Origin of the sequence: Comamonas testosteroni (genome assembly GCF_014076415.1) — a bacterium.
Taxonomy (GTDB): Bacteria; Pseudomonadota; Gammaproteobacteria; order Burkholderiales; family Burkholderiaceae_C; genus Comamonas; species Comamonas testosteroni_F.
Genome location: NZ_CP043568.1, coordinates 904836 through 1017130 on the forward strand (window position 1 = coordinate 904836; position 112295 = coordinate 1017130).

At 61.3% G+C, this 112295-nt stretch carries 103 protein-coding genes and 4 tRNA genes (1 of these 107 only partly in view); 56 read left to right on the top strand and 51 right to left on the bottom strand.

What is annotated here, in order from left to right; all coding sequences use genetic code 11:
• The first annotated feature begins 41 nt into the window (after positions 1-41).
• The 3 genes from tatA to tatC all read left to right on the top strand — a co-directional run bounded on the left by tatA (position 42) and on the right by tatC (position 1791).
• Complete coding sequence (tatA, locus tag F0P97_RS04075; RefSeq protein ID WP_182285723.1) at positions 42-278, top strand: Sec-independent protein translocase subunit TatA; 237 nt, start codon at positions 42-44, stop codon at positions 276-278.
• A gap of 22 nt (positions 279-300) precedes the next feature.
• The gene (gene tatB, locus F0P97_RS04080) at positions 301-822 is read left to right on the top strand and encodes a Sec-independent protein translocase protein TatB (RefSeq protein ID WP_003062149.1); all 522 of its coding nucleotides are present in this window, start codon (positions 301-303) and stop codon (positions 820-822) included.
• A 156-nt stretch (positions 823-978) separates the two neighbouring features.
• Positions 979-1791 (top strand): twin-arginine translocase subunit TatC, encoded by an 813-nt coding sequence (gene tatC / locus F0P97_RS04085; RefSeq protein WP_182285724.1) that lies wholly within the window; start codon positions 979-981, stop codon positions 1789-1791.
• Positions 1792-1988: 197 nt separating this feature from the next.
• Here the strand turns inward: tatC and F0P97_RS04090 are convergent, their stop codons facing one another.
• Complete coding sequence (locus F0P97_RS04090) at positions 1989-3149, bottom strand: Do family serine endopeptidase (protein ID WP_182285725.1); 1161 nt, start codon at positions 3147-3149, stop codon at positions 1989-1991.
• 364 nt (positions 3150-3513) lie between these two features.
• On the opposite strand from F0P97_RS04090, the gene F0P97_RS04095 reads away from it, so the two are divergent.
• Positions 3514-4839: an MFS transporter gene (locus F0P97_RS04095; RefSeq protein WP_182285726.1), complete on the top strand. Its 1326-nt coding sequence runs from the start codon at positions 3514-3516 to the stop codon at positions 4837-4839.
• A gap of 27 nt (positions 4840-4866) precedes the next feature.
• Here F0P97_RS04095 and F0P97_RS04100 read toward each other — a convergent pair whose 3' ends face one another.
• A complete protein-coding gene (locus F0P97_RS04100) occupies positions 4867-5565 on the bottom strand; it encodes a GntR family transcriptional regulator (protein WP_182285727.1) in 699 nt (232 codons plus the stop codon).
• 88 nt (positions 5566-5653) lie between these two features.
• Between F0P97_RS04100 and F0P97_RS04105 the strand changes: the two genes are divergently transcribed.
• From F0P97_RS04105 to pdxA, 5 genes are all read left to right on the top strand, one after another.
• Positions 5654-6403 carry an enoyl-CoA hydratase/isomerase family protein gene (locus F0P97_RS04105; protein ID WP_182285728.1) on the top strand — a complete coding sequence of 250 codons (750 nt, stop codon included), beginning with the start codon at positions 5654-5656 and terminating at the stop codon, positions 6401-6403.
• A 50-nt stretch (positions 6404-6453) separates the two neighbouring features.
• Entirely contained in the window at positions 6454-7416 is a 963-nt protein-coding gene (locus tag F0P97_RS04110; protein WP_182285729.1) for a Bug family tripartite tricarboxylate transporter substrate binding protein, read from the top strand.
• A 29-nt stretch (positions 7417-7445) separates the two neighbouring features.
• Entirely contained in the window at positions 7446-9029 is a 1584-nt protein-coding gene (locus F0P97_RS04115; protein ID WP_182285730.1) for a malonate--CoA ligase, read from the top strand.
• Positions 9030-9135: 106 nt separating this feature from the next.
• A complete protein-coding gene (locus F0P97_RS04120) occupies positions 9136-9894 on the top strand; it encodes a Nif3-like dinuclear metal center hexameric protein (protein ID WP_182285731.1) in 759 nt (252 codons plus the stop codon).
• Between the two features lie 81 nt (positions 9895-9975).
• A complete protein-coding gene (gene pdxA, locus F0P97_RS04125) occupies positions 9976-11034 on the top strand; it encodes a 4-hydroxythreonine-4-phosphate dehydrogenase PdxA (RefSeq protein ID WP_182287101.1) in 1059 nt (352 codons plus the stop codon).
• Positions 11035-11150: 116 nt separating this feature from the next.
• On the opposite strand, the gene mscL is transcribed toward pdxA, so the two are convergent.
• Positions 11151-11585: a large conductance mechanosensitive channel protein MscL gene (gene mscL, locus F0P97_RS04130; RefSeq protein ID WP_003058572.1), complete on the bottom strand. Its 435-nt coding sequence runs from the start codon at positions 11583-11585 to the stop codon at positions 11151-11153.
• Positions 11586-11734: 149 nt separating this feature from the next.
• Here mscL and petA point away from each other — a divergent pair, with 149 nt between their 5' ends.
• The 6 genes from petA (at position 11735) to F0P97_RS04160 (ending at position 16030) form a co-directional block, all read left to right on the top strand.
• Positions 11735-12337 carry a ubiquinol-cytochrome c reductase iron-sulfur subunit gene (gene petA / locus F0P97_RS04135; RefSeq protein ID WP_182285732.1) on the top strand — a complete coding sequence of 201 codons (603 nt, stop codon included), beginning with the start codon at positions 11735-11737 and terminating at the stop codon, positions 12335-12337.
• A gap of 14 nt (positions 12338-12351) precedes the next feature.
• On the top strand, positions 12352-13767 hold the full coding sequence (locus F0P97_RS04140; protein ID WP_003062172.1) for a cytochrome b: 1416 nt from the start codon (positions 12352-12354) through the stop codon (positions 13765-13767).
• 17 nt (positions 13768-13784) lie between these two features.
• Positions 13785-14540, top strand: a complete 756-nt coding sequence (locus F0P97_RS04145; RefSeq protein WP_003074021.1) for a cytochrome c1 — start codon at positions 13785-13787, stop codon at positions 14538-14540.
• Between the two features lie 100 nt (positions 14541-14640).
• Positions 14641-15252, top strand: a complete 612-nt coding sequence (locus tag F0P97_RS04150) for a glutathione S-transferase N-terminal domain-containing protein (protein ID WP_003058564.1) — start codon at positions 14641-14643, stop codon at positions 15250-15252.
• A 99-nt stretch (positions 15253-15351) separates the two neighbouring features.
• Entirely contained in the window at positions 15352-15870 is a 519-nt protein-coding gene (locus tag F0P97_RS04155; protein WP_182285733.1) for a ClpXP protease specificity-enhancing factor, read from the top strand.
• A gap of 84 nt (positions 15871-15954) precedes the next feature.
• Positions 15955-16030, top strand: a tRNA-Thr gene (locus F0P97_RS04160).
• A 56-nt stretch (positions 16031-16086) separates the two neighbouring features.
• Here the strand turns inward: F0P97_RS04160 and F0P97_RS04165 are convergent.
• Positions 16087-16392, bottom strand: a complete 306-nt coding sequence (locus tag F0P97_RS04165) for a hypothetical protein (RefSeq protein WP_182285734.1) — start codon at positions 16390-16392, stop codon at positions 16087-16089.
• Between the two features lie 316 nt (positions 16393-16708).
• On the opposite strand from F0P97_RS04165, the gene secA reads away from it, so the two are divergent.
• The 4 genes from secA (at position 16709) to F0P97_RS04185 (ending at position 22787) form a co-directional block, all read left to right on the top strand.
• A complete protein-coding gene (secA, locus tag F0P97_RS04170; protein ID WP_182285735.1) occupies positions 16709-19468 on the top strand; it encodes a preprotein translocase subunit SecA in 2760 nt (919 codons plus the stop codon).
• Positions 19469-19842: 374 nt separating this feature from the next.
• A complete protein-coding gene (gene argJ / locus F0P97_RS04175) occupies positions 19843-21072 on the top strand; it encodes a bifunctional glutamate N-acetyltransferase/amino-acid acetyltransferase ArgJ (RefSeq protein WP_182285736.1) in 1230 nt (409 codons plus the stop codon).
• Positions 21073-21368: 296 nt separating this feature from the next.
• A complete protein-coding gene (locus F0P97_RS04180) occupies positions 21369-22304 on the top strand; it encodes an ATP-binding protein (RefSeq protein ID WP_182285737.1) in 936 nt (311 codons plus the stop codon).
• A gap of 12 nt (positions 22305-22316) precedes the next feature.
• Entirely contained in the window at positions 22317-22787 is a 471-nt protein-coding gene (locus tag F0P97_RS04185) for an NUDIX domain-containing protein (protein WP_149354961.1), read from the top strand.
• Between the two features lie 116 nt (positions 22788-22903).
• Here F0P97_RS04185 and F0P97_RS04190 read toward each other — a convergent pair whose 3' ends face one another.
• From F0P97_RS04190 to F0P97_RS04225, 8 genes are all read right to left on the bottom strand, one after another.
• Entirely contained in the window at positions 22904-23113 is a 210-nt protein-coding gene (locus tag F0P97_RS04190) for a DNA gyrase inhibitor YacG (protein WP_034357520.1), read from the bottom strand.
• A gap of 99 nt (positions 23114-23212) precedes the next feature.
• On the bottom strand, positions 23213-23968 hold the full coding sequence (gene zapD, locus F0P97_RS04195; protein ID WP_046461085.1) for a cell division protein ZapD: 756 nt from the start codon (positions 23966-23968) through the stop codon (positions 23213-23215).
• A gap of 87 nt (positions 23969-24055) precedes the next feature.
• Positions 24056-24682 carry a dephospho-CoA kinase gene (gene coaE / locus F0P97_RS04200; RefSeq protein WP_182285738.1) on the bottom strand — a complete coding sequence of 209 codons (627 nt, stop codon included), beginning with the start codon at positions 24680-24682 and terminating at the stop codon, positions 24056-24058.
• 3 nt (positions 24683-24685) lie between these two features.
• Positions 24686-25561 carry a prepilin peptidase gene (locus F0P97_RS04205; RefSeq protein ID WP_182285739.1) on the bottom strand — a complete coding sequence of 292 codons (876 nt, stop codon included), beginning with the start codon at positions 25559-25561 and terminating at the stop codon, positions 24686-24688.
• Positions 25561-26778: a type II secretion system F family protein gene (locus tag F0P97_RS04210; protein WP_182285740.1), complete on the bottom strand. Its 1218-nt coding sequence runs from the start codon at positions 26776-26778 to the stop codon at positions 25561-25563. The genes F0P97_RS04205 and F0P97_RS04210 overlap by 1 nt, the downstream gene beginning before the upstream one ends.
• Before the next feature lie 24 nt (positions 26779-26802).
• Positions 26803-28545, bottom strand: a complete 1743-nt coding sequence (gene pilB, locus F0P97_RS04215; protein ID WP_182285741.1) for a type IV-A pilus assembly ATPase PilB — start codon at positions 28543-28545, stop codon at positions 26803-26805.
• A gap of 139 nt (positions 28546-28684) precedes the next feature.
• Positions 28685-28761, bottom strand: a tRNA-Pro gene (locus F0P97_RS04220).
• A gap of 39 nt (positions 28762-28800) precedes the next feature.
• The gene (locus F0P97_RS04225) at positions 28801-29730 is read right to left on the bottom strand and encodes a polyprenyl synthetase family protein (RefSeq protein ID WP_182285742.1); all 930 of its coding nucleotides are present in this window, start codon (positions 29728-29730) and stop codon (positions 28801-28803) included.
• Between the two features lie 356 nt (positions 29731-30086).
• On the opposite strand from F0P97_RS04225, the gene rplU reads away from it, so the two are divergent.
• From rplU to proB, 4 genes are all read left to right on the top strand, one after another.
• Entirely contained in the window at positions 30087-30398 is a 312-nt protein-coding gene (rplU, locus tag F0P97_RS04230) for a 50S ribosomal protein L21 (RefSeq protein WP_003058536.1), read from the top strand.
• Positions 30399-30414: 16 nt separating this feature from the next.
• Complete coding sequence (gene rpmA, locus F0P97_RS04235) at positions 30415-30672, top strand: 50S ribosomal protein L27 (protein ID WP_003058534.1); 258 nt, start codon at positions 30415-30417, stop codon at positions 30670-30672.
• A 156-nt stretch (positions 30673-30828) separates the two neighbouring features.
• A complete protein-coding gene (gene cgtA / locus F0P97_RS04240) occupies positions 30829-31944 on the top strand; it encodes an Obg family GTPase CgtA (protein WP_182285743.1) in 1116 nt (371 codons plus the stop codon).
• Positions 31945-32054: 110 nt separating this feature from the next.
• On the top strand, positions 32055-33194 hold the full coding sequence (gene proB, locus F0P97_RS04245; protein ID WP_034381631.1) for a glutamate 5-kinase: 1140 nt from the start codon (positions 32055-32057) through the stop codon (positions 33192-33194).
• 53 nt (positions 33195-33247) lie between these two features.
• Here proB and F0P97_RS04250 read toward each other — a convergent pair whose 3' ends face one another.
• Positions 33248-33952, bottom strand: coding sequence for an RNA pyrophosphohydrolase (locus F0P97_RS04250; protein ID WP_182285744.1), 705 nt, complete (start codon positions 33950-33952; stop codon positions 33248-33250).
• 94 nt (positions 33953-34046) lie between these two features.
• Between F0P97_RS04250 and F0P97_RS04255 the strand changes: the two genes are divergently transcribed.
• Positions 34047-35789: a proline--tRNA ligase gene (locus tag F0P97_RS04255; protein WP_182285745.1), complete on the top strand. Its 1743-nt coding sequence runs from the start codon at positions 34047-34049 to the stop codon at positions 35787-35789.
• Between the two features lie 12 nt (positions 35790-35801).
• Positions 35802-36455 carry a lytic transglycosylase domain-containing protein gene (locus F0P97_RS04260; protein WP_182285746.1) on the top strand — a complete coding sequence of 218 codons (654 nt, stop codon included), beginning with the start codon at positions 35802-35804 and terminating at the stop codon, positions 36453-36455.
• Between the two features lie 109 nt (positions 36456-36564).
• Here F0P97_RS04260 and F0P97_RS04265 read toward each other — a convergent pair whose 3' ends face one another.
• From F0P97_RS04265 to hemA, 8 genes are all read right to left on the bottom strand, one after another.
• Positions 36565-37950 (bottom strand): hemolysin family protein, encoded by a 1386-nt coding sequence (locus tag F0P97_RS04265; protein WP_182285747.1) that lies wholly within the window; start codon positions 37948-37950, stop codon positions 36565-36567.
• A gap of 97 nt (positions 37951-38047) precedes the next feature.
• The gene (locus tag F0P97_RS04270) at positions 38048-38506 is read right to left on the bottom strand and encodes a ribonuclease HI family protein (RefSeq protein ID WP_182285748.1); all 459 of its coding nucleotides are present in this window, start codon (positions 38504-38506) and stop codon (positions 38048-38050) included.
• A gap of 31 nt (positions 38507-38537) precedes the next feature.
• On the bottom strand, positions 38538-38858 hold the full coding sequence (grxD, locus tag F0P97_RS04275; RefSeq protein WP_003058519.1) for a Grx4 family monothiol glutaredoxin: 321 nt from the start codon (positions 38856-38858) through the stop codon (positions 38538-38540).
• 127 nt (positions 38859-38985) lie between these two features.
• A complete protein-coding gene (gene prmC / locus F0P97_RS04280) occupies positions 38986-39843 on the bottom strand; it encodes a peptide chain release factor N(5)-glutamine methyltransferase (protein WP_182285749.1) in 858 nt (285 codons plus the stop codon).
• Between the two features lie 31 nt (positions 39844-39874).
• The gene (locus F0P97_RS04285) at positions 39875-40408 is read right to left on the bottom strand and encodes an SUKH-3 domain-containing protein (RefSeq protein ID WP_182285750.1); all 534 of its coding nucleotides are present in this window, start codon (positions 40406-40408) and stop codon (positions 39875-39877) included.
• A gap of 9 nt (positions 40409-40417) precedes the next feature.
• Positions 40418-42394 (bottom strand): PEP/pyruvate-binding domain-containing protein, encoded by a 1977-nt coding sequence (locus tag F0P97_RS04290; protein WP_182285751.1) that lies wholly within the window; start codon positions 42392-42394, stop codon positions 40418-40420.
• A gap of 98 nt (positions 42395-42492) precedes the next feature.
• On the bottom strand, positions 42493-43572 hold the full coding sequence (gene prfA / locus F0P97_RS04295; RefSeq protein ID WP_182285752.1) for a peptide chain release factor 1: 1080 nt from the start codon (positions 43570-43572) through the stop codon (positions 42493-42495).
• 124 nt (positions 43573-43696) lie between these two features.
• Positions 43697-45001, bottom strand: coding sequence for a glutamyl-tRNA reductase (gene hemA, locus F0P97_RS04300; protein WP_182285753.1), 1305 nt, complete (start codon positions 44999-45001; stop codon positions 43697-43699).
• Between the two features lie 54 nt (positions 45002-45055).
• Between hemA and F0P97_RS04305 the strand changes: the two genes are divergently transcribed.
• Positions 45056-45349 (top strand): hypothetical protein, encoded by a 294-nt coding sequence (locus tag F0P97_RS04305; protein ID WP_232538125.1) that lies wholly within the window; start codon positions 45056-45058, stop codon positions 45347-45349.
• A gap of 89 nt (positions 45350-45438) precedes the next feature.
• Here the strand turns inward: F0P97_RS04305 and F0P97_RS04310 are convergent, their stop codons facing one another.
• Entirely contained in the window at positions 45439-46344 is a 906-nt protein-coding gene (locus tag F0P97_RS04310; protein ID WP_182285754.1) for a LysR substrate-binding domain-containing protein, read from the bottom strand.
• Positions 46345-46502: 158 nt separating this feature from the next.
• Between F0P97_RS04310 and F0P97_RS04315 the strand changes: the two genes are divergently transcribed.
• The 4 genes from F0P97_RS04315 (at position 46503) to F0P97_RS04330 (ending at position 51380) form a co-directional block, all read left to right on the top strand.
• Positions 46503-47492: a tripartite tricarboxylate transporter substrate binding protein BugE gene (locus F0P97_RS04315; protein ID WP_182285755.1), complete on the top strand. Its 990-nt coding sequence runs from the start codon at positions 46503-46505 to the stop codon at positions 47490-47492.
• 11 nt (positions 47493-47503) lie between these two features.
• Positions 47504-48397 carry an N-formylglutamate amidohydrolase gene (locus tag F0P97_RS04320; RefSeq protein WP_182285756.1) on the top strand — a complete coding sequence of 298 codons (894 nt, stop codon included), beginning with the start codon at positions 47504-47506 and terminating at the stop codon, positions 48395-48397.
• Between the two features lie 189 nt (positions 48398-48586).
• Complete coding sequence (locus tag F0P97_RS04325; RefSeq protein ID WP_182285757.1) at positions 48587-50215, top strand: SEL1-like repeat protein; 1629 nt, start codon at positions 48587-48589, stop codon at positions 50213-50215.
• A gap of 181 nt (positions 50216-50396) precedes the next feature.
• Positions 50397-51380, top strand: coding sequence for a Bug family tripartite tricarboxylate transporter substrate binding protein (locus F0P97_RS04330; RefSeq protein ID WP_232538126.1), 984 nt, complete (start codon positions 50397-50399; stop codon positions 51378-51380).
• 202 nt (positions 51381-51582) lie between these two features.
• Here F0P97_RS04330 and ugpQ read toward each other — a convergent pair whose 3' ends face one another.
• The 5 genes from ugpQ to ugpB all read right to left on the bottom strand — a co-directional run bounded on the left by ugpQ (position 51583) and on the right by ugpB (position 56783).
• Positions 51583-52359, bottom strand: coding sequence for a glycerophosphodiester phosphodiesterase (ugpQ, locus tag F0P97_RS04335; RefSeq protein WP_182285758.1), 777 nt, complete (start codon positions 52357-52359; stop codon positions 51583-51585).
• Between the two features lie 179 nt (positions 52360-52538).
• Positions 52539-53546: a sn-glycerol-3-phosphate import ATP-binding protein UgpC gene (locus tag F0P97_RS04340; protein WP_182285759.1), complete on the bottom strand. Its 1008-nt coding sequence runs from the start codon at positions 53544-53546 to the stop codon at positions 52539-52541.
• 65 nt (positions 53547-53611) lie between these two features.
• Positions 53612-54463 carry a sn-glycerol-3-phosphate ABC transporter permease UgpE gene (gene ugpE, locus F0P97_RS04345; protein ID WP_182285760.1) on the bottom strand — a complete coding sequence of 284 codons (852 nt, stop codon included), beginning with the start codon at positions 54461-54463 and terminating at the stop codon, positions 53612-53614.
• 2 nt (positions 54464-54465) lie between these two features.
• The gene (ugpA, locus tag F0P97_RS04350; protein WP_182285761.1) at positions 54466-55347 is read right to left on the bottom strand and encodes a sn-glycerol-3-phosphate ABC transporter permease UgpA; all 882 of its coding nucleotides are present in this window, start codon (positions 55345-55347) and stop codon (positions 54466-54468) included.
• Between the two features lie 122 nt (positions 55348-55469).
• The gene (gene ugpB, locus F0P97_RS04355; RefSeq protein WP_182285762.1) at positions 55470-56783 is read right to left on the bottom strand and encodes a sn-glycerol-3-phosphate ABC transporter substrate-binding protein UgpB; all 1314 of its coding nucleotides are present in this window, start codon (positions 56781-56783) and stop codon (positions 55470-55472) included.
• A 503-nt stretch (positions 56784-57286) separates the two neighbouring features.
• Between ugpB and F0P97_RS04360 the strand changes: the two genes are divergently transcribed.
• The 16 genes from F0P97_RS04360 to F0P97_RS04435 all read left to right on the top strand — a co-directional run bounded on the left by F0P97_RS04360 (position 57287) and on the right by F0P97_RS04435 (position 75231).
• Entirely contained in the window at positions 57287-61204 is a 3918-nt protein-coding gene (locus F0P97_RS04360) for a DUF3683 domain-containing protein (RefSeq protein WP_182285763.1), read from the top strand.
• Positions 61205-61358: 154 nt separating this feature from the next.
• The gene (locus F0P97_RS04365; RefSeq protein ID WP_182285764.1) at positions 61359-61796 is read left to right on the top strand and encodes an HIT family protein; all 438 of its coding nucleotides are present in this window, start codon (positions 61359-61361) and stop codon (positions 61794-61796) included.
• A 74-nt stretch (positions 61797-61870) separates the two neighbouring features.
• Entirely contained in the window at positions 61871-62290 is a 420-nt protein-coding gene (locus F0P97_RS04370; protein ID WP_003073951.1) for a gamma-butyrobetaine hydroxylase-like domain-containing protein, read from the top strand.
• Positions 62291-62533: 243 nt separating this feature from the next.
• Complete coding sequence (ubiE, locus tag F0P97_RS04375) at positions 62534-63265, top strand: bifunctional demethylmenaquinone methyltransferase/2-methoxy-6-polyprenyl-1,4-benzoquinol methylase UbiE (RefSeq protein ID WP_003065997.1); 732 nt, start codon at positions 62534-62536, stop codon at positions 63263-63265.
• A gap of 51 nt (positions 63266-63316) precedes the next feature.
• Positions 63317-64318 carry a Tim44 domain-containing protein gene (locus F0P97_RS04380; RefSeq protein WP_182285765.1) on the top strand — a complete coding sequence of 334 codons (1002 nt, stop codon included), beginning with the start codon at positions 63317-63319 and terminating at the stop codon, positions 64316-64318.
• A 138-nt stretch (positions 64319-64456) separates the two neighbouring features.
• A complete protein-coding gene (locus F0P97_RS04385; RefSeq protein ID WP_182285766.1) occupies positions 64457-65068 on the top strand; it encodes a hypothetical protein in 612 nt (203 codons plus the stop codon).
• The gene (gene ubiB, locus F0P97_RS04390) at positions 65065-66633 is read left to right on the top strand and encodes a ubiquinone biosynthesis regulatory protein kinase UbiB (protein ID WP_182285767.1); all 1569 of its coding nucleotides are present in this window, start codon (positions 65065-65067) and stop codon (positions 66631-66633) included. Before F0P97_RS04385 ends, ubiB begins: the two co-directional genes overlap by 4 nt.
• Positions 66634-66668: 35 nt before the next feature.
• A complete protein-coding gene (locus tag F0P97_RS04395) occupies positions 66669-68120 on the top strand; it encodes a sodium:solute symporter family protein (RefSeq protein WP_182285768.1) in 1452 nt (483 codons plus the stop codon).
• A gap of 101 nt (positions 68121-68221) precedes the next feature.
• The gene (locus F0P97_RS04400; RefSeq protein ID WP_182285769.1) at positions 68222-68500 is read left to right on the top strand and encodes an FmdB family zinc ribbon protein; all 279 of its coding nucleotides are present in this window, start codon (positions 68222-68224) and stop codon (positions 68498-68500) included.
• 14 nt (positions 68501-68514) lie between these two features.
• On the top strand, positions 68515-69159 hold the full coding sequence (locus tag F0P97_RS04405; RefSeq protein ID WP_003058473.1) for a DUF502 domain-containing protein: 645 nt from the start codon (positions 68515-68517) through the stop codon (positions 69157-69159).
• Between the two features lie 18 nt (positions 69160-69177).
• A complete protein-coding gene (gene aspS, locus F0P97_RS04410; protein ID WP_182285770.1) occupies positions 69178-70983 on the top strand; it encodes an aspartate--tRNA ligase in 1806 nt (601 codons plus the stop codon).
• Between the two features lie 243 nt (positions 70984-71226).
• The gene (gene nudB, locus F0P97_RS04415) at positions 71227-71730 is read left to right on the top strand and encodes a dihydroneopterin triphosphate diphosphatase (RefSeq protein ID WP_182285771.1); all 504 of its coding nucleotides are present in this window, start codon (positions 71227-71229) and stop codon (positions 71728-71730) included.
• A gap of 14 nt (positions 71731-71744) precedes the next feature.
• The gene (locus F0P97_RS04420; RefSeq protein ID WP_182285772.1) at positions 71745-72509 is read left to right on the top strand and encodes an endonuclease/exonuclease/phosphatase family protein; all 765 of its coding nucleotides are present in this window, start codon (positions 71745-71747) and stop codon (positions 72507-72509) included.
• 187 nt (positions 72510-72696) lie between these two features.
• The gene (folE, locus tag F0P97_RS04425; RefSeq protein WP_087084970.1) at positions 72697-73419 is read left to right on the top strand and encodes a GTP cyclohydrolase I; all 723 of its coding nucleotides are present in this window, start codon (positions 72697-72699) and stop codon (positions 73417-73419) included.
• Between the two features lie 195 nt (positions 73420-73614).
• Complete coding sequence (locus F0P97_RS04430; protein WP_182285773.1) at positions 73615-74505, top strand: DMT family transporter; 891 nt, start codon at positions 73615-73617, stop codon at positions 74503-74505.
• A 78-nt stretch (positions 74506-74583) separates the two neighbouring features.
• Positions 74584-75231, top strand: a complete 648-nt coding sequence (locus F0P97_RS04435) for a LysE family translocator (protein ID WP_182285774.1) — start codon at positions 74584-74586, stop codon at positions 75229-75231.
• A 190-nt stretch (positions 75232-75421) separates the two neighbouring features.
• On the opposite strand, the gene F0P97_RS04440 is transcribed toward F0P97_RS04435, so the two are convergent.
• From F0P97_RS04440 to F0P97_RS04460, 5 genes are all read right to left on the bottom strand, one after another.
• Entirely contained in the window at positions 75422-76909 is a 1488-nt protein-coding gene (locus tag F0P97_RS04440; RefSeq protein ID WP_182285775.1) for an ABC transporter substrate-binding protein, read from the bottom strand.
• Between the two features lie 171 nt (positions 76910-77080).
• A complete protein-coding gene (locus tag F0P97_RS04445) occupies positions 77081-77911 on the bottom strand; it encodes an ATP-binding cassette domain-containing protein (protein ID WP_182285776.1) in 831 nt (276 codons plus the stop codon).
• Entirely contained in the window at positions 77908-78936 is a 1029-nt protein-coding gene (locus tag F0P97_RS04450) for an ABC transporter ATP-binding protein (protein ID WP_182285777.1), read from the bottom strand. Before F0P97_RS04450 ends, F0P97_RS04445 begins: the two co-directional genes overlap by 4 nt.
• Positions 78937-78942: 6 nt before the next feature.
• Positions 78943-79848 (bottom strand): ABC transporter permease, encoded by a 906-nt coding sequence (locus tag F0P97_RS04455; RefSeq protein ID WP_182285778.1) that lies wholly within the window; start codon positions 79846-79848, stop codon positions 78943-78945.
• Entirely contained in the window at positions 79845-80807 is a 963-nt protein-coding gene (locus F0P97_RS04460) for an ABC transporter permease (protein WP_182285779.1), read from the bottom strand. Before F0P97_RS04460 ends, F0P97_RS04455 begins: the two co-directional genes overlap by 4 nt.
• Before the next feature lie 175 nt (positions 80808-80982).
• On the opposite strand from F0P97_RS04460, the gene F0P97_RS04465 reads away from it, so the two are divergent.
• Positions 80983-81243: a YfhL family 4Fe-4S dicluster ferredoxin gene (locus F0P97_RS04465; protein WP_003066028.1), complete on the top strand. Its 261-nt coding sequence runs from the start codon at positions 80983-80985 to the stop codon at positions 81241-81243.
• Positions 81244-81323: 80 nt separating this feature from the next.
• Here the strand turns inward: F0P97_RS04465 and pth are convergent, their stop codons facing one another.
• The 7 genes from pth to F0P97_RS04500 form a co-directional block, all read right to left on the bottom strand.
• Positions 81324-81962 carry an aminoacyl-tRNA hydrolase gene (pth, locus tag F0P97_RS04470; protein ID WP_182285780.1) on the bottom strand — a complete coding sequence of 213 codons (639 nt, stop codon included), beginning with the start codon at positions 81960-81962 and terminating at the stop codon, positions 81324-81326.
• A 129-nt stretch (positions 81963-82091) separates the two neighbouring features.
• Entirely contained in the window at positions 82092-82715 is a 624-nt protein-coding gene (locus F0P97_RS04475) for a 50S ribosomal protein L25/general stress protein Ctc (protein WP_003066033.1), read from the bottom strand.
• Between the two features lie 156 nt (positions 82716-82871).
• Positions 82872-83831 carry a ribose-phosphate pyrophosphokinase gene (locus tag F0P97_RS04480; RefSeq protein WP_003066035.1) on the bottom strand — a complete coding sequence of 320 codons (960 nt, stop codon included), beginning with the start codon at positions 83829-83831 and terminating at the stop codon, positions 82872-82874.
• A 44-nt stretch (positions 83832-83875) separates the two neighbouring features.
• Positions 83876-83952 (bottom strand) — tRNA-Gln (locus tag F0P97_RS04485).
• A 30-nt stretch (positions 83953-83982) separates the two neighbouring features.
• The gene (gene ispE / locus F0P97_RS04490; protein WP_182285781.1) at positions 83983-84846 is read right to left on the bottom strand and encodes a 4-(cytidine 5'-diphospho)-2-C-methyl-D-erythritol kinase; all 864 of its coding nucleotides are present in this window, start codon (positions 84844-84846) and stop codon (positions 83983-83985) included.
• Positions 84847-84905: 59 nt separating this feature from the next.
• Entirely contained in the window at positions 84906-85427 is a 522-nt protein-coding gene (locus tag F0P97_RS04495; protein ID WP_182285782.1) for an outer membrane lipoprotein LolB, read from the bottom strand.
• On the bottom strand, positions 85424-87211 hold the full coding sequence (locus F0P97_RS04500; RefSeq protein ID WP_182285783.1) for a tetratricopeptide repeat protein: 1788 nt from the start codon (positions 87209-87211) through the stop codon (positions 85424-85426). Before F0P97_RS04500 ends, F0P97_RS04495 begins: the two co-directional genes overlap by 4 nt.
• A gap of 50 nt (positions 87212-87261) precedes the next feature.
• Here F0P97_RS04500 and mutM point away from each other — a divergent pair, with 50 nt between their 5' ends.
• Positions 87262-88125, top strand: a complete 864-nt coding sequence (gene mutM, locus F0P97_RS04505) for a bifunctional DNA-formamidopyrimidine glycosylase/DNA-(apurinic or apyrimidinic site) lyase (RefSeq protein ID WP_182285784.1) — start codon at positions 87262-87264, stop codon at positions 88123-88125.
• An 8-nt stretch (positions 88126-88133) separates the two neighbouring features.
• Here mutM and F0P97_RS04510 read toward each other — a convergent pair whose 3' ends face one another.
• Positions 88134-88292: a hypothetical protein gene (locus F0P97_RS04510; protein ID WP_182285785.1), complete on the bottom strand. Its 159-nt coding sequence runs from the start codon at positions 88290-88292 to the stop codon at positions 88134-88136.
• 74 nt (positions 88293-88366) lie between these two features.
• Here F0P97_RS04510 and F0P97_RS04515 point away from each other — a divergent pair, with 74 nt between their 5' ends.
• Together F0P97_RS04515 and mutY are read left to right on the top strand one after the other, a co-directional pair.
• On the top strand, positions 88367-90364 hold the full coding sequence (locus tag F0P97_RS04515; protein WP_182285786.1) for a dynamin family protein: 1998 nt from the start codon (positions 88367-88369) through the stop codon (positions 90362-90364).
• A gap of 4 nt (positions 90365-90368) precedes the next feature.
• Positions 90369-91436, top strand: coding sequence for an A/G-specific adenine glycosylase (gene mutY / locus F0P97_RS04520; RefSeq protein ID WP_182285787.1), 1068 nt, complete (start codon positions 90369-90371; stop codon positions 91434-91436).
• Between the two features lie 63 nt (positions 91437-91499).
• Here the strand turns inward: mutY and F0P97_RS04525 are convergent, their stop codons facing one another.
• The 7 genes from F0P97_RS04525 to F0P97_RS04555 form a co-directional block, all read right to left on the bottom strand.
• Positions 91500-91781: a hypothetical protein gene (locus F0P97_RS04525; RefSeq protein WP_182285788.1), complete on the bottom strand. Its 282-nt coding sequence runs from the start codon at positions 91779-91781 to the stop codon at positions 91500-91502.
• Positions 91778-93202, bottom strand: a complete 1425-nt coding sequence (creD, locus tag F0P97_RS04530; RefSeq protein WP_182285789.1) for a cell envelope integrity protein CreD — start codon at positions 93200-93202, stop codon at positions 91778-91780. The genes F0P97_RS04525 and creD overlap by 4 nt, the downstream gene beginning before the upstream one ends.
• Positions 93203-93308: 106 nt before the next feature.
• On the bottom strand, positions 93309-94763 hold the full coding sequence (gene creC, locus F0P97_RS04535) for a two-component system sensor histidine kinase CreC (protein ID WP_182285790.1): 1455 nt from the start codon (positions 94761-94763) through the stop codon (positions 93309-93311).
• Between the two features lie 5 nt (positions 94764-94768).
• A complete protein-coding gene (locus tag F0P97_RS04540; protein WP_182287104.1) occupies positions 94769-95452 on the bottom strand; it encodes a winged helix-turn-helix domain-containing protein in 684 nt (227 codons plus the stop codon).
• 29 nt (positions 95453-95481) lie between these two features.
• Positions 95482-96405 (bottom strand): RNase adapter RapZ, encoded by a 924-nt coding sequence (gene rapZ / locus F0P97_RS04545; RefSeq protein ID WP_182285791.1) that lies wholly within the window; start codon positions 96403-96405, stop codon positions 95482-95484.
• A gap of 4 nt (positions 96406-96409) precedes the next feature.
• On the bottom strand, positions 96410-98167 hold the full coding sequence (gene recN, locus F0P97_RS04550) for a DNA repair protein RecN (RefSeq protein ID WP_182285792.1): 1758 nt from the start codon (positions 98165-98167) through the stop codon (positions 96410-96412).
• 2 nt (positions 98168-98169) lie between these two features.
• The gene (locus F0P97_RS04555; RefSeq protein ID WP_182285793.1) at positions 98170-99069 is read right to left on the bottom strand and encodes an NAD kinase; all 900 of its coding nucleotides are present in this window, start codon (positions 99067-99069) and stop codon (positions 98170-98172) included.
• A gap of 29 nt (positions 99070-99098) precedes the next feature.
• On the opposite strand from F0P97_RS04555, the gene hrcA reads away from it, so the two are divergent.
• The 4 genes from hrcA to F0P97_RS04575 all read left to right on the top strand — a co-directional run bounded on the left by hrcA (position 99099) and on the right by F0P97_RS04575 (position 104840).
• Positions 99099-100106, top strand: a complete 1008-nt coding sequence (gene hrcA, locus F0P97_RS04560) for a heat-inducible transcriptional repressor HrcA (protein WP_182285794.1) — start codon at positions 99099-99101, stop codon at positions 100104-100106.
• Positions 100107-100364: 258 nt separating this feature from the next.
• Positions 100365-100443: transfer RNA gene (locus F0P97_RS04565), tRNA-Ile, on the top strand.
• 471 nt (positions 100444-100914) lie between these two features.
• Positions 100915-103770: an HD domain-containing phosphohydrolase gene (locus F0P97_RS04570; protein ID WP_182285795.1), complete on the top strand. Its 2856-nt coding sequence runs from the start codon at positions 100915-100917 to the stop codon at positions 103768-103770.
• A gap of 446 nt (positions 103771-104216) precedes the next feature.
• Complete coding sequence (locus tag F0P97_RS04575; protein WP_182285796.1) at positions 104217-104840, top strand: tyrosine-type recombinase/integrase; 624 nt, start codon at positions 104217-104219, stop codon at positions 104838-104840.
• Between the two features lie 267 nt (positions 104841-105107).
• Here the strand turns inward: F0P97_RS04575 and F0P97_RS04580 are convergent, their stop codons facing one another.
• Entirely contained in the window at positions 105108-106643 is a 1536-nt protein-coding gene (locus F0P97_RS04580) for an IS3 family transposase (protein WP_182285797.1), read from the bottom strand.
• Between the two features lie 280 nt (positions 106644-106923).
• A complete protein-coding gene (locus tag F0P97_RS04585; protein WP_007182542.1) occupies positions 106924-107226 on the bottom strand; it encodes a putative quinol monooxygenase in 303 nt (100 codons plus the stop codon).
• A gap of 117 nt (positions 107227-107343) precedes the next feature.
• Here F0P97_RS04585 and F0P97_RS04590 point away from each other — a divergent pair, with 117 nt between their 5' ends.
• Complete coding sequence (locus F0P97_RS04590) at positions 107344-108339, top strand: GlxA family transcriptional regulator (RefSeq protein WP_198424718.1); 996 nt, start codon at positions 107344-107346, stop codon at positions 108337-108339.
• Positions 108340-108348: 9 nt separating this feature from the next.
• Positions 108349-109266: an IS5 family transposase gene (locus F0P97_RS04595; protein ID WP_182285799.1), complete on the top strand. Its 918-nt coding sequence runs from the start codon at positions 108349-108351 to the stop codon at positions 109264-109266.
• Positions 109267-109727: 461 nt separating this feature from the next.
• Here the strand turns inward: F0P97_RS04595 and F0P97_RS04600 are convergent, their stop codons facing one another.
• Together F0P97_RS04600 and F0P97_RS04605 are read right to left on the bottom strand one after the other, a co-directional pair.
• Positions 109728-112127: a TonB-dependent receptor plug domain-containing protein gene (locus F0P97_RS04600; protein WP_182285800.1), complete on the bottom strand. Its 2400-nt coding sequence runs from the start codon at positions 112125-112127 to the stop codon at positions 109728-109730.
• On the bottom strand, positions 112124-112295 hold the 3' portion of the coding sequence (locus F0P97_RS04605) for a YfiR family protein (RefSeq protein ID WP_182285801.1). 380 nt of this gene lie beyond the right edge of the window; 172 of the gene's 552 nt are visible here — the last part of the coding sequence; the start codon falls outside the window, past its right edge; it ends in the stop codon at positions 112124-112126. The genes F0P97_RS04600 and F0P97_RS04605 overlap by 4 nt, the downstream gene beginning before the upstream one ends.

The window sequence follows — 112295 nt, forward strand, 5'->3', positions numbered from 1 at the left end:
AAGCCCCGTCTAAAATGGTTTGCAATTTCTAGGAGATTCTCATGGGCTCGTTTTCTATCTGGCACTGGGCGATCGTGCTGCTCATCGTGGTTCTGGTGTTCGGCACCAAGAAGCTCAAGAACATCGGCTCCGACCTGGGCGGTGCCGTCAAGGGCTTCAAGGACGGCATGAAGGACGGTGCGACTGACGCCGACGCCAACGCTACGACCGGCCAAGTGGCCAACCAGCAGGCCGTCGAAAAGGCCACCATCGACGTGGAAGCCAAGCAAAAGAGCTGATCGCGGCAGGACTGACATTTAGATGTTTGATATTGGCCTGTCCAAAATGGCGCTGATCGGTGCCGTGGCCCTGGTGGTCATCGGTCCCGAGAAGCTGCCGCGCGTGGCCCGCATGGTGGGCACCTTGCTTGGCAGGGCACAGCGCTATGTGTCCGACGTCAAGGCCGAGGTCAACCGCTCCATGGAGCTCGATGAGTTGCGCAAGATGAAGGACACGGTCGAGACTGCCGCACGGGACGTGGAGTCCAGCATGCGCAATCAGGCCTCCGATCTTGAAAAGGACTGGAGCGATGCGACCAAGGACCTGCGCGACGACTCGAACATGACTTCGGCTTCGTCCTTCGGCTCCTATGACGCAGAAGGTGGCTACACCGGTCTGGATACGCACAGCAGCGTGGTGCCCAGCTATCGCCATCCGCGCAAGAACTGGCGCGTCAAGCGCGGTGCCGTGCCCCAGTGGTACAAGGCCCGTGCCGGGGTACGCAGCAAGGTCCAGTCGGGTGCGGCACGCGTGGCGCGCTTTCGCCCCAAGAAGTTCCATTGAACATGCAGCTCAGCAGCCTGCCGGCCGCAAGGTCGGCCATGGCCGGCCCCAGGGGGACGGCTTGGCTGCCCGCATGTCGCTCTTTGCCCGTGATCCGCGGGCGTTGTTGTTTCCCAAGCGTGAGGAGCCGATCAGGCTCCGACGCGGTTTTGCACCATGTCCGAACCCTCTAAAGAAGACGAACTCGCCGGCACGGAGCAGCCGTTTGTCCAGCACCTGATGGAGCTGCGTGATCGCCTGCTCTACAGCCTGTATGGCGTTTTGATCGGCGTCGGGCTGCTGATGTTCTGGCCGGGCCCCGACGGCCTGATCGACTTCATCGCCCTGCCCATCAAGGAGCACATGCCGCCTGGCGCCAAGCTGATTGCGGTGGGCGTTTTCTCGCCCTTCTTCGTGCCGCTCAAGGTGCTGATGATGGTGGCTGTGCTGCTGGCGTTGCCATGGATCATGTACCAGATCTGGGCCTTTGTGGCTCCGGGCCTGTACAGCCACGAGAAGAAATTCGCCTTGCCGCTGATCCTGTTCGGCAGCCTGCTGGCCTATGCCGGCATTGCATTCGTACAGTTCTTTGTGCTGGGCAATATGTTCAAGTTCATCCAGCACTTCACGCCGGCCAGCGTGGCAGCCACGCCCGACATCGCCTCGTACGTGGAAGCGATTCTGTCGCTCTACATCGCTTTTGCCGCGGCCTTCCAGGTGCCCATCGTGGTGATGCTGCTGGTGCGCTTTGGTCTGGTGGAGATCGAGAAGCTCAAGGCCTTCCGCGGCTATTTCGTGGTGCTGGCCTTTGTGATTGCTGCCGTCATCACGCCGCCCGATGTGATCTCTCAGCTGGCCCTGGCCTTGCCCATGTGCCTGCTCTACGAGATCGGCATTCTGGGGGCCGGCTGGTTCAGCCGGGTATCGCGTGCGCCCGATGCCGACGAAAGCACGGGCTCAGAGGTGGAAAAATCCACAGACGGCCACTGATCTGCGCCCCGACCTCCTGCAAAGCCCTTGAAGCAATTCAAGGGCTTTTGTTTTGATAGCTGCCGGTGCTTTCCCAGCAAGCGCTTGAGCCGTATTTTCTGACGAGTACTGATGGTGCCGCTGCGGCTTGCAGAGCGGGCCGGAGCATGAAAAAAGCCAGCGGCTGGCGCTGGCTTTTCGGTTTGTTGGCGCTGCAATCAGCGGCGTGGGCGGCTCTGCTGCTGCAAGGTGCTGGCTGCTGGGCGGGCTCCCGGAGTGATGTCCAGCACGACTTCGCTGTCGCCACGGCGCACATCGAACTTGGCGGCTTCGCCGGGCTTGAGCGAGGCCACGGCCGTCAGCAGTTCGGAGACATTGCGGGTCGCGGTCTCGCCCACCTTGACGATCACGTCGCCGGGGCGCATGCCGGCCTGCGCGGCGGGGCCGGCCTGCAGCACGCCGGTGATGATGACGCCGGCATCGGCCTTGACGCCAAAGGTCTCGGCCAGCTCGGGCGAGAGCTCGTTGGGTTCCACGCCGATCCAGCCGCGCGTGACCTTGCCGTCCTTGACGATGCCGTCCAGCACCATCTTGGCAGTGGAGACGGGAATCGCGAACCCGATGCCCATGCTGCCGCCAGAGCGCGAGTAGATGGCCGTGTTGATGCCCAGCAGATTGCCGTTGGCATCCACCAGCGCACCGCCGGAGTTGCCGGGGTTGATGGCCGCGTCGGTCTGGATGAAGTTCTCGAAGGTGTTGATGCCCAGCTGGCTGCGGCCCAGGGCGCTGATGATGCCGCTGGTCACTGTCTGGCCCACGCCGAAGGGGTTGCCGATGGCCAGCACGCGGTCACCCACAGCGACCTGATCGGAGTTGCCCAGCACGATGACGGGCAGCTTGTCGAGCTCGATCTTGAGAATGGCCAGATCGGTCTCGGGGTCTGTTCCTATGATCTTGGCCTTGGCCTGACGGCTATCGGTCAGCGTGACCTCGATATCGTCGGCGCCCTCCACCACATGGTTGTTGGTGAGGATGTAGCCATCTTGACTGATGATGACGCCGCTACCCAAACCAGATTGCTCCTGCGGACCCTGATCGCCAAAGAAGAACTGGAACCACGGGTCGTTGGCGCGCGGGTGGCGTACCGCCTTGCTGGTGTTGATGCTGACCACGGCGGGCGAGGCCTTGCGCGCGGCAGGCGCAAAGCTGCCGGGAGCGACTTCACCCGCTGGAGTGGATGGAGCCTGCAGCAGTGAAACACCGGCACTGCTACGGATATTTCCGCGCTGAAGCCAAGTGGGCTGTAGGGTAGCCACTACAAAATAGATAGCCACCAGCACGGTGACGACCTGCGAAAACAGCAGCCAGGTGCGTTTCATGTAATGCGTATAGGTAGTGAGGGGAACAAGCCCACATTGTGAAGCATGGCTGCGCCAAGCGTCGAAGCGAACATTTGCTTGCAAGCAAATGCATAACGCAAAGCTTTGCAGAATGCAGGGCCTATGGCTATAGGACTGCAAGCATCTAAAGTTTTATGCGTCCGGGATATATGAGTGAAAACCCTAGAATGTTTTTTCGACTGCGCTTACGCCGCCGTTACTGAAGTGACTGCCCACAAGGTGCCCATATTCAGTTTGGTGTGGCTTTGCATCTGAAGCCCGCCGCAATCGGTCTGCCACTGCACGTTGACCCGTGATCAGCGGCCTTATCCGCGCTGTCCTGTTGTTCGATCTAGGAAACACCATGACTACGCTTGACCACGCTGCATCGGCTGACGCGCCGGCTGCAGCGACGAATCGTCTCCTGAACCGGGAGGACTACAAGACCCTGGGCTTATCGGCCCTGGGCGGAACGCTGGAGTTTTACGACTTCGTGGTGTTCGTCTTTTTTGCCAATGTGATTGGCAGCCTGTTTTTTCCAGCCTCACTGCCGGAGTGGATGCGCCAGCTGCAGACGCTGGGTATTTTCGCTGCCGGCTATCTGGCGCGCCCCATCGGCGGCATTTTGATTGCCCACTTCGGCGACATCCTGGGTCGCAAGAAGATGTTCACGCTGTCAGTGTTCCTGATGGCCGTGCCCACGCTGGTCATCGGCCTGCTGCCGACTTATGAAACCATAGGCTTGGCCGCTCCCATCCTGCTGCTGCTGATGCGCGTGATGCAAGGTGCCGCCATCGGCGGTGAAATGCCCGGCGCCTGGGTGTTCGTCGCCGAGCATGCTCCCGAAAAGCGCTACGGCTTTGCGATCGGCGCATTGACCTCCGGCATTACCGGCGGTATTTTCCTGGGCTCCATCATCGGGGTCTGGCTCAACAGCACCTACAGCCAGGGCGAGATCCACGACTGGGCCTGGCGCCTGCCCTTCATCCTGGGCGGTGTCTTCGGTCTGGTGTCGGTGTATCTGCGCAAGTTCCTGCACGAGACCCCCATCTTCCAGGAACTGCAGGCCCGCAAGGCCGCTGACCGCGAACTGCCGATCAAGACCATCTTGCGCGACCACAGGGAAGCCTGCGTTGTCGTGGCGCTGATGACCTGGGTACTGTCCACGGCGATCGTGGTGGTGATCCTGTTCACGCCGGCCTATCTGCAAAAGGTGTTCCACATCGAGCCTGCGATGGCCCTGAAGGCCAATGCCGTGGCGACCGTGACGCTGACCATAGGCTGCGTGTTCTGGGGCTGGCTGTCCGACAAGATCGGCACCAAGCTGACCATGCTCATCGGCTGGGGCGGCATGACGGCCACAGCCTATCTGTTCTACCTGAACCTGCCTGGCAACGAAGCTTCGCTGATCTGCAACTATGCGACCGTGGGCTTCTTCGTGGGCTCCATCTCGCTGCTGCCCGTGGTGGGCGTGCGGGCCTTCCCGCCCGAAGTGCGCTTCACCGGTCTGTCCTTCTCCTACAATATGGCCTATGCCGTGTTCGGTGGCCTGACACCGATGCTGGTGTCCGTATGGCAGCAGGTGGATGTGATGGCGCCTGCCCACTATGTGGCGGTCATGGGCGTGCTGGGCATGGCCATGGGCTTTTGGCCGCTGGCATGCAAGGGCTGGAAGCCGCGCAGAGGGTGAGTCTGCACAGCGAATGAGAAAAGGCAGTCAGCAGTGGCTGCCTTTTTTTTCGCCGCTCGCGCGCTTGCGGCGGCGTGGCTGCATGGCGGGCGCGGAGACGGTGCTCAGCACCATGTCGGCAAAGGCGCTCCCGCCCGCCGAGATATGGTTGCGCATGGCCTCGGCAGCGACTTCGCTGTTGCCGGCCAGAATGGCGTTCACCACGGTTTCATGCTCCGCCTGGGAGTGCAGCAGGCGCTCCGGCTTTTCAAACATCTTGCTGCGGTAGGGGGCGACCCTGAGTCTGGCCTCACGGGTTTGCTCGACGATAAATGTGTTTCCGCTAGACTGATATATCAAATCGTGCAGTCTGGCATTTGCCTGTTCGTAGGCAATGGAGTCGGCCGTACGCGCATGGGCTGCCGTCTGCGCCAGAGCCGCTTGCAGCTGCGTTCTCTGCTCCGAGTTGATGCGCCTGGCCGCCAGGCGCGCCAGCACGCCTTCCAGTTCGGCAAGTCCTTCCATCATCGCAATCAGCTCACGGGGATCGAGGTGGCGCACGTAGATGCCAACGCGCGGAAGAATGCTCACCATCCCCTTGGCAGATAGCAACAGCAGGGCTTCGCGTACTGGCGTGCGCGAAGCCCGGAAACGCTCGCACAGCGCCTGTTCGTCGATGGCGGCGCCCGGCCGCAATGCGCCGTTGCGCAGGTCTTGCTCCAGTGCCAGCCGTATGCGGTCCTGCATGCTGAGCGCGTCTAGGGTTTCTGCCGTTGGTGGATGTTTTGGCTTCATTGTTTAATATTAGATATATCTATTCATATTTCTGATACGCATGAACCCAAGACTGGATTTCCAGGACTGTATGGCAACCATCACACTCCAGCGCCCCACGGTGGCGAACCGTCTGGCGCCCGATGATTTGCCGGTACTCATTGAATGCATAGCATGCGTCAATCAGAGGGAGGATGTACGGGTGCTGGTGTTGCGTAGCGAAGGCAGGCATTTCTGCAGTGGCTACGATATATCACAAATCGAAAACAGCCAGAGTCAGGGCAGCAGCTTCGGAGAGATGGTGGACGTGGTTGAGCAGTGCCGCGCGGTGACCATTGCCGCCATTCAAGGGGGCGTATACGGCGGCGCAACTGATCTGGCACTGGCTTGCGACTTTCGCGTGGGTTCGATGGCGGCGGACATGTTCATGCCCGCCGCAAGACTGGGCCTGCATTTCTATGCCTCGGGGTTGGAGCGCTATGTCAGCCGTCTGGGGCTCGATACCGCCAAGCGCCTGTTTCTGAGCTGCGAGCGCCTGGATGCCGAGCAGATGAAGGCCTGCGGCTTCCTGACGCATCTGGTGGCACAAACGGAGCTTGAAGAGACCGTGGCGAGTCTGGCCGGGACGCTGGGAGCGATGGCGCCCTTGGCCTTGTTTGGCATGAAAAAACACCTGAACCTGATTGCCTGCGGTCGCCATGATCCAGAGGCGATTGCGCGCGAAGTGCAGCGCTCGGTGGAGTCCGAGGATCTGCGCGAGGGCGGCCTGGCCTGGCGCGAAAAGCGCACGCCTCTCTTCAGGGGTTGCTAGCACCGGCTTGCCGCCGAAAAACATCCATACCTTCCACCAAGGAGACAAGCATGTTCAAGAAAGCATTGGTATCGGCCTGCCTGCTGAGCGCCAGCGCGCTGGTGCTGGCAGACAGCTATCCGTCGCGGCCCATCACGCTGATGGTGGGCTTTCCGCCCGGCGGTGGCGCCGACGCGGTGGCGCGCATCGTCAGTGAAAAACTGGGGCGGGTGTTGAATCAGTCGGTGCTGGTGGACAACCGCCCCGGCGCAGGCACGACGATTGCGTCGGACCTGGTGGCGCGGGCGCCAGCCGACGGCTACACCTTGCTGCTGGGCTCAGCCAATCTGTATGGCACGGACCAGATTCTTTACAAGAGTGCGCGCTATGACGGCGTCAGGAGCTTCACGCCCATCATGCGCTGGAGCGATTCGCCGATGCTGCTTGCGGTGAAAAAGGACTTTCCCGAGAAAACGGTGGCCGGACTGATCGAGCAGGCCCGCAAGCATCCCGGCAAGCTGACGTATTCCTCGTCCGGCACCGGAGTGGTCACGCATCTGGCCGGTGCGTCGTTTGCGCATGCCGCCGGCATCGACATGCTGCATGTGCCGTTCAAGGGTGGCGCGCCTTCGATCCAGGCCGTGGGCGCGGGTGACGTGGACATGACCTTCGGGACGCCGCCCTCGGTGATGCCGATGGCCGCTGGCGGCAAGCTGCGCATCTTGGCCGTGACCACGGCCCAGCGCTCACAGCTGTTTCCCGATCTGCCGGCCATGCAGGAGTCCGGCATCAATGGGGCGGACTTCACGCTCTGGTTCGGTCTCTACGGGCCGGCCAAGCTGCCCAGGGAGATCACGCAAAAGCTGTTCGAGGCCAGCCGCCAGGCCTTGAGCGATCCGGAAGTCAAGGCCAAGCTCGAAAAGCAGGGCGTCGTGGCCTATCCCTCGGCATCGCCCCAGGAGTTCGAGACCTGGGCCCAGGCCGACGGCAAGAAGCAAAAAGCCGTGGCCGAGCGCGCCATGGCGGGGCAATGAAGCGGTTTCTAGCAAAGAGAGTTATCCATATGTCTGACATGAACATGTTCGCCGCACTGCGCGCGGCTTTCCCGGCCGATCTGGACGAGGTCGCCATCGAGGCCGTATCGCCCCAGGTGTCGGCCGACGCGCCGCTTCTCTATACCTGGCGCGACCTGGACCGCATGAGCGCACGCATGGCGAATCTACTGGCCTCGCTCGATCTGCCCGCCGCCAGCCGTATCGCGGTGCAGGTGGAAAAATCGGTCGAGGCGCTGATGCTGTATTTGGCCACCTTGCGCGCCGGCCATGTGTTCCTGCCGCTCAACACTGCCTACCAGAGCGCCGAAATCGAATATTTCATCGGCAATGCCGAGCCCGCCGTGGTGGTCTGTACGCCCGCCAATGCGGACTGGGTGGCAAAGGTGGCGGCGGACTGCGGCACTCAGCATGTCTTCACGCTGGGCGAAGCGCGGGACGGCAGCCTGCTGGAGCAGGCGCTGCGCTTCGACGAGGAGCATGCGCCTGTGCCGCGCCAGGCCGACGATCTGGCTGCCATTCTCTACACCAGCGGCACCACGGGGCGCAGCAAGGGAGCGATGCTCTCGCATGGCAATCTGCTCTCGAACGCTCTCATGCTCAAGCAGTACTGGGGCTGGCGCACGCGCGAGCAGGGCGGCGACGTGCTGATCCACGCCTTGCCGATCTTTCATGCGCACGGGCTGTTCGTCGCCATCCATGGCGCGCTGATCAATGGCAGCAAGATCATCTGGATGGCGAAATTTGATGCCAGGGCCGTGATCGCGGCCATGCCGCGCGCCACCGTGTTCATGGGCGTGCCCACGCTGTATGTGCGCATGCTGGCCGAGCCGACGCTGACCAGGGCGGCGGCCAGCCGGATGCGGCTGTTCATCTCGGGCTCGGCACCGCTGCTCATCGAAACCTTTGGCGAATGGCGCCAGCGCACCGGCCACACCATTCTCGAGCGCTATGGCATGAGCGAGACCATCATGCTTACCTCCAATCCCTACGGTCCCGATGCTCGCCACGGCGGGCAGGACGAGCGCCGCGGCGGCACCGTGGGCTTTGCGCTGCCCGGTGTGGGGGTACGCGTGGCGGGCGACAGCGGGCAGCCGCTGCCCACGGGCGAAGTCGGTGCCATCGAGGTCAGCGGACCCAATATCTTCAAAGGCTATTGGCGCATGCCTGAAAAAACGGCGCAGGAGTTCACTGCAGACGGCTGGTTCAGGACCGGCGACGTCGGCAGGGTGGATGAGCGCGGCTATATCACCATCGTGGGTCGTAGCAAGGATCTGATCATCAGCGGCGGCTACAACGTCTACCCGGCGGAGGTCGAAGGCTTTATCAACGACATGCCCGGTGTGGCTGAGAGCGCCCTGGTCGGTGTGCCGCACCCGGATTTCGGTGAGGTGGGTGTGGCGGTGGTGGTCGCCAGGCCGGGGCATTCGCCCGGCAGCGAGGCGATCGTCGCGCTGCTGAAAGCGCAGCTCGCCAACTTCAAGATTCCCAAGCGCTGCTTTGTCGTGGCGGAGCTGCCGCGCAATGCCATGGGCAAGGTGCAGAAAAACCTGCTGCGTGACCAGTACCAAAGTCTGTTCACTTCAAAAGCATAGCTGCTGTCGCATGCTGTTAAACATTTTCAGCAATTTTCAGTGTTGAAATGCTTGTACGGCATGCGATAGATGCTCCTTACTTTGAAACAATCAGGGTGCGACAATCATGGGCATGATGACCACCCGCCAAGACATGTTGCAGGCCTTCGAAGCCTTGCTGCAGCCCGAACGCTTCAAGGACTACGGACCCAACGGCCTGCAGGTCGAAGGCAAGAGCGAGATTCGCCGCATCGTCAGCGGTGTGACGGCCAGTCGAGCCCTGATCGAAGCTGCGATCGAGGCCGGGGCCGATGCCATCTTCGTGCATCACGGCCTGTTCTGGCGCGGCATGGATGGGCGCATCACGGGCTGGCTCAAGGAGCGCATCCGCCTGCTGCTGGCGCATGACATCAATCTGTTTGCCTATCATCTGCCGCTGGATGCCCATGCCGAACTGGGCAATAACGCGCAACTGGGTGCCAGGCTCGGCGTGCAGGGACAGGCCGCATTCGGCGATCAGAATCTGGGCTGGCTGGCCGATGTGGACTTTGCCGATGCCGCCGCTCTGGCCGAACATGTGCAAGGCGTGCTGGGGCGCAAGGTGACGCTGGCCGGTGCGCAAGAGCGCAGGCCGATTCGCAAGCTGGCCTGGTGTACTGGAGGTGCTCAAGGCTTTTTCGAGTCCGCGATTGCCGCCGGCGCCGATGCCTATATCACTGGCGAGATCTCCGAGCCCCAGATGCATCTGGCGCGAGAGATGGGCGTGAGCTTTATCGCTGCCGGCCATCACGCCACTGAGCGCTACGGCGCGCCTGCCGTGGCGGCCCATGTGGCCCGGGAGTGCGGGCTGGAGCACTGCTTCATCGATATCGACAACCCGGCCTGATCCGGACCTGGACCTTCGTTTCTCACTTTTGATGGCTGCAAGCACTTGGGAACAGAGGAGCTTGCGGCGACTCTGATGCCTATGTCCGTCATTGCTTCAACCCAAACCATTGCCATCACCCAGGGCGACTGTGCAGGCATAGGGCCTGAAATCATCGCCAAGGCTTTTCGGGCTGCACCGCAGGCCATGCGCGGCTGCTTTGTAGTGGGCGAGTTGCAGACTCTGCGCCGTGCGACTGCGCTGGCAGCGCGGGCCGCCGACGGCGACCAGGCCATCGCCCAGCCCGTGGTGGTGATCGATGAGCCGGGCGAAGCCTGGTCTGTTCCGGAAGGTGCTGTCGCGCTGCTGAACCTGCCGGGGCTGGCGGGGCCCCAGCCCTATGGCCAGATTTGCGCAGCTGCCGGGCAGGCCGCGGCGCAATGTGTGGTCTGGGCCGCGCAAGCAGCTTTGCGTGGCGAGATTGCCGCCCTGGTCACGGCACCCTTGCACAAGGAGGCGCTGCATCTGGCAGGCGTGACTTTCCCCGGGCACACGGAACTTCTGCAGGCCGAGGCGGCTGCCCATGCGGGCGTTTCGCTGGAACAGATGCCGGTGCGCATGATGCTGGCGAACGACGAGCTGCGCACCGTGCTGGTCAGCATCCATGTCTCGCTGCGCGAGGCCATCGAGGCCGTGACCGGGCCGCAGATCCTGCAGACCTTGCGCATCACGCATCAGGCGCTGAGCAGAAGCCTGGGACGCGCGCCGCGCATTGCCGTGGCCGGGCTCAATCCGCATGCGGGCGAGGGCGGCATCTTCGGTCGTGAGGAAATCGAGATCATTGCCCCGGCGATCGCGGCAGCGCAGGCTGAAGGCATGGATGTGCAGGGGCCGTTTGCGCCGGACACGGTCTTCATGCGGGCGCGAAATACGCCAGATCACCCGGGTGAATTCGATGCGGTGTTGGCGATGTACCACGACCAAGGGTTGATCCCAGTCAAATATTTGGGTGTGGAAAAAGGCGTCAACGTGACCCTGGGTTTGCCGCTGGTACGCACCAGTCCCGACCATGGCACGGCCTTTGACATTGCCGGCCTGGGCGTGGCCGACGAGGCCAGCCTGCTCGAAGCCGTGCACATGGCCCGCAGTCTGGCTATTTGACGGGGTTTCTCCGCGGCAGATCGCGCGGTGGCCGCCCGGAGGCGTGCACGGCATTCGCACCCATGAAAAAAGCCTGCCGGTGCCGGCAGGCTTTCAGTCATCGGATTTGAAGGATCTCAGGCCTTGCGATTGAGGCTGTCGCGGATCTCGCGCAGCAGCTGAATGTCTTCAGGCGTAGCGGGTGCTTGCTCCGGTGCCGCAGGTGCCTCGCGCTTGAGGCGGTTGATCTGCTTGACCATCATGAAAATGATGAAGGCCAGAATCACGAAATTCACTGCAACCGTGATGAAGTTGCCGTAGGCAAATACAGGAATGCCGGCTTTTTTCAGTGCATCCAGAGTACGAGGAACTCCTTCGGGCATGGTGCCCAGAACGACGAACAGGTTGGAAAAATCCAGCTTGCCAAAGAACAGGCCCACCAGAGGCATGATGAGGTCGTTGACCACGGAATCAACGATTTTCCCGAACGCGCCGCCGATGATCACGCCCACGGCAAGATCCATGACGTTTCCCTTGATTGCGAACTCGCGGAATTCTTGCATCATGCCCATAAGCAGTTCCAGTCACTAAGAGTTTGAGATAGCGCAGTATTGCGTGACTTTGGCCGTTGTCAACGTCGGACTGGGGCTGGAATAACCATAACCCCGCCGCTAGAATTTGCAGTTGACCCCAAATCAAGCGATGTACTTCGAGGAAATCCATGAGTGACTCTCCAGTCGACTCCAGCAAGCGCACGTGGATCATCACGTCAGCATGTGCTGGTGCCGTGGGCGGTGTGGCAACGGCCGTCCCTTTTGTGAGCTCCTTCCAGCCTTCTGAAAAAGCCAAAGCAGCAGGTGCTGCGGTAGAGGTGGATATCTCCAATCTCAAGGATGGTGAGAAGCTCACCGTCGAGTGGCGTGGCAAGCCGGTGTGGATCATCAAGCGCACACCCGAGCAGCTCAAGGACTTGCCAGGCCTCGATGGCGAACTGGCAGACCCAGGCTCGGCGCGTCATCCCGAAGAGTTCACTCCTCCCTATGCGCGCAATGAAGCGCGCTCCATCAAGCCTGAAATCCTGGTGGTCGTGGGCATCTGCACGCATCTGGGCTGCTCTCCCACCGACAAGTTCGTCGCCGGGCCTCAGCCTTCGCTGCCTGCAGACTGGAAGGGCGGTTTCCTGTGCCCATGCCATGGCTCCACCTTTGACATGGCCGGCCGGGTGTTCAAGAACAAGCCAGCTCCGGACAACCTGCAAGTGCCGCCACATATGTATCTGTCCGACACCAAGCTGCTGATTGGTGAAGACACCAAGGCAGCCTGAGGGAGACAAGAACAATGGCCCACGAATTCAAGCAAATCGACCCGAACTCCACGACCGGAGCGAAGGCCATGAACTGGCTGGAGAACCGGTTTCCGACGGCATTCGATGCGTACCGCGTCCATATGTCGGAGTACTACGCTCCCAAGAACTTCAACTTCTGGTACATCTTCGGCTCACTGGCGCTGCTGGTGCTGGTGATCCAGATCGTCACCGGCATCTTCCTGGTGATGCACTACAAGCCTGATGCCGAAAAGGCGTTTGCTTCCGTGGAATACATCATGCGTGATGTGCCCTGGGGCTGGCTGATCCGCTACATGCACTCCACAGGCGCCTCGGCGTTCTTTGTGGTGGTCTATCTGCATATGTTCCGCGGTCTTCTGTATGGTTCTTACCGCAAACCACGTGAACTGGTCTGGATCTTCGGCTGCGCCATCTTCCTGGTGCTGATGGCCGAAGCCTTTATGGGCTATCTGCTGCCCTGGGGCCAGATGTCGTACTGGGGCGCTCAGGTGATCGTGAACCTGTTCTCCGCCATCCCCTTTGTCGGTCCCGATCTGGCTCTGCTGATCCGTGGCGACTATGTGGTGGGCGATGCGACTCTGAACCGCTTCTTCAGCTTCCACGTGATCGCCGTGCCTCTGGTGCTGCTGGGTCTGGTCGTCGCGCATTTGCTGGCGCTGCACGACGTGGGCTCCAACAATCCCGATGGTATTGAGATCAAGGGCCCGAATGCGCCCAAGGATGAAAAAGGCCGCCCTCTGGATGGCGTTCCCTTCCATCCCTACTACACGGTGCATGACATCTTTGGCGTGACGGTGTTCCTGTTCCTGTTCTCGGCCGTGGTGTTCTTTGCGCCCGAGTTCGGCGGCTACTTCCTGGAGTACAACAACTTCATCCCGGCCGACCCGCTCAAGACGCCCAATCACATTGCCCCTGTCTGGTATTTCACGCCCTTCTATTCGATGCTGCGTGCCATCACCAGCGAGATGATGTATGTGCTGATCGCCTGCGTGGTGCTGGGTGCCGGCTACGGCATTCTCAAGTCGCGCCTGCCCGGTTTTGCCAAGGGCGCCGTCGCCATCGTGGCTCTGGGTGCCATCGCCATGATGCTGTCCATCGATGCCAAGTTCTGGGGCGTGGTCGTCATGGGTGGTGCGGTCATCATCCTGTTTGCCCTGCCCTGGCTCGATTGCAGCCCGGTCAAGTCGATCCGCTATCGTCCCAGCTGGCACAAATATGTGTATGCAGTGTTTGTGGTGAACTTCGTCGTCCTGGCCTATCTGGGGGTGCAGCCTCCGTCGCCGGTGGGCGAGAAGGTGTCGCAGGTCGGCACGCTGTTCTACTTCGGCTTCTTCCTGCTCATGCCCTGGTGGAGCCGCTTGGGTGAAACCAAGCCCGTGCCCGAGCGTGTCACCTTCAAGCCTCACTGAAGCAGGAGAGAACAAGAATGAAGAAACTGATTCTGACCCTGGTTGCAGCCCTGGGTATCGCCGGTGCTGCGCAAGCCTCCGAAGGCGGCATCCACTGGGACAAGGCGCCGGTCAACACCAGCGACACGGCATCCCTGCAAAATGGTGCCAAGATCTTTGTCAATTACTGCCTGAGCTGCCACTCCGCTGCCTTCATGCGTTTCAATCGCTTGAAGGACATCGGCCTGACCGATCAGGACATCAAGGACAATCTGCTGTTCAGCACCGACAAGGTGGGTGAGACCATGAAGGCAGCCATCAATCCCAAGGAAGCCAAGGAGTGGTTCGGTGCCAACCCTCCCGACCTGACCGTGATCGCGCGCTCGCGTGCCGGCTCGGGCGGCTCGGGAGCTGATTACCTGTATACCTTCTTGCGTACTTTCTACAGGGATGACACCAAGGCCACGGGCTGGAATAATCTTGCCTTTCCCAGCGTAGGCATGCCGCATGCGCTGTGGGAGCTGCAGGGTGAGCGTCGCGCCATCTTCGAAGAGCATGACGACCATGGAACTAAGACCCAGGTCTTCAAGGGTTGGGAGCAGGTGTCTCCTGGCAAGATGAGCGCAGTGCAGTACGATCAGGCAGTTGGCGATCTGGTGAATTACCTGCAATGGATGGGGGAGCCGGCTCAGAACACCCGAACCCGTATCGGGGTGGGCGTGTTGATTTTCCTGGCCTTCTTCATCTTTATCGCTTGGCGCCTGAATGCCGCGTTCTGGAAAGACGTGAAATAGGCTTTGCCGCCGTGCAGAAGTTGTCTGCAGCCAAACCGTGTTAGTGCAGAGTGGGGTGCCGTGGGCAACCCACTCTTTTTGATTTTTAGGAGTCTCCACCATGATGGTGCTTTATTCGGGAACGACTTGCCCCTTCTCACACCGCTGCCGCTTTGTGCTGTTTGAAAAAGGCATGGATTTCGAGATCCGCGATGTGGACTTGTTCAGCAAGCCCGAAGAAATCGCCGTGATGAACCCCTATGGTCAAGTGCCAATCCTGGTCGAGCGCGACCTGATTCTGTACGAGTCCAACATCATCAACGAGTACATCGATGAGCGCTTTCCCCATCCCCAGCTGATGCCTGGTGACCCTGTGGACCGTGCCCGTGTGCGCCTGTTCCTGCTGAACTTCGAAAAGGAGCTGTTCGTGCACGTGAGCGCTCTGGAAGAGCGCAACGTCAAGGGCAACGAAAAGGCTCTGGAGAAGGCTCGTGCCCATATCCGTGACCGCCTGACCCAGATGGCGCCCATCTTCCTGAAGAACAAGTACATCATGGGCGAGAACTTCTCCATGCTGGATGTGGCGATTGCTCCCCTGCTGTGGCGCCTGGACTATTACGGCATCGAGCTGTCCAAGAATGCTGCCCCTCTGCTCAAGTATGCCGAGCGCATTTTCTCGCGCCCCGCTTACATTGAAGCACTGACTCCCTCTGAAAAGGTCATGCGCAAGTAATTGCACATGAGCGCAGAGCGGGCATGTTGAAGGGCTTTCCTTCATCTGCCCGCTTTTTTGTCTTTGCAATCTTCTGGATTTGATTCGTCAGGAAATGAGATGACAGCCCCTGAAACGACTTCAACCCGCCCGTATCTGCTGCGGGCATTGTTTGAATGGTGTACCGACAATGGTTTGACGCCGCATATTGCCGTGCGCGTGGACCGCAGCACCCAGGTGCCCATGGAGTTCGTGCGTGATGGTCAAATCGTGCTCAACATCAGCTATGACGCGACCAGCGGCCTGCTGATCGGCAATGAGTATGTTGAATTCAAGGCACGCTTTGGCGGCCAGCCACGGGAAATCATGGTGCCTGTGGCGAACGTCATGGCCATCTATGCCCGCGAGACCGGCCAGGGCATGGCCTTCCCGCCCGAGGAGGACGAAGTCCCCGAGGATGGCGATGCACCATCGATGGAAGATGCCGAGCCCGAGATGGAGTCGGGTGAGGAGTCCTCGGCCGAGCGTGTGGTGCAACTGGTTCCTGTCAAGGCGGAAGCAGAAGCTTCCGGCGAAGATGACGCTCCTCGTACACCGCCACCCGCAGGTGGTCGTCCGGCGCTCAAGCGTGTGAAGTAGTCCGGTCAGCGTTTTTGCCGGTAGATCGGGAAATTTCAGGATTCTTCTTTTGGGGCTGAATTTCTACGTTAGAATTCAGTCTTCGCCGGTTTAGCTCAGTTGGTAGAGCACCCGCCTTGTAAGCGGTAGGTCGTCAGTTCGAATCCGACAACCGGCACCAAACAAATAGGTCTCTTCGGAGGCCTTTTTTGTTTTTCTGACTCTAAAAAGGTCTTGTCAGGCCTGAACTTTGATGCGGATGCTGTTGACAGTCCAGCCTTTGGTGCGCAGATGAGCCGCCATGGCCGGCAGCAATTGGCGCACTTTGGCCGCAGCAGCGTTGTTTTTCACAATCAGGCACCAGCCGTCCTCATCAATGGGGCCGGCCTGCAAGCTGGCGCGCAGCATGGGCGGAACCAGGGGTAAAACGGCTTTGAGCCGGTTGCTGGAGTCCTGAGTCAGTGCTGCCAGGCGCGCCAATGTGGGAGAAGACTCCATGGCATTGATGGCAGTTACGGCGTGATGGCGGCGAACAATGGTCATGCGAGCGGCAAACAGTTGGGCAGGGGCTAAGCCCGAGCTTAGCTCAGCCGGGAATGAATGCCGCAGTGCCGGCTATTTGCGCGCGCAGTGCAATCCCATACGTGCTCTGGAGTAGCGAAAAGCCAAGGCAGGCTTGCGCGGTTAGAATCATTTTTTGGTCCTGTCCCAGTTTGGGGTGCGTCAGGAGGTTTTTTCACCCATTTCGGGTGTGGCTCTTGACTGCCGCAGGGACGGCCCCATCTGAAGACCAACAATCAAGGGATTCTGGACACATTGCTTTGCGCAACAGGCAAAAAAGCAATGTGCCTTCGCACGCATGGCCACCAATTTCCTCACCAAACTGTTCGGCAGCCGCAATGACCGGTTGCTCAAGCAATACCGTAAAACAGTCGCTCGCATCAATGCGATGGAGCCTGAGTACGAAAAGCTCAGCGATGAGGCATTGCGCGCCAAGACGCAGGAGTTCAAGGACCGCGTTGCCAAGGGCGAGGCGCTGGACGAGTTGTTGCCTGAAGCCTTTGCCGTAGTGCGTGAAGGCTCCAAGCGCGTCATGAAGATGCGTCACTTCGACGTACAGATGCTGGGCGCCATGGCGCTGCATTACGGCAAGATTGCCGAAATGCGCACCGGCGAAGGCAAGACGCTGACCGCGACGCTGCCCGTGTACCTCAATGCCCTGTCGGGCGAGGGCGTGCATGTCGTGACCGTCAACGATTACCTGGCCAACCGCGATGCCACGACCATGGCCCGCCTCTACAACTTCCTCGGCCTGTCGGTGGGCATCAACCTGCCCAATCTGTCGCGCGAACAAAAGCAGCAGGCATACAACTCCGACATCACCTACGGCACGAACAACGAATACGGCTTCGACTACCTGCGTGACAACATGGTGTACGAGCCCGGCGACCGCGTGCAGCGCGTGCTGAACTACGCCATCGTCGACGAGGTGGACTCCATCCTGATCGACGAGGCGCGTACTCCGTTGATCATCTCCGGCCCGGCCGAAGATCACACGGCCATGTACGTGGCCATGAACCAGATCGTGCCGAATCTGGTGCGCCAGGAGGGGGAAGCCGATCCCCGTACGGGCGAAGGCGTGACCAAGCCCGGCGATTTCACGGTTGATGAGAAATCCCATCAGGTCTACCTGACTGATCAAGGTTATGAAGCGGCCGAGCGCCTGCTGGCCCATGCCGGCCTGATCGCCGAAGGCTCGTCCCTGTACGACCCATCCAATATCTCTCTGGTGCATCATCTGTACGCCGCGCTGCGTGCCAACCAGCTGTATTTCCGCGACCAGCACTATGTGGTGCAGAACGACGAAATCGTGATCGTGGACGAGTTCACCGGCCGTCTGATGGCTGGCCGCCGCTGGAGCGATGGTCTGCACCAGGCCGTGGAAGCCAAGGAAGGTGTGGCCATCCAGGCCGAGAACCAGACCATGGCCTCGATCACCTTCCAGAACTACTTCCGTCTCTACAAGAAGCTGTCGGGCATGACCGGTACGGCCGACACCGAGGCCTACGAATTCCAGGAAATCTATGGCCTGGAGACCGTGGTGGTGCCGCCCAACAAGCCCAGCAAGCGCCAGGACCAGCTCGATCGCGTCTACAAGACCACCAAGGAAAAGTACGACGCGGCGATCAAGGATATCCGCGAGTGCTACGAGCGCGGCCAGCCCGTGCTGGTCGGCACGACCTCGATCGAGAACTCCGAAATCATCGACCAGCTGCTGACCCGCGAAAAGCTGCCCCATCAGGTGCTCAACGCCAAGCAGCATGAGCGTGAGGCCGACATCATTGCCCAGGCGGGCAGCGAAGGCATGATCACCATCGCCACCAATATGGCCGGCCGTGGTACCGACATCGTGCTGGGCGGCAATATCGACAAGCAGCTCAAGGCCATCGAGAGCAACGAGGCGCTGAGCGAGACCGAACGCCAGCAGCAGATCGAGCAGCTGCGTGCCGACTGGCAAGTGGCCCACGACAAGATCGTGGCGCTGGGCGGCCTGCGCATCATCGCCACCGAGCGTCATGAGTCGCGCCGTATCGACAACCAGCTGCGTGGCCGCTCGGGCCGCCAGGGCGACCCCGGTTCCTCGCGCTTCTATCTGAGCCTGGATGACCAGCTGATGCGCATCTTCGCGGGCGACCGCGTCAAGGCCATCATGGACCGCCTGAAGATGCCCGAAGGCGAAGCCATCGAGGCCGGCATCGTGACCCGCTCCATCGAGTCTGCACAGCGCAAGGTCGAAGCCCGCAACTTCGACATGCGCAAGCAGCTGCTCGAATACGACGATGTGGCGAACGACCAGCGCAAGGTGATCTACCAGCAGCGCAACGACATTCTGGACTCGACCGATCTGGGCGACATGCTGGCCGCCATGCGCGAGGACGTAATCACCGATCTGGTGCGTCAGTACGTGCCGGTCGATTCCATGGAAGAGCAGTGGGATGTGCCCGGCCTGGAGAAGGCGCTGGCCAGCGAATGGCAGATCGATCTTTCCTTGCAGCAGGACGTGGCGGGCTCGGAATCCATCACCGACGAAGACATTCTGGAAAAGGTCGTCAAGGCGGCCCACGATCTGTTCGACGCCAAGGTGGCCCTGATCGGCCAGGAAAACTTCACGCAATTCCAGCGTGCCGTGCTGCTGCAGAGCTTCGACACCAACTGGCGTGATCACCTGGCCGCGCTGGACTATCTGCGCCAGGGCATTCACCTGCGCGGCTATGCCCAGAAGCAGCCCAAGCAGGAATACAAGCGCGAGGCTTTCGAGCTGTTCCGCCAACTGATCGATCAGGTCAAGACCGAAGTCACCCGCGTGCTGATGACGGTCCAGGTCCGCTCGCGCGAAGAGATGGACGAAGCCGCCGTCGCCATGAACGAGCGCGGCGCGCAGAGCCTGGAGCACATGAGCTATGCCTCGCCCTCGGAGACCGAAGGCATGAGCATCGAAGACGACGTGATGCTGGCCGAGCCTCTGGCCATGCCCGAGGGCGTGCATGTGGGCCGCAACGACCCTTGCCCTTGCGGCAGCGGCAAGAAGTTCAAGCTTTGCCACGGCAAGCTGTCCTGACCCCTGAGGCGCTTTGCGCCTTGCCCCAAGGGGGACTCACGGCCCCGCCGTGAGGCGGCTCTGGCTTGGACAGTGCGTCTCAAGCTGCATTTACAACACGGGCTTTGGCCCGTGTTTGCATTGGGACTCAGCTTTTTGCGCAACAAAATCCGGCAAGTCCGATCAGGCCTCCGTTTGTTCCGATAATGGGGAACGTTTTGCTTGCAGTCCGAACTTGCCCCGCGGACTGTGAATCAGTGGCGTGCTCCAGGCGAGAGACATCGAGCAAGGGCCGCCCCGCAGCGAGGATGTCGTCCCCCTCCCGCCAGGCGAGAGAGGGGGAAGCCGCGCAGCGGCTCAGGGGGTGTCTTCTACTTTTCTAGGAACATACAGAAATGTCCGTGAATCTTTCCGCTCCCGTCGCCGCTGATCTGCTGGCGATCAATGGCGTTCGCATTGGTGTTACCGAAGCCGGCGTGCGCAAGGCCAATCGCAAGGACCTGACGGTGTTCCTGCTCGACGCAGGCGCCTCGGTGGCGGGCGTCTTCACCCAGAACCGTTTCTGCGCAGCTCCCGTGCAGATCTGCCGCGAGCATCTGGCGGCCGGTACCGGCATCCGCGCCATGGTCATCAACACCGGTAATGCCAATGCCGGCACCGGCGCAGCCGGTCTGGCCAATGCCCGTGCCACCTGCGCGGCTCTGGCCAAGGAGCTGGATCTGAACGCGGGCCAGATCCTGCCTTTTTCCACCGGCGTGATCATGGAAGAGCTGCCCGTGGACCGCATCGTGGCGGGCATGCCCAAGGCCATCGCTGCCGCCAAGGAAGATAACTGGGCCAGTGCTGCCGAAGGCATCATGACCACCGACACCTTGCCCAAGGCTTTCAGCCGCAGCGTCAGCATTGGCGGCAAGACGGTCTCCATCACCGGCATCAGCAAGGGCGCGGGCATGATCCGCCCCAATATGGCGACCATGCTGGGCTTTCTGGCTACCGATGCGGCGATCGCACCCGAGTTGCTGCAGCCCCTGGTCAAGGAGCTGGCCGACGGCTCCTTCAACCGCGTGACCATTGATGGCGACACCTCCACCAATGACTCGTTCGTGCTGATCGCCACCCACAAGGCAGGCAACGCCCAGATCAAGGAGCTCTCCAGCGCCGAAGGCGAGCAGCTCAAAGCCGCATTGCTGGAAGTGGCGCAAAAACTCGCGCAGGCCATTGTTCGCGATGGCGAGGGCGCCACCAAGTTCATCAGCGTCAAGGTCGAGGGCGGCAAGAATGAGGAGGAGTGCCGTCTGGTCGCTTACTCCATTGCCCACTCTCCCCTGGTCAAGACGGCCTTTTTTGCTTCCGACCCCAACCTGGGTCGCATCCTGGCTGCTGTAGGCTATGCCGGCATTGCCGATCTGGATCAGACCAAGATCGATCTGTTCCTGGACGATGTGCATGTGGTGGTCGACGGCGGCCGCAACCCTTCCTACAAGGAAGAAGACGGCCAGCGCGTGATGAAGCAGCAGGAGATCCTGGTGCGCGTGGTGCTGGGTCGTGGCGATGCCGCGCAGACGGTATGGACCTGCGATCTGAGTCACGAATATGTGACGATCAATGCGGATTACCGGTCGTAATTGAGCACCCCCTGAGGCGCTTTGCCTAGGCGGTCCCGCCTGGGCAACGCGCCTTCCCCCTCTCTCGATGCGTTGCATCGGGAGGGGGACGATACCTTCGCTGCGAGGCGGCTCTTGCTCGGTATCTCTGGCTTGGGCCGCGCCAGCTTATGCCTCGTTGGCGACTGCGTTTGCTGCAATTTAAGGAGCTGCCTACGTTCGCCCGTATTGATTTTCGATTGCTTTTCAATCTGAAATCAACATTGGGCTGACGCAAGAAGCTATAAAAATATGGAGATTTGGTCGTGCAAGATGTGATGAATCCTTTGGAGCGCTTGGTCGAGCGTGCCGAGCAATTGATGCAGCGCATCGAGTCCGTGCTGCCCCAGCCCCTGCAGGCGCCCGCCGATTGGAATGCGGCGATTGCCTGGCGCTACCGCAAGCGCGCGAACGGCTGCGGCGTGCTGGAGCCGGTGCGCCATGTGGGCGCCATGCAGTTGTCCGATCTGCAGAACATCGATGTGCAAAAGGAAAAGATTGCCCGCAATACCGAGCAGTTCGTCAGCGGTCGCACGGCCAACAACGTGCTGCTGACGGGCGCGCGCGGCACGGGCAAGTCCTCGCTGATCCGCGCCTGTCTGCACAGCTATGCGCCCCAGGGCCTGCGTCTGATCGAGGTGGACAAGGCTGATCTGACCGATCTTCCCGACATCGTCGATGTGGTTGCCGGCCGGAGCGAGAAATTCATCATCTATTGCGATGACCTGAGCTTTGAAGAGGGCGAGCCCGGCTACAAGGCCATGAAGTCCATGCTGGATGGCTCGGTTTCCGCGGCCACGCCCAATGTGCTTGTCTATGCCACCAGCAATCGCCGCCATCTGCTGCCCGAGTACATGACGGACAACCTGGCGCAGCAAAAAAGCGAGAACGGCGAGATCCATCCCGGCGAGGTGGTGGAGGAGAAAATCTCCCTGTCAGAGCGCTTCGGCCTCTGGGTGAGCTTCTACCCCTTCAGTCAGGACGAGTATCTGCGCGTGGTGGCGCAGTGGCTGTCTGCGCTGGGCATGGACCAGGCCACCATCGAGGCGGCCAGGCCCGAAGCCCTGGTCTGGGCGCTGGAGCGCGGCTCGCGCAGCGGCCGTGTGGCCCACCAGTTCGCGCGCGACTATGCGGGCCGCAACGAGCGCCCCGTGACGGTCAAGAAGCGCATTGAAGATGTGGACGGTCTGGCTGAAGAAGCAGACCTGGAATGAAGAAAGAGTTTTGTGGAAGTGACTGCTGAAACACAGGCGCAGCGCAAGCACACGGAAGTGGCCGTGGGCGTGCTGTTGCGCGAATCCGATGGGGCGCTGCTGATTTCAAGCCGCCCCGCAGGCAAGCCGTATGCGGGCTACTGGGAGTTTCCTGGTGGCAAGCTGGAAGCCGGCGAGAGCGTGGAGCAGGCCTTGCGCCGCGAGCTGATCGAAGAGCTGGGTGTGACCATTGGCCAGGCCCATGCCTGGAAGGTGACCGAGCATGACTACCCGCATGCACTGGTGCGTCTGCACTGGTGCAAGGTGACGGAATGGACGGGCGAGTTCGAGATGCGCGAGGGCCAGCAGATGGCCTGGCAGCAGCTGCCGCTCGATGTGCACCCCGTCCTGCCCGGCGCCTATCCCGTGCTGCAATGGCTGAGCGAGGAGCGCGGCCTGGTCTTTGATCAAAGCCATTACGAGGCGCAGCAGCCCGTGGAGTGAGGCAGTAAGCTCTTGAATGGAGAGTGCCTTGCGCCTGATGATTCTGGATTTACTTGGGTAGCCAAGCTGAAATCGGGAAATATAAGGCGCAAGTTGCTCCTGTTTTTGAGGCGTTCTTAGTTTTCTGTGCGTGGATCGCCAAACGGTGCATCTTCGGGAGGCGTCTGAGCCGGAACGCGGAACTCTTCATTGCCCCAGGCGCCCAGGTCGATATTGCGGCAACGCTCGCTGCAGAAGGGGCGGAATTTGTTGCTGGGCAAAAAAACGCTGGGGCCGCCGCAGGTCGGGCATTTCACCATGGTGGGGGATTGCTTGTCAGTGCTCATGGCGTAGATGTATCACAGCTGGAAAACACGGGTGGTCGACCCTGAAAGCCATTGAGCCGCAATGTGCGGCTCAATCGGGACGAGAAGACTGCCGGTGACTTATGCGCAGAGCGTGAGCTCGAAAGTGGCGTCGTCATTGCAGGGCTGGGGCTTGCTGCCATGGGCCAGCTTGAGCAGGCGCACCGACACCAGCAGGCGGTTGCCGCTGATCTCCGGCACCAGATTCAGATGTGGGTCTATGCGCAGGCGCAGCAGCTGGAAGCTGCGGCCAGCCGGCATGGCCTGCTGGAACACGCCTTGCTCGGCCACCACGCGCTGGGGAATGCCGGTTTCGCGCAGCAGCTGCAGGATCAGCTCAAGCGCCTGACCCAGCGGGGTCAGCTCGCCGGCCCAGTCTTCGAGATCGCGCTGGCGGTAGCGCGGATCGAGATTCTGCCAGGCGTGATAGGCCGGCAGGTCAAAGCTGCAGGTGCCGCCGGGTATGCCCACACGGCTGCGTATGGACATCAGCCATTCGTTCTCGGTCAGCGCCTGGCCGGTTTTGCCGGTCTGTGCATTGATGGTGGCAAAGCAGCTCTCCACCTGGCGCGCCACCTGGTGCAGCATGTGCTGGGAAATATCGGGGTTGTCGCGCAACACGTCCAGCAGGTGCTTCTGGCGCTCCAGATCCTTGATGACGTCGGCCCGCAGATCGCTGCGCGAGGCCACATCCATGATCTCGAAGATGGTGATCAGGGCGAAATGATGATCGACCGAATGCGCGCGGGTCAGCAGCTCGCGCAGACGGCGATACAGCTGCTCAAGGCGCAGATAAGTTCTCAGACGCTCGTTAAAAGGATATTCGTACAGGATCACGTTTGCTGGGCTCCTCGGGGTGCACAGGAATCAGCGGTCAACGTGCACATGCGGCGATCACACGCACAGGCCAAGCCATGGCCTGCATCATAGCCCGAACCATGCAGCGATTTGATCGGTATATGCGTGGAGAGTTTCGATTGTGACCTCGTCATCGTTATAGATGACCCAGTCGGCCGTGGCCAGACGCTGGGCGCGCGTGGCCTGGGCGTCGATGATGGCCTGCACGGCCTCGCGAGTGAGAGCGCTGCGCGCCATGACGCGCTCTGTCTGCGTGCTCTCGCGGCAGTCCACGACCAGCACGCCATCCAGGCGTGTTCGCCAGTGTCCGGACTCGACCAGCAGCGGAATGTCGTGCACGATGAGCTTGCTGCCTGCAACTACGGCCGCTTCATGCTGCCGGCGGGTCTGCTCGGCGATCAGGGGGTGGAGAATGGCTTCCAGGCGTTGCCGCGCGGACGGATCGGCGAAGACCAGCTCGCGCATGCGGGCGCGGTCGAGGGCGCCCTGTGCGTCGATCAGGTCGACACCAAAAGCCTGAGCGATGAGGGGCAGGGCCATGCCGCCGCTTGCCGTCAGGCTGCGCGAGATATGGTCGGCATCAATCAGCGTTGCGCCGCATGCCTGCAGCCTGGCTGCAACCGTGCTTTTGCCGCTGCCGATGCCGCCCGTCAGCCCCAGTCTGAATGGTGAGCGCTCAGGTGCGACTTTCATGGACTACAGGCCTGCAAAGCTGAGCACCGCCTGCGGGCCCCAGATCAGGCTGACGAAACCGCCGCCGGCGAGAAAGGGGCCGAAGGGTACATAGCCGCCTTCTCGCAGCTTGCTGTTGATCTTGAGTGCAATGCCGATGACGGCGCCCACGACCGAAGCCATGAGAATGATGGGTACCAGTGCCTGCCAACCAAACCAGGCACCGAGTGCGGCAAACAGCTTGAAGTCGCCGTAGCCCATGCCTTCCTTGCCTGTTGCCAGCTTGAAGGCCCAGAAGATCAGCCATAGCGACATATAGCCTGCGACGGCGCCCCACAGCGATTGTTGCAGAGGCACGCTGGTCCATTGCAGGGCGGACGCGATCAGGCCGGCCCAGAGCAGGGGCAGAGTGATGGAGTCCGGCAAGAACGTGGTGTCCCAGTCTATCAAGGCGAGCGCCAGCAGCGCCGCGCTGAAGCCGCACCAGGCAAAGCCGGTGGCGCTCAGGCCGTCGCGGCCCAGACAGAAGGCAAACAAAGCGGCGCAGACCAGTTCCACCAGGGGATAGCGCAGACTGATGGGCTTTTTGCACTGGGCGCAGCGTCCGCGCAGAAACAGATAGCTCAGCACGGGAATGTTCTCGTACCAGGCGATTTGATGGCCGCAATTCGGGCAGCGCGAACGAGGCTGGCTCAGCGTGATGGCAGGCTTGGCCGGCGGCAGCTCGATTCTGGCGCCCTGGTCCTTCTCCTTCTGTTCCTCGGCCCATTGCACGCCTTCGGCATGCCATTGCTGCTCCATCATCAGCGGCAGGCGGTGGATCACCACATTCAGAAAGCTGCCGATCAGCAAGCCCAGCACGCCGCCGGCAGCGGCATTCAACACCAGTTCGGAAATCATCAGACCACTTGACCCAGCTTGAAGATAGGCAGATACATGGACACCACGATGCCGCCGATCAAGGTACCCAGGAAGACGATGATGATGGGCTCCATCAGGCTGGAAAGACCCGCCACCATTTCGTCCACTTCGCTTTCATAGAAGTCGGCGGCCTTGCCCAGCATATGGTCGATGGCGCCCGATTCCTCGCCGATGGCGCACATCTGCAGCACCATGGAAGGGAAGATATTGGCATTGGCCATGGCCACGGTCAGGCTGGTGCCCGTGGAGACTTCCGACTGAATCCTGTCGGTGGCGTTTCTGTAGAGGTAGTTGCCCGAGGCGCCGCCCACGGAGTCCAGCGCCTCGACCAGCGGCACGCCGGCGGCAAACATGGTGGACAGCGTACGTGTCCAGCGGGCCACGCAGGACTTCTCGATCAGCACGCCGAAGACGGGTAGCTTGAGCATGGTGCGGTCCATGAACTGCTGCACGCGCTCGTTGCGCTTCCAGGCTTGCATGAAGAAATAGATGCCGCCGCCCAGCACGCCAAAGATCAGCCACCAGTACTGGACAAAGTAATCGCTGATGCCCATCACCAGCAGCGTGGGCGCGGGCAGGTCGGCGCCAAAGGAGGTGAAGACCTCCTTGAAGGCCGGAATCACGAAGATCATGATCACGGTCACCACGACGAAAGCCACGATCATGACCGAGGTGGGGTACATCAGCGCCGACTTGATCTTGGACTTGATGGCTTCCGTCTTTTCCATGTAGGTGGCAAGACGGTCCAGCAGCGATTCCAGAATACCGGCGGCCTCGCCGGCCTCCACCAAGTTGCAGTAGAGGCTGTTGAAATAGAGCGGAAACTTGCGAAAGGCGGCGCTCAGCGAGGTGCCGGTTTCCACATCGGAGCGGATGTCGTTGAGCAGCTTGGTGACGTTGGGATTGGTGTTGCCACGGCCCACGATGTCGAAAGACTGCAGCAGCGGCACGCCGGCCTTCATCATGGTGGCCAGCTGGCGCGTGAACAGTGCAATGTCCTTGGGCTTGATCTTCTTGCCGCCGCGGGTCTTGCGCTTCTTGATCTTGGACGGCGTCACACCCTGGCGGCGCAGCATGGCCTGGATCTGGTTTTCTCCGCCGGCACGAGTCTCGCCGCGAACGATCTTGCCGTTGCGATCCTTGCCTTCCCACTCGAAGAGAAATTCCTTGATTCCCTTGGACGCTGCGCTTGCCATGGCCTTCCCTCACTAATACTGGTTTTATTCGTTGGTGACCGCCAGCACTTCTTCGAGTGAGGTCAGACCCAGCTTGACTTTATGCAGGCCCGAGTCGCGCAGAGAGCGTACTCCTTCGGCCTTGGCCTGTGCGGCAATCTCCAGGGCGCTGCCGTCACGCAAGATGATGCGTTGAATTTCTTCGCTGATGGGCATCACCTGATAAATACCGACACGTCCCTTGTAGCCATTGTTGCAGGCCGGGCAGCCGACAGGCTTGTAGCTGACCCAGCTGCCGTTGAGTTCGGCTTCATCGTAGCCCGCCTCGATCAGGGCGTCGCGCGGTATGTCGGCAGGCTCCTTGCACTGCGCGCACAGGCGTCGAGCCAGACGCTGGGCGGTGATCAAAATCACGCTGGAGGCAATATTGAAAGGGGCGATGCCCATATTGCGCATGCGCGTCAGCGTGGTCGGAGCGTCATTGGTGTGCAGCGTGGACAGCACCAGGTGCCCGGTCTGGGCGGCCTTGATCGAGATGTCGGCGGTTTCCAGGTCGCGGATTTCGCCGACCATGATGATGTCCGGGTCCTGGCGCAGAAAGGATTTGAGCGCAGCGGCAAAGGTCAGGCCGGCCTTCTCGTTCACATTGACCTGGTTGACGCCGGGCATGTTGATTTCGGAGGGGTCTTCGGCGGTGGCAATGTTCACGCCCGGCTGGTTGAGCAGGTTCAGGCAGGTGTAGAGCGACACGGTCTTGCCCGAGCCCGTGGGGCCGGTGACCAGAATCATGCCGTAGGGGCGGTTGATGGCCTTGAGCAGGCGCTCTTTTTCCTCGGGCTCGTAGCCCAGGGCGTCGATGCCCATCTTGGCCGAGCTTGGGTCCAGGATACGGATCACGATCTTCTCGCCAAACAGCGTGGGCAAGGTGCTGACACGAAAGTCGATGACGCGGTCGGGGCCGACCTTGAGCTTCATGCGGCCGTCCTGCGGAACGCGTTTCTCCGAGATGTCCAGGCGCGAGATCACCTTGATGCGCGAGGCCAGCTTGTCCTTGATCGCGATAGGAGGAGAGGCTATCTCGCGCAGCTCGCCGTCGATGCGAAAGCGCACGCGGTAATTGTGTTCGTAGGGCTCGAAATGCAGGTCGGATGCGCGCATATTGAAGGCGTCCAGCAGCATCTTGTGCAGAAACTTGACGACCGGCGCATCCTCGACCTCGGCGCCGATGGCATTGTCTTTTTCCTCGGGGGCATCCTCGATCTTGACGTCGTCAAAGTCAAAGTCCCCGGAACTGGAATAGGAGTCCAGTGATTCGCTGGCGCTCTTGCCGGTCTGCTCGACGAGCTTTTGCAGCTTGTCGGCCTCGACAACCACCCAGTCCACCAGCAACTGGGTCGTGAATTTGATCTGTTCGGCAGCTTCCTGCTGAGTGGGGTCTGCCGTGGCAATGGTGAGGCGGTTGCCGCGCTTGCCGAGTGCCAGCACGCGATAGGCGTTGCTGATTTTCGGGTCCAGCAGTTCGCGCGGAAGTTGCTGGACGTCGATGGCGTTGAGGTCCAGCAGCGGAGTGCTGAACATCATGGAAATGGTTTCGGCAATTTCCAGCGCGCTGATTTCGCCAGACTGGCTGAGCTCGGTAATGAACGGGGTCTTGCCTGTGGCGGCTTTCTTGGCTGCGTTCTCGGCGGCTTGCTGCGAAACCTTTCCTGCAGAAATCAGGGCTCTGCCTATACCAGGGATGGCAATGGGCGCAGGGGCGTTCTTTTGCAGATTGTCGGCAGCAGCCATGTATCCAAGTCTGGGAGAGGTGGGAGAGGACCTATCCTACCATTCTTGTTGTGACAAACGGCAGGTCGCCAGAGGCGCATGCATGCGCCAATGCCGCGTCATTGAACATGGCGCAAGAAACTGCGACAAAAAATGAGATTGGTCGGGGTGAGAGGATTCGAACCTCCGGCCTCTACGTCCCGAACGTAGCGCTCTACCAGGCTAAGCTACACCCCGCAGGCTTTGTTTGTCGAGCACCTCAATGCACCTGGCGATTCAGGTGCGGCGCTCCAAAAGCTGAGAGGCCAATTGTAGCAAACTTGCGGTGTATGGATTGCTTGGCAGCGAGGCCAGTGCATCAATGGCGCGCTGGGCTTCCGCGTGCGCGGCGGCTCGGGCGACGTCCAGAGCGCCGGTGCTGCGCACGATTTCCACCACGGCATCCAGTTGATCCGTAGAGCCTTGCTCGATGGCGTTGCGCACGATGGCGGCCTGCTCGGCGCTGCCGCGCTGCATGGCGGCGATCAGGGGCAGGGTGCATTTGCCTTCGCGCAGGTCATCGCCCAGGTTCTTGCCCATTTCCTGAGTGTTGCCGGTGTAGTCCAGCACGTCGTCAATGATCTGGAATGCCGTTCCAAGTGCCTGCCCATAGGCGGCACAGGCCTGCTCCACTTCGGGCGTGGCACCCGCCAGCACGGCTGCCAGCTGTGCGCTGGCCTCGAAGAGCTGGGCGGTCTTGGAGCGGATGACGTGCAGATAGCCGGCCTCATTCAGCGAGGCATCATGAGTATTGATGAGCTGCTGGACTTCGCCTTCCGCGATCACGTTGGTGGCGTCGGACAGGATTTGCAGCACGCGCATGCTGCCCACTTCCACCATCATTTGGAAGGAGCGGGTATGCAGAAAGTCTCCGACCAGAACGCTGGCAGGGTTGCCAAAGGTCTCGTTGGCCGTGGCCCTGCCACGACGCAGCGTGGATTCGTCCACCACATCGTCGTGCAGCAGGGTTGCGGTATGAATCAGCTCCACCACGGCGGCCAGGATGTACTTGCTCTTGGCCTGGTGGCCAAGGGCTCCGGCGATCAGCAGCAGCAGCGCCGGGCGCAGGCGCTTGCCGCCGGCGGCAATGATGTATTGGGAGATCTGTGCGATCAGGGGGACGCTGGTTGTCAGTCGCTGAGCAATGACGATATCCACTTCGCGCATGTCATCTGCGATCAAGGCAAGCGGATTGGATGTGGAAATTTCTGTAGTCAAGGTGATGAACCGCCAAGTGGACTCACGATTATAGGAAGATGCAACAGGGTTTTGCGTGGTGCCCTCAGAGCCCGTTCAAGTGAACAGAGGCTTTGCGGGCGGTCTGTGGCATTGCGGTCGCTTGCAAGGAGCAAGCCTTGCCGCGAGCCTGCGCCTGGCATTCCATTTCGCGCGGGCTCCGTCGCGGCGTACGGAGATCCCAAAGCGCTTCCTGGGGGTATGAGAGCAGAAAAAATGCATGCGTGCTAGAATTGCCGGCTCCGTGGAAATCATTTCATGGAACTCTCAGACTTTAGAGGTTTTCAATGTACGCAGTCATAAAAACCGGCGGCAAGCAGTATCGCGTTGCAGCTGGCGAAAAGATCAAGGTAGAACAGATTGCTGCGGACGTAGGCCAGGAAATCGTGATCGACCAAGTTTTGGCCGTCGGCAACGGCGCTGAAATCAAGGTTGGTGCTCCCCTGGTGTCCGGTGCATCTGTAAAGGCAACTGTGGTTGCTCACGGCAAGCACGACAAGGTGCACATCTTCAAGATGCGCCGTCGTAAGCACTATCAAAAGCGCCAAGGCCATCGTCAGCAGTTCACCGAACTGCAAATCGTGGCAATCGCTGCTTAATTTTAGGAGCTAAGTCATGGCACAGAAAAAAGGCGGCGGCTCTACGCGTAACGGACGTGATTCCAAGCCAAAAATGCTGGGCGTGAAGGCCTTTGGTGGCGAGCTGGTGACAGCTGGTTCCATCATCGTGCGTCAGCGCGGCACCAAGTTCCACCCCGGTGAGAACGTTGGCGTGGGCAAGGATCACACCCTGTTTGCACTGGTTGACGGCCACGTGTCGTTCGGTGTGAAGGGCGCTCTGTCCAAGCAAACAGTCAACATCACGGCTGCATAAGTCGTCTTTGACTCAAACAAAGCCCCGACTTGTCGGGGCTTTGTTGTTTGAAAAGGCTCCAGGCAGCAGATTTCTGGCAGATGGGGCATGGTAATAGACCACTCAGGTGTGGCCCGGAGCTTCTGGTGCACACTGATTTTGTAGACTGGATGCCTCATGAAGTTCGTTGACGAAGCTTTTATCGACATTGCCGCCGGTGACGGCGGCAATGGTTGCGTGTCTTTCCGGCACGAAAAATACAAGGAATTTGGCGGCCCCGACGGTGGCGACGGCGGCCGTGGCGGTCATGTGTACGCCGTCGCCGATGTGAACCTGAACACGCTGGTGGATTACCGCTATTCGCGTCGCCACGAGGCCAAGCGTGGCCAGCACGGCATGGGTTCCGACATGTTCGGCGCCGCCGGTGACGACATCACGCTGAACATGCCCGTGGGCACCATCATCAGCGATGCGGATACCGGCGAGGTGCTGTTCGAGCTGCTCGAGCCCGGCCAGGTCATCACCATCGCCAAGGGCGGTGACGGCGGTTTCGGCAATCTGCGTTTCAAGAGCGCCATCAACCGGGCGCCGCGCCAGAAGACTCCCGGCTATCCCGGCGAGCGCCGCAACCTGAAGCTGGAGCTCAAGGTGCTGGCCGATGTGGGCCTGCTGGGCATGCCCAATGCCGGCAAGTCCACCTTCATCACGGCCGTCTCCAACGCCCGCCCCAAGATTGCCGACTACCCCTTCACCACCTTGCATCCCAATCTGGGCGTGGTGCGCGTGGCCGCCGAGCAGAGCTTTGTGGTGGCTGACATCCCGGGCCTGATCGAAGGAGCTTCCGAAGGTGCTGGCCTGGGTCACCAGTTCCTGCGCCACCTGCAGCGCACGCGTCTGTTGCTGCATATCGTGGACATTGCACCGTTCGATGAAGGCGTGGACCCGGTCGAGCAGGCCAGGGCCATCGTGGCCGAGCTCAAGAAGTACGACGCCGAGCTCTACGACAAGCCGCGCTGGCTGGTGCTCAACAAGCTGGACATGGTTCCCGAGGAAGAGCGTGCCGCCAAGGTCAAGGACTTCGTCAAGCGCTTCAAGTGGAAGGGCCCGGTCTTCGAGATCTCGGCGCTGACCCGTGAGGGCTGCGAGCCGCTGATCCGCAAGATCTTCGAGCATGTGCACAACCAGCAACTGGCGGAGCAGGCGCCCAAGGAAGTCGATCCTCGTTTTGCGGGAGGTGAGGATTCTGGTCTGGATATGACCGATCCGCGTTTCGCCTCTTACGATCCGGAATAAGCTAGAGGGTATAACCCAGCAGCGCACTTGGTGCGCTGTTTTGCTTTGAATTTAATAGCTCCTTGCGCTTTTTCCATAAGCGTTAGAGGCTTAAAACACTGTAAATTCTCATGTCTTCCAATGTGCTGCGTGATGCCCGTCGCATCGTCGTCAAAGTCGGCTCCAGCCTGGTTACGAATGAAGGTCGTGGTCTGGATGAGGCCGCCATTGAAGAGTGGAGCCGCCAGCTGGCGGCATTGGTGAATGGTGAAGATGGCGTCAAGCGCGAAGTCATCATGGTCTCCAGCGGCGCCATTGCCGAAGGCATGAAGCGACTGGGCTGGGCCACGCGTCCGACCGAGGTGCATGAGTTGCAGGCCGCTGCTGCCGTCGGTCAGATGGGGCTGGCCCAGATGTACGAGACCAAGCTGCGCGGCGAAGGCGTGCCCAGTGCCCAGGTGCTGCTGACCCATGCGGATCTGGCCGATCGCGAGCGCTATCTGAACGCCCGCACCACGCTGCTGACGCTGCTGCAATTGGGCGTGGTGCCCGTCATCAACGAGAACGACACGGTGGTGATCGACGAGATCCGTTTCGGCGACAACGACACCCTGGGCGCGCTGGTGGCCAATCTGGTCGAGGCTGATGCACTGGTCATCCTGACCGATCAGCGCGGCCTCTACAGCGCCGATCCGCGCAAGAACCCCGATGCCAGGTTCATCGACGTTGCCGAAGCCGGCAACCCCGAGCTGGAAGCCATGGCCGGTGGTGCGGGCCTGTCCATCGGCACGGGTGGGATGATCACCAAGATCCTGGCGGCCAAGCGTGCGGCGGGCTCCGGTGCTTCCACCGTGATCGCCTGGGGACGTGAGAAAGACGTGCTGCTGCGTCTGACGCGTGGCGAGTCCATTGGCACGCTGCTGGTTGCCAACACGCACAAGATGCAGGCGCGCAAGCAGTGGATTGCCGATCATCTGCAGCTGCGTGGTTCGGTGACCGTGGATGCGGGTGCCGTCTCCAAGCTGCGTGATGAAGGCAAGAGCCTGCTGCCCATAGGCATGATCACCGTGGAGGGCGATTTCTCGCGCGGCGAAGTGATTGCCGTGCGTGATGAGAACGGTGCCGAGATCGCCCGTGGTCTGGCCAGCTATGCCAGTGCCGAAGCGCGGCTGCTGTGTCGCAAGAGCTCCTCGGAGATTGAATCGCTGCTGGGCTACTCGGCCGGTCCCGAAATGATGCACCGCGACAATATGGTGGTTGCCGGACACTGAGTACCGGCGGTCACCAAAAAAAGCCGTAATGCTGTGAGGCATTACGGCTTTGCTCATTGCAGAGGCTTGTGATCGGGCGGATTGTCTATGCCGGTCTGCGGGTCGGGGTCAAAACTGGCACCAGGCGGCAGCTCTATGCCGGGGTTGATGCGAAAGCTCCCTGTGCGGGCAGGGTACATGACCTGATGGTGCTGCCCAGGATGGGGAGTGCCGCCGGCGCTCTGGCCTGCCTCTTGATCGCGTGGTCGCATGCCGCTGCGCAGATAGCGGTTGCGCTGCTGCTCGCCGCGCGGCAGAAAGCGCGCCAGCTCGGTCAGCGCCATTTCATAGACGCCGCGTTTGAATTCGACCACCACATCCAGAGGAACCCAGTAGTCATTCCAGCGCCAGGCATCGAACTCAGGGTGGTCGGTGGCACGCAGGTTCAAGTCCCAGTCATGCCCGACCAGTTGAAGCAAAAACCATATCTGCTTCTGGCCTTTGTAATGCCCGCGCGCGTCGCGGCGGATGTACCTGTCTGGCACCTCGTAGCGCAACCAGTCCCTGGTGCGGGCAACCACGCGAACGTGATTGGGCTTCAGCCCCACTTCCTCGTGCAGCTCGCGGAACATGGCTTGCTCGGGTGTCTCACCCCGATCAATGCCACCTTGCGGAAACTGCCAGCTGTGGGTGCGAATGCGTTTTCCCCAGAACACCTGGTTTCTTTGGTTGAGCAGGATGATGCCGACGTTCGGGCGAAATCCGTCCCGGTCAAGCATAATCAAACCCCAAATTTTTGAATTGTGTTCATTATGCATGGCCCCTTGTGATCGACAAGCGGGCCATGCCTATTTCCACTGAATTGCCAGTTCCATGAAAGCCTCCCAATTTCTCATCTCCACCCTGAAAGAAGCTCCGGCCGACGCCGAAGTGGTCAGCCACAAGCTCATGATGCGGGCTGGCATGATCAAAAAGCTGGGTGCTGGCATTTACAACTACATGCCCATGGGCCTGCGCGTGATCCGCAAGGTCGAGGCCATCGTGCGCGAGGAAATGAACCGCGCCGGCGCCATCGAAACCACCATGCCCGTGGTGCAGCCTGCCGAGCTGTGGCAGGAAACCGGCCGTTTCGAGAAGATGGGCCCCGAGCTGCTGCGCATCCAGGATCGTCATGGCCGCGACTTCGTGATCCAGCCTACGTCCGAAGAGGTGGTCACCGATATCGCGCGCCAGGAGTTCAAGAGCTACAAGCAACTGCCCAAGAATCTCTACCAGATCCAGACCAAGTTCCGCGACGAGCGCCGTCCGCGCTTCGGCCTGATGCGCGGTCGCGAGTTCATCATGAAGGACGCCTATTCCTTCGACAAGGATCGCGATGCGGCCCAGATCAGCTACCAGACCATGCGCGAAGCCTACAAGCGCATCTTCGACCGCTTCGGCCTGCAGTACCGCGCCGTGCGTGCCGATTCGGGCGCCATCGGCGGCGATCTGAGCGAGGAGTTCCAGGTCATCGCTTCCACGGGCGAGGACGCCATCGTCTACTGTCCGAACAGCGACTACGCGGCCAATATCGAAAAGGCCGAGAGCCTGGCGCCCACCCAGGCCCGTCCTGCCGCAGCCCAGGCCATGCAAAAGGTCGCGACGCCCGGCAACAGCACCTGCGAAGCTGTGGCCGAGCAGCTGGGTCTGCCTCTGGCGCAGACCGTGAAGTCGCTGGTGCTGGCCACGGACGAGCTCGACGACAAGGGTCTGATCGTCAAGTCGCAAGTGTGGCTGCTGCTGCTGCGCGGCGATCACGAGATGAATGAGATCAAGGTCGGCAAGGTCGAGGGCCTTGCGGGCTTCCGTTTCGCGACCGTGGGCGAGATCGAAGAGCATTTCGGTGCCAAGCCCGGCTATCTGGGCCCCATCGGCCTCAAGAAGCCCGTGAACATCGTGGTGGACCGCGATGTGGCCGTGATGGCCGACTGGGTCTGCGGTGCCAACGAGGAAGACTTCCACATCACCGGCGTGAACTTCGGTCGCGACCTGCCCGAGCCCGCCGTGGTGGCGGATCTGCGCAATGTGGTGGCTGGCGACCGCTCGCCCGACGGCGCGGGCGAGCTGGCGATCGAGCGCGGCATCGAGATCGGCCATGTGTTCTATCTGGGCACCAAGTACTCCAAGGCCATGGACGCCACGTTCCTGGGCGACAACGGCAAGCCGCAGCACTTCGAGATGGGCTGCTACGGCATTGGCGTGACCCGCCTGCCTGCCGCTGCCGTGGAGCAGAACCACGACGAGCGCGGCATGATCTGGCCCGATGCGATTGCACCGTTCACCGTGGTGATCTGCCCCATCGGCATGGGTCGCAGCGAGGCCGTGAAGACCGAGGCCGAGAAGCTCTATGGCGAGCTGCTGGCACTTGGCGTGGATGTGATCCTGGACGACCGCGACGAGCGCCCCGGTGCCATGCTGGCCGACTGGGAGCTGATCGGCGTGCCCCACCGCGTGGTGCTGGGCGACCGTGGCCTGAAGGAAGGCGTGGTCGAGTACCAGCAGCGCCGTGACACAGAAGCCACAAAGCTGGCGACAAATGAGGTGCTGGGTCACCTCAAGAACCGCCTGGGCCTGTAAGCTGCTGTTTCAATGCCGGAAATCCTCCTCAGCCGCCGCTCCTGCCTGACTGCCGCAGCCTCGCTAGCCGTTCCATCGGCGGGCTGGCTGCTGCCGCACACCGCATGGGCGGGCGGTCAGCTGGAGGAGCCGCTGGCGGATTCGGTACGTACGGCCCTGAGTGCAGCGGTGGCCGGCTCTGGGGCTCCGCCCGAGCTGGAATTCACCTCCACAGAGGCGCGCATGAGCTATCTGCGCTGGCTGGTGGCTTGCAGCGACAAGCTGGCCAAGCGCAAGCCCGATCCTCAGGCACGGCGCGAGTTCCTGCAGACCGTCTGGTATGAGTCCAAGCGCGCGGGCCTTGATGTGTCCATGGTCATGGGCCTGATTCAGGTGGAGAGCGGCTATCGCAAATACGCCATCTCCAGCGTGGGTGCACGTGGCTATATGCAGATCATGCCGTTCTGGATGCGGCTGATCGGTGACGGCGATATCGGCAAGCTGTTCCATATGCAGACCAATCTGCGCTTCGGCTGCGTGATCCTGCGCCACTACATGGATCGCGAAAAGGGCGATGCCTATATGGCACTGGGCCGCTACAACGGCAGCCGGGGCCAGCCCCAGTATCCGAATGCCGTGTTCGGCGCGCAGCGGCGCTGGCTGGTGGAAGAGCCGCAGCCGGTCTGATACCGTGGCGATAGACAGAAAAAAGAGAGCGCATGGCGCTCTCTTTTTATTGTTTTCAGCAATAAAGGAACCTGAAGTCCTTTGGGAATAAGCGCAAGAAGCTCTTGATTCAGGAGTGGCTGCTTTTGCTGGCCTGGGCCTGGGCAGCGCTGCCCTGTACCTTGGCCGCAGCGGCCGCCGAAGGTGCGGCAGATTCGGCCCCGGGCTCGGGCAGATGGGTCACCATGACCTGGTCGATGCGGTAGCTGTCCACGTCCAGCACTTCAAACTTGTAGCCGCCCCAGATCACCGCATCGGTGCGGCGCGGCACGCGGCGGAGCATGACCATCAGGAAGCCGCCCAGGGTTTCGTATTCATCGTCATGCGGCATATCGTCCAGCTGCAGCACGCGCATCACATCCTCGACGGGGGTGACGCCGTCGATCAGCCAGGAATGCTCGTCGCGGCGGATGATCTGCTCTTCCTCGTCAGAAGGGCTGACCAGATCGCCCATCACCGTGCTCATCACATCGTTCAGGGTGACGACACCGACGACGCGGCTGTACTCGTTGACGATGACGGCAAAGTCTTCGTGCACCATGCGGAACTGCTCCAGCACCTCTGCAAGACTCAGTCGGTCGGGCACGATGAGCACCTTGTGAATCAGCGACTCATCCTGCAGGGACAGAGGCTGGTTGTTGAGCGCGCGCTGGAACAGGTCCTTGGCGTCCACATAGCCGATCACATGGTCGATATCGCCGTCGCAGACCGGGTAGGTGGAGAAGGGCTCCTCGGCAATGCGGGCGCGAATGATGGCGTCGGCGTCATCCTTGAAGAAAAAGGCAATGCGCTCGCGCTGCGTCATGGCCGAGGCCACGATGCGCGAGTCCAGCTCGAACACGTTGGCAATCACCTGCTGTTCGCGGGCGGCCAGCACGCCGGCCTTGGTGCCCGCTTCGGTCATGGCCAGGATGTCGTCACTGGTGATGCGCTCGTCGCGCGTGGCAGGCAGGCCGAGCAGGCGAAACAGGGTGTCGGTCGCCAGGTTGTAGAACCAGATGATGGGCTTGAAGATCACCACAAACCAGCGCATGGGCGCGAGCACGCGCACCACATAGCGCTCGGGCTCGTTCATGCTGATGCGGCGCGGCAACAGGTCGGCCAGCAGGATGAAGGCCGAGGTGACTATGAAAAACGAGAGCAGGAAGCCGAGCGTCGTCGAGAGGCTGGGCGAGAACCAGATCGAGAAAAACTCGGTCAGCGCGGGGCTGAACGCCCCCTCACCAACGATGCCGCCGAGGATGGCGACGGCATTCTGTCCCACTTGCACCACGGTGAAATATTCGCCCGGCTGCTCCTGTACGCGCAGGGCATGCTCGGCTCCCTCATTGCCATCGTCGGCCATCTGGCGCAGGCGCAGGCGGCGGGAGGCGGCCAGAGAAATCTCCGCCACAGAGAAAAAGGCGCTGAGCAGAATCAGCAGAACAATCACCGCAAGGCTTTGGGACACACTCATAGGCAGGGCTGCTGCGGCACGTCGACGTGCCTGCGGCCGGTTATCAAGGAGTCTCTATTCGACCACATAAAGCCTGTGGCAGGCAGCTGTACTGGCTTCAGGGGTGAAGCGCGGCTGCCGAATGGGCCATGCGTGCCAGCGCATCGGCCTCGGTATTGCGGTGTCTGGGCACCCATTGCAGCACCAGCTCGTCAAAGCCCTGCATCTGTGCACGGGCGGCCTCGAACAGCTGGCTGAGCCGCGCAATCGGCCGTGCCGGCCTGGCCATGGGCGGGCCGAGCTGCTCCAGCAGCACCCGGGAGTCGGTGCGCACGGTCAGGCTGCGCGCGCCGAGATCGCGTGCCAGCGTCAGGGCCGCCATCAGGGCCCGCAGCTCGGCTTCGTTGTTGCAGCCGCTGCGGTGCAGATCCTGCGACAGCGTATGGCGACTGCCATCGGGCAGCTGCAGCAACACGCCCAGGCTCATGGGGCCGGGGTTGGGCAGGGCGCTGCCATCGACATGGATGCAGCAGTGATGGGCGGGCGCGGGCTTGGGGGGCGGCATGAAAAAAGCCACCGGGGGCCGGTGGCTTGCAGACAGCTTGAGCTTACTTGGCGGCCAGCACTTGCTGCAGCTCGCCCGATTCATACATCTCCATCATGATGTCCGAGCCGCCGATGAATTCGCCCTTGATGTAGAGCTGGGGGATGGTGGGCCACTGGCTGTAGTCCTTGATGCCCTGGCGGATTTCCTGGTCTTCCAGCACGTTCACGGTGGCGATGGACTTGGCATCCACACCGCAGGCCTTGAGGATCTGGATGGCACGGCCGGAGAAGCCGCACTGAGGGAAGCTGGCGTTGCCCTTCATGAACAGCAGGATGTCGTTGTTCTTGACCAGGTCGTCGATGCGTTGTTGAGTGTTGCTCATAGTGGGCTCCGGATTTTGGAAATGGCGGTACCAGCCGCGATGTCTGCAATTATTTCACCGACCGCAAGCAATGCGATGCTGTGAGGAAATCTTGCTGTCTGGATATTTGGGGGCTCAGTTCTGGAAATCAAGCCTTGTCAGGGCGGCAGCCGCCCGTGCAGCGCGCAATGCCGGCCAGGTCGTGGCGGTGCTGGACCTGCCCGAAGCCCGCAGCCCGCATCAGCTGCGCCACGTCTTCGGCCTGATCCCAGCCATGCTCGAAAAGCAGCCAGCCGCCGGCCTTCAGGTGTGCCGGGGCCTGGTCGATGATGCTGCGTATGTCCTCCAGCCCATCCGCGCCGCTGGCCAGGGCCGACAGTGGCTCGTGGGTCAGTGCCGCCAGGTGCGGGTCGTCGGCGCGGATATAGGGCGGATTGCTGACGATCAGATCGACAGGTTCCTGCCCGTTCAAGGGCTCCAGCCAGCTGCCGTGGGCAAACTGCACGGGCAGTTGGAGCCGGGCGGCGTTGCTGCGGGCCACGGCCAGGGCATCGGCGCTGGCGTCCACGGCAATGACCCGGGCTGCGGGGCGCTGGCTTTGCAGGGCCAGGGCAATGGCTCCGCTGCCGGTGCCCAGGTCTACGACGCTGACCGGCTGCCCTTCGGGCATGAGCTCCAGCGCCCAGTCCACCAGGGTTTCGGTATCGGGGCGCGGGTCCAGCACCCTGCTGTCCACCGCCAGATCCAGGCCGTAGAACTCCTTGCTTCCGGTCAGGTAGGCGACAGGCGTGCCTTGCTGGCGCAGGGCGCATAGCTGGCTCCAGCGGGCCTGCTGCTCGGCGTCCAGCATATCGCCGTCATGGGTGATGAGCCAGGCGCGGGCATGCGCTGGCTGCTGCATCAGGTGCAGCAGCAGCATCTGGGCATCGACACGCGCCAGGCCTTGGCTGGCGGCTTGCTGCAGGGCCTGGGCAACGGAGAAAGAGGGGGGCGAGAATTCGGTCATGGCTTGGCCGGAGGCGATCTTCTTCGGAAATTCAGCAAGGGTATATCTCGGGGGCGCCCGCCTTGTAGAGCGTGCCGTACAACTGGGTCGATGGCTGGCCAGGCTCGAGCATGGGGCGTGAGCGTATACCCAGCAGCAGGTGCTCCAGCGCCTGCTGAAGATTCTCGCCCTCGAAGCTCATGCCTGCAAAAGACCAGGAAAAGCAGCGTCCATCGCCCGCCATCAGCAGCTGGCCATGGGCATGGTGAACGTCGGCAAGCGCTATCAGCCGGGTGTCTAGGCGCTGTTCCCAGGAGAGCAGGGCGTCGTCCGCATCTTCGCCGGTGAAATATGCTTCAAGCCAGTCAAACTCTATATCGCTGCTGGCGCATTCCCGGCCCTTGCCCACCTGGCCTATATGCAAGCCCGCCAGGTTCTGCAGTGCAGCCACGGCAGGGTGGCAGGCCAGACTGGGCTGCTGGTCCAGAGCGCTCCGGACAGGCGTGGGTATGGCGACCTCTCGCTGCGGGGTCCAGCCCTGGGCTTGCAGCAGTTCAATCACGACAGGTGACTCGAAATTCGGCATGGCGGATTCTTAACGTCCGGGCGCCGAGATGAAGGGGCGCGACTGCAGGATGATGAGCTGATCGCCCTGTACGGCCCACTCGATGTCCTGGTCCCTGCCGCCAAAGCGTTGCTTGATGCCGGCTCCGGCGCGGGCCAGTCGCTGCACCAATGCGTCGCTGAGCACGGCGCGGCCGGCCGCAACCGCCACTTCACGCACGCCGCCCCTGGCATCCAGCTGCAGCGCCACATCGTCCTGCGAGCGGTTGAGCACCTGCACGGCCTTGCTGCGGCTGGAGTAGAGGATTTGCTCTGCAACCCGCCGGCCCTCGACCACGAGGATGCCTATGCCGCGCTTGGCGGCGATATAGCTCATGTAGCGGTGCGAGGCATCGAAGGGGTCGCGGGTGATCATCACCCCCGATGCGGAGGCGTCCACGGCTTTTTGTACAAACACCGACATCATCACCTGAGCGTCGTCTATGCCCGCCGCCTGTCTGGCTTCCCAGGCCTCGAAGTTGTAGACCGAGGCCCAGACCTTGCGCACGGCGGCGGCCAGATCCGTGCCGCTGCGCACATTGGGCACGGTGGTGTAGAGGCCTGCTCCGCTGAAGTTGGGCAGGTCCTCGGAGCTGGAAGAGCTGCGTACGAACACGCCCTGGCTGCCTAGCTGGCCGGACCAGCGCTGTGCCCATCCATCGGCTGCGGCCGGACTGACGGGCCATTGCTCGATGTCTGCCTGCAGAGCAGACAGGGCCTGCTTTCGAAGGCCTGCATCCGTCGCAAAACCGGGCTGCTGGCGCATGCGGGCAATGCGCTCGGCCAGGCCGTTGGCGCGCATGAAGTCGGCATAGGCGGCGAACGGAATGCAAAAGCCATCGGGCACGCTGACGTCCGCCAGGCGGGCGGACTGGATCTCGCCCAGATTGGCGGCCTTGGCACCGCAGCGGCGGCGATCCGCGCTGCGCAGGGCGGCCAGGGGCACCAGCTCGCTGCGACGCAGATCGGGCTGCAGCAAGACCTTGCGGCCCTTGGCGGGCTGGCGCAGTGCCTGCTGCTCCGCGCTCTGTTGTTCGGCAGCCGTGGCGGTGCGCAGCGCAAAGCTGGCGGGCTGTACGTCGATATGCACCCAGCGGCCGTTGAAGGCAGCGTATTGCTCGGCCGCTTTTTGCACATAGGCATTGGGTATGCCCCAGCCGCGCGCCAGCAGATTGACATGGGACAGCACTGTGGACGGCCTTTCCGTCACCACGCCGGCCACGGGCGGCAGGCTGATGGGCACTTCGCGCAGCAGCACGATGTCATTGGGCTGAAGATCATTCACCTCTTCAGCCTGGTTCAGGATGCGCAGCCGGCCCACGGCCTGACCCTGGTTCAGCGGCAGATAGGTCTGGGCACCCAGCAACTGGGCCTGGGTGACCGCTGCAATACCGGCCTGCTGGGCCACGGCTTCTTGCTGAGTGGAGTTGGCCTTGAAGCGCACAGGGGCGAAGAAGCCGGTTTTCAGTGCAGCTGCCGTGGTCTGCAGCAGCCCGGGCGTGAGCTGGTCGCCCTCCCAGAACTCGTAGCTGTAGTCCTTGAGCGCGGGTTGCCAGCTCAGCGTGCCGAGAATGAAGCGGCGGTCCGGCTCGCGGTAATTGCGGTTGAGCGCAGGCTTGCCGCCCTGCAGCAGGCCTTTGGCACGCAGGAAATCTTCGTGAAACGCATAGCGCGGCGTGTTGATGAAATGCAGCGGTGCGCTCTTGCTGTGGCGGTCGATCACAAACAGCACATGGGGCATGGCGCTGGCCGGGTCGAAGATACGGGCCACGCGGTCGAAATCGGCGCGGCTGGTCAGCGCTGGCAGGCTGGCAGCAGCGTTACGGTTGCCGCTGGCGTCGACCGGGCTTCCCGCACCCGAGTCATAGGCCGATGGCTTGCGCAAGGCCTGGGCCTGGGCGGCGGTCGATGCGAACAATAGGCCCGATAGCAGAGCAGACACCAGAATCGGTAAAAAGCGCTGTGTCATCTTGAAATTGTCCCCATTTCTGGCGAGTCGTTCGAACGGGCCGGGTTCGAGCCGGCTACAGCCAGGCTGTTCCCTGCCGCAGGGCAATGCCTGTGGCCTCAGGATGCGGCCAGCTCTGCCAGCAGCTCGGCCTCGCGTGCATGTTGCAGGGCCTGGATCACATCGCCCAGATCGCCTTCCATCACGGCCAGCAGCTTGTACAGCGTGAGGTTGATGCGGTGGTCGGTGAGGCGGCCCTGGGGGAAGTTGTAGGTGCGGATGCGGTCGCTGCGGTCGCCCGAGCCGATCAGGCCCTTGCGCATGGCCGCTTCCTTGGCGGCCCGCTCGCTGCGTTCCTTTTCCTGGATGCGGGCCTGCAGCACCTGCAGGGCCTTGGCCTTGTTGCTGTGCTGGCTGCGGCCGTCCTGGCATTCGGCCACGATGCCCGTGGGCAGGTGGACCACGCGCACGGCGGAGTCGGTCTTGTTGATGTGCTGGCCACCGGCACCACTGGCGCGAAAGGTGTCGATGCGCAGATCGGCGGGATTGAGCGTGATGGCCTCGGCCTCATCGGGTTCGGGCATCACGGCCACGGTGCAGGCGCTGGTGTGGATGCGTCCCTGGGTTTCGGTGGCGGGCACACGCTGCACGCGGTGGCCACCCGACTCGAAGCGCAGCGCGCCATACACATGGTCACCCTCGATGCGCAGCACCACTTCCTTGTAGCCACCGATTTCGTTTTCGCTGGCGCTCATCACTTCCACCTTCCAGCCCACGTTGGCGGCGTAGCGGGTGTACATGCGGGTCAGGTCGCCGGCAAACAGGGCCGACTCGTCGCCGCCCGTGCCGGCGCGGATTTCGACAAAGGCGGGGCGGGCATCGTCGGGGTCCTTGGGCAGCAGCAGGCGCTGCAGCTCGTCCTCGAGCTTGATCAGCTCGGCTTCGCCGCTGACGATCTCTTCCTGCGCCATTTCGGCCATGTCGGGGTCGTTCAGCATTTCACGCGCGGCGGCCATGTCGGCTTCGGTCTGCAGGTAGCGGGTGTAGCGGCTGGCAATGGCCGTCACATCGGCATGCTCGCGCGAAATGGTCCGGTACTGCTTCATGTCGCCCATGATGTCTTCGCGCGAGAGCAGGAAATCCAGCTCCTGCAGGCGTTGGGCATAGCGTTCGAGCTGGTTGCGCAAAAAGTCTTGCATAGGGGGTACCGAGAGCTTGGGAAAGGTGAGGGTGCTCACCTTTGTGGAGTCAGGAAAGAGGGAGGGCGGGCCACGGTCGGGCCTTGCTGCACGAGGACGGCAGCGCCAAAGCGGGCGAGCGCCGCTAAAGCTTGCTGGGGTTGCGGCTGGCGCGCAGGAACAGACGGGAGACGGTGTCCGCTGTCTGGGCACGCTCTTCGGCGTCGCCCTTGTGCAGCTCGGCCATGGTGCCGTGCAGCATTTTCTGTGTGAGGCCGCGCGAGAGCGCTTCCAGCACGGTGTCGATGTCTTCACCCTTGGCCAGCAGCTTTTTGGCACGGGCAATTTCCAGCGCGCGCCATTCGTCGGCCTGGGCATTGACCTGCTGGATCAGCGAGACCGCGCCACCCACGGGATTGCGCTGGTCCATCCATTGCATAAAGCTTTGCACGCCGGTGTCGATGATGACCTCGGCCTGCTGCACGGCGGCCTGGCGCTGGGCCTGACCGGTGCGCACGACGGTTGCCAGATCGTCCACGGTATAGAGGTAGACGTCGTTGAGGTCTTTGACCTCGGCTTCAATATCGCGCGGCACGGCCAGATCCACCATGAAGATGGGGCGGCGCTTGCGCTTCTTGAGAGCGGACTCCACGGCACCCAGGCCGATGATGGGCAGGGTGGATGCCGTGCAGCTAATGATGGCGTCGTACTCGTGCAGGTGCTCGGGCAGGTCGGCCAGGCGCATGGTGCCGGCGCCGAACTGGGCGGCCAGCTTCTCGCCGCGCTCCATGGTGCGGTTGGCGATGGTGATCTGCCTGGGGTTGCGGGCTGCAAAGTGGGTGGAGACCAGCTCGATCATCTCGCCCGCGCCCACGAACAGCACGCGAATCTTGCTCAGGTCTTCGAACAGCTGGCCGGCCAGACGCACGGCGGCGGCAGCCATGGAGATGCTGTGCGCGCCGATCTCGGTGGAGCTGCGCACTTCCTTGGCCACGGCAAAGCTGCGTTGGAACAGCTGGTTGAGCGTGGTGCCCAGGGCTCCCGCAGTCTCGGCCGCGCGCACGGCGTTCTTCATCTGGCCAAGGATCTGTGCCTCGCCCAGCACCATGGAGTCCAGCCCCGAGGCCACGCGGAAGGCGTGACGGGCGACCGAGCCGTCCTGCAGCAGATACGAGTGCTGGCGCAGCAGCTCAGGCGCTACGCCGCCGCTGTTGGCCAGCCAGTGCATGGTGTGATCCATGGCCGGGGCGTCGGCGGCGCAGTAGATCTCGGTGCGGTTGCAGGTGGAGAGGATGGCAGTTTCCACGCCACTGTGAACCCGGCCCGCGTGGGACAGGGATGCGCGCAGGCCTTGCAGCGTCGGCGCGATCTGATCGAGCGCGAACGCAAAACGGCCCCGCATATCGAGCGGCGCCGTGTGGTGATTGATACCTAAAGCCCAGACTGCCATAACAGGGGATTATAAAATTTAGTACCGAATTGGGCACCCCCCGGGCTCAAAGCCTTGGAATCGATTGTTGCCATGGATTTTGTTGCGAGCGTTAATCATTTACTCAACTTCCTCGCCCCGGCGTTTTTTCTCGCTCTGGGCCTGGCAATCTGTGCTCGCTTTTTAAAGCAAAACAAGGCTGGAGCCCAATCCTTCATTGCGCAGGTAGCTATTAATTTCATATTGGGTGCGGCGGTTTTGCTGGTCAGTCTCTGGTTGTTTTCACGCGACGGCAAGATGCTCGCTTATGCCGCACTGGTCTGTACAAGTGCCTGCTGCCAGTGGGTGCTTTCCAGAGCCTGGCGCTGATTGGCGTACCGGCTGGAAAGCTGTTTTGCGTGAAATCTTGATCTGACTCAAGAGTGTCTGTTGTATTCGCGCCAGTGTCTGGCCAGGCCTCAGTCGCTGACAGCCCTGGGACCGGCCTGCTCCAGTATCCAGCTGCGAAACTGCTTTAAGGCCTCCGTCGGAGAGCGGCTGCCTTGCTGGCACAGAAAGTAGCCGCGCTCGATATGCACCGGCGCATTCAGCGCCAGAGCCACGCGTCCCGATGCCAGATCCTCTTCCACCAGACAGCGCTGAACCATGGCTGTGCCCATGCCGGCAGCCACGGCCTGCACCAGCAGGGCCACGGTCTCAAAGTCCGCAACCGGGGCAGGGCAGGGCTGGCTCAGGCCCCGGGCCTGCATCCAGCTGGCCCAGTTGCCCGGGTAGTTGGTGTGAAACAGCAGCGGGCGGTTCAGCAAATCCTGCTCGCTGCGGATGGGGTTTGGCCCCTGCAGCTCGCGCGGGTGGCAGATGGGTATCAGGTCGCGGCCGATCACATATTCGGCCTCCACGCCTGCCGGCCAGTGCTGGCTGCCGACGCGAATCCAGGCATCGATCTCCGGCGCATTGAGCGGATCGTCGCGCCGGTAGGGCGCGAAGGAGAGCATGATCTGCGGGTGACGGCGGTTGAAGTCGGGCAGGCGCGGAATCAGCCAGTGGCTGAACAGCGTGGGAATGACGGACAGGCGCAGCTGCGGCCCGTGGCGGCGCCTGCGGGCGGCGGCCGACGCAGCCTCTATCGCCATCACGGCAGGCTCTATCGCCTGCAGATAGTCCTGTCCTGCAGCGGTGAGCGCGTTGCGTCTGCCCAGGCGCTCGAACAGGGCAAAGCCCAGATGTTCCTCAAGCCTGGCGATGGCCCGGCTGATGCCGCCCTGCGTCACATACAGCTCCTGCGCAGCGAGCGAGTAACTGCCCAGGCGTGCAGCGGCGGCAAAGGCGTGAAGTTCGGAGAGGGAGGGGGAGTGCATGCGCATGACGGTTTGGATTATGACGGTTGGTAATACTTGCGTGCCGTCTTGTCGCTTTTCGCCATGCGGCCTGGAGCACAGAATGAAACAAAGGTCGGGGCGTCCGGTGAAACGCTCCGGACCGACCCATAACCAGTCTTTCAAGAGATCCAAGGAGAAGCCGCATGGCCATTCGTCGTACCGTTCTGTCGTCCATTGCCGCCTGCGCAGCGGCAGCGGCGCTGTCCCCCGCATTCGCTGCCAATGCCGCAGCGGACTACCCCAATCGCCCCATCCGCCTGGTTGTGCCCTTTGGCGCCGGAGGTTCCACCGACATGGTGGCGCGTCTGCTGGCCGAGAAAATGAGCATCGTGCTCGGCAAGTCCGTGGTGGTGGACAACAAGGGCGGCGCGGGCGGCTCCATCGGGGCGACTGAAATCGCCAAGGCGGCACCCGACGGCTACACCATCGGCATGGCCACTGTGTCCACCCATGGCTCCAACCCCGCCATCTTCCGCAAGCTGCCTTATGACGCGATCAAGGACTTCGCTCCCATCACCAATGTGATGAGCGTGCCCAGCGTGTTCGTGGTGAACGCCAGCGTGCCTGCCAAGACCATGAAGGAATTCATTGCACTGGCCAAGGCCAACCCCGACAAGTACACCTTTGCATCGCCGGGCACGGGTTCCCTGGGTCATGCCAATATCGAGAACTTCATGAACCTCGCGGGCATTCAGCTGCTGCACATTCCCTACAAGGGTGCGGGCCAGGCGATTACCGATGCGCTGGGAGGACAGGTCAACGCCATGACGGACAACCTGCCCTCGACCCTGCCGCATATCAAGGCCGGCCAGCTGCGTCCTCTGGCCGTGCTGGCGCTCAAGCGCAGCGATGTGCTGCCCGATGTGCCCACCTATACCGAGCTGGGCTACCCCCAGATGGGTGACGGCGGCTGGTTCGGCCTGGTGGCGCCTGCGGGCACACCCAAAGCGATCATCGACAAGCTCAACGCTGCGGCCCACAAGGTCATGGCTTCGCCTGACTATCTGGAAAAGCAGAAGTCCATCTCCGGCGAGTCCATGGGCAACACGCCCGAGCAGTTTGCCAAGCAGATCAAGACCGCGATCGAGCGTTACACGGCCGTGGCCAAGCGCGCCAATATCAAGCTGGACTGATGAAGGTTTGAATGTCTGTGCCTGATTTTCTGCAAGCCAGACCGGCCGAGCCGGTGCTGGTGCACCCGGCCCGGGGCGAGGTCCTGCCCATAGTCTGCGACTCGCCGCACAGCGGCACGGCCTATCCCGAGGATTTCGGCGCCGTCGTGCCCATGAGCCTGCTGCGCCGTGGCGAGGACACGCATGTGGCCGTGCTCTGGGACCGCTGGCCCGAGTTCGGCGCGACGCTGCTGGAAGCGACTTTCCCGCGCACCTATGTCGATCCGAACCGCAACGAGTCCGACCTGGACCCCGCGCAGATCGAGGGCGAGTGGCCGGTGCCGCTGTCGCCCAGCATCAAGACCCAGCAGGGGCTGGGCCTGATCTGGCAGCGCATCAGCAAGGCCGGCGTGGCCACTCCCCTGTATGAGCGCAAGCGCACCGTTGCCGAGGTGCAGCACCGTATCGAGCGCTACTGGCGCCCCTATCACGCGGCGCTGGCGCAGGCCATCGACGATAGCGTGGCGCGCTTCGGGTCTGTGTGGCATCTGAATCTGCACTCCATGCCCAATGATGTGTACCAGCGACTGGGTCGCAGCGATGCGCCGCCGCTGGCCGACTTCGTGCTGGGCGACCGCGATGGCACGACCTGCGCGCCCGAGTTCATCCATCTGGTGGGCGATACGCTCAAGGGCTTCGGCTACAGCGTGGCCTATAACGAGCCCTATAAAGGGGTGGAGTTGATCGGGCGCATAGGCCAGCCGCAGCTCAATCGCCACTCGATGCAGATCGAGATCCGTCGCCCCGTCTATATGGACGAGGACACGCGCGAGCCGAATGCGGGCTTCGAGCCGCTGCGCATGCATTTTGCCAAGCTCATGCAGGTGCTGGCGGACTATGTGCGCCAGCAGATGATCAGACGCTGAAGCCTGTCCATCGCTCCAGGCCCGGCTTTGCCGGGCTTTTTCATGTCACGGCCAAATGTCAAAAAACTGTGGCTAGGATGCCGCGATTGAGGGATTCCTTACCGAAGCTGCTATCAGAATCAGTTACGCTCGCAGGTTGGTGTCATCGTATGTCTGATGTAACAACAAGCGTCTAGGAATCGTACCGGAATGAAGTTCACTCCCATCGCAGCGCTGGTCATGTCGAGTCTGGCGGCCTTTGCCCAGAGCGCATCCGCGCAAACCGGTGCGGAAGGTCGCATGAATTTTTTGCGCGATTCCAGAGCCGCCACATCGGGCCCCCAGTTTGAATTCAGCCGCCTGCAATATGGCCCGCTGCCGATTGCAGGCTCGCGCGTGGCCTCCACGGCCGGACCGCTGCAGGAGGCTGAGCGCGGCGATGCCAAGGCGCAGAACCAGCTGGGCGAGATGTATGTGCACGGCCAGGGCGTGCCCCAGAATGCCGCCACGGCCGCACAATGGTTCCGCAAGGCCGCGGCGCAGGGGCACGCGGGTGCCCAGAACAGCCTGGGTGCGCTGTATGCCAACGGCCAGGGCGTGCCTCAGAACTATCGCGAGGCGGCCCAGTGGTACGGCCGCGCGGCGCAGCAGAACAATGCCGTGGCGCAGTACAACCTGTCCCACCTCTATCAGGAGGGTCTGGGCGTGCCCCAGAGCTTCAGCACCGCTGCCCAGTGGCTGGAGAAATCCGCCGCCCAAGGCCATGTGACGGCCCAGTTCGAGCTGGGCCAGCGCTATCTCAAGGGCGATGGCGTGGCCGTCAATTACATGACGGCTGCAGACTGGTTCAAGAAAGCCGCCGATCAAGGCCATGCACAGGCGCAGAACCAACTGGGCTCCATGCTGTCCGACGGAGTGGGCGTGAAGCTGGACCCCGTGCAGGCCGCCCAGTGGCTGCAGCGCGCTGCCGAACAGGGCGACGCCAGGGCCCAGAACAGCCTGGGCCGCATGTATATGGATGGCGTGGGCGTCCCGCGCGACTACAAGCTGGCGGCGTCCTGGTTCCAGAAAAGCGCCGAGCAGTGGAATGCCGACGGCCAGAACCATCTGGGCCGTCTGTATCTTTACGGTCTGGGTGTGGAGCAAAGTCCTGCCTATGCGGCGCAATGGTTCCAGCGCGCGGCCGACCAGAATCATGCCGATGCCCAATACAACCTGGGCACCATCTATGCCGAAGGTCTGGGCACGCCCCAGAACTACGGCACGGCCCTGCAGTGGTATCAGAAGGCGGCCGAGCAAGGCCATGCTGCCGCCATCAACAATGTGGGCACCTTGTACGCCGAAGGCCGTGGCGTGCCGCAGAACTATGCGACGGCCATGCAGTGGTTCCGCCGCGCGGCCGACAAGGGCGATGCCTCGGCCCAGTTCAACCTGGCGCGTCTGTATGCCGATGGCCAGGGCGGTACCGCCAGCCCCGCTCAGGCGATGAAGTGGTACACCGCAGCGGCCGAGCAAGGTCATTCCGGTGCGCAGAACCGCCTGGGCGTGATGTACGCCGAAGGCCAGGGCGCTGCGCGCGACTACGGCAAGGCCGTGCAGTGGTATCAGCGTGCGGCCGAACAGGGCGACGCCGCAGCCCAGTACAACCTGGGGATGGTCTATGCACAGGGCCAGGGCGTGCCGCGTGACTATGCCAGGGCCTACTTCTGGTACAACCTGGCAGCCATGGAGCTGGGTGGCGACGCCGCCAAGCGCCGTGATGAAGCGGCCAACAAGCTCAGCATTGCCCAGGTGGCCGAGCAGCAGAACAAGGCCTTGGCCTGGCAGCCCAAGCGCTGATTGCCGCTTGGCATTCTGGCAGGCAAGCGCTTCTCTCGAGAAGCGCTTTTTTATGCCGGCCGGCTCCCGCCGTGGCTCAGGGCATGGCTCGAATGCCGCTGTCCGGTGCAGGTTGGCCGAGCCGGGTTTGCCTGGGCATTGCCTTGCGCGGCCGATGATTTTTAAAACCAAGGAGACAACAATGAACAGGACTTCAATGAATATGCTGGCCGGACTGATGGCTGGCGCAAGCCTGCTTTTGTCCGCGGGCGCACAGGCTCAGGACGCCTTTCCGACCAAGCCCATCCGCATCGTGCTGGGCTTTCCCGCTGGCGGCCCGCTGGATCAGCATGCCCGTCTGCTGACCGACAAGCTGCAGGGTGTGCTCGGTCAGCCGCTGGTGGTGGATTACAAGCCCGGAGCGGGCGGCTCCGTGGGGGCGCAGGACGTGATGCGCTCGCCCGCCGACGGCTACACGCTGATGCTGGCCAATACCGGTGTGATGGTCATCAACCCTGCGCTCTACAGCAAGCTGCCCTACAACACGCTCAAGGATTTCACGCCGATTGCCCGCACCGCCATGCAGCCGCTGGCGCTGCTGGTCAACAACAAGGTGCCGGCCAAGACGCTGACCGAGTTCACGACCTATGCCAAGGCCAACCCCGGCAAGATCAACTTCGGCTCGGCCGGCAACGGCGGCATCAGCCATCTGGTGCCAGAGATGTTCAAGAGCGCAGCGGGCGTGGATCTGGTTCACATTCCCTACAAGGGCAGCGCGCCTGCGTTCACCGATCTGATCGGCGGTCAGGTGCAGTTCATGGCAGAGAGCATTCCGCAGGCTGCGGCCTATCACAAGCAGGGCAAGGTGCGTGCGCTGGCCGTGACCAGCAAGGAGCGCAACCCCGCGCTGCCCGAGGTGCCGACCGCCATCGAGTCCGGCCTCAAGGGCTTCGAGGTGGTGGGCTTCTATGGCTTCCTGGCGCCTGCCGGTCTGCCCAAGGAGGTGACGGCCAAGCTCAGCAATGCCTTCCAGCAGGTGATGAGCATGCCTGACGTGAAGAGCCGCATGGTGGAGCAGGGCGCCGATCCGGCCTTCCTGGGCTCCGAAGCCTTCGGCAAGTTCCTGGCCGGCGAGACGCCGCGCTGGGCGGCAGCCGTCAAGGCCTCCGGCACGAAGCTGGATTGACACCCCCTGAGGCGCTTGCGCGGCTGCCCTGATTTGTAAGTGCCAGTATTGGAGGTGGTGAACGCAAAAAAGCCCGGCCACCTTGCAGTGTCCGGGTTTTTGTTTTGCTATGAATATAGAAGCTTCTTACGCTTGATCTGAAAAAAATTCAGTATGTATTGATACTGAAATTATTGGCAGATCTACGTAAGTAGCTACTGATTTACAGCTGCTCGCCTGTCTGCGCGGGGCTGAAAAGATCCACGCGGTCGGTGATGATGCCGTCCGTGCCCAGGTCGATCAGGCGCTGGGCGGCCCATTGGTCGTTGACGGTGTAGCTGCTGCAGTAGAGGCCGGCGTCATGCACCTTGGCCACCAGCTCGGGCGTCCACAGAGCATGGTTGAGCACCATGGCGCTGCAGTCCAGCTCCAGGGCCAGCTTCAGGTCGGCGTCGCCGCTGGCGTCGGCCAGCTTGTCCACCAGCAGGCCGCGCGGAATATGGGCTGCGGTCTCGCGGGCGCCCTTGAGCGATTCGGACTTGAACGAGGTGAACAGCGGCTGCACCTCGGTCTTCGGCCAGATGCGGTTCATCAGCTCGCCGCAGGCGCGGCCGGTCTCCAGTTCCTGGCCCGGCGTGGGCTTGATCTCCACATTCAGGTGCAGATGGTTGGCCAGGCACCAGCGGGCCAGGGCTTCGAGCGTGGGCAGCTGCTCGCCCGCATAGGCGCGCGAATGCCAGCTGCCGGCGTCGAGCCGGGCGATCTCTCCCATGCTCAGTGCGCCGCCAATGCCGCGGCCGTTGGTGGTGCGCTCCAGCGTGGCGTCATGCATCAGAAACAGCACGCCGTCCTGGCTGAGCTTGGCATCGCATTCAAAGAAGCGGTAGCCATGTTGCGCGCCCAGGCGGAAGGCGCTCATGGTGTTCTCCGGTGCCAGCTTGCCGGCGCCGCGGTGGGCCACCCAACGGGGGTAGGGCCAGGGTTTCAAAGCATTCGTCATAGTGAGTCCAACAAAGTTTGCGGCTTCATACTTCAGGGTAGCTTTGGGCGCGTCGATGAGAACTGGCGCAACCCATCTCAGAGACACCGAGCAAGAGCCGCCTTGCGGCGAAGGTGTCGTCCCCCTCCCGCGTAGCGAGAGAGGGGGAAGCGGCGCAGCCGCTCAGGGGGTGTTGCGATTTATACGCGTTTGCCGGTCTCGGCGTTGAACCAGTGCAGGCGGTCTTCGCGTGCCGAGATGCGGGCGGTTTCACCGGGCTTGGGATAGGGCTTGCCTTCTTCCACGCGCACGGTGACGTCTTCGTCGCCCACCTTACCGTAGAGCAGGCGTTCGGCGCCCAGCAGTTCCACGGTCTGCACCTTGAACTCCAGGCCACCGGTCTCCGCCAGGTCGAGATGCTCGGGACGGATGCCCAGGATCAGGCCGGGCTTGCCGTTGGGCGAGTGCTTGAGCAGGTTCATGGGAGGAGAGCCGATGAAACCCGCCACAAAGGTGGATGCCGGCGTGTGGTAGACCTCTTCCGGCGTGCCGAACTGCTCCACATGGCCGCCGTTCATCACCACCATGCGCTGGGCCAGGGTCATGGCCTCGACCTGGTCATGGGTCACGAACAGGCTGGTGATGCCCAGCTCGGCATGCAGCTTCTGGATTTCCAGGCGGGTCTGGCCGCGCAGCTTGGCGTCCAGATTGGACAGGGGTTCGTCGAACAGGAAGACCTGGGGCTGGCGCACGATGGCGCGGCCCATGGCCACGCGCTGACGCTGACCGCCCGACAGCTGGCGCGGCTTGCGGTCCAGCAGGTGACTCAGCTCCAGAATCTTGGCAGCCTTGTCCACGCGGCGCTTGATCTCGTCCTCGGGCACCTTGGCGAGCTTCAGGCCGTAGGCCATGTTCTCGTAGTTGCTCATGTGGGGGTAGAGTGCGTAGTTCTGGAACACCATGGCGATATTGCGCTTGGCGGGCTCCAGGTCGTTGACCTTGTTGCTGCCGATCAGCAGGTCGCCGTCGGTGATTTCTTCCAGGCCGGCGATCATGCGCAGCAGGGTGGACTTGCCGCAGCCAGAGGGGCCGACCAGCACGATGAATTCGCCGTCCTTGATTTCGACATTGATGCCGTGAATGACGGGCACGGCGGATTTGCCTGTGCCGTAGCGCTTGACGATGTTCTTCAGGGAGATGGATGCCATGAGAGGTATTCCGGGTATTCGTTCAATGGGTCAAAAGAAGGTGGTGGAGGCAGTGGTGACGAGCGTTATTTCTCGGTATCCACCAGGCCTTTGACAAACCACTTTTGCATCAGCATCACCACGGCTGTCGGGGGCAGCATGGCGAGAATGGCGGTCGCCATCACGATGTTCCAGTCCACGCTGGCATCGCCGCCGCCGCCCAGCATGCTCTTGATACCCACGACCACGGGGTACATGTCTTCCGAGGTGGTCATCAGCAGCGGCCACAGGTACTGGTTCCAGCCGTAGATGAACTGGATCACGAACAGCGCGGCAATCGAGGTCCTGGACAAGGGCACCAGAATGTCCTTGAAAAAGCGCATGGCGCCGGCGCCGTCAATCCGGGCGGCTTCCACCAGCTCGTCCGGCACGCTCAGGAAGAACTGGCGGAACAGGAAGGTGGCTGTTGCCGAGGCAATCAGGGGCAGGGACAGACCGGCGTAGCTGTTGAGCAGGCCCAGCTCGGCCACGACCTTGTAGGTGGGCAGGATACGCACTTCCACGGGCAGCATCAGCGTCAGGAAAATCGCCCAGAAGCAGAACATCTTGAACGGAAAGCGGAAGTACACGATGGCGAAGGCCGAGAGCAGCGAGATGGCGATCTTGCCCACGGTAATGATCATGGCCACGACAAAACTCACCCACATCATGCGCACGACATTGGTGTTGGAGCCAAGCTTGCCGGAGCCCAGCAGCGCTTCCTTGTAGTTGTCCCAAAGATGGGCGCCGGGCAGCAGCGGCATGGGGGCCTGCACGATTTCGCTGGCCGTGTGCGTGGAGGCGATCAGTGCCAGATACAGCGGGAAAGCCACGATGGCCACGCCAAGAATCAGCACGGCGTGGGAGAGGAAATTAAGCCAGGGGTTGCGATCCACCATGATCAGTACTGCACTTTCTTTTCAACATAGCGGAACTGGATCACCGTCAGCACGACGACGATAAACATCAGAATCACCGACTGCGCGGCCGAGCCGCCCAGGTCCAGCGCCTTGAAGCCATCCAGGTAGACCTTGTAGACCAGAATCGAGGTGGACTGGCCGGGGCCGCCATGCGTGGCTGCATCGATGATGCCGAAGGTGTCGAAGAAGGCGTAGACGATGTTGATCACCAGCAGGAAGAAGGTGGTGGGCGAGAGCAGCGGCAGCTGGATGTTCCAGAACCGGCGCCAGGGGCCTGCACCGTCGATCGAAGCGGCTTCGATCAAAGCCTTGGGGATGGATTGCAGTCCGGCGAGGAAGAACAGGAAGTTGTAGGAAATCTGCTTCCACACCGAGGCGATGACGATCAGCGCCATGGCCTGGTTTTCATTCATCAGGTGGTTCCAGTCGTAACCCAGCTTGCCCAGGTAATACGTCACCACGCCGATGGAGGGCGAGAACATGAAGACCCACAGCACGCCCGCGATCACGGGGGCCACGGCGTAGGGGATGATCAGCAAGGTCTTGTAGACCATGGCAAAGCGGATGATGCGATCCGCAAAGATGGCCAGAGCCAGCGAAATGGCAATGCCCACGCCGGCCACCAGCACTGAAAACAGTGCTGTGCGCTTGAAGGAGTTCAGATAGGTGGGGTCGGCGAACAACTGGCGGAAGTTGTCCAGACCCACCCATTCGCTACTCATGCCGAACGCGTCTTCCATCTGGAATGACTGGAGCACAGCCTGACCGGCGGGCCAGAAGAAGAAGATGCCGATGATCAGTAGCTGGGGGGCGATCAGCACCCAGGGAAGCCACTTGGATCGGAAAAGAACGCGTTTTTCCATGAGGAGTTACAAATAAAAAAACCGCCGGAGCCTGGGTGCAGTCAACGGGGTATTTGGGGGTGCAGAGCCTTGTTTGAAGGCCCCGCAGGCCTTGGCGGCACCCTTGCGGGTGCCTGGAGGGTTTACTGTTTGTAGGAGCGCTCGAAGCGAGCCAGCAGTTCGTTGCCACGGCTCACGATGGAGTCCAGCGCCTGCTTGCCGGTCTTCTTGCCAGCCCACACCTGTTCGAGTTCTTCGTCCTCGATGGTACGGATCTGCACGTAGTTGCCCAGGCGGATGCCGCGTGAGTTGTCGGTCACCTTGCGGATCATCTGCGTCACGGCGGTGTCGGTACCGGGGTGCTTGGCGTAGAAGCCGGACTTTTCGGTCAGGTCATAGGCCGCCATGGTCACGGGCAGGTAGCCGGTGCGCTGGTGCGAAGCGGCCTGCACCTTGGTCTGCGACAGGAACTCGAAGAACTTGGCCACGCCCTTGTACTCTTCGGCCTTCTTGCCAGCCATGACCCACAGCGAAGCGCCGCCGATCACGGTGTTCTGGGGAGCGCCCTTGACATCGGGATAGTAGGGCAGGGGAGCCAGGGCGTAGTTGAACTTGGCGTTCTTGGCCACGTCGCCGTAGAAGCCGGACGAAGTCTGGATCATGGCGCATTCACCGGCGGTGAACGAAGCCTGGGAAGTGGAGGCGCGACCCTTGTAGACAAACTCGCCAGCCTTGGCCGCTGCGGCCAGGTTGTCGATGTGCTTGATGTGCAGAGGCGAGTTGATCTTCATGCGCGCCTTGTAGCCGTTGGCGCTCAGACCGTTGTGCTCGGTGGCGAATTCCACGTTGTGCCAGGTGGAGAAGGACTCCAGCTGGGTCCAGCCTTGCCATGCCAGGGTCATGGGGCAGCTGTGGCCGCTTTCCTTGAGCTTCTTGGCGGCAGCAAAGACTTCGGGCCAGGTCTTGGGGGCGACGTCGGGGTTCAGGCCGGCCTTCTTGAAGGCGTCCTTGTTGTAGTAGAAGATGGTTGTCGAGCTGTTGAAGGGGAAGCTCAGCATCTGGCCGTTGGGGGCAGTGTAGTAACCGGCCACTGCAGGGATATAGGCCTTGGGGTCGAAAGCGACGCCGGCGTCATGCATCACCTTGCCCACGGGCACGGTCGCGCCCTTGGAGGCCATCATGGTGGCAGTACCCACTTCAAAAACCTGCAGGATGTGAGGGGCGTTGCCCGAGCGGAAGGCTGCAATCGCGGCTGTCATGGATTCGTCGTACACGCCCTTGAACGTGGGCACGACCTTGTAATCCTTCTGGCTTTCGTTGAACTGCTTGGCCAGGTCATTGACCCACTCGTTATTCACGGCAGTCATCGAGTGCCACCATTGGATTTCGGTGACGGCTTGTGCCGAGAAAGTAGTAGCGGCGACGGCGGCGGCCATGGCCAGTTGCTTGAATTGCATGAAGGCTCCTCTAACGATCGTTGACGAAATATGCGGTGATGCACACTAAGTCATCCGTATGACATATGGATGTCATTGTTTGCATGGGCAACGCGCCGCACCATGGGCAGAACCCGCAGTCACAAGCCTTTGAATGACGATCCGGTGACATCTGATGGTGCGCGAAGCTGCGCCATTCTAGGTCAATGGCATTTCGTTTGTTGTTGGTAGTCTTTCGTATTGAGTTGTTTTTGATTCGGAAATGTATGATTTTTGTCTAAATAGCCTATGAAAGATTCGTCTACCCTTTGGCCGCATGCAGCGGTGAGCGGGTTCGCAGCGCCTTTGTGCACTGCCATGTGGCGAATCGCCTGGGAAATGCCGTCAGGGCTTGCTGCTTTGGCGATAGCAGGGCTGGCCACTCAGAACCCATAGCAAAGCATGGCTGAGCCGCCGTCGCTTAAAATCGTCATCCCACTGGCTTAGGGGCGCCACACAGAGGGCGCCCGACACGGTCTACCCCCATGAATGTACCGATTGCGTTGGCTGCCGCCCTCCAGGCCCAGGCTGCCGAACCCGCACGACTGCGCGAGATTCCCTATAACTACACATCGTTCTCTGACCGTGAGATTGTGATTCGTCTGTTGGGCTCATCCATGTGGGATGTGCTCAATCAGCTGCGTCAGGAGCGCCGAACCGGCCGATCTGCCCGCATGCTCTACGAAGTGCTGGGGGATATCTGGGTTGTGCAGCGCAATCCCTATCTTCAGGACGATCTGATCCACAACCCTGACCGCCGCAAGTCGCTGGTCGAGGCTCTGGAGCATCGCCTGGCCGAGATCGACAAGCGCCGCGAGCCCAACGAGGATGCGCTGCGCGATCAGCTGGTGGGTCAGCTGGTGGAAGCGGCCCACCGCGCCGTGCATGAATTCAACGCCACTTTTGTCGAGGCCGAGCAGCTGCGCCGCCGTGCGCAGAAGACGCTGCGTCGCTATACCGCCAAGGACAACATCAAGTTCGACGGTCTGTCGCGCGTGGCCCATGTGACCGATGCGACCGACTGGCGCGTCGAATACCCGTTTGTCGTGCTGACGCCCGATACCGAAGCCGAAATGGCCGGTCTGGTCAAGGGCTGCATCGAACTCGGTCTGACCATCATTCCGCGCGGAGGCGGCACCGGATACACGGGTGGTGCCATCCCTCTGACCTGGCGCTCGGTGGTCATCAACACCGAGAAGCTGGAAGCGCTGAGCGAAGTCGAGATGCGCATGATTCCCGGCGTGGATCATGAAGTGCCCACCATCTACTCCGAAGCCGGTGTGGTGACACAGCGTGTGGCCGATGCGGCCGAGCGCGGCGGCTTTGTGTTTGCCGTGGATCCGACCTCCATCGAGGCCTCCTGCATAGGCGGCAATATCGCCATGAACGCGGGCGGCAAAAAGGCCGTGCTCTGGGGGACTGCCCTGGACAATCTGGTGTCCTGGCGCATGGTCACGCCCGATGCGCAGTGGCTGGAAGTCACGCGTCTGGACCACAACCTCGGCAAGATTCACGATGCCGAGATGGCCTGCTTCGAGCTGAAGTACTTCGAGGCGGACGGCAAGACCCATGTGCGCACCGAGCGCCTGGACATTCCCGGTCACACCTTCCGCAAGGAAGGCCTGGGCAAGGACGTGACCGACAAGTTCCTCTCGGGTCTGCCCGGTATTCAGAAGGAAGGCACGGACGGCCTGATTACCAGCGCGCGCTGGGTGGTGCACCGCATGCCGGCGCATACGCGTACCGTGTGCATGGAGTTCTTCGGCAATGCCAAGGATGCCGTGCCCTCCATCGTCGAGATCAAGGACTATATGTTCGCCGAGCAAAAGCGCTCGGGCGTGCTGCTGGCCGGCCTTGAACATCTGGACGACCGCTATCTCAAGGCCGTGGGCTACGCGACCAAGAGCAAGAAGGGCAACGGCCATCTGCCCAAGATGGTGCTGCTGGGCGATATCGCCGGTGACGATGCCGACGAAGTGGCCCGCGTGGCTGCCGAGGTGGTGCGCATTGCCAATTCGCGCAACGGCGAAGGCTTTACCGCCGTCAGCGCCGAGGCGCGCAAGAAGTTCTGGCTGGACCGCAAGCGCACGGCAGCGATCTCGCGCCACACCAACGCCTTCAAGATCAACGAAGACGTGGTGATTCCTCTGCCGCGCATGGCAGAGTACACCGATGGCATCGAGCGCATCAATATCGAGCTGTCGCTGCGCAACAAGCTCAAGCTCTGCGATGAGCTGAGCGGCTTCTTCAAGCACTCCGATCTGCCCCTGGGCAAGAGCGACGATGCCGGTGACATCCCCAGCGCCGAGTTGCTGGAAGACCGCGTGCAGCAGGCTCTGGCGCTGGTGGCCGAGGTGCGCGAGCTTTGGCAGGGCTGGCTGGACGGCGTGGCCACGCTGTTCCCCGAGTTGCAGGATCACCGCCTGCGTGCGAGCTGGAAGACCCAGCTCAAGGAGCCGCTGTCCAAGATCTTCGCGGGCGCTGCCTTCCAGCCGCTGCGCGAGTCCGTCAACGAGATTCACCAGAAGGTGCTCAAGGGGCGCGTCTGGGTGGCCCTGCACATGCATGCCGGCGACGGCAATGTGCACACCAACATCCCCGTCAACTCCGATGACTATGAAATGCTGCAGACCGCGCACGAAGCCGTGGCCCGCATCATGGAGCTGGCGCGCAGCCTCGATGGCGTGATCTCGGGTGAGCACGGTATCGGTATCACCAAGCTGGAATTCCTCTCGGATGCCGAGCTGGCACCGTTTGCCGATTACAAGAAGCGTGTGGACCCCGAAGGCCGCTTCAACAAGGGCAAGCTGATCCGCAACGAAGAGTGGGATGCCCTGGCGCACCAGAGTCACGACGGTCGCTCGCCGCGCGAGTCGCTGATGTTTGCCGACCTGACCAATGCCTACACGCCCAGCTTCGGCCTGATGGGTTATGAATCCATCATCATGCAGCAGTCGGACATCGGCGCCATCGCCAACTCCGTCAAGGACTGCCTGCGCTGCGGCAAATGCAAGCCCGTGTGCGCCACCCATGTGCCGCGCGCCAATCTGCTGTACTCGCCGCGCAACAAGATCCTGGCCACCTCGCTGCTGGTGGAGGCCTTCCTCTACGAGGAGCAGACACGCCGTGGCGTGTCCATCAAGCACTGGCAGGAATTCGAAGACGTGGCCGATCACTGCACGGTCTGCCACAAGTGCTTCAACCCCTGCCCGGTCAAGATCGACTTCGGCGACGTGACCATGAATATGCGCAATCTGCTGCGCAAGATGGACAAGAAGAGCTTCCGACCAGGCAACAAGCTGGCCATGGCCATGCTCAACGCCACCAACCCCGACACCATCAAGTTCATGCGCACGGCCATGGTGGGCGTGGGCTTCAAGGCCCAGCGCCTGGCGGCCGACGTGCTGGGGGCTGTCGCCAAGAAGCAGACCGCACATCCACCCGCATCCGTGGGCACGGCTCCCATCAAGGAGCAGGTGATTCACTTCATCAACAAGAAGCTGCCCGGCGGTCTGCCCACCAAGACGGCGCGCGCCTTGCTGGATATCGAGGACAAGGACTACGTGCCCATCATCCGCGACCCGCAGGCCACCAAGTCGGACACCGAGGCGGTGTTCTACTTCCCCGGCTGCGGCTCGGAGCGCCTGTTCAGTCAGGTGGGTCTGGCCACGCAGGCCATGCTCTGGCATGCCGGCGTGCAGACCGTGCTGCCTCCCGGTTATTTGTGCTGCGGCTATCCCCAGCGCGGTTCGGGCCAGTTCGACAAGGCCGAGAAGATGATCACGGACAACCGTGTGCTCTTCCACCGTGTGGCGACCACGCTCAACTATCTGGACATCAAGACCGTGGTGGTGAGCTGCGGTACCTGCTATGACCAGCTGCAGGGCTACCAGTTCGACAAGATCTTCCCCGGCTGCCGCATCATCGACATCCACGAATATCTGCTCGAAAAGGGTATCACGCTGCAGAACAAGGGCGCCTACCTCTACCACGACCCCTGCCATACGCCCATGAAGCAGCAGGATCCGATGAAGACCGTCAAGGCCTTGATGGGTGACAACGTGCTCAAGAGCGAGCGCTGCTGCGGCGAGTCCGGCACGCTGGGCGTGACGCGTCCCGACATCTCCACGCAGATCCGCTTCCGCAAGACCGAGGAGATCCGCAAGGGCGAGGCCGCATTGCGCGACAACGGCCAACTTGGTGCCCAGGACAACGTCAAGATCCTGACCAGCTGCCCCAGCTGCCTGCAGGGCCTGAGCCGCTATGGCAACGATCTGAACAACGGGCTGCTCGAAGCCGACTACATCGTGGTCGAGATGGCGCGCGACATTCTGGGCGAGAACTGGATGGCCGAGTATGTCAATCGCGCCAACCAGGGCGGTATCGAGCGTGTGCTGGTGTGATGCCTCCTGAGTCGCTTCGCGCCCTCCCCCAAAGTGAATGACATCCTTGGCGCGGGGCGGCGCGGCCGGCATAGGCCCTTCCTGGGTGTCTCCGGCCTGCGCTGCGGTCACACCGCCGTGATGTGGGTAAGAAGCATTGCAATGGAGATTTCAGATGTTGGTTGAAAACTGTCCTCTGTGTGGAACCGATGGCGGTGCGCTGGTCTGGCGCGGCGACAAGTTGCGTGTGATCCGCGCAGCGGAAGCTGGCTTTCCGGCCTTCTATCGCGTGGTCTGGAATGAGCATGCGGCCGAGTTCTCGGATCTGAGCGCAGCGGATCGCATTGTCTGCATGGATGCCGTGGCTCTGGTCGAACGTGTGCTGCGCGAGCAGCTGGCTCCGACCAAGATCAACCTGGCGGCGCTCGGTAATATGGTGGCGCATCTGCATTGGCATGTGATTGCGCGCTATGACTGGGACAGCCACTTTCCCGCTTCCGTCTGGGCTGCGGCCCAGCGCGAGCGCGATGAAGAGCGCGAAGCTGAGATTGCCCGCCAGCTGCCGCAGGTGGATGAAGTGCTGCAAAAGGCGCTGGCCCTCTGGGCCGCGTGATGTTTTTCGTCTCCGTCGGGAGATTCGAAGGGCAGCTTGAGGCTGCCCTTTTATGCATTGATTAGGAGAGAACCATGGCAGGACTGCAAGCCAATACTCCCACCCCTCAGTCGCTGACCGTGCATGGTGCGTCACGCGTGCTGGAGGTCTCTTATTCGGACGGCAAGACTTTCCGCATTCCGTTCGAGTTGCTGCGCGTGTACTCGCCCTCGGCCGAGGTGCAAGGTCATGGCCCGGGCCAGGAAGTGCTACAGACCGGCAAGCGCGATGTGGGTATCAACACCATCGAGCCTGTGGGCAACTACGCCATCAAGCCGTTCTTCAGCGATGGGCACGAAAGCGGTCTGTACACCTGGGAATACCTCTACCAGCTGGGCAGCCAGCAGGATGCTCTGTGGCAGCAATATCTGCAGCGCCTAGAAGAGGCCGGGATGGATCGAGATACGCCCATGCCCGAGAAGGGCGCCGGTGGTCATGGCTGCAGCGTGCATTGAGCTTTGACTCCCAGGGGCTTGCATGTCGGCTCAAAAGCCGGCAGCAACGTCCCGTACACGCCACATAGCCCATGCATGCGGCACAGGGTTATTGAGGCTGGTGCTATATTTCCAATAGCTGGCAGCGCATGTGAAATAAGCGCTCAAGGCGAATTCTTTCAAAAAACCATAGTGCTTCAAAGCCTGTAGCCATACGGGGTTGTCGCTGTACGCGCAAGCACTGCCTGCTTAGCATTCTTTGTTATGAGCTCCACACACTTCGGATTCCAGACTGTTGATGAAAGCGAGAAGGCATCGCGCGTACGCGGTGTGTTCGACTCCGTGGCCTCCAAGTACGACGTCATGAACGACGTGATGTCGGGCGGCCTGCACCGCGCCTGGAAGGCTTACACGCTGATGGTGGCCAACCTCAAGGAAGGCGACAAGGCGCTGGATATCGCAGGCGGCACAGGAGATCTGTCCCTGGCTTTTTCCAAGAAGGTGGGCGCCAGCGGTCAGGTGGTGCACACCGACATCAATGAAGCCATGCTGCGCGTGGGGCGTGACCGCTTGACCGACAAGGGCGTGATTCTGCCCACGCTGGTCTGCGATGCTGAAAAGCTGCCCTTCCCCGACAACTATTTCGATCTGGTCAGCGTAGCCTTCGGCCTGCGCAATATGACGCACAAGGATGCTGCGCTCAAGGAAATGAACCGCGTGCTGCGCCCCGGCGGCAAGCTGCTGGTGCTGGAGTTCTCCAAGGTGGCCAAACCGCTGGAGAAAGTCTATGACTGGTACTCGTTCAAGATTTTGCCGACCATGGGCAAGATGATTGCCGGCGACGCCGAAAGCTATCGCTATCTGGCCGAGTCCATCCGCATGCACCCCGGCCAGAAGGAGCTCAAGGCCCTGATGCAGCAATGCGGCTTTGGCCATGTGGACTATCACAACATGACAGGAGGCGTCTGTGCCTTGCATGTGGGAATCAAATGTTAAGTGCGCCCTGTGCGCAGATTTGTAGCGACTTTCCATAAGAAGGGAGATGAGATGAAGAAACTTTGGTCAATTGCCTTGGTGGCAATGCTGGTGGTGGCACATGGTCAGGCCGATGCAAAACGCATGGGCGGTGGCTCATCGTTCGGCAAGCAGTCGGGCAACGTCACTCAACGCGAAGCGTCTCGTGCTCCCGCTCAGAATTCCCAGCAGGCTCCGCAGCAGAGTGCGGCGCAGCAAAACCGTGCTGCGCCGCCTGCAGCGGCTCCGGCCGCTGCGCCCAAGAAGCCATGGGGAGCCATGCTGGGCGGCCTGGCCGCAGGCCTGGGCCTGGCCTGGCTGGCCAACTCGCTGGGCATGGGCGAAGCCTTTGCCAATATGCTGATGTTCGGTCTGCTGGCCATGGTGATCATGGTGGTGGTCGGCATGATCATGCGCCGTCGCAAGGCAGCGCCTGCCGTGCAGAGCGCTAGCAGTCCATTTGCCTTTCAGGGCGCAGGCAATCTGGGTGGTGATGTGAATGCACCCCAGGCACGCCAGTACAACCCTGAAAAAGTGGGCAATGACGCGTCGGCTCGTCCTTGGGAGCAGAACCATATTCCCGAAGCCGCGGCTGCAGCCGGCGGCTCCATGATCGGCTCTGCCCTGTCGGGTTCGCAGAACTGGGGCGTGCCTGCAGACTTCGATGCCGAAGGTTTTCTCACTGCAGCCAAGCGCAACTTCGTGACGCTGCAGTCGGCCTGGGATCGCTCCGACATCACCACTCTGCGCTCCATGATGACCGACGAGATGCTCACGGAAATCCGCAGCCAGCTGTCCGAGCGCGAGACACAGCGTGCCGGTGAGCCCAACCACACCGATGTGCTGATGATCGATGCGCAGTTGCTGGGCATCGAAGACCTGGGCAATGGCTACATGGCCAGCGTCGAGTTCTCCGGCATGATCCGCGAAGAGGCCTCGGCAGGCCCCAGCCCCTTCCGTGAAGTCTGGAACATGACCAAGCCCAAGAGTGGCACCAGCGGCTGGCTGGTGGCAGGCGTGCAGGCGCTGCAATAAGCGCCGCAGGACGGATTACTCGCGCCCCATGCAAGGGGCGCCGAGCAAGGCCCGCCCTGCAGCGATGGTGCCGTCCCCCTTGGGGGGAAGGTGCAAAGCGCCACAGGAGGGGATTAATTTCATGAATAATCGGGGACTATGGCAACACAGTCCCCTTTTTCTTTTCTGGGCGGTCTCGTCGAACGCGTGATGGCCGGCCCCCAAGCTCCCGAATGGCTGGTGAGTGAAATGCATCAGCGTCTGGTGCTTTTCCTCAATCATGTGCTGATGCAGGAAAAAGAGGCCACGGATCGCCTCGTGCGACAGAAGGGGCGTATTGCGCGTGTGCAATGGCGCCAGTATTCGGTCGCCTTGCTGGTCACTCCTGCCGGTCTGTTCGACGTGGCTCCTGCCGAGGCTGCGCCCGATCTGATGCTGGAAGTCACCGAGACCTCTCCTCTGTCGCTGGCTCAGACGGCCTTGCGTGGCGACAAGCCCAGCATTCGCATCGAAGGCGATGTGCAGTTTGCCGCCGAGATCAATTGGCTGGTGGATAACGTCAAGTGGGATGTGGAGGAGGATCTGGCTCGCCTTATCGGGGATGTGCCTGCCCACACAATTGGCAAGGTTGCACGCACGGCCGCTCAGGGGTTGCGTCAGTTCGTCGGTGCACGCATGGGCAGCAAGTCTGCCTCTGCTGCCGATGTGGCCAATCCTGTCAGCACGGCACCCGTGGCAGCCATGCCCGGGGCCGATTACACACAGCCATGAGCCGCTTTCTGCGAGGCTGGGCCATCCTCTGGGTGGTGTTTCGTTATGGACTCGACGAGCTGGTGCTCTCCGGGATTCCGCATCCGCGCCTGCGCAGCCTGCGCGGCGTGCTGACCTTTGGCCGCAAGCTGGACAAGCCACGTGGCGTGCGCCTGCGCGAAGCGCTGGAAGAGCTCGGTCCCATCTTCGTGAAATTCGGTCAGGTGCTGTCCACCCGCAGCGACCTGATGCCGCCCGATGTGGCCGAGGAACTGGCCAAGCTGCAGGACCGCGTGCCGCCGTTCGATTCCCAGATCGCGGTGGACACCATCGAGCGTTCCTTTCGCAAGCCGCTGGAGCAGATCTTCATCAGCTTCGAGCGTGAGCCCGTGGCCAGCGCGTCCATCGCCCAGGTGCACTTTGCCAGGGTTCGCGACAAGGCAGGCGTCGAGCATGATGTCGCCGTCAAGGTGCTGCGCCCGGGCATGAAGTCCGTGATCGACAAGGATCTGGCATTGATGCACATGATGGCGAGCTGGCTGGAAAAGCTCTCCCATGATGGCAAGCGGCTCAAGCCCAAGGAAGTGGTCGCCGAGTTCGACAACTATCTGCATGACGAGTTGGACCTGATCCGCGAAGCCTCCAATGCCGCGCAACTGCGCCGCAATATGGAAGGCCTGGATCTGGTGCTGATCCCCGAGATCCACTGGGATTACTGCCATACCGATGTGATGGTGATGGAGCGCATGAAGGGTGTGCCCATCAGCCAGGTCGAGCGCCTGCGCGAAGCCGGCGTGGACATCCCCAAGCTGGCGCGCGATGGCGTGACCATCTTCTTTACCCAGGTGTTCCGCGACGGCTTCTTCCATGCCGACATGCACCCGGGCAACATCATGGTCAGCCTGGAGCCCGATACCTTCGGGCGCTATATCTCGCTGGACTTCGGCATCGTCGGCACGCTGACCGAGTTCGACAAGGAATATCTGGCGCAGAACTTCCTGGCCTTCTTCCGCCGCGACTACAAGCGTGTTGCCGCCTTGCATGTGGAAAGTGGCTGGGTGCCGGCCACGACGCGCGTCGAGGAGCTGGAGGCGGCCATTCGCGCCGTCTGCGAGCCTTATTTCGACCGGCCGCTGGCCGAAATCTCGCTGGGCATGGTGCTGATGCGCCTGTTCCAGACCTCGCGCCGTTTCCAGGTCGAGATCCAGCCTCAGCTGGTGCTGCTGCAGAAGACGCTGCTCAATATCGAGGGCCTGGGCCGTCAGCTCGACCCCAACCTCGATCTGTGGAGCACGGCCAAGCCGTTTCTCGAGAAATGGATGCTGGACCAGATGGGGCCGCAGCGCCTATGGCATGAGTTGCAGGCGCAGGCGCCGCGTTACGCCAAGATCCTGCCCGACATTCCGCGAGTGCTGCACCAGTATCTGTCCAGGCATGGCGCCGGCAATGACAGCGAGGCCCTGCTCAAGGAACTGCTGCAGCAACAGAAGACGACCAACCGCTTGCTGCAGGCCATCCTTTGCGGCGGCATCGGTTTCGTCATCGGTCTGGTGGTGTTGCAGGTTCTGCTGCGCATCCGCTTCTGAGCTTTCCCTTTCTTTAGAGTTCGAGGAGTGCCAGCGTGCTGCTCTCATTGGTGATCGTCTACCTGTTTGTGACCATCGGCATCGGCCTGTGGGCCGCCAGACGCGTGAAGAACACGGCGGATTTCGCCATTGCCGGCCGTCATCTGCCGCTCTACATGATCATCACCACCACCTTTGCGACCTGGTTCGGGTCCGAGCTGGTGCTGGGCGTACCTGCCAAGTTCATCGAGGGCGGTCTGCATGCGCTGGTGGAGGATCCGTTTGGCGCGGGCATGTGCCTGATTCTGGTCGGGTGCTTTTTCGCGGCCAAGCTCTACCGCATGAACCTGCTGACCATCAGCGACTACTACCGCTCGCGCTATGGCCGGTCTATCGAGGTTGTCTGTTCGCTGATCATCATGCTCAGCTATCTGGGCTGGGTCTCGGCCCAGGTCACGGCACTGGGCCTGGTGTTCAACCTGCTCTCGGGCGGTGTCGTCAGCATTCCCATGGGCATGACGATTGGCGTTCTCTCCGTGCTGGTCTATACGCTGTTTGGCGGCATGTGGTCCGTGGCCGTGACGGATTTCGTGCAGATGATCATTCTGGTCGCAGGCCTGCTGATACTGGCCTTTTTTGCCGGTGACATGGCGGGCGGCGCGGGCAAGGTGGTCGATCTGGCCACCAGCCGCGATCTCTTCAAGTTTCTGCCCGAGCCCTCGCTGCATGAAATCGTTTTCTTCATCGGCGCTGCCGTGACCATGATGCTGGGCTCGATTCCGCAGCAGGACATCTTTCAGCGCGTGATGTCGGCAGACACCGAGAAATCGGCCGTGCGCGGCACCATCATCGGCGGTGCCTGCTACGTGATCTTTGCCTTCGTGCCCATGTTCCTGGTGGCCAGTGCGCTCATCATCATGCCCGCCGAAGCCACGGCCCTGCTGGCCGATGATCCGCAGAAGGTGCTGCCCACCCTGGTGATGGACAAGATGCCGTTTGCCATGCAGGTGCTGTTCTTCGGCGCGCTGCTCTCGGCCATCAAGTCCTGTGCGTCGGCCACCTTGCTGGCCCCCAGCGTGACCTTTACCGAGAACATCTGGCGTCAGTTCCGGCCCTACACTTCGGACAAGGACAATCTCAGGACCATGCGCATCAGCGTGCTGGTGTTCGCGGCCTGCGTGCTGGCCTATTCCATCGTCATGGAAGGCACGCCCATCTATGAGCTGGTCGCCAGTGCCTATCAGGTGCCGCTGGTGGGGGCCTTCGTGCCGCTGGTGTTCGGCCTGTACTGGAAGAGGGCCACCACCCAGGGCGCCATCAGCGCCGTGGCGCTGGGCATCGGTGTGTGGCTCATCTTCATGGTCACGCCCGCGCTCAACCAGGCTTTTCCACAGCAGCTGGCTGGTCTTTTGGCTGCGGTTGCCGGCATGCTGGCCGGTTCGCTGCTGCCGCAGTGGATCAGCAACCATCACCGTGAAATCGAGTCCTTGGCCGAGATCAAGGCTTGAGGGAGCAAACCGGCTGCACCGGGGCTTGCTTGCGCAGCGCAGCAAAACCAGGGGCGGCGCCTATAATTGAGGGTTTTTGCACTTCCCCCGTTTTTAGCGCTATGCCTATCTATGCATACAAGTGTGGCTCCTGCGGTCACGCCAAGGATGTGCTGCAGAAAATCTCGGACGCGCCGCTGACCGTGTGCCCAGCTTGCGGGGCCGAGGCCTTTTCCAAGCAGCTCACCGCTCCGGGCTTTCAGCTCAAGGGTTCTGGCTGGTATGCCACGGACTTCAAGAACAGCGGCAGCAAGCCGGCTGCAAGCACTTCTTCATCCAGTGACAGTGCGGCAGCTCCTGCTCCCGCAGCTGCTGCAGCCCCTGCACCCGCCAATTCCTGAGGCTTACCCACACTATGTCTGCATTGCGCAAGTGGCTGATTGCCGGTTTGCTGGTCATCGTTCCCCTGGTGATCACGCTGGGCGTGCTCAACTGGATCATCGGAACGCTGGATCAGACGCTGGCCATTCTTCCCGAGGCCTGGCAGCCCGACAGATTGCTGGGCATGCATATTCCGGGGTTTGGCGTTATTCTGACTTTGCTGATTCTGCTGCTCGTGGGCGGCATTGCCAGCAATTTCATCGGCCGCAAGCTGGTGGGTTGGGGTGATGCGCTGGTGCGCCGCATACCCGTGGTGCGCTCCATCTATTCCAGCGTCAAGCAGGTCTCGGACACCGTGTTCTCCGACAGCGGCAACGCTTTTCGCACGGCGGTGCTGGTGCAGTGGCCGCGTGAGGGCGTATGGACCGTGGCTTTCGTCACAGGCCAGCCCAGCGGCGAAGTGGCGGCTTTGCTGCGCGATGAATATGTGAGCGTCTTCGTGCCCACCACGCCCAACCCCACCGGGGGTTACTTCGTGCTGGTGCGCAAGAGCGAATGCATCGAGCTGGAAATGAGTGTGGATGCGGCGCTCAAATACATTGTTTCGATGGGCGTGGTGGCTCCGCCAGACCTCGCCCTGATCGAAGAATCCAAACAAACAACCTTGTCGCACCCCTAAGGTGCAGGAAGAATTTTCATGGCAATGCGTTCTCAATACTGCGGTCTGGTGACCGAAGCCCAAATGGGCGAAACCGTGACCCTGTGCGGCTGGGTGAACCGCCGCCGTGACCATGGTGGCGTGATCTTCATCGACCTGCGCGACCGTGAAGGCTATGTGCAGGTGGTCTGCGACCCCGACCGCGCCGAGATGTTCAAGGTGGCCGAAGATGTGCGCAACGAGTTCTGCGTGCAGGTCAAGGGTGTGGTGCGTGCGCGTCCCGCCGGAACCACCAACGACAAGCTCAAGAGCGGCCAGATCGAAGTGCTGTGCCATGAGCTCAACGTGCTCAACGCTTCCGTCACGCCTCCTTTCCAGCTGGATGACGACAATCTGTCGGAAACCGTGCGCCTCACGAATCGCGTGATGGATCTGCGCCGTCCCGTGATGCAGCGCAATATGATGCTGCGCTACAAGACCGCCATCCAGGTGCGCAACTTCCTCGACAAGGAAGGCTTCATCGACATCGAGACTCCCATGCTGGGCAAGTCCACGCCCGAAGGCGCCCGCGACTATCTGGTGCCTTCGCGCGTGCATGACGGCGAATTCTTCGCGCTGCCCCAGTCGCCCCAGCTGTACAAGCAGATGCTGATGGTCTCGGGTTTCGACCGCTACTACCAGATCACCAAGTGCTTCCGCGACGAAGACCTGCGCGCTGACCGCCAGCCCGAATTCACGCAGATCGACTGCGAAACCTCCTTCCTGAACGAAGAGGAAATCCGCGCCATCTTCCAGCGCATGATCAAGGAAGTGTTCCAGACCCAGCTGAACGTGGATCTGGGCGAGTTCCCCATCATGAGCTACCAGGATGCGGCCTTCCGCTTCGGTTCGGACAAGCCCGACCTGCGCGTCAAGCTGGAGTTCACCGAGCTGACCGACATCATGGGCGACGTGGACTTCAAGGTCTTCTCCACCCCCGCCACCACCAAGGGTGGTCGTGTCGTGGCCCTGCGCGTGCCCGGCGGCGCTGCCATCTCGCGTGGCGAGATCGACGGCTACACCGAGTTCGTCAAGATCTACGGTGCCAAGGGCCTGGCCTGGATCAAGGTCAACGAAGTGGCCAAGGGCCGTGAAGGCCTGCAGTCGCCCATCGTCAAGAACCTGCATGATGCAGCGATTGCCGAAATCCTCAAGCGCACCGGCGCACAGGATGGCGACCTGCTCTTCTTTGGCGCCGACAAGGAAAAGATCGTCAACGACTCCATCGGCGCTCTGCGCCTGAAGGTCGGTCACAGCGAATTCGGCAAGAAGAGCGGCCTGTTCGAAGACAAGTGGGCGCCTCTGTGGGTGGTGGACTTCCCCATGTTCGAGCATGACGAGGAATCCGGTCGCTGGGTGGCCGTGCACCACCCCTTCACTTCGCCCAAGGACGGTCACGAAGACCTGATGGACACCGATCCCGGCAAGTGCATCGCCAAGGCCTACGACATGGTTCTGAACGGCTGGGAACTGGGCGGCGGCTCGGTGCGTATCCACCGCGCCGACGTGCAGGCCAAGGTGTTCGAAGCCCTGAACATCACGCCCGAGCAGCAACGCGCCAAGTTCGGCTACCTGCTGGATGCGCTGCAGTACGGTGCGCCTCCCCACGGTGGCCTGGCCTTCGGCCTGGATCGTCTGATCACGCTGATGACCGGCTCCGACTCCATCCGCGACGTGATTGCCTTCCCCAAGACACAGCGCGCCCAGGATCTGCTGACCCAGGCTCCCTCGCCCGTGGACGAGAAGCAGCTGCGCGAGCTGCACATCAAGCTGCGCAACCCCATGGTGGTCACCACCGAGGCTTGATTGCCAAGCTCCCCGTGAACAGCGCCGGTCGCTGTTCACCCCCGGGCGCCAGTTCGCGAAAGCGGCTGGCGCTTTTTTGTTGCTTTGAAATCGCTAGCTGCTTGCGCTTGTCGAGTTTGAAATTCAGATGATTTTTGTGCTGAATTCGATAAAGGGAAAGCGGTTGCAGCTATGAGTATTGATGCCTATCAAGCAGCAGGGCGACTCCGCCTGCTGTCATCCTGGCCGCGCTAATATGCTGCGATGGAAGTCAGGCCCTACAAGATTCCGCAGTCCGTGCTGGTCGTGATCTACCGTGAAGACGGGCAGGTGTTGCTGCTGCGCCGCAGCATTGCGGCGCCCGAGGGCGAGCCTTTCTGGCAATCCGTCACGGGCAGCAAGGACAGCCTGGACGAGGACTGGCATGAGACCGCAGTGCGCGAGGTGCTCGAGGAAACCGGCATCGACGCGCTGGCGCCGGACTGTTGCCTGACCGACTGGGAACTCGAGAACGTATACGCCATCTATCCACAGTGGCTGCATCGCTACGCGCCGGGGGTCAGCCATAACCAGGAGCGTGTCTTCGGCCTTCGTGTGCCACCTCACATGACCGTGCACTTGAATCCCAGGGAGCACACCGCACATGATTGGCATGATTGGCGTGAGGCAGCCCAGCGCTGCTTTTCTTCTTCCAACGCAGAAGCTATTTTGCTGTTGCCGCGCTTCGAGCCGGCGCTGGTCGAGCGCCGCTGCAGGCAACAGCCTTGAAACCAACAGTGCCTATGTCTGACGTTCAGTTGTTTACGCCGCCAGAGCCGCAGATCCTGCGCGTGGCCACCTACAACATTCACAAGGGTGTGCAGGGCCTGGGCCCTGCCAGGAGGCTGGAGATTCACAATCTGGGACTCGCGGTGGAGCAGCTCGATGCGGACATCGTCTGCCTTCAGGAGGTTCGCAAGATGAACCGCAAGGAGGAGCAGTATTTCGACCGCTGGCCCAATGTGCCGCAGGCCGAGTATCTGGCTCCCGAAGGCTACGAATCCGTCTATCTGACCAATGCCTACACCCGGGACGGCGAGCACGGCAATGCGCTGCTCAGCCGCTGGCCGGTGATCGGCTACCAGCACGAGGACATCTCTGACCATCGCTTCGAGCAGCGCGGCCTGCTGCATGTGGAGCTGGACATCCACGGCAAGCGCGTGCACTCCATCGTCGTGCACCTGGGCCTGATTCCGGGCAGCCGCATTCGCCAGATTGCACTGCTGCAGCGTTTCATCGAGCGCGAGGTACCACCCAATGCGCCGCTGGTGGTGGCGGGCGACTTCAACGACTGGGGCAACCAGATCAAGCGCATGCTGGCGGGCTTCGGCCTGTTCGAGTACGAGGAAACGCAGGGCATTCTGACCTATCCCTCGCGGCTGCCGATTGCGCAGCTCGACCATATCTATGTGCGCGGCCTGACCCCGCTGGGGCTGCAGGTGCCCAAGGGGCGCATCTGGTGGCGCATGTCGGATCACCTGCCGCTGATTGCAGAGTTCAAGCTGTAGCAGCTCTGAGCGGCCCCGCACCTTCCCCTCTCTCGTCGGGCGGCAGCGCTTGCCCGCTTCTCTGGCCGGGTGCATGCCTATTTTGAGATTGCTCCTGAAACCATAGCTTCCAAGGCCTTGTAAACATGCATCTGGATGGCAAATCCTTTGTGGCTTCGGGAAGTTGATTCACTGGTACCATTCTTGGATGTTCAGAGATCTCGCCGACATGAAAAAAGACAACTCAGCCGAAGGAACACCCGTTTCGGTCAAGATCCGCGAGCGGTTGCAGGCAGCTAACAAACGTTTCCACGCCAACGACAACATTGCCGAATTCATTGAGCCCGGCGAGCTGGAGAAGCTGCTGGACGAGGTGCAGGAGAAGATGCAGGGCGTGCTCGACTCCATGGTCATCGACACCGTGCATGACCACAACACGCGCGCCACGGCCCGCCGTGTGGCCAAGATGTATGTGAACGAGGTGTTCCGCGGCCGTTATGTGCATCAGCCGGCCATCACCGAATTTCCCAACGCCGAGCACCTGAACGAGCTGATGATCGTCGGCCCGATCACCGTGCGCAGTGCCTGCAGCCACCACCTGTGCCCCGTGATCGGCAAGATCTGGATCGGCGTGCTGCCCAACAAGAACACCAATGTGATCGGTCTGTCCAAGTATGCGCGTCTGGTGGACTGGATCATGGGGCGCCCGCAGATCCAGGAAGAGGCCATCATCCAGCTGGCCGATCTGATCATGGACAAGACCCGACCCGACGGACTGGCCGTGGTCATGGAAGCCTCGCATTTCTGCATGTCCTGGCGCGGCGTGCGCGAGATGGATTCCAAGATGCTGAACTCCGTCATGCGCGGAGCGTTCCTCACCAACTCCGAACTGCGCCGCGAATTCCTTTCGCTCATAGCAGCCCGAAAGTAAATGCTCCCCCTGTGGCGCTTCGCGCCTTCCCCCAGGGGGGGACGACGCCTTTGCTGCGGGGCGGCCCTTGCTTGGCGTCCCTCACCTGTGCTGCGCCAGTCACATCACGCACTGGCCATGTTCGGCCAGATGAGCGACTGAATTTTTCTTTTCAAAAGGCTGCGCATCGCGCGGCCTTTTGCATTTCCGGCTCCCATGTCCCTGCAAGCGTTCACTCTCATCATTCTGGCCGGCCTGATTCATTCGGGCTGGAACATCGTGGCCAAGAAGGCCGGCGGAGACGCCCGCTTTTCGCTCTACACCGCCATCTGCAATGCCGTCATCTGGCTGCCGCTGGGCTGGTGGCTGGGCAAGGACGTGGTGCCGGACTGGGGCTGGATGGAGTGGGCGTTCGTCACCGCCAGCGCCGTGCTGCATGTGGCTTATTTCGTGGTGCTGCTGCGCGGCTATCGCGTGGCCGATCTGACGGTGGTCTATCCGCTGGCGCGCGGCAGCGGGCCGCTGATCTCCTCGCTGGTGGCCGTGATCTTTCTCGGCGAACAGATCTCGACGCTGGGGGCTGCCGGCATTGCGGGCGTGGTGCTGGGCGTGTTTCTGATCGCGGGTGGCCCGCGCATGATCGTGGCCATTCGTGAGGGGCAGGATCTGGAGGCGCGCCAGCGCGTGCTGTCCGGTCTCTACTACGGCCTGCTGACGGGGTTGTTCATTGCCAGCTACACGGTGGTGGACAGCTATGCCGTCAAGATGCTGCTGATGTCGCCGATTCTGGTGGACTATATGGGCAATCTGATCCGGCTGGTGATTCTGGCGCCGCTGGCCGCCCGGGACTGGCCCGAGACCAAGCGCCTGTGGCGTCTGCAATGGCGCTATGCGGCCGTGGTGGCCTTCTTCAGCCCCATCGCCTATGTGCTGGTGCTGTATGCGGTGCAAAGCGCGCCCATCTCTCACGTCGCTCCCGCACGCGAGGTGTCCATGCTGTTCGCGGCCCTGATAGGCGGCAGGCTGCTGGGCGAGGGCGACCGGGCTCTGCGCATTGCCGGGGCCGTCATGATTGCCCTGGGCGTGACGGCACTGGGGCTGGGTTGAAGTGAGTCGTTTGTCAAAAAGGCCTGTAGCCTTTGTCGATGAATCGCAAGTAGCTATTGTTTTTGAAGAGAGCTGAAAATGCCGACCTGGGAAGTCCTGATCACATTCTTTGGCGTGGCCCTGCTGCTGGGCCTGAGCCCCGGCCCCGACAACCTGTTTGTGCTGGTGCAATCGGCCCAGCGCGGCTGGCGCGTGGGGCTGTGCGTAGTGTTGGGCCTGTGTCTGGGCATTGTCGGACATACGGCCGCCGTGGCACTGGGACTGGCGGCCGTGGTGTCGACATCGCCCATGCTGTTCACGGCGCTCAAGCTCTGCGGCGCCGCCTATCTGGCCTATCTGGCCTGGGGCGCATGGCATGCACCCGTCAGCGTGGAAGAAAGTGCCAGGGTACAGGAGCAACGCGATGTGCTGACTCTGCGCTCCGCCATGAGCTGGGTGGGCAGAGGCGTGGTCATGAACCTGACCAACCCCAAGGTGCTGATTTTCTTTCTGGCCTTTTTGCCCCAGTTCACCGACCCCGCTCGCGGCAGCGTGCCAGTGCAGATCATGGTGCTGGGCAGCGTCTTCATGGCAGCAGCTTGGCTGGTCTTTGGTTCTATCGCCTGTTTCTCGGGGCTCTTTGGCCAGATCCTGCAGCGCTCCGCCCGCGCCCAGCGCTGGCTTAACCGCATCGCAGCCACCGTTTTCGGTGCGCTCGCACTTCGTCTTGTGATGGTGCAACGCTAGAGGCAAACACTCTTAACACTGGTGCATGCCAGAAGCCAGAGACAGCGAGGAAGGGTCTGTGCCGGCCACACCGCCCCGCAGCGAGGCCGTCGTCCCCTCCGTCCCTCTCCCATAGTGTGCGAAGCACATAGAGAGAGGGGTGTCCAGCCAGGGGGAAGGCGCGTGCTGCCTCAGGGGGAGCTTGTCGTCCTTATCCCCAGGATAGCGCAGACAAGTCATTGACAAACACCGGCATGTCCTTCCACAGCCCGCGCAGCTTCTTGTTCGCCACGGTCACCCACTGCGGGGTGTAGAGAAAGCCGTGCACCGAATCATGCGCCAGCAGGCGCTGGGCATCGCCAAGCAGGCGTGCGCGGTCGGCGGGGCGCGGTGTGTGCTTGATCTTGTCGAAAAGTTCGTTGAATTCCTGGGACTGGTAGCCCCAGTAGTAATCGGGCTTGGCAAAGTTGCCCAGATCAAACGGCTCGACATGCGAAATGATGGTCAGGTCGTAGTTCTTGTTGGTGTAGGTGCCCGACAGCCATTGCGCCCACTCCACGTTCTGCAGCTTGAGCTGGATGCCGATCTTGGCCAGCTGGGCTGCAATCAGTTCACCGCCTTGGCGTGCGTAGGGCGCGGGCGGCAGCGTCATGGTCAGTGTCAGCGGGGTCTTGACGCCAGCTTCAGCCATCAAGGCCTTGGCTTTTTCCAGGTCAAAGGGGTTGACACCTGTGGTGTCCACATAGCCAAAGGCCGTGGGCACATAGTAGCTGCCGATGGGCACGCCATAGCCATCGGCGGCTCCGGCAATCACGGCCTTGCGATCGATGGCGGCGGCAATGGCGCGGCGCACGCGGATGTCGTTCAAGGGCTTGCGTGCATTGTTGATGGCCAGAATGGTCTTGGCGCGCGAGTTGCTCACCACCACCTGAAAGCGGGCATTGGTCTTGAACTGGGGCACGCTGCGCGGCGAGACGCGCGGGAAGGCATCGACATCGCCGGCCAGCAGGGCGGCAACCTGTGCCGCGGGGTCGGGGATGAAGCGGAACACGGCGCGCTTGATGCGAATGCTCTGTGCCGAGCGATAGCCGGGCCAGGCGGTCAGAGTGACCGATGCACCCTTGGCCCAGGCCGCCAGCTTGTAGGGGCCGGTGCCCACGGGCTTGCTGGCGTTGGTGGTGGCGCTCTTGGGCTCGACGATGATGGAGGTGGCCTGGCCCATCATGAACAGAAAGTCGGGGTCTATCTCCTGGTTGGTCAGTACCACCGTATGCTCGTCGGCGACCTTGGTGCTCAGATTGGCAAAGGTGCGCTTGTCCTTGTTGGTGCTTTTGTCGGCTGCCGCGCGCTCGAACGAGAACTTGACGGCAGCAGCGTTGAAGGGCTCGCCGTTCTGGAACTTCACATCCTTGCGCAGACGGAAGGTATAGGTCTTGAGGTCGGAGGAGACTTCCCAGCTTTCGGCCAGCAGAGGCGAGACGCTGCCATCGGGGTTGATCTTGGTCAGCGTCTCAAACACGTTGTAGAGCACGACTTCGGCAATCGAGGAAGCAGCCCCGGCCGTGGGGTCCAGTCCTGGCGGCTCCAGCGTCATGGCCAGCGTGACGCTGTCTTTCTTGGCCTGGGCCATGGCAGGCCAGGCAGCGAACAAGGGCAAGCTGGCAGCCGAGCTGGCCAGCAAGGAGCGGCGATTGAGCATCAACAAAGTCTCCGATGGGGGGGCTGGCCGCATGGGGCCATCAAAAGCGCTGCAAGTCATCGCGGGGAGCGGACTTGTTTCATATGCGTTTTTACACCAGTCGGAGCAGTCTTTGCTGTGGTCGCCGGCATATCGCTGCTGCGAGTGTGAACAACTGTTTGCCGGTCCGGTTCAGATGACTCGCGGTGCGGCCTTGACCAAGGCCTGGGTATAGGGGTGCCCGGGGGTGGAGAACAGCTTGCACGGCGTGCCGCGCTCCACCACTTCACCCCGATGGAGAACGATGACCTGATCGCAGACATGCTGGACCACGGCCAGGTCATGGCTGATGAACAGATAGGACAGGCCCAGCTCGCGTTGCAAGTCCTGCATGAGATTGAGCACCTGGGCCTGCACCGAGACATCGAGCGCACTGACCGGCTCGTCGGCCACGATCAGGCGGGGGCGGGTAATCAGAGCGCGGGCAATGGCAATGCGCTGGCGTTGGCCGCCTGAGAACTCGTGCGGATATTTGTCGGCGTCCTGCGCGCGCAGACCGACCTGGTCAAGCACGCTCAGCACCTGCTGGCGCCTGGCAGGGCGACTGAGCTTCTCATGAGTCGTTCCCAAAGGCTCGCTGACGATGGCTTCCACTGTCATGCGCGGGTCCAGCGATCCATAGGGGTCCTGAAACACCATCTGGAAGTCGCGCCGCGCGGCGCGCAGTTCCTGTTCGGACAGCCGGTGCAGATTGCGGCCCAGCAGTTCCACCCTGCCTTCGCTGGGGCGGTCCAGAGCCATGACCAGACGTGCCAGCGTGGACTTGCCGGAGCCCGATTCGCCGACCACGCCCAGGCTTTGTCCACCCTGCAGCTCGAAGCTCACGCCCCGCAGGGCCTGCAGCGGCTCGGGCTTGCGCCACAGCGATGTACGGGGGCGTGAATATGCGCGTTTCAGTCCGCTAACCCTCAGCAAGACTGCGCTGCTGTTTCCAGCTTCAGAGGTTTCGGCTGGCTCGTTCATGTCCTTGCTCCTGCCGTCAGCACCTGTTCATAGAGGCAGCGTGCCACATGGGGCTGGCGCCAGGAAGCGAGAGAGGCCGGTGCCGCCATGCTGGGCTGCTGCAGCGTGCGAGGCTGGGGACGCTCTACATAGCAGTCGTCCTGTGTATGGGCGCAGCGGCCCGCAAACGGGCAGCCTGCGGGCAGGTCCACGAGCTCCGGCACGGCGCCTGCGATGGTGGGCAGATGCCCCGCAGCTGGCCCGGCCTGGAGCTGCGGCCGGGCCGCGAACAGGCCGCGCGTATAAGGGTGGGCGCGCCTGGCGAACACCGCTTCCGTCATGCCGGATTCGACCACGGTGCCGCCATACATGACCAGCAACTGCTCGGCGTTCTGGGCAATCACGCCCAGATCATGGCTGATGAGAACCAGCGCCATGGAATGCTCGGCCACCAGTTCCTGCAGCAGATCCAGAATGCGCTGTTGAACCGTCACATCCAGGGCCGTGGTGGGCTCGTCGGCCACCAGCAGATCGGGACCGCAGGCCAGGGCCATGGCAATCATGATGCGCTGGCGCTGGCCGCCGGAGAACTGGTGTGGATATTCATCGAGCCGCTGCGCAGCCTGCGCAATGCCCACCCTCTCCAGCAGTTCGGTGGCGCGGGCACGGGCCTGGGCGCGGCTCATTGCCAGATGAAGCCGCAGTGGCTCTGCCACCTGGCGGCCGATGCTGTGCACGGGGTTGAGGGCGCTCATGGGCTCCTGAAACACCATGGCCATGCGGTTGCCGCGCAGGGCGCAGAGCTGTCGCTCGCTGAGGCCCAGCAGTTCCTGGCCGTCCAGCTGGATGCTGCCGTCCACCTGTGCGTGTTCGGGCAGCAGGCCCATCAGCGCCAACGCCGTCAGCGATTTGCCGCAGCCCGATTCGCCGATCAGGCCCAGTGTGGCACCGCGCTCCAGCGTAAAGCTTACATCGCGCACGGCCTGGGCCCGGCCGCGATGGGTCTGCAGATTGATGGTGAGGTTGGAGACTTCAAGCAAAGCCATGGTGATTCAACGCTCGCGTGTCAGTCGGGGGTCCAGCAGGTCGCGCAGACCGTCGCCCAGCAGGTTCAGACCCAGCACCGACAAGGCGATTGCCAGGCCGGGCCAGACGGCCAGCAGCGGCGCCTGGAACATCAGGGTCTGGGCTTCGCTGAGCATGCGCCCCCAGGACGGCTGGGGCGGCTGCGTGCCCAGCCCCAGATAGGATAGGGCGGCCTCGGCCAGAATGGCCAGCGCAAACTGAATGGTAGCCTGCACGACGAGCACGGCCGCAATATTGGGCAGCACATGCTGCAAAGTGATGGCCGTGCGGCTTTTGCCGCAGGCTCTGGCGGCCAGCACATAGTCGCGGGCCCAGATGGCATTGGCCGAGGCGCGGGTGATGCGCGCAAAGGTGGGGATGTTGAAGATGCCGATGGCAATGATGGCATTGACCATGCCGGCTCCAAACACGGCTGTGAGCATGATGGCCGAGAGCAGGGCCGGAAAGGCAAAGGTGAAGTCCGCCAGCCGCATGATGATTTCCTCCACCCAGCCACGGCGTGCAGCGGCGACCAGGCCCAGCACCACGCCCAGCGTCAGACCTATGCCCACGGCGATCAGGCCCACGGCAATCGATGCACGTGCGCCGACCAGAATCTGCGAGGCAATATCGCGCCCGAAGGCATCGGTGCCCAGCCAGTGCCGGCTGCTGCTGGCCTGCAGGGCGGCGTCCATATCCACTTCATAGGCCGAGCCGGGGGTCCAGACAAAAGACAGCAGCGCGGCAGCAACCAGCAAGGTTGTGAGCAGGGCGCCGAGCACAAAGCTGCGGTGCTGCAGGGCGCGCCGGCCAAAGCCTTGGGGCTGTGTGCGCGTGAAGGCGCGTGTCGGGTAGTCGCTCACACTGGCGCGGGTATCGGTCTGCCTGCTCATAGATCGCCGGCCTTGATGCGGGGGTCGATGGCGGCATAAAGCACGTCGACGACAAAATTCACCACCACCACCATGGCGGCCAGCAGCAGCACGCAGTTGCGCACCACGATCACATCTCGGTTGGAAATGGATTGAAAGATCAGCCGGCCCAGGCCCGGCAGATAGAACACGTTCTCCACCACGATGGTGCCTGCCAGCAGGTTGGCGAACTGCAGTCCCATGACGGTGACGACGGGAATCATGGCGTTGCGCAGCACATGACGCCAGAGCGCCGCGCCGCGCGACAGCCCCTTGGCGCGGGCCGTGCGCACAAAGTCCTCGCGCAGCACTTCCAGCACCGCGGAGCGGGTGATGCGGGCCAGGATGGCTGCCTGTACCACGGCCAGCGCAACGGCAGGCAGCAGCAGTGCCTGCAGCGCTGGCCAGAAGCCGCCGCCGGCCTCTTCACTCCAGCCCGGAAAGCCGCCGGCCGAGAACCATTGCAGCTTCACCGAGAACAGCAGGATCAGAAGAATCGCAAACCAGAAGTTGGGGATGGCAATGCCGATCTGGGCCAGGCCCATGAGGCCCACATCACCCCAGCGTTTGTGGTTGGCGGCCGCAACCACTCCCGCAGCAATGGCCAGCACGGCGGTGATGCACATGGCCATGATGGCCAGCGGCACGGTGACCGCAAGGCGTTCCCAGACCAGCTCGGCCACGGGCGAGCCATAGACGTAGCTGTCGCCCATGTCGCCGTGCAGAAGGCCGGCTACCCACTGCCAGTAGCGCATCGGCGCGGGCTGGTCCAGGCCTAGTTGCTGAACCATGGCCGCTACGACCTCAGGCTCGGCATCGGGGCCCATGAGCATCTGGGCTGCATCGCCGGGCAGGACTTCCAGCACGGCAAAAACCACGATGGAGGCGCCGAGCAATGTGGCGATCAGCGTGAGCAGGCGTTTGAGCAAGAAGATGCTCATGGCGTGAGGCGTTGTTTCATCGTGAAGTGGGCTCAGACGCGGTGTTTGCGTGCTGCGCAGCATAGCGGCAATTGTGCCGCGTCCGGGAGGGGGTGGCTTTGTCCCGGGTGCTGCCATGTCTTGGGGAGCTTGGGATAATGTGGGCCGATACCGAGAACTGCACAGGAGCTGGCACATGGCATTGATGATTACCGATGAATGCATCAACTGCGATGTGTGCGAGCCCGAGTGCCCCAACGATGCCATCTACATGGGTGAGGAGTTCTACGAAATCGATCCGCACAAATGCACCGAGTGCGTGGGCCATTTTGACGAGCCCCAGTGCGTGCAGATCTGCCCCGTGGCCTGCATACCGGTGAACCCCGAGTACATCGAAAGCCGTGAAGTGCTGTTCAAGAAATATGAGCTGCTTACGCAGGCCAAGAAAGAAAGCTAAGGCTCTTTGAGTCTGAATTCCTTGTATATCAAGCGCACATAGCTCCTTATTCAGGAGCTATTTTGCATTCTGCCTCGGGCTCAGGCCTCGCCAGCTGCGGGCTGGGCGGCCTCGGGCGCAGGCTTGCGGGGCGGCTTGGGGCGGGGTGCCTTGGTGGTGTGGATGGCGAGAGTCGCCTTGTCCATCTGGCCGGCCACCATATCGGGCCAGGCCTTGAGCGAATGTGCGATGGCGTCTTCGATCAGCTTGAGCTGCTCGGGGGCCGGTTTTTTGAGCACCCAGCTGGCGACCTCGCCCTTGTGGCCGGGGTGGCCGATGCCGACGCGCAGACGCCAGTAATTGGGTGAACCGAGCTGGGCATGGATATCGCGCAAGCCGTTGTGGCCGCCATGGCTGCCGCCGAGCTTGAGCTTGACCACGCCAGGGTCGAAGTCCAGCTCGTCATGCACGACCAGGATTTCCTCGGGTTGGATCTTGAAGAAGCGCGCCAGTGCGCCGACCGACTTGCCCGAGAGATTCATGAAGGTCTGCGGCTCCAGCAGCCAGACGCTCTGGCCGTGGATGCTGGTGCGGGCCATCAGTCCCCAGTAGCTGCGCTCCGGAACCAGGTTGACCTTGAGTTCGCGCGCCAGCGCATCAATCCACCAGAAGCCGGCATTGTGCCGGGTGTCTTCATATTCAGGGCCAGGATTGCCGAGGCCGACAAACAGTTTGATCATTGCTCGATTATCTTCTTGCCAGCAAAGCTGGGCGGGCGGAGGCTGTTGTGCATGGGCCAAAGAAAAAGCCCACCGAGGTGGGCCTTTTCTTGGAGTACAGCGGCAGGCGCTGTACCGAAGACGCAAGAATTACTTCTTGCCCTTCTTGGCGGGAGCAGCTGCGGGAGCAGGTGCGGCGCCTTCGGCGGGAGCCACTTCGGGCAGCTTGATGGAGATCAGCGAAGGGTTCTTGTTGGCGCCACGCACCACAGCCTTCACGCCGTTGGGCAGCTTCAGAGCCTGCAGGCCCAGCACGGACTTGGAAGTCAGGGCGCTCAGGTCCACCTTGATGAACTCGGGCAGGTTTGCGGGTTCGCAGATCACTTGCAGCTCGTGCATCAGAGGAGTCACGGTGCAGTTCTCGACCTTCACGGCGGGGGATTCAGCAGCGCCTTCGAAGTGCAGGGGCACGTTCATGTGCAGCTTGGTGTTGCCGTCCACGCGCTGGAAGTCGATGTGCTGCACCAGCTTCTTGTAGGGGTGGAACTGCACGTCGCGCAGCACGACCTTGGTCACTTGACCGTTGATTTCCATGTCCAGGATGCTGGAGTGGAAAGCTTCCTTGTGCACAGCGTGCCACAGGGCGTTGTGATCGATTTCGATCAGTTGGGCTTCACCAGCACCGTAGACGATACCGGGGGTCTTGCCCGACAGACGCAGACGGCGGCTCGCACCCGTACCTTGCTTGGCGCGCTCAGTAGCGACGAATTGCATAACTAACTCCTAGATGGACGGACCGCGACCAGTCTCGCCCGATTGATAAAAGAATCTGCACCTTGCAGCAAGGCCGTGGATTCTTGCGGTGGCCTCGAAACGGTCAAACCTCCCGAAGGAGGTTTGCTTGGGCTCGAGGCCGAAAAACCAGATATTTTAAGCGGTAAACAGACTGCTCACCGAATCGCCTGTGGAAATGCGGTGAATTGTCTCGGCAAACAGGCCGGCCACGGACAGCTGGCGAATCTTGCCGCACTGCTGGGCTGCGGGGCTCAGGGGAATGGTGTTGGTGACAACCACTTCGTCCAGAGCGCTGCCGTTGCCGATGCGTTCCAGGGCCGGGCCCGAGAAGATGGGGTGCGAGCAGTAGGCGTACACGTTCTTGGCGCCGCGCTGCTTGAGCACTTCGGCAGCCTTCACCAGCGTGCCGGCGGTGTCGATCATGTCATCCATGATCACGCAGTTGCGGCCGTCGATATCGCCGATCACGTGCATGACTTCGGACACGTTCGCCTTGGGGCGACGCTTGTCGATGATGGCCAGATCGCAGCCCAGTTCCTTGGCCAGGGCGCGAGCACGCACCACGCCGCCAACGTCGGGGGAGACGACGATCAGGTCTTCGTAGTTCTTCTGACGCAGATCACCCAGCAGCACGGGGGTGGCGTAGATGTTGTCCACGGGAATGTCGAAGAAGCCCTGGATCTGGTCGGCGTGCAGGTCCATGGTCAGCACGCGCTCGACGCCTACGGCCTGCAGCATGTTGGCCACTACCTTGGCGGTGATTGGCACGCGGCTGGAGCGGGGGCGGCGATCCTGGCGGGCATAGCCGAAGTAGGGGATCACGGCGCAGATGCGCTCGGCCGATGCACGCTTGAGGGCATCGACCATGACCAGCAACTCCATCAGGTTGTCGTTGGTCGGAGCGCAGGTGGACTGAACCACGAAAACGTCGCGGGCGCGAACGTTCTGCTTGATCTCGACGGCGACTTCTCCATCGGAGAAACGGCCAACGTCAGCAGCACCAAGAGAGGTGCCGAGGTGCTTAACAATCTCTTCGGCCATGCCAGCATTGGCATTGCCTGTGAAGACCATGAAATCTGAGTGATGTGAATGCATTGTGCGTCCCAGTGCTGTGGGTTGCTATGACGCAAGAAGATGTTTGGCAGGGGAAGAAGGATTCGAACCTTCGCATGCCGGAATCAAAATCCGGTGCCTTAACCAACTTGGCGACTCCCCTACACAGGCCTTTTGTCGAAGACAAACAGCCTTATAACTTGTTCTCTGGAATCCAGCTGTTAAGTGGGTGTTTTTCCAGATTTCTGCAAACCTTGATCTGCCAGGTGCTAGATGCACAGCTCAGATCAATGCTTTGCGCTATCGGTGCAAATACCGCACTTCCAGAGCCCGTCATTGTAGCATGCAATTTGAGTGATTCGAGCCAGCTTCTGACTTTCATCACCTCAGGCTGCAAAGCTTCGGCGACCGGCTGCAGGTCGTTTCGGCCAAAGCCGAAGTGATTTGCAGCGAAGTCCTCTACTATAGCAGGCTTTGTGTCACGTTTCAGGAGCTCGCTGGAAAAAATCTTGCCAGTTTCCAGGCCCTGTTCGGGCTTGACCACCAGGAATTGCTGCTCCGGCAAGGCATTGCAGCCTGTCAGCGGGGTGATGATTTCGCCGATGCCGCTGACCCAGGCCGAGTGACCGCAGAGGAAAAAAGGGACATCGGCGCCTAGCTTCAAGCCTATGCTTTGCAGTTCCTGGCGCGAGAGCTTCAGATTCCAGAGGCGGTTCAATGCCATCAGAGTGCTGGCCGCATCGGATGAGCCGCCCCCCATGCCGGCTTGGGCGGGCAGGTGCTTTTCAATCCCTATGCGCACGCCTTGCGTGCAGCCTGTGGCTTGCTGCAAGGTGCGGGCCGCGCGTGTGATCAGATCATCGGCAGGCAGGGCAACGCCATTGAGGTCTTCGCGGCTGATCTGGCTGCTGGCCGTATGCTCGAAATGCAGCACATCATGCCAGTCGATGAGCATGAAGACGGATTCCAGCAGGTGATAGCCGTCAGGCCTGCGGCCGGTAATATGCAAAAAAAGGTTGAGCTTGGCCGGGGCCGGCACGTCATAGAGCGAGTGCATGGCGTGTATGTATCAGTAAGAGAAAAACGGTGCAACGATAGCACCGGGTTGCCGGCCAGTCAGCGAGCGTCCTGATCGAGAACGATGCGCAAGGAAGCCTCGGGTGGTGGGCTTATACGGTCGGCACGCAGGCGGCCATCGTTGATGCGCGAAAGATCGGTCTGCCAGCCGGGCACAGTCGTGTTCTTGCCTTGCAGCCAGTCAAACAGCGCGGTGACGGGAATCTCGCTGCCTGTCATGCGGGTGATGAGTTCAGGCAGGGAGTCTGACTGGGTGATCTGATCGCCCTGCTGCAAGGTGGCTCCGGCACGCGTCCATTGCAGGCGGGCCATGATGGATCCCAGAGGGTTGAAAACCAGCAGTGTTCCGCTCTCGGGCTGGCCTTGCAGCTCAAAACCGGCGCTGAAGGATTGCTGCTGGGCATCCTGGACCTGTAGCGCCATGCGGCCGGACCAGTGGTGACTTGCCGTCACATCGAGCTGCAGCTGCCGTGCAGGCTGGGCGCAGCCGCCGAGCATGGCCAATCCCAGGACCAGCCCTAGGGCTGTAAGAATTTTCAAGACAGTCGGGCTGCGCTTCATGGCGTCACTTTGAGGCGTTTGAGTGTTTCCAGCAGAGTGTCATTGCTGCTGTCTGCCTTCATGCCTTGGCGCCAGATGAGTTGGGCGCGCTCTTGCTTGCCTTGGGCCCAGAGAACTTCCCCTAGGTGGGCTGCAATTTCCGCATCCTGACGCGTGGCATAGGCCTGCTCCAGCAGTTTTTCGGCTTCGTCCAGATTGCCGCGGCGGAAATGCACCCAGGCCAGGCTGTCGGTGATGAATGGATCGCCGGGCTGCATGTCCAGAGCGGTCTGGATCAAGGTCTGCGCTTCTTCAAGCTTGATACCGCGATCAGCGTAGGAGTATCCCAGCGCGTTGTACGCATGCTTGAAATCGGGTTTGCGCTTGATGATGTCGCGCAGCAGGCGCTCCATCTCGCTGAAATTTCCGGCTCTTTCCGCGAGCAAGGCGGTGTCGTAGGCCAGCTCCACATCATCGGGTGCCTGGCTCAGCAGCTGGGCTTGCAGCGCATAGGCTTCCTTGTGCAGGCCGGCGTCGCGCAGCAGCTGTACCTCGGCAATCTGCTTGAGGCGCTTCTGGTTGGGGCCGTTTGCCGGAATGGCCTGGATAAGGGCGCGAGCTTCCTTCACCTTGCCCTGGCGAGCCAGCAGATCGGCGCGCCGGGCCTGCACGCTGAGCAGGTTGGCGGCATCGGGAATGCGCTGCAGATAGATGTCGGCTTCGTCGTAGCGCTGGCGCTTCTCGGCCAGATCGGCCCTGAGCAGATAGAGCTGGGATTCGCCAGCAGCGCGCCCCACGCCCTCAGGCAGCTTGGGCAGCAGAGAGCTGAACTGTGTCAGGGAAACGTCGGCAGCATCCAGCTCGCCATCCTGCAGTTGCAAATTGGCGAGCATGACCCAGGCTTCGGGGAATTCGGGCGCTTCGCGGGTGATGAACTGCAACTGGTTTTTGGCATCGGCATTGCGCTTTTGTCCCTGCAGCACGCGGGCATAGGTCAGGCGCAGTTGGGGCGAATGATTCTTTTCAAGATAGCGCTTGATCAGCGGCTCCACTTCGGCGGAGCCTGACTCCAGCAGCTCCATGGCCAGCAAGGCGACGGCACCCGACTCAGGACTCAGCTTGGCGCCGTTCTGCAGGGCCTGCAGGGCGGCGGGCTTCTGGTCGGCGATCAGGCGCATATGGCCTATGGCGGCCCAGGCCATGGGGCCGTTCTTAGGGTCCTTGAAATCGATTTCCAGCGCTTGCTCGACCACATCGGCGGCCAGAGGCTTGTCCGAGGCATTGTTGTAGAGCTGGGTGATGGCCAGAAAAGTGGCGCTGCGATTGGCCTGAGGGGTCAGCTCGACCTCTCGACGCAGATAGCTGGCCGAGTCTGCAATGCGGTTCATCACCACCAGAATGCGCAGCACTGCGCGGTTGGCATCGCGTGATTCGGGGTAGGCCTCCAGCCAGGCGCGGGCATTGCGCAGTGCGCGGTCGCCCGAGCGGGACTGGACGGCAAGTTCGGTGGCGCGGCGATAGAGCTTTTCGTTGTTGCTGCTGCGCGCGGCCTCCATCATCAGGGCCTGAGCGTCCGTCAGAGCACCTTCCTGAGCGGCCATCTCTCCCACCAGGATTTCGTAGAACAGCTCGGCAGAGAGGGCAGCTTGCTCATTCTCACGCTCTGCGGCCTGTTCGAGATCGGTGCTTTGCTCGATCTTGTCCTGCTGGGATGGCGGGTCAGCGGTCTGGGCGGATGCGATTGCCGATCCCATGGCCAGAACGGCGGCCACGGCGAGTCCCTGAAAACGTAGAGGATGAACCATCGGCTCATAATAATCCAAGCTTGTTGAACACTTGGCGAAGATGAGATTGCATGCCTGAGTTGCCCGAAGTCGAGGTTACGCGCCGCTCTTTTGCTGACCGCATTGCGGGTGCGCAGATTGAGAAAGCCACCTTGGGAAAGCCCCTGCGCTGGCCCCTGGGGCTGTTGCCGCAGGCACTGGCCGGCAGAGTCGTGCTGGGCGTGCGCAGACGCGGCAAGTATCTGCTGCTGGACCTGAGCGAAGGTCTGCTGCTCATGCACCTGGGCATGTCGGGCAGCCTGCGCTTTGCGGGCCGCGACGAGGAGCCGCTGGGCGCTGGCGGAGCGCATGATCACTTCGACCTGCAGACATCGCGGGGCCTGCTGCGCCTGCATGATCCGCGCCGCTTCGGTGCCGTGATCTATGTTCCGGATGAGGGCGATGCCTTGGCGCGCAAGCTGCTTGACCATCTGGGTATGGAGCCGCTGAGCGACGGATTCACGCTGGATGCCTTTCAAGCCGGGCTGGCTGCCAGTCGCTCGCCCATCAAGCAGTTGCTGCTCAGCGGCAGCGTGGTGGTCGGTGTCGGCAATATCTATGCTTCCGAGGTGTTGTTTCTCTCGCGGATTCACCCGACAACACCGGCGCGCGATGTGGGCAGGCGCAAGGTCAAGGTTTTGTATGAGGCCATTCGCACCGTGCTGGCCTTGGCGGTGGAGAAAGGCGGCACGACCTTGCGCGACTTTTCCGCAGCCAACGGCATGGAAGGGCACTTTCAGTTGGAGGCCCAGGTCTATGGCCGCGATGGCCAGCCTTGCTCGCATTGCGGCGCCGCCATCCAGCTCATGCGCCAGGGGCAGCGCAGCACCTATTACTGCGCCCGCTGCCAGAAAGCAGCGAAAACTCAGAATTTGATAGCTAATACCGCAGTTTGAGTATGCGTTCAGGCATGTTTTGACGTCACAATTTCATTTTGATGCTTGATATGCTTCAAAGGCGTCGCCAATGCCAGGACGTTGGCGCTGTTCTGCGCCGTTGCGCGCAGATACTTTGCGGCTGGATATATCAGGCCAGCCTCTGGAAGAGCCGCAGATGCTGTCAAGGGGCAATGCTATATATTGATCAGGCTGTCAGCCCCGGCTGGCACGGCGACTCAGACAAACAAGAGGGGTAGATGTGTCAGCTTCATTCAACGAGCAGTTCGATCAGTATGGCGCCTGGCGACGAGGCTTTGCCACCCAACTGCAGGAGCTGCGTGAATGGTTGATGGACCAGGATCTGCTGGACGCCTCGGTGCAGGAGCGCTTGCAGAGACTGGAAGAGCAGATGCGCACCGACAAGGTCATGGTTGCCTTCGTGGCCGAGTTCTCGCGCGGCAAATCCGAGCTTATCAACGCTGTCTTCTTTGCCCATTACGGCCGCCGGCTGATGCCGGCCAGTGCAGGCCGCACCACCATGTGTCCAGCGGAGCTGGGATGGGAGCCGGAGCTGCCGCCCTGTCTGTGCCTGCTGCCCATCGATACCAGAGAGTCGCCGGAGAGCCTGGGCCAGTGGCGCATGCGTCCCGACGCCTGGGTGCAGCAGCCGCTGGATATCGCCGATGCGCAGCAGATATCCGACACGCTGGCCAAGGTGGCCGAGGTGCGCAAGGTCTCCATCGATCAGGCCAGGGCCTGGGGCTTTTGGCATGACGACGAGACTGCCGACAACCCCATGGTCGATGCCGACGGTTGGGTCGAAGTGCCAATGTGGCGCCATGCCTTGATCAATATGCCTCATCCGCTGCTCAAACAGGGGTTGGTGATTCTCGATACGCCTGGCCTGAATGCAGTGGGGGCAGAGCCGGAGCTGACCGTCAATCTGATACCCCAGGCACATGCCGTGGTCTTTGTGCTGGGCGCCGATACCGGCGTGACCAAGTCCGACCTTGCCATCTGGCGCGACCATGTGCTGCCGGCAGGAGCAGGCAAGGCGGGGAGCGATGACGCACTGGCTGCATCGCGTCTGGTGGTGCTCAACAAGGTGGATACGCTGTGGGACAGTCTGAGTTCTGGCGCGCAGGTGCAGGCCCAGTTGCGCCGTCAGCAGCAGGACTCGGCCCAGTTGCTGGGGGTGGCGCTGGAGCGCGTGCTGCCCATCTCCGCCCAGAAGGGGCTGGTCGCCAAGGTGGGGCGTAACGACAGCCTGCTCCAGGCCAGCGGTCTGCCCGCTTTTGAAGATCTTCTGGCCAATGGCATCATGGGACAGCGCCAGAAAGTGCTGCAGGCCGCTGTGCGTACCAATGTGCAACAACTGCAGTCGCAGGTGGAACGCGTCATCAACATGCGCCGCGGCGATCTCGACGACCAGCTGGCCGAGCTCTGCGGCCTGCGCGGCAAGAATGCGACGGTGATCGCCAGCATGCGTGCCCGCATCGAGGCCGAGCACAAGGAATTCGACCAGAGTGCCAGCCGCATCCAGGCCATGCGCAACATCCATATGCGCATGCTCAAGGAGCTTTTCCGGCTTCTGAGCTCGAGCACTTTGAAGGCCGAATTGGCCGAGCTGAAAGAGGCGCTGGATCAGCGCGGGCTCAAACTTGGCCTGCGCAAGGTCTATGAACAGACTTTCGAGCATCTGCATGCCGTGGCTGCAAAGGTGCAGGACCAGGCCGATGAGATCCAGACAATGATGAGTTCCTCGTTCAAGGAACTCAATGCGGAGTTTGGCTTCTCCCTGCAGGCACCGCCGCAGCTGGTGTTGTCCGAGCTCAAGGACGACTTGCGCAGCATCGAGGGCAGTTACACCCAGTATCTGGGACTTAGCAGTGTCATCAGGCTCGGCAGTGCCGACTTTTCGCAACGCCTGATCAAGGCGCTGGCGCTGCGTTTGCGCACGGTGTTTGAAGCGGCATCGAACGACGTGGATATGTGGAGCAAATCACTGACTGCACCAGTCGATGCACAATTGCGCGAACGTAAACGCAGTTACACGCGCCGCCTGGAGGCCGTAGACCGGATCAGCGGTGCGGCCACTGAGCTGGAGGAGCGCATTGCCGACATGGAAAATGCGCAAGCCCGCCTGGGAATGCTGCAGACGCAGCTGATCAGCGCATCGGCGCAACTGCTGGATCCGATTGCGGCCGAGCGGCAGCAGGCCGCGTCCATGCCGTTGGACATCAACCTGGTAGCTTGAAATCTTGACTCTCCCTTCGATTGCCGCAGCCGTAGTGCAGTGGCAGGCCAGCCATGGCCGCAATCATCTGCCCTGGCAGCAAACCCGTGACCCTTACCGCGTCTGGCTGTCTGAAATCATGCTGCAGCAGACCCAGGTCAGCACCGTGCTGGGCTACTACCAGCGCTTCCTGGACGCTTTTCCGGATGTGGCCAGCCTGGCGGCTGCACCGCAGGATGCCGTGCTGGCGCTGTGGAGCGGCCTGGGCTACTACAGCCGCGCGCGCAATCTGCATAAATGCGCGCAGACCGTGATGGAGCAATGGGGCGGGGCCTTCCCGCAAACGGCCGAAGAATTGGCGACCTTGCCTGGCATTGGCCGCTCCACGGCTGGCGCCATTTCATCGTTCTGCTTTTCCGAGCGGGTGCCGATTCTGGATGCCAATGTGCGACGTGTTCTCACACGGGTGCTGGCGTTCGATGCGGATCTGGCGCAGTCCAGAAATGAAAAGCAGCTCTGGGAACACGCCCAGCAACTGTGTCCCACAGAGAATCTGCACGAAGCCATGCCGCGTTACACCCAGGGCATGATGGATCTGGGCGCCAGCGTCTGCACATCGCGCAAGCCCACTTGCCTGGTGTGCCCCTTGCACTCCGAATGCCGGGCGGCCCGTGCCGGCAACCCCGAAAACTATCCCGTGCGCACGCGCAGGATCAAGCGCAGCGCCGAGTCCTGGTGGCTGCTGCTGGCGGTGGATGCGCAGCGTCGCGTATGGCTGCAAAAGCGCCCGCAAGCCGGTATCTGGGCCGGGCTTTACAGTCCGCCTGTCTTTGAAGACTATGCGGCACTGCAAAGCCATGTGCAGGCCGCATGGCCTCAGGACGGGACCCGGGGCTGGCAGGATCTTCCCGGCTTTCTGCATGTGCTGACCCACAAGGATCTGCACCTGCATCCAGTTCTGGTGCCCGTCGATCAGGCGCACGCCGCCCTGCTCTCAGAGGCCGATGAATCCTGCTGGGCGGATGCAGCGGCCTGGGCCGAGCTGGGTCTGCCGGCCCCGATCCGCAAACTGCTCGATGCCGAGCTGGCCTGAACGCCTGCCGCATGAATGAAAAAAGGTGACGGCCGGCGTCACCTTTTTTGATGGCTGCAGATTTCAGAAACGCAATCTGGGCATCAGCATGGAGCAGCGCAGCCCCATCAAGGCCAGCCACAGGGCCTTGGCCTGCGGGTTGCCGCGCTGTGTCTGCAATTGCCGGCCGGCGGCCACCACCTGCTGGCGCAGGACTTGCTGCGCCTTGCGGTCGCCTTGGCTTTGTGCGCTCAGCCAGAGTTGCCGGTACTGCTGCACGCTGAGCCGGCCAGGCTCGCCGAGCAGGTGGCGCGACGACGTGTTCAGCAAGGCCTGAGCCTGCGGGCTGTGTCGTGACTGGTTCATGCGGCCTCCTCTTGTTTCGAAGACTTGCTTGGCGCTTCGTTCTCGCTGCGTCCAAAGGCGTACCAGTCCACATGACGGGTGCAGATCATGACCAGGGCCAGCACGCCGAACAGGGCGATGGAGCCGACGACCAGAGCGGTCTGCTCCAGCTGCAGCAGCACATACAGCAGGCCGTACAGGGCCGAGATGGCAACCGCGAACGGCAGGCCGCGTCTGATGCTGCCCAGAATGTGGCTGGCATAGAAGGCCAGCAGAGCCACGCAGGAGCTGGCCGCAACCGCATAGGCCGTGGCAAAGCCCAGATGTTCGGACAGACTGATGAGCAACAGGAAGAAGCTGCACAGGGCCGAGCCGACCAGCAGGTACTGCACAGGGTGAACGCGCAGCTTTTTCATGACTTCGAACAGGCCGACCGCGACAAAGGTCAGGATCACAAAAAGAATGCCGTACTTGGTGGCGCGCTCGCTCAGCGAGTAGACATTGACGGGGTTGACGAACTCCGTGTCCATGGTTTCGAGGCAGGGACCGCTGTCGTCATGGCCACGGGCTGCAGAGGCGGCATAGGTTTCCGAGCTGCCCCAGTTGCCGGGGCTGCAAAGACGTTGCTGGCGGGTGAAGGCCGTGCTGGCAGAGGTGGCCAGCGAGGACAGCTCCCAGCTGGCGGTGAATCCGCTGTCCGTCACCTCGCGTCGGCTGGGTAGAAAGCTGCCGCCAAACGAGGGATGAGGCCAGTCGGCAGTCAGCGTGACCTTGTTTTCCGTGGCGATGGGGCTGAAGGCGAGCTGCTCCGTACCCAGCAGCTGCAGCTTGAGCTCGAGGTTCAGGGCCTGGCCTTTTTTCAGCAGGCTGGCGTCAATCTCTGCCTGGATGCCCTTGCCGTAGCGCTCCAGTGGCGTGCCGGATTCGACGGCCAGATCCTGGCCGTTGGCCTGCAGCGTCGCGCTGCGGATGCCGCGGGGGTCGCTGAGCACGAATGCCGCAAAGACTTTCTTGCAGCGCACCACGGCGTTGGGCTCGCTGGGTTTGGGCAGCTCCGCATACTGCGCGGCATTGGCAAAACCGGCCGATATCTGGTCGTGCAGCACATAGGTGTTGATGTGGTGCAGGCCTCGTGAGCGCTCTTCCATCTTGGCGTTGGCATCGTGGTTGAGCGTGTCGGGCAGCAGCATGCGCTGGAATTCGCGGGTGCTGTACTCGATTTTCTTGCCATTGGTCGTGCTGGTGGTTTCGGTGCAGTTCTGCACCAGGGCAGGACCAATCAGCGTTTGCGTACCGGCCAGGCTGGAGACCACGCTTTGCACGGCGTAGTCTCGGTTGCGTATGCGGTCTTTCACCACGTCCTGAATCATGGACAGGCCGGCCATGAGCAGGGCCAGAACGATCAGCAGTGAGACTGTCTTGAACAGCAGTCGGTTTTTCATGCGTGCTCCTGAATGAGGGGTTCAGGACGCAGTGTCGGCAGCGACTGTGTGGACGCAATGAAGTCTGTGAAGCGGGTGTGAAGTCCTGCCCGAAAACCTTGGTCGCTCAGCTTTGGGGCGCGAAATCCAGTGTCACGACAAGGCCGGGGTGGCGATTTCGGAACTGCATGCTGCCGCCATGAAGATGCATGATGCGGGTGACGATGGACAGGCCCAGCCCGGTGCCGCTGCGCTCTCCGTTGGGTCTGGGGGTCGTGAAGAAGCGCTCGCCAAGGCGGGCCAGCAAGGGCTCGGCCACGCCCGGACCCTGATCGCTGACGGTGATGCGGTGTGGGGCCAGCTCAAGCTCGATCACGCTGTTCTCTGCTGAGAAATCCAGGGCGTTCTGCAGCAGATTGCTGATGGCCAGGGTGACCAGGCCGGCCTCCCAGGGGCCGCTGCTGTCCATGCCGCTCAGGTGCATGGCCATGCCGCGTTGCTCGGCATGGCTTTGCAGCGCAGCCATGGCTTGCCGGGCGCATTCCATCAGGCTGCAGCCATGGCGGGTGTCCAGTTGCTGGCGCTGCTCAAGGCGGCTGAGCTGGAGCAGCTGGTCGATCAGATTCTGCAGACGCAGGCTCTGGTCCACCACCTGTCTGGCAAACAGGGCCCGGTCCTGGGGCGGCAGCTCTTCCTGCAGCAACTCGCCTGCGCCGCGTATGGCGGCTACCGGGCTTTTGAGTTCATGGGTCAGGGCGCGTACATAGCCCTCGATATAGTCGCGCCCCTCCAGGCGCTTGCGCATATTGTCCATGGCCTGGGCCAGCTCGCCCAGCTCGCCGGGCATGTCGGGTATGGAAGCAGGGGCCGAGGCCTGTACGGGGTGGGCGGACTCGTTGAGCGTGGGGGCCTGTACATGCTGCGCATAGTTGCGCAGCCGGCGCACGTGAAGCACAAACCACCAGGTCACCGCACAGCCCACGGCGGCGGACAGCAGCACGAACAGCAGGCCGCCGCGCAGAATCTTCTGCTCTGCGCTGTCGACGATTTTCTGTACCGAGCTGGAGGGCTTGGAGGCGGTCAGCACCCCGGCAATCCTGCCGTCCACCATGATGGGCGCGGAGACATACATGACGCTGCTGGATTCGTCCTCCTTGATGGCTCGCGTGGTGCGCGCGCCGTATTCACCGCGCAGCGTCAGATAGACATCGCGCCAGCGCGAGTAGTCGGCGCCCTGGTCCCTGCCCTGGGAGTCGAACAGCACCATGCCCCGGGCGTCGGTGACGGTGATGCGCAGATCCAGCGTGGTCTTGCGTGTGTCCCAGATCCAGGCCTGTATCGGCTTTTGCGTGTAGCCCTGCAGCTGAGCGGCAAACGTGCTGTCCGAACCGGCCTGCAGCCGGCCTTTTTCCATGTCGGCACTGGCCAGCGTGGCCAGCGCATAGGCGGTCTCCACCAGCGTGTCCTCGGTCACCTTGCGTACGCTGGGCTTGATCTCCACCATGAAGACGCGCAGCACGAAAAAGGCGGCCAGACCGTTGATCACGAAGAAGGCAAAGAAGAGACGCAGGCCCAGACGCATACCGGCTATCCGGGCTGGTTCAGGCTATAGCCCAGACCGCGGTGGGTGACGATGAGCTCCTGATCGGGCAAACGCTCGCGCAGTTTGGCGCGCAGGGTCTTGATGTGGGTATCCACCGTGCGGTCCGTGCTCTCGCTGTCCAGCCCCCAGATTTGCTCCAGCAAGGCGTCGCGGCTCAGGATGCGGCCTGCCGCGTTGACCAGGCTCTGCAGCAGCTGGTATTCGCGCCGTGTCAGATCCAGCGCCTTGCTGTGGATCAGTGCACGCTGCCCTTGCTCATCTATTTGAAGTGCTTTCGCAAGCTGGGCGGGTGCTGCAGGCTGGAATTGCCTGGAGCGGCGCAGCAGGGCGCGGGTGCGCGCCAGCAGCTCGCGCGGGCTGAAGGGCTTGGTCAGATAGTCGTCTGCGCCCAGCTCCAGGCCCAGAACCTTGTCCATCTCCTCACCTCTGGCACTGAGCACCAGAGCCGGAACAATGGAGCCGGCAGAGCGCAGCTCGCGGCACCAGTCCAGGCCGTTGCCGTCGGGAAGGCCTACGTCCATGAGCAGCACATCAAACGCTGTCCTGCTCCATTGCTGACGCGCATCGGCGATCAGCAGGCTGTGGGTGACGGCAATGCCCTCGCGCTCCAGAGCGTAGCAAATCGTTCTTGCAATGGCCGGGTCGTCTTCGAGCAGCAGCACCTGCATGGCTGACGTCTGAGGGCTGAGCATGCGGGTCAGCTGATCGGATGGATGGCGTCCGGGGCCAGAAACTGCTGAGAAACCTGGATGAATTTGTCGCGGAAATCCAGAGAGCGGTGGCGACGGACGGTGGGCCACTGCTTCTCGAAATGCCTGGCGAGAGCTTCGACGAGAAAGACCGAGCGGTGCTGCCCACCCGTGCAGCCTATGCCCACGGTGACATAGCTGCGGTGGTCTCTGGCCAGCATCGGCAGCCAGCGTTCGAGGAACTGCTGTATATCCAGCTGCATCTGCTGCACCTCGGGCAAGGCGCCCAGATAGTCCGCAACCGGCTTGTCCAGGCCCGTCAAGGCACGCAGTTCCTTGTCGTAGAAGGGATTGGGCAGCATGCGCACATCAAACACATAGTCAGAGTCTGTAGGCATGCTGTGCTTGAACCCAAAGGACTGGAACATCAGCGTCATCTGCCCTGTGGGCGCTTCGATGATCTGCTTGATATAGCTTTGCAGCTGCGCCGACTTGAGGTCGCCGGTGTCGATGACGATGGAGCGGTCGCGCAGCAGGCCCAGCAGCTCGCGTTCCTTTTCGATGTCGAGCTCCAGTGCCTGGCGCTCGTTCGTCTGGGAGCCCGGAGACAGAGGGTGGCGCCTGCGGGTTTCCGAAAAGCGCCTGATCAGAGTGCTGCTGTCGGCATCGAGAAAAATCATGCGTGGCATCAGCCCCTGCTTTTTGAGGCGATGCAGCTGCTCAGGCAGCTGAGGCAGGCCCTTGGCGCTGCGTGCATCCATGGCAATGGCCACTTTCTCGTCCTGATGATTGAGCTTGAGCTCCACAAAGGACTGCAGCAGCTCCGGGGGCAGGTTGTCGACGCAGTAGTAGCCAGCATCCTCCAGCGCATGCAGCGCAACGGATTTGCCCGATCCGGACATGCCGCTGATCAGAACAATCTCCATGGACATGATTTCAAACTCCTCTGACTTTGCCGCTTTTGCGTGCTGTATTGCTGGCCTTGGCACTTCGGGCCTGGGTGCCCGATGGACGCTGGGCGCTGTTTGCGGCCTGCTTTGCAGGCAATCTTGCCATGGCCAGCATTTCTCTGGCATGGGCCATGGTTGCTTCGGACAGGTGCTCGCCGCCCAGCATGCGGGCCATTTCCATCTCGCGCTCGTCGCCAGTCAGTGGATCCACGCTGCTGATGGTGGTGTTGGACTTGGGGCGCTTGGTCACCCGGTAGTGCTGGTCTGCATAGGCAGCGACCTGGGGCAGGTGGGTGACGGCCAGCACCTGGCGCGAGCCGCCGAGCGAGTGCATGAGGCGGCCCACGGTTTCGGCCACGGCTCCACCCACGCCGGAGTCCACCTCGTCAAAAATCAGGGTTCCGGCCTGGCCTAGTTCGCTGGTGGTCACGGCAATGGCCAGCGAGATGCGCGACAACTCGCCGCCCGATGCCACCTTGGCAACGGGTTTGGGTGTGGCGCCGGTATGACCGGCAACCAGAAAAGTGATGCTGTCCGTGCCCGCAGGACTGGCGGCATCGGCATGCTCCAGCTGCACTTCGAAACGGCCGCCCTTCATGCCCAGACTTTGCATGGACTGGGTGATGGCGCGTGACAGGCGTGGTGCAGCCAAGGTGCGCTGCTGCGAGATTTTTCGCGCCTCGGCCTGATACCTGAGGTGGGCGGCTTGCTCTTTGGCGCGCAGTCCCTCCACGTCGACGGCAGCATCCAGCTGGTGCAGCTCCTGTTTCCAGCCTTCGAGCAGGGCGGGCAAGTCCTCGGGCGTGCGCTTGTAGCGGCGCGCCAGTTGCATCCACAGCGACAGGCGTTCATCGAGATCGGCCAGCAGCTCGGGATCCAGATCGGCGCGGCGCAGATAGGCCTGCAGCGAGTGACGGGCATCGTGCAGCTGTGCCACACAGGAGCCCAGTACGTCGGCAATGCTCTGAAACTCAGGCTCAAGATGCTCCTGGTCCTGCAGCAGGTGGTGGGCTCTGCCCAATGGGGTGGCCGCTCCCGAATCGTCATCCTCCAGCAGCTGCAGGCAGGACTGGGCCGAGTCCATCAAGGTCTGTGCGTGTGACAGACGTGTGTGCTGGGCATTGAGCTCATCCCACTCTTCGGCGCGCGGCGACAGCTTGTCCAGCTCGGAGATCTGCCATTGCAGGCGCTCCCGTTCGCGTTGCAGATTGTCCTGGGCCGAGAGCGCCTGCTCCAGTGCCTGATGGTTCTGGCGCCAGTCCAGCCAAAGCGATTTGAGCTGAGCCGTTTCAATGCCGCCATAGGTATCCAGCATGGCGCGTGCTGCGTCCGGGCGGGTCAGGCTTTGCCAGGCATGCTGGCCGTGAATATCGATCAGCTGATCGCCCAGATGGCGCAGCTGCGTGGCCGTGGCGGGAGAGCCGTTGATCCAGGCGCGGCTGCGGCCCAGACTGTCGATGACGCGGCGCAGCAGCAAATCCTGCTCCTGTGCAAAACCCGACTCTTCCAGCCATTCATGAAGATGGGGTGGGCAATCGAACTCTGCGCAAATATCGGCCTGAGGGCAGCCTTCGCGCACCACCTGTGCATCGGCTCGTGCGCCCAGCACCAGTTGCAGAGCGTCAAGCATGATGGATTTGCCGGCCCCGGTTTCGCCGGTAAGCACCGTGAAGCCGGTCTGCCAGTCCAGATCGAGTGACTGGACAATCACAAAGTCCCGCAGGACGATGCGCTTCAAGGCCATGGTCAGACGCCTCCCTCGTTCCAGCCCAGTTTTTTGCGCAGGGTGTCGAAGTAATTCCAGCCCTTGGGGTGCAGAAAGTGCACGCTGTGATCGGCGCGCGTCACCAGGATGCGGTCGCCATGCTGCAGCGATTTCAGGGACTGCATGTCGAAGTTCGCGCTGGCGTCGCCTCGGCCGCCCACTACCTCGATAGTCACTTCCTGGGCGTCGGAGAGCACGATGGGACGGTTGGAGAGGTTGTGCGGCGCGATGGGCACCATCACCCAGGCCGGAATCGAAGGGTGCAGCATGGGACCGCCGGCCGAGAGCGCATAGGCGGTGGAGCCCGTGGGGGTGGCCACGATCAAGCCGTCCGCACGCTGGTTGGAGACAAAGCTGCCGCCGACCTCGATGCGCAGCTCCACCATGCCCGAGGTCGAGCCACGGTTTACCACCACATCATTCATGGCCTGGGCTTCAAAAACGCACTGGCCGTCGCGCATGACGCGAGCATTCATCAGGGGGCGTTCGTCTTCCTCGTACTCGCCCTGCAATATGGGCGTGATGGAGGCTTCGAATTCATCCAGGGCGATATCGGTGACAAACCCCAGGCGGCCCTGGTTGATGCCGACCAGCGGTGTGCCATAGCGCGCCAGATGGCGGCACACGCCCAGCATGGTGCCGTCTCCGCCCACCACCAGGCCGAGGTCGCAATGCCTGCCCAGGCCGTCCACGTCCATGCTCGGGTAATCGGGCAGGCCCGCGTAGATGGCGGACTGGGTATCCAGAATCACCTCACAACCCATGCTGCGCACATAACCGGCAATCCGTTGCAGTGCTGCGCTGGCTGCATCGGACGGAACGCCTGCTGCGGGTGTGTGGTACTTGCCGATCAGGGCAATATGGTGGAACGTGGATGTCATCTGGGAAATTACATCATTAAAATGAAATCATGCTCGACGAACGTGCCAAGTTATTGCTCAAAGCGCTGATCGAGCGTTACATCGCTGACGGTCAACCAGTCGGCTCGCGCACTCTTTCACGTGCATCCGGGCTTGAATTGTCGCCTGCCACCATACGCAATGTGATGGCCGACCTGGAAGAGATGGGTCTGATCATCAGCCCTCACACATCGGCAGGCCGCGTGCCGACAGCCAGGGGATACCGCCTGTTTGTCGACACCATGCTGACGGTGGACCGCTGCGATCTTGTAACGCCCGGCCTGATGCCTGAACAGCCGCAGAAGGTGATTGCCAATGCGGCCAATCTGCTGTCCAACCTCTCCCAGTTCGTGGGTGTGGTCATGGTGCCGCGTCGCAGCTCCGTCTTCAAGCATATCGAGTTCGTGCGCCTGTCGGAGCGGCGCTTTCTGGTCATCATCGTCTCGCCCGAAGGCGATGTGCAAAACCGCGTGATCTTCACAGATGTGGACTACGAGTCCTCGCAACTGATAGAAGCCTCGAATTTCCTCAATCACCATTACGCCGGTCTGGCAATGGAGGAGGTGCGCACGCGGCTGCAAACCGAGGTGGAGCAATTGCGGGGCCAGGTTGCCAGCCTCATGCAGGCGGCGGTGAATGTAGGCACTGAGGTCATGAGCAACCATGATCGCGAGGACGTGGTGATCGCCGGCGAGCGCAATCTGCTGTCCGTGAGCGATTTTTCCAGCGATATGGGCAATCTGCGTCGTGCTTTCGACCTGTTCGAGCAGAAAACGCAAATCCTCAGGTTGCTGGACTTCTCCAATCAGGCCGATGGCGTGCGCATCTATATCGGTGGCGAGAGCCAGACCGTACCGTTTGAAGATTTGTCTGTAGTGAGCGCTCCCTATGAGCTTGACGGCAAGGTGGTAGGCACTCTGGGGGTGATTGGCCCCACACGCATGCACTACGACAAGATGATCCAGATTGTCGATATCACGTCCAAACTGGTGAGCAATGCTCTGAGTCACAAGCGTTAGGCCCTACAATGGCGAAGTTTTTCTGGTGGCAGCCACGGCTGTTGTCAGTGTTGGGGCGTTAGCTCAGTTGGTTAGAGCAGAGGACTCATAATTCTTCTACATCGTGGAGAAGCAAAAGGGAGTTCTGCTTTAGTTTCAAAAGGTTAGACTGCTTAATTTCAGTCTGATCTGGCAGTTAAAAACGTTGTCTGGTGCATGTCTGGTCCAGAGAACGGTAGACTAAAAGATTGCCTGTTCGGCGGTTTTTGGTGAAGTTTCGGGCCTCTAGCTCATGCTTGGTTAGAGCAGCGGACTCATAATCCGTTGGTGCCGTGTTCGACTCACGGGAGGCCCACCAAAATGAAAAAGCCAACCTCTTTAGAGGTTGGCTTTTTTTGTGGGGGGGGCGGAATATTAATGTCCGAAGGATTGATTCTGGCGGCAGTTGTAGTCACTAACCGATACGTCTCCAAGGGCTGCATCAGGCTGATCTGAGTCAGTCACGATCTGGTAGTTCAACAGCCGCAATCTTCAATACCAGACATTGAATGCCTGCATGCTCTGAACGCCCGCGTCCGCTCCGGAGCAGTCAATCGACTACATCGTTAGGCGCGAACCCTGCTAAAGAGGCGTTTCAGGGTGTAGCAATAGGCTTATCTCGAGGCTAGCAAAAATTGCGCAGGTGATTTCTATCACCTAAAGAGAACAGCAGTGTCATCGTGGTGTGCTAACACAACATCGAAACTAAGTCGCAAGATTAATTTGGCTGTAGGCAAATTAGACTGAAAACCACGATTCCAGGTGACCCTACCTGCCGAAAGACTATCTGATGAACCACTCCCTAGGCGTCCCCCGGCAGTTCCGCATTCGCGTGCACATCGCGGTCTTGACCATGGCCTGCATGGGCTTGGTGGCTATCTTGCTGATTGGCCTCGGGTGGGTGGCCACAACCCAGCGATTGGTTCAAGATTCTGGTCAGCGCGCAGCCCGCGACAGCTTAGTATTAAGCCAGCAGATTCGCTTGCAGTTGACACCGGCGCAGGGGGCATTGCGCCATATCGGTGCAGGGCGACTGCCCTTGGCGACGGATGAATCCAGCCGTTTGCAGGCGCTGGATGCATTGTTGGACGAATTGCGCGCCAACCCGCTGGAAGCCGCCGTGTATGTTGCCTACCCAAATGGTGATTTCGTCCTGGTACGCTCTTTGAGACAGGGTGCCGTACGGCAAAGTGTGGCAGCGCCCGATGGGGCAGAGTTTTTGGTCCAAACGGTCACACAACAGCCGGATGGCCGACGCGTTGGTCGTTACCGTTTTCTCGACCAAGCCGGTAATCTGCAAGAAGTTCAGGACAAAGCAGATTACCAGTATGACCCGCGCACGCGTCCTTGGTACGCAGTCGCGCGGCAACAGCCTGGTGTCGCACAACTGACGCGGCCCTACCGGTTTGCCACCACCCAGAGGCTGGGTGTGACACTGAGCAAGCAGTCTGCAACAGCCGATGCTGTAGTCGGCATCGACTTAGCTTTTGACGACCTGGAGCAATTGCTCTTGACACTGCGTGCCACCCCGGGAACCCGCCTTGCCTTGCTGCATAGCAGCGGCCAGGTGATGGCAGCGACAGTCGACCTGCACAGTGTGGGCGGCGATGCGCAGCCGATGCTCGATGACATCAACGAACCCCAGTTACTCCAACTTCTCAAAACTCCCAAGGCGCTTGGCACACCGCAGGTGATGGAGATCGAGGGCCACCGCTGGGTGGGCCTGCACACACAGATTGATATCGGGCTGGGCACCGCACTCGACCTGCTGCAAATGCTTCCGTTTGACGAACTGGCCGCAGAGGCACGACAACGCGCACTCTACTTCATCGGCATGGCCGTAGCCTTGGCTCTGTTGCTGCTGCCCCTAGGCTGGGCAGCCGGCAAAGCCATTGGGCGAAGCATCATCCTGCTGAGCGAGCGCAGTCTGCGCATCGCGCGCTTCGAATTTACGGGAGCGCCGCTTCCTCCCAGCCGCGTCAGCGAAGTGGGCGAACTGTCTCAGGCCGTGCAGCACATGGGAGACACGATCGAAGCCTTCCTCAGCTTGACGGAAAGCCTGGCCACGGAGCCTGAGGTCGAGCGCATGCTGCAGCTTGTGCTTGAACAACTGACCCAGGCCACGCAATCCGAGGCAGCAGTCGTCTATCTGTTGGATGCCCAATCTGGGCACATGCAACGTACCGCCCTGGCAGGCAGTTTGGCCACCCCCCTGTCCGAGCGCTTCACCTACCCGCCCTTGCCTGACGCCGGAGCTGGAGCCGCAGCGTCGGCCAGCGTCAAGCGGATCGACTTTGAATTACGGGGTCGCCAAGGCGGTCTGCAAGGACTTTTGGTGCTTGAGTTCAAGGCCGACGTGGCGCACGAAGATGCCGCCTTCCACCGGTTTGCCCGTCGTCTCTCGGGAATGTTGGCCGTGGCCATCGAGACGCGCCAGCTTCTGGAATCGCAGCGGCGCTTGTTCGATGCCATCATCCAACTGATGGCCGATGCCATCGACGCGAAAAGCCCCTACACCGGCGGCCATTGCGAGCGGGTGCCGCAGATGGCCATCGAATTCGCGGATCGCTTGCATGCATCTACTGATGGGCCGTATGCAAACTTCAGCATGAGCGAAAACGAGCGCTACGCGTTCCACTTGGGCGCGTGGCTGCACGACTGTGGCAAGGTAACCAGTCCAGAACACATCCTCGACAAGGCCACCAAGCTTGAGGTCATCCGCAACCGTATCCATGAAGTGCGGCTGCGTTTTGAAATCTTGTGGCGGGATGCTGAACTGGCCGCCACGCGTGGTGCATTGAGCGCCGAGCAGTTGCGCGCCCGCCAGTTGCAACTGCAAGACGACTTCGCATTTGTCGCCAGCTGCAATCTGGGGGGCGAGTTCCTGTCCGATGAATCCATTGCCAAGTTGCACAGCATTGGTGCGCAAGGCTGGCAACGCCATTTCGATGATCGGCTGGGCTTGTCGGCCGCGGAGCTGCGCCAACTGGATGCATTGCGGCCCGAGGCGCCCGCGCTGCCAGCGATGGAAGCCTTGCTGGCGGACCTGCCGGAGCACCGGATTCCCTGGGGCGATGACCGACCCGCCGTGGAAGCGGGAGACCCGCGCAACAAGTACGGTTTTGACATGAAGCTGCCGACCTATCAGCAAAACCTGGGTGAACTCCACAACCTTCGTATCCGCCGCGGCACCCTCACCGACGAAGATCGTTTCAAGATCAACGACCACATGGTGCAAACCTACATCATGCTCAAAGGACTGCCCTGGCCGGCAGGCTTGGAGCAGGTGCCCGAGTTGGCAGCGACGCACCATGAGCGCTTGGATGGCAAGGGCTATCCACGCCGCATCCCTGGCGAGCGGCTGGGTGTGTTGGACCGAGTGATGGCGATATGTGATGTATTTGAGGCACTAACCGCTGCAGACCGCCCATACAAACCAGCCAAAACCTTGAGTGAGACTCTGCGAATCATGGCCTTCATGTGTAAAAAGCAGCACCTGGACGCCGAGTTGTTCCGCTACTTTCTGCACACTAGGCTGTGGGAGGTGTTTGCAGCTCGCTTCATGAAAGCAGAACAGTACGATGCTGTGGATCTGGATGCTCTCGAAGCATTGCTACCTCTGCAGGCTAAATCTACACAAAGGTAAGCTGGTGATTACATCGGCTCGTTCCAAACTTGCTTGGGCCTTTGGACTTCTGACTGAGGTGCCGATGAGATTTTTGCGTTTCCACACAGCCTCGGTCGACAGCACCAGTTCGCAGCTTGCGAGAGCTGCCGTTCAGGTTGTCTGGCGCACAGCGATCCAGCCAGTTTCAGGTTTGAAAGGTACAGCGGACATCCGGCCAGATAGCAGGTCAACGTCTGGTATCGGCGGCAGCCGTCACAAGCTTGCCAAAGCTCAGCGGCTGCAACCAGCCTGAAGCCGCCGCTCGGAAGTTTGCATCGACCGGCCGCTTTTGGCCGAGATGTTGAGTTCATGGCTATGCCAGGAAGCTGAAGGTCATGAGACTGTGGCAGCCGAGCATCACTAATCGCTCATGCGAGTCGAAGCCAGCGCATCCTGTGTGTCCCTCAACTCGATGGGAGACCATCATGGGATCTACAGGTAATACCGCTCATCGCGAGCCGTGGAACAAGGGCAAGATCGTCGGGCAGAAGGCTCCGTTCAAGCTCAAGGACATTTGGGCGCTGCGCGTAAGGCTCCAGATGGAAGGCCGGGTGCGCGAGCTTGCTCTCTTCAACTTAGGCATCGATAGCAAGCTGCGAGGATGCGACCTCGTCGCCCTCAAGGTTCGGGATGTCTGCCACGGCGACCAAGTGGCATCGCGCGCGGTCGTCATGCAGCACAAGACTCAGCGTCCAGTGCAGTTTGAGATCACGCAGGCTGCCCGTGACGCCTTGCATGCCTGGATCAAGCTGGCAAGGCTGAAATCAGAGGACTTCCTGTTTCCAAGCAGGCTGCACGCATCGCCACATCTGGGGACCCGGCAGTACGCCCGAATCCTCGGTCACTGGGTTGACGAGCTAGGCCTGGACCGCATGGAGTACGGGACTCATTCCATGCGCAGGACAAAGGCGACACTGATCTACCGCCGCACAAAGAACCTACGCGCTGTCCAGTTGCTGCTCGGGCATTCAAAGTTGGAGTCAACAGTGAGGTACTTGGGCATCGAAGTCGACGATGCCCTAGAGATCTCTGAACAGACAGAGATTTGAAGTTGCCGCTGGCGGCCACCCTGGATGCTGCGGCCGGGTGGCTGTCCTCAACGCTCGCAATGTAGCGCAGTTCCAAACTGGAACCCTCAACCAATAGCAATCACTCACTTTTGATTTGGATATTGGTCTGATTAAATACACTTACCGACCTTGATTCGTCCCCCTCAAGACCAGCAACATACCGCTGACCGTGATCCCCATTCCCAGGATGTTAATTTCCACGCAAAACTGACCCGCCGGAGGTGCGGATAAAAACTTGGACTGGTTTTATGCGGCTAGGCCAAGTTTGTTCCGGTATTCCACAGGACTTAAACGTCCCAGAGATACCTTGATACGTTTTTCGTTGTACCAACGAATGTAAGTATCGACAGCTTCAATGAACTGCTCAATCGTTGTTGATTGCCAGTTGTTGGGATAGAACAGCTCCATCTTTAGCCTTCCAAAGAAGCCTTCGCACGCAGCGTTGTCTGGTGAGCACCCTTTACGAGACATCGAGCGAACCAACTTTGCATCATGGACCCTCGAGAGCCAGCCAGGCCATCGGTAGTGAGCTCCACGATCAGAATGAATCACAGGGCGGCTCTCGTTGCCTTGAACAGCATCAATGGCCGCATCCAGCATTGTGTTGACGAGATTTGCGTTGGGATGAGTCCCAATCGACCAGCTCACCACCAGCCCATCAAAGCAATCAATCACTGGCGACAGGTAAACCTTGCCAGCAGGAATCTGGAATTCAGTAATGTCGGTAAGCCACTTCTCATTGGGCGCAGCAGCATGGAAGTCTCGATTGATGAGGTTTTGCGGGGCAGCACCTATCTCTCCAAGGTATGAGTTATATCTGCGGCGTTTGGGCTTGGCCACGATCAACCCCTCCTGCTTCATCAGCCGGCGAACCACCTTCTCTGAGATGCCCGTGCACTCCTTGAGCAGGGATGCCTGGACTCGGCGATATCCATAGCAACGGTAGTTGTTGTCGAAGATCTCTGTGATGCTTCGGCGTAAATCAACGTATTTGTCAGCCAGCTTCAGCCGGGCACGATGGTAAAAATATGAGCTTCTAGCAAGGCCAACAAGAGAAAGCAGTTCTGGCAATTCATACTGCCCGTGCAACGCTTCAACCAGCACAGCCTTATCTTTGTTTGCCAGCCGATGCAGGTCAATGTCGGACCCATTTTTTAAGATTTCATGGGCCTGCTTAAGAAGCTCGCGCTCTATCTTCAGCCGCCGAACATCCTGGCGCAATGATTCAACTTGGCGCCTGAGCGCTGCTTCATCCAACACTGGCGATCGCTTTGGACGGTGTTTCATCGAGGCAGGGGCACAAGGGCCAAGCAACTGATTTTTCCAGTTGTACAAGGTCCCCCTACACACCCCTAACTTGTCCGCAATCTCCTGTGCAGTTGATTGACGGGTACACAGTTGCACCACGCCCTCACACATCAAAGCATCAGGCTTTGTAGCTGGCCAAGACCTTCCTACTATCTTGCTGGTCTCGGGGCAGTCTTGCCGAACCCACGCAGTCAACGTTCCTCGACCCGGATAACCCAAAGCCCTCATCGTTGCAGCAATACAGCGATCATGGGCGAGGTAATGAGCAATAGCCACCTGCCTTTGCTGCAGCGAATATTTCGGTGCTCTTGGAGCTTGGCTTGCTGGCAAATCCTGATGCTTCAGGTAGTGCTGATACCAGCCTTTCAATGCGTTCTTGGTTGGGTACCCCAACTGGCGAATCGTGGCTCTGACACGCAAGCCAAGCTTGATGTAAAGCTCAACTGCACGAATCCTGTCTGCGTATGAGTACATGAACTACCTCCTGGTAGTCCAAGTTTTTGTCCGCACCCCCAGTGGGTCACTTCTGGATGGAAATCAACACCGTAGTACCTCACCAAGAAGCAGACGGTGTTTCAGAAGATCGCTGCGTTTGTGGAGAAGTTCAAGGGTGTGGGCGGGCAGGTTTGAATCTGCCCTTTTCTCGCCGGCGAATCCATAGACTGCAAGAATGACAGCAAGGAGGTCGGGGTCGCCCGTAGGGCTGTGTGCCCCCCATCCTGCAGCGTGACCTGATGGGGTCAAGGCCGAGTTGTCATGCAGGCAGTTTGGCTGCAAGCAGTTCGACCTTCTCGATATTGGGCGGAGAACTGAGCAAGGTCGCTGCGTTGGCCATCAAGGCCGCGGCGATCTGGCCGTTCAGATGTGCCTGGCGACCTGCCTCATCAGCAAAGGCATCGAACACACCGAATGTCGAAGGGCCAAACTTCAATGCGAACCAGGCCGTGGTGCCGGACTCGGCGTTGGCGAGCGGCAGTGCGCTGGCCAGGAAGTCGGCAAGCGCAGCCTCCTGGCCGGGTTTAGCTTCGAGGCGAACAAACAGGGCGAGCTTGGTCATGCTGTATTCCTTTGGGTAAATGGAAAAGTGGCTGAAGGGATCGACGAGACTGCAGTCTAAGTCTGCATGAAAGACATCTCCAGTGGCAATAATGACAACATTGATATCATTGTTGCCATGAAACTCCACCTCCTTGTTTGTGATGGCGTGTTTGATCTGGGGCTTGCGGCGCTCACTGACACAGTGGGCTTAGCCAATGCGATGGCGGGCTCGCTGCCACAGGCTCCCGGGCACATAGAGCTCACGCTGGTGGGCGTGCGGCGTCGCATCCGAACTGCGCAAGGCTTGACGGTCCCCGTGGTCACTGCGCATGGTGTGCCCGAACCAGACGTCGTGCTCGTGCCAGCGTTTGGCGACAAGATGCCTGACACGCTCTCGGCTCGGCTCACACGCCCCGATGTGCCCGATGCGGTCGCGGCGCTACAGCAGTGGTCCACCGCTGGCGCGCACCTTGGTGCCGCTTGCTCCGGTAGTTTCTTGCTTGCAGAGAGTGGCCTGCTTGATGGGCATCGTGCAACGACGTCATGGTGGCTGGGGCCGATGTTTCGGCAGCGGTATCCGAACGTCACGCTGGACGAGTCACGCATGATCGTGAACTCGACACGCTTCACCACCGCGGGTGCCGCTTTGGCCCACGTCGACTTGGCCTTGCGCATCATCCGGGGGCGCAGTCCGGCGCTGGCGGCCCTGGTGGCACGCTATCTGCTGGTCGAGACACGCAGTTCGCAAGCCGAGTTCGTGATTCCCGACCACCTTGCGCATGCTGACCCGATGGTGGAGCGCTTCGAGTGCTGGGCCAGACGTCGGCTCGCGCAGGGGTTCTCGCTGGCCGAGGCGGCCAGCGCCGCGGGCACAAGCGAGCGCACCTTGGCCCGGCGGCTGCAAAGCGTTTTGGGAAAGACACCGCTGTCGTATTTCCAGGACCTGCGCGTGGAGCATGCCGTCCATCTCTTGCGCACCGGGAACGCCAGCGTCGACCAGGTCGCCGCACAGGTCGGGTACTCGGATGGGGTGACCCTGCGGGCCCTGTTGCGCCGCAAGCTGGGCCGGGGTGTCAGGGAGTTGCGACGCGGTGGGGCGTTGTTGCATAAATCGCTGCGCCACAGGCCGTAGGCTTGTGGCATGAGCAAGCCCCGTTACCGCACCACCAATTGGAAGCAATACAACGCTGCGCTTAAAGCGCGGGGTTCGTTGTCCATCTGGCTGGACAAGCGCATGTCTTGGTTTGCCGCTACTAGCGGCAAACGCGGGCGAAGCCCGAAGTTCTCAGATGCAGCCATCCAATTTTGTTTGACGCTCAAAAACCTGTTTGGCCTGGCGCTCCGGCAAACCACGGGCCTGGTGCAGTCGGTGCTTGAACTGTGTGGCCTTGCATGGCCAGTACCAGACTTCAGTACACTGTGCCGGCGGCAGCTTGAGCTGAATGTTCAGGTGCCGTACACACGCAGCCAAGCAGGGCTGCACTTGTTGGTGGACTCTACAGGGATCAAGTTCTTGGGCGAAGGCGAGTGGAAATGCAAAAAGCATGGCCCAGAGCGCCGACGCCAGTGGCGCAAGCTGCACATTGGCATCGATGCTCAAACATTGCAGATACGAGCCATCTGCGTGACCTCCAACAATGTGAGCGATGCTTCAGTGCTGCCCGACTTGCTGCAGCAGTTACCCGAGGATGAGGCGCTTGAGAGCCTGACAGGTGATGGTGCCTACGATACGCAGCCAGTCCATGAAGCAGTCATCAGGCGTGGAGCTATGCCAGTCATCCCACCTCGAAAGAATGCCCAAATCCGCAAGGGCAGCGTCTTTGTGCATCGCAATGCGGCGATTGCCGCATGCAGAAGATTGGGACGAGGTCTCTGGAAACGCTGGAGTGGCTACCACCGGCGAAGCTTGGTGGAAACCAAGATGAACTGCATCAAGCGACTAGGTGAGCGGGTGATGGCCAGAACCTTTGAGCGCCAAGTCAACGAGCTGCATATTCGGGCAGCCATATTGAATCGATTCACTGAACTGGGCCGTCCTCAGACGGCAGCCGTGGCCTAGCCACGGCTGGGGTTTGGTGCAACTCGTCTCAAACTTGATTTGTGCAACAACGCCGGCTTGAGAAAGAACACGCAGCAACTGCACACCCTATTTGCCTTGGCGAACTTGTGGATGGCCCGTGGTCGCTTGCTAGAAAACAACTAATCCAAGTCTGTTACGGGCACTTAAAAAGCAAGAAGCCCGCGTTTCGCGGGCTTCTTGAGGGGCAGAGGTGAGCGAACCTCACGCTCGTTCAAGCACTGTGACGCTTGGAATCGGGTTATGCAGAGGCTCCCTAGTGCAACCTTGGCTTTGAATGCGGGACTGTGCTTGCGTCGTGATTTGATAGTCATAGATCTCTCCAAGTTCGGCCTGCTGTCAGGATATTTTTCCGGGAAGAGATCTCGCTTAGCTACTTGTTCAAAAAAAACCGGTGCCACTTCTACTGTTCGAGTTGGCTCGCCAAAAATGAGATCGGATCACTAGAAAGTGACTCCGAGCCGGAGGTAATAGTAAGCGCCGTTATATCCGAAAGGTGCGTATTGGGAATAGCGAATCACCTTGCCCGACCCCACTAGGCTATCCTCTGTCTGCCCCCACTCCTTGGGCTTAGCATTCAACAAATTGACTGCCCCCAAAGCCAGGGTAACGTCCTTCCCCAGCCGGTAGGACAATTCGGTATCAAGTGTCCACCGGGCGGCAAAGCTGACCTTTTCGTAACCCTTTACGCTGGAAAAGCTGCCGAAGCGGTTCAGGTTCATGACAATGCCGTAGTCGCCGACCGTGTATTTTGACCAGAATTTGAATGAGTCGGTCGGTTGCCCGCCTTCCATCAGCACCCGTGTAAAGGGGTCCAGAATCAGGTCGGTCATCTGTACTCCGAGGATGCCGGGTGCCTGATTGACCTGGGTGATGCGGGTTTTGCTGCGCTGATAGGCCGCTACAAGCTTTAGTCTGCCCCCATGCTCGAAGTTGTACTTATATTCCAAACGCAGATCGAAACCTTGGGTCCGCGTCGAGATTGCATTGGTGAAATAAACTGCGCCGTCAACATTGTTCTGTGCAAGGATGGCCACTGCCTGGGGGCTGAGTGAGGCCATGTTCCAGCCCGCGATATAGCCGGTTGGCATGATTCGATCCGAAATGTCGGTAACGAAGTAGTCTGCACTGGCAGTTAATTGGGACGATGGCTGGAAAACCATGCCGAGTGTCATGTGGTTAGATTTTTCGGGCTTAAGGTCGGTCGCCCCCAAGGCGCGCGCCACCGGATGGTCGACCGCATAGTTGCCCCAGAACTGGGCCGCATCATCGCTGCTGTTGCGATAACTGCCTGTGTAGGAGAAATGGCTTTGCGACAGCGACGGTGCACGAAACCCTGTGCTGGTGCTGGCGCGCAACAGCAGATCGTCGTTGGCGCGATAGCGCAATGCCAGTTTGCCGTTAATCGTCGATCCAAAATCACTGTAATACTCGTACCGCGCAGCGGTGTCGAGTATCAGGCGGTCCGAAAGAGCAAGCTTCAAGTCGCCATATAGTGAGTGGGCTTGGCGGCCGGCCGAAGTCGCGTTTTCGGGACTAAATCCTGGCATGCCTTGCGCTCCATATGCATAGTTATTATCCGGCCCTAGCATGTAGGAAGCCGGTTCGCCCGACAGAATACGGTAATGCTCCTGGCGGAATTCATAACCGCCAGCTAGAGTGTGGCGACCGATCTTCTTGCTCAGATCGAAATTCACAATTTTCTGGGTGTAGCGCGTCGCCCCGCTGTCAAAGGATGTCGGGGTGGCATTGCCGAGTGAGGTATTCAGGGAATTATTGACGTAGAAGTGGTAGTCGTTTTCCCCATGGGTATAGCTCAGATCCCAGCGCATTCCATCGTCCAGCGTTCCCTTAAGGCCCGCGGTAACGGAAAAATCGAGAATTTTCGGCTCGATCATCGGCAAGAAACCATTGGGATAGATCGCATGGTTGTTGCGATCATCGTCGGCCCGCCGATAGAAGGCGCCGGCACTGCTGTGACGGTGGTCGTACAAGCCGTGGAAATAAAGCGTGGTGTCCCCACGAGGCACTTCGGCATTTAGCGCAAAGAGTGCGTCCTGTGTATGGGCATCGCCGAAATGGGTATTGATGTGCCCACCATCCTGGGCATCGGGGCCGGCACGGTTGGTCGAGCCGCGATCCCGCCATTCCGTCGTCAAGTTGACAAAACCGTCGCCCGCCAAGGGCAGTGAGTAGAAGAGGTCGCCTTGGCGGGTTATGCCATCACCGGCACTGGTGGCGCCATAAATCAGGTTTGTCTGGCTGCGCTGACCGTAGCCCTTGAGGATAATGTTGATGATGCCGGCAATCGCATCGGAGCCATACTGAGCTGCGGCACCGTCGCGCAAGACTTCGACGCGCTCGATTGAATATAGCGGTATGGTGTTGAGATCGACGCCGGAACTACCGCGACCGATCGTACCGTTATTGTGTAACAGCGAGCTTTGGTGCAGTCGTTTGCCATTGATCAATACCAGTACCTGATCTGGGTTTAGTCCACGCAAGGTAAACGGTGGCGCATGGTCGGTGCCGTCGGCAATGCTCGGCTGTGGCGAATTGAAGCCCGGGATTAGCACCGCCAACGCACGAATCAGCCCGACTTGCCCGGCGGCTTGCAGCTGCGACGAGGTAATAACGTCGATGGGCACTTCGGCATCCAGCGCATCCCGGTCACCCCCTCGAGACCCCACCCCTGCCTTGGCTTGGGTTTCTACCTGCAGTAACTGATCGAGCGGCCGTTTGTAGTAGTCGTTGCTTTCCTGAACGGCCTTATCCGCAGCTGCCGACGTGCTAATCGCCGAACTGATTAGAAAGAACAGAAGCGTGTAAGCGCCTGGCTTCATTGATTGTCTCCCCGCAAGACGTTGGCAATCGACAGTAACGGGGCTCCGATCTTGAGGCCGGACTTGACGGCGGCAGCGTGATTGATCTTGATTCGGGGGTTTTGCTCGACGAAATCGAGCTGAATGATACCCCCGCCCTCAGCAAAACCCTTGATTTCGCTAATTGTC

What these genes read in the sequence shown, in the direction of transcription:
- grxD (WP_003058519.1), bottom strand. Translation starts at nt 38,858, where the DNA reads ATGAGCAACACTCAACAACGCATCGACGACCTGGTCAAGAACAACGAC.
- F0P97_RS04210 (WP_182285740.1), bottom strand. Translation starts at nt 26,778, where the DNA reads ATGGCAAGCGCAGCGTCCAAGGGAATCAAGGAATTTCTCTTCGAGTGG.
- F0P97_RS04090 (WP_182285725.1), bottom strand. Translation starts at nt 3,149, where the DNA reads ATGAAACGCACCTGGCTGCTGTTTTCGCAGGTCGTCACCGTGCTGGTG.
- F0P97_RS04360 (WP_182285763.1), top strand. Translation starts at nt 57,287, where the DNA reads ATGAATGTACCGATTGCGTTGGCTGCCGCCCTCCAGGCCCAGGCTGCC.
- F0P97_RS04580 (WP_182285797.1), bottom strand. Translation starts at nt 106,643, where the DNA reads ATGTACTCATACGCAGACAGGATTCGTGCAGTTGAGCTTTACATCAAG.
- ubiE (WP_003065997.1), top strand. Translation starts at nt 62,534, where the DNA reads ATGAGCTCCACACACTTCGGATTCCAGACTGTTGATGAAAGCGAGAAG.
- ugpQ (WP_182285758.1), bottom strand. Translation starts at nt 52,359, where the DNA reads ATGACGAATGCTTTGAAACCCTGGCCCTACCCCCGTTGGGTGGCCCAC.
- F0P97_RS04465 (WP_003066028.1), top strand. Translation starts at nt 80,983, where the DNA reads ATGGCATTGATGATTACCGATGAATGCATCAACTGCGATGTGTGCGAG.
- ugpE (WP_182285760.1), bottom strand. Translation starts at nt 54,463, where the DNA reads ATGGTGGATCGCAACCCCTGGCTTAATTTCCTCTCCCACGCCGTGCTG.
- cgtA (WP_182285743.1), top strand. Translation starts at nt 30,829, where the DNA reads ATGAAGTTCGTTGACGAAGCTTTTATCGACATTGCCGCCGGTGACGGC.
- F0P97_RS04155 (WP_182285733.1), top strand. Translation starts at nt 15,352, where the DNA reads ATGACAGCCCCTGAAACGACTTCAACCCGCCCGTATCTGCTGCGGGCA.
- F0P97_RS04475 (WP_003066033.1), bottom strand. Translation starts at nt 82,715, where the DNA reads ATGCAATTCGTCGCTACTGAGCGCGCCAAGCAAGGTACGGGTGCGAGC.
- F0P97_RS04595 (WP_182285799.1), top strand. Translation starts at nt 108,349, where the DNA reads ATGAGCAAGCCCCGTTACCGCACCACCAATTGGAAGCAATACAACGCT.
- F0P97_RS04385 (WP_182285766.1), top strand. Translation starts at nt 64,457, where the DNA reads ATGGCAACACAGTCCCCTTTTTCTTTTCTGGGCGGTCTCGTCGAACGC.
- argJ (WP_182285736.1), top strand. Translation starts at nt 19,843, where the DNA reads ATGTCCGTGAATCTTTCCGCTCCCGTCGCCGCTGATCTGCTGGCGATC.
- F0P97_RS04225 (WP_182285742.1), bottom strand. Translation starts at nt 29,730, where the DNA reads ATGCGCGAAGTGGATATCGTCATTGCTCAGCGACTGACAACCAGCGTC.
- F0P97_RS04255 (WP_182285745.1), top strand. Translation starts at nt 34,047, where the DNA reads ATGAAAGCCTCCCAATTTCTCATCTCCACCCTGAAAGAAGCTCCGGCC.
- F0P97_RS04250 (WP_182285744.1), bottom strand. Translation starts at nt 33,952, where the DNA reads ATGCTTGACCGGGACGGATTTCGCCCGAACGTCGGCATCATCCTGCTC.
- F0P97_RS04310 (WP_182285754.1), bottom strand. Translation starts at nt 46,344, where the DNA reads ATGCGCATGCACTCCCCCTCCCTCTCCGAACTTCACGCCTTTGCCGCC.
- F0P97_RS04325 (WP_182285757.1), top strand. Translation starts at nt 48,587, where the DNA reads ATGAAGTTCACTCCCATCGCAGCGCTGGTCATGTCGAGTCTGGCGGCC.
- ugpA (WP_182285761.1), bottom strand. Translation starts at nt 55,347, where the DNA reads ATGGAAAAACGCGTTCTTTTCCGATCCAAGTGGCTTCCCTGGGTGCTG.
- F0P97_RS04150 (WP_003058564.1), top strand. Translation starts at nt 14,641, where the DNA reads ATGATGGTGCTTTATTCGGGAACGACTTGCCCCTTCTCACACCGCTGC.
- F0P97_RS04500 (WP_182285783.1), bottom strand. Translation starts at nt 87,211, where the DNA reads ATGGTTCATCCTCTACGTTTTCAGGGACTCGCCGTGGCCGCCGTTCTG.
- F0P97_RS04435 (WP_182285774.1), top strand. Translation starts at nt 74,584, where the DNA reads ATGCCGACCTGGGAAGTCCTGATCACATTCTTTGGCGTGGCCCTGCTG.
- pdxA (WP_182287101.1), top strand. Translation starts at nt 9,976, where the DNA reads ATGTCCGTCATTGCTTCAACCCAAACCATTGCCATCACCCAGGGCGAC.
- F0P97_RS04600 (WP_182285800.1), bottom strand. Translation starts at nt 112,127, where the DNA reads ATGAAGCCAGGCGCTTACACGCTTCTGTTCTTTCTAATCAGTTCGGCG.
- F0P97_RS04540 (WP_182287104.1), bottom strand. Translation starts at nt 95,452, where the DNA reads ATGCAGGTGCTGCTGCTCGAAGACGACCCGGCCATTGCAAGAACGATT.
- rpmA (WP_003058534.1), top strand. Translation starts at nt 30,415, where the DNA reads ATGGCACAGAAAAAAGGCGGCGGCTCTACGCGTAACGGACGTGATTCC.
- F0P97_RS04145 (WP_003074021.1), top strand. Translation starts at nt 13,785, where the DNA reads ATGAAGAAACTGATTCTGACCCTGGTTGCAGCCCTGGGTATCGCCGGT.
- F0P97_RS04570 (WP_182285795.1), top strand. Translation starts at nt 100,915, where the DNA reads ATGAACCACTCCCTAGGCGTCCCCCGGCAGTTCCGCATTCGCGTGCAC.
- F0P97_RS04380 (WP_182285765.1), top strand. Translation starts at nt 63,317, where the DNA reads ATGAAGAAACTTTGGTCAATTGCCTTGGTGGCAATGCTGGTGGTGGCA.
- F0P97_RS04265 (WP_182285747.1), bottom strand. Translation starts at nt 37,950, where the DNA reads ATGAGTGTGTCCCAAAGCCTTGCGGTGATTGTTCTGCTGATTCTGCTC.
- prmC (WP_182285749.1), bottom strand. Translation starts at nt 39,843, where the DNA reads ATGACCGAATTCTCGCCCCCCTCTTTCTCCGTTGCCCAGGCCCTGCAG.
- F0P97_RS04205 (WP_182285739.1), bottom strand. Translation starts at nt 25,561, where the DNA reads ATGATTTCCGAACTGGTGTTGAATGCCGCTGCCGGCGGCGTGCTGGGC.
- hemA (WP_182285753.1), bottom strand. Translation starts at nt 45,001, where the DNA reads ATGGCAGTCTGGGCTTTAGGTATCAATCACCACACGGCGCCGCTCGAT.
- rplU (WP_003058536.1), top strand. Translation starts at nt 30,087, where the DNA reads ATGTACGCAGTCATAAAAACCGGCGGCAAGCAGTATCGCGTTGCAGCT.
- F0P97_RS04260 (WP_182285746.1), top strand. Translation starts at nt 35,802, where the DNA reads ATGCCGGAAATCCTCCTCAGCCGCCGCTCCTGCCTGACTGCCGCAGCC.
- mscL (WP_003058572.1), bottom strand. Translation starts at nt 11,585, where the DNA reads ATGGGCATGATGCAAGAATTCCGCGAGTTCGCAATCAAGGGAAACGTC.
- creD (WP_182285789.1), bottom strand. Translation starts at nt 93,202, where the DNA reads ATGAAAAACCGACTGCTGTTCAAGACAGTCTCACTGCTGATCGTTCTG.
- F0P97_RS04575 (WP_182285796.1), top strand. Translation starts at nt 104,217, where the DNA reads ATGGGATCTACAGGTAATACCGCTCATCGCGAGCCGTGGAACAAGGGC.
- pilB (WP_182285741.1), bottom strand. Translation starts at nt 28,545, where the DNA reads ATGGCTGCTGCCGACAATCTGCAAAAGAACGCCCCTGCGCCCATTGCC.
- F0P97_RS04370 (WP_003073951.1), top strand. Translation starts at nt 61,871, where the DNA reads ATGGCAGGACTGCAAGCCAATACTCCCACCCCTCAGTCGCTGACCGTG.
- ubiB (WP_182285767.1), top strand. Translation starts at nt 65,065, where the DNA reads ATGAGCCGCTTTCTGCGAGGCTGGGCCATCCTCTGGGTGGTGTTTCGT.
- rapZ (WP_182285791.1), bottom strand. Translation starts at nt 96,405, where the DNA reads ATGTCCATGGAGATTGTTCTGATCAGCGGCATGTCCGGATCGGGCAAA.
- F0P97_RS04340 (WP_182285759.1), bottom strand. Translation starts at nt 53,546, where the DNA reads ATGGCATCCATCTCCCTGAAGAACATCGTCAAGCGCTACGGCACAGGC.
- F0P97_RS04405 (WP_003058473.1), top strand. Translation starts at nt 68,515, where the DNA reads ATGTCTGCATTGCGCAAGTGGCTGATTGCCGGTTTGCTGGTCATCGTT.
- F0P97_RS04120 (WP_182285731.1), top strand. Translation starts at nt 9,136, where the DNA reads ATGGGCATGATGACCACCCGCCAAGACATGTTGCAGGCCTTCGAAGCC.
- F0P97_RS04555 (WP_182285793.1), bottom strand. Translation starts at nt 99,069, where the DNA reads ATGACATCCACGTTCCACCATATTGCCCTGATCGGCAAGTACCACACA.
- hrcA (WP_182285794.1), top strand. Translation starts at nt 99,099, where the DNA reads ATGCTCGACGAACGTGCCAAGTTATTGCTCAAAGCGCTGATCGAGCGT.
- folE (WP_087084970.1), top strand. Translation starts at nt 72,697, where the DNA reads ATGTTCAGAGATCTCGCCGACATGAAAAAAGACAACTCAGCCGAAGGA.
- tatB (WP_003062149.1), top strand. Translation starts at nt 301, where the DNA reads ATGTTTGATATTGGCCTGTCCAAAATGGCGCTGATCGGTGCCGTGGCC.
- F0P97_RS04400 (WP_182285769.1), top strand. Translation starts at nt 68,222, where the DNA reads ATGCCTATCTATGCATACAAGTGTGGCTCCTGCGGTCACGCCAAGGAT.
- secA (WP_182285735.1), top strand. Translation starts at nt 16,709, where the DNA reads ATGGCCACCAATTTCCTCACCAAACTGTTCGGCAGCCGCAATGACCGG.
- F0P97_RS04140 (WP_003062172.1), top strand. Translation starts at nt 12,352, where the DNA reads ATGGCCCACGAATTCAAGCAAATCGACCCGAACTCCACGACCGGAGCG.
- F0P97_RS04100 (WP_182285727.1), bottom strand. Translation starts at nt 5,565, where the DNA reads ATGCAGGACCGCATACGGCTGGCACTGGAGCAAGACCTGCGCAACGGC.
- F0P97_RS04525 (WP_182285788.1), bottom strand. Translation starts at nt 91,781, where the DNA reads ATGAACCAGTCACGACACAGCCCGCAGGCTCAGGCCTTGCTGAACACG.
- creC (WP_182285790.1), bottom strand. Translation starts at nt 94,763, where the DNA reads ATGCGTCTGGGCCTGCGTCTCTTCTTTGCCTTCTTCGTGATCAACGGT.
- F0P97_RS04430 (WP_182285773.1), top strand. Translation starts at nt 73,615, where the DNA reads ATGTCCCTGCAAGCGTTCACTCTCATCATTCTGGCCGGCCTGATTCAT.
- F0P97_RS04105 (WP_182285728.1), top strand. Translation starts at nt 5,654, where the DNA reads ATGAACCCAAGACTGGATTTCCAGGACTGTATGGCAACCATCACACTC.
- F0P97_RS04460 (WP_182285779.1), bottom strand. Translation starts at nt 80,807, where the DNA reads ATGAGCATCTTCTTGCTCAAACGCCTGCTCACGCTGATCGCCACATTG.
- F0P97_RS04285 (WP_182285750.1), bottom strand. Translation starts at nt 40,408, where the DNA reads ATGCCGAATTTCGAGTCACCTGTCGTGATTGAACTGCTGCAAGCCCAG.
- nudB (WP_182285771.1), top strand. Translation starts at nt 71,227, where the DNA reads ATGGAAGTCAGGCCCTACAAGATTCCGCAGTCCGTGCTGGTCGTGATC.
- F0P97_RS04585 (WP_007182542.1), bottom strand. Translation starts at nt 107,226, where the DNA reads ATGACCAAGCTCGCCCTGTTTGTTCGCCTCGAAGCTAAACCCGGCCAG.
- F0P97_RS04450 (WP_182285777.1), bottom strand. Translation starts at nt 78,936, where the DNA reads ATGGCTTTGCTTGAAGTCTCCAACCTCACCATCAATCTGCAGACCCAT.
- proB (WP_034381631.1), top strand. Translation starts at nt 32,055, where the DNA reads ATGTCTTCCAATGTGCTGCGTGATGCCCGTCGCATCGTCGTCAAAGTC.
- F0P97_RS04365 (WP_182285764.1), top strand. Translation starts at nt 61,359, where the DNA reads ATGTTGGTTGAAAACTGTCCTCTGTGTGGAACCGATGGCGGTGCGCTG.
- tatA (WP_182285723.1), top strand. Translation starts at nt 42, where the DNA reads ATGGGCTCGTTTTCTATCTGGCACTGGGCGATCGTGCTGCTCATCGTG.
- ugpB (WP_182285762.1), bottom strand. Translation starts at nt 56,783, where the DNA reads ATGCAATTCAAGCAACTGGCCATGGCCGCCGCCGTCGCCGCTACTACT.
- F0P97_RS04315 (WP_182285755.1), top strand. Translation starts at nt 46,503, where the DNA reads ATGGCCATTCGTCGTACCGTTCTGTCGTCCATTGCCGCCTGCGCAGCG.
- F0P97_RS04165 (WP_182285734.1), bottom strand. Translation starts at nt 16,392, where the DNA reads ATGACCATTGTTCGCCGCCATCACGCCGTAACTGCCATCAATGCCATG.
- F0P97_RS04330 (WP_232538126.1), top strand. Translation starts at nt 50,397, where the DNA reads ATGAACAGGACTTCAATGAATATGCTGGCCGGACTGATGGCTGGCGCA.
- petA (WP_182285732.1), top strand. Translation starts at nt 11,735, where the DNA reads ATGAGTGACTCTCCAGTCGACTCCAGCAAGCGCACGTGGATCATCACG.
- F0P97_RS04420 (WP_182285772.1), top strand. Translation starts at nt 71,745, where the DNA reads ATGTCTGACGTTCAGTTGTTTACGCCGCCAGAGCCGCAGATCCTGCGC.
- mutM (WP_182285784.1), top strand. Translation starts at nt 87,262, where the DNA reads ATGCCTGAGTTGCCCGAAGTCGAGGTTACGCGCCGCTCTTTTGCTGAC.
- F0P97_RS04455 (WP_182285778.1), bottom strand. Translation starts at nt 79,848, where the DNA reads ATGAGCAGGCAGACCGATACCCGCGCCAGTGTGAGCGACTACCCGACA.
- F0P97_RS04320 (WP_182285756.1), top strand. Translation starts at nt 47,504, where the DNA reads ATGTCTGTGCCTGATTTTCTGCAAGCCAGACCGGCCGAGCCGGTGCTG.
- pth (WP_182285780.1), bottom strand. Translation starts at nt 81,962, where the DNA reads ATGATCAAACTGTTTGTCGGCCTCGGCAATCCTGGCCCTGAATATGAA.
- F0P97_RS04095 (WP_182285726.1), top strand. Translation starts at nt 3,514, where the DNA reads ATGACTACGCTTGACCACGCTGCATCGGCTGACGCGCCGGCTGCAGCG.
- F0P97_RS04445 (WP_182285776.1), bottom strand. Translation starts at nt 77,911, where the DNA reads ATGAACGAGCCAGCCGAAACCTCTGAAGCTGGAAACAGCAGCGCAGTC.
- F0P97_RS04190 (WP_034357520.1), bottom strand. Translation starts at nt 23,113, where the DNA reads ATGAGCACTGACAAGCAATCCCCCACCATGGTGAAATGCCCGACCTGC.
- prfA (WP_182285752.1), bottom strand. Translation starts at nt 43,572, where the DNA reads ATGCAAGACTTTTTGCGCAACCAGCTCGAACGCTATGCCCAACGCCTG.
- F0P97_RS04590 (WP_198424718.1), top strand. Translation starts at nt 107,344, where the DNA reads ATGAAACTCCACCTCCTTGTTTGTGATGGCGTGTTTGATCTGGGGCTT.
- recN (WP_182285792.1), bottom strand. Translation starts at nt 98,167, where the DNA reads ATGGCCTTGAAGCGCATCGTCCTGCGGGACTTTGTGATTGTCCAGTCA.
- coaE (WP_182285738.1), bottom strand. Translation starts at nt 24,682, where the DNA reads ATGAAAGTCGCACCTGAGCGCTCACCATTCAGACTGGGGCTGACGGGC.
- F0P97_RS04180 (WP_182285737.1), top strand. Translation starts at nt 21,369, where the DNA reads ATGAATCCTTTGGAGCGCTTGGTCGAGCGTGCCGAGCAATTGATGCAG.
- F0P97_RS04495 (WP_182285782.1), bottom strand. Translation starts at nt 85,427, where the DNA reads ATGAAGCGCAGCCCGACTGTCTTGAAAATTCTTACAGCCCTAGGGCTG.
- aspS (WP_182285770.1), top strand. Translation starts at nt 69,178, where the DNA reads ATGGCAATGCGTTCTCAATACTGCGGTCTGGTGACCGAAGCCCAAATG.
- F0P97_RS04440 (WP_182285775.1), bottom strand. Translation starts at nt 76,909, where the DNA reads ATGCTCAATCGCCGCTCCTTGCTGGCCAGCTCGGCTGCCAGCTTGCCC.
- F0P97_RS04480 (WP_003066035.1), bottom strand. Translation starts at nt 83,831, where the DNA reads ATGCATTCACATCACTCAGATTTCATGGTCTTCACAGGCAATGCCAAT.
- F0P97_RS04115 (WP_182285730.1), top strand. Translation starts at nt 7,446, where the DNA reads ATGTCTGACATGAACATGTTCGCCGCACTGCGCGCGGCTTTCCCGGCC.
- tatC (WP_182285724.1), top strand. Translation starts at nt 979, where the DNA reads ATGTCCGAACCCTCTAAAGAAGACGAACTCGCCGGCACGGAGCAGCCG.
- F0P97_RS04290 (WP_182285751.1), bottom strand. Translation starts at nt 42,394, where the DNA reads ATGACACAGCGCTTTTTACCGATTCTGGTGTCTGCTCTGCTATCGGGC.
- F0P97_RS04110 (WP_182285729.1), top strand. Translation starts at nt 6,454, where the DNA reads ATGTTCAAGAAAGCATTGGTATCGGCCTGCCTGCTGAGCGCCAGCGCG.
- ispE (WP_182285781.1), bottom strand. Translation starts at nt 84,846, where the DNA reads ATGCACTCGCTCTATGACGTGCCGGCCCCGGCCAAGCTCAACCTTTTT.